This is a genomic window from Micromonospora sp. NPDC049081 (genome assembly GCF_040648835.1).
In the GTDB taxonomy this organism is placed as follows: domain Bacteria; phylum Actinomycetota; class Actinomycetes; order Mycobacteriales; family Micromonosporaceae; genus Micromonospora; species Micromonospora antibiotica.
Window position 1 is genome coordinate 1 of the sequence record NZ_JBEZEK010000005.1, and the last position, 113,098, is coordinate 113,098.

Sequence of the window (113,098 nt, forward strand, 5' to 3'; positions counted from 1 at the left end):
TGTTCGGTGATGTCGGCCAGCCACAACCGGTTCGGGCCGTCGGCGGTGAAGTCTCGCTTGACGAGGTCGTCGTGAACCGGTGGACCGGCCTTGCCACCCTTGCCGCGCTTCTTGCGCTTGCTGAAGGCGCTCCACCAGCCGTTGTCCGAGCAGATCTTCCACCCGGTGCGCTCTGCCATCGGCTCTCCGGCGGCGCGGGCCTCATCGATCAGGAACCGGTACCCGAACTCCGGGTCATCGCGGTGGGCGTCGACCAGGGCGTTCGCGCGGTAAGCGGCGACGAGTTCGGCGTCGCGGACGGGCCGGGCGAGCCACCGATAGTAGGGCTGGCGAGCGATGTTCAGTACCCGGCACGTCACCGCGACGGGGATGCCGTCGGCGGCCAGCTCGCTCACGAGCGGGTAGAGCCTTTTCCCGGCAGATGCGCCTGCGACAAGTAGGCAGCAGCCCGGCGCAGGACCTCGTTCTCCTGCTCCAACAACCTGATCCGCTTGCGGGCCTCGCGCAGCTCAGCTGACTCGCCACTGGTCGTGCCGGGTTTCGCGCCGGCGTCGACGTCGGCCTGGCGCAGCCACTTGAACAAGGTCATCGGGTGGACTCCGAAGTCCTTGGCGATCTGCTCGACGGTCACGCCTGGCTCGCGGTCACGAGCGACACGCACGACGTCATCGCGGAACTCTCGGGGGTAGGGCTTGGGCACAGCAACATCCTTCCAGCCCGCCCGCAGGGCAAGCCATCTCAGATGTCACCTATCGGTGCAGCAGACCCGCAGCCGACCGAGGGCAAGCGGAAGGTAGAGCCGATTTACGACGAGCAGAGCGATGTAGGTCCCCGCCAGCCCAGCATCCAACGGCTCCCGCAAGCCGACGAACCGGCACCGCGCGACCCGGCGGCTGGCTGACCCTTCATGGCGTGGTGGAGTGCGGTGACGGCCGGTGCTCAGCCACCGGCCGTCGCCACCGCCACTAAATGCTTACCGACGAGATCCTGGGCCTGCTTGACCTCGTCCACGCCCTCTTCGAGGCGGACGGGCGCCTGCCGGCACGCACGCACCGCGCTGTTCAGCAGGTTGTTGCCCCCGCCCCGGCTGACCCTCTGAAAGTGAGCCTGGGCCTTGTTCACCGAGTCGACGACCTCGGCGATGCCGCGACCCACCTGATCGAGCGTCTGCAGCACCATGCTCAACTCCGCCATGACCGAACCGATGGGACCGCCACCCCGCCCGGCGGTGATCCGATCCAGTCCGGCGTTCATGGCCCGCCCGGCCAAGCCGCCGACCTTCATGCCGGCGTACGCAGCACCCACCGCCACCCAAGGTGAGGGCTGGTGGCCAGCGGCATCGACTGCTGCGGTGGCCGCCACAGCAATCCCAGCGCCAGCCACCTTCCCGACCTTCTCGCTGACCTTGGTGATGCCTTCCCGAGCGGACTCGATGGCGGTGTCACGGAGGGCACCGACCGTTGCCGTCAGCGCGCCAGCAGCTTTCTGTCGCGCCCCGGGTCTGCCCAGGTCCCTGGTTCGTCCCCGCTGGCCACGCCCTCTCGTCCAGGCCATCGACAGCTACCGCGCCAGGTCGAGGAATGCGCAGCCAGACGCGACCAGCAACGGAAGAGTCTTGGCGAGCTCGCTTGCCACCTCGGCGGCGGTAGCTGCCTCCACGTCCTCGCCGGCCTCGCGCTGCTCCTTCGCACCCGCCTCGAAGTCAGCGCACGCGTCCCATAGCGAGCCGACGCTCGAAGAGTAGGCCCACATGCCATAGACGGTGTAGTTGACCTTCGCGTGCGCCTGCCCGTTATGGCCGATGAGGCGTCGGTCCGGCTCCTCGGGGGTGTTGCCCATGCCTTCCGCGAGCGGATGGAGCTTGATCCGCCGGAACGCCTTCTCCAGTTCACCGTCCGGGTCGAACTCGATCAGTAGCCCTCGGCCGAGGAGCCGGTCGATGACCGGCCCGGGGGTGGCAGGTTCGTTGCCGGCTGCGATCACATCCCGCTGAAGTGTCTCGCGGTTGACCTCCAAGCGAGCGTGCCGCTCTGGGTCGAGGAAGGCTCGCCCCCATACCTGGAACTCTTCGTCGGTCAGTTCCTCGGAGTCGCTGCCGAGCCGCACCTCCCAGTACTCCGGGGTCGGATCGGGCGGGGTGACGTACCGGTAGGAGGGGCCGAGGTTGAGGCCGACGGGGACGATGATGGTGGGCATCGGGTGACCTTCCGAGGATCGGAGTCAGAGGACGGCGTTGTACTTCTCGGTTTGGGCGATGGCGGCCTGGATCAGGCCGGCACCCTCGCCGAACTTCTGTTTGGCGGCGCTCAGTTTGCCGATGGCGCCCATGACGGCGGGCTGCTGGGTGCCGGCGGCGAGGGCCTGGAGCACGGCTATGGCCCGGTCGACCTGGGCGTTGACGCCGGCGAGCTGGGCGAGTGCCTTGTCTGCCTCGGATTTGCCGTGGGCCAGGCCTGCCTTGATGTCTCCGATGGTGGCCACTGAATGTTCCTCCCCTGGGTCGTGGTGTCCAACGCCCCGCCACCGGTGGCAGGTGCGTCTGCGGGTTCAGCCTCGGGTCGCGGCAATGAAGATGAACCACAAGATCGGCATGCCGACAAAACAGATCACTCCGCCTGCGCGGGCGGACCGGGTACCCCCTCCGCCGATGCGCGGTTGGCCGACGAGGCTGATCGTGAGGTAGCCGGCGAAGAACGCCAGCGCGGGCAGCCCACACAGCGACCAGGGCACGAGTTGCCACGGAATGCCACCGAGGTCGGCGTCGGGGCTGACGGCGAACATCAGCAGTGAGGCGAGGGTGCCGAGGGTCGCTGCGGCGGCGTAGACGAGGGCATTGCGGGCCAGCGGTGTGAGCCCGGGCAGCAGTGGTGGTTGCGCGGCCTGCCGGTGGGCGTGCTCAGCGGCCGCGTCGGCCGCGTCGGCGGCTGCGGCGGCCCGGCGCAGGGCCTCGGCTGGGTCGGGGACCGGGCTGAGGGCGATGCCGCCGATGTGCGGCTCGGGCAGGCGCAGCGTGGCGGCGAGCTGGTGAAGGTGTTGTCGCTGGGCGGCGAGCCGGTGGGTGATCTGGTCGAGGGCGGCCCGACCGCTGCGGCTTGCTGCGGCCTGCTGCTCAGCTCGTGAGCGTTCGTTCTGTAGCAGGGTGGCGAGGCGGCGGGCGTGGTCGGTGTAGGCGGCCCAGCCGCCGTCGCGGGGCATCGGGGTGCCTGGGTCGGTCATGAGAGGTCGTCGATCTGGTCGAGGGTACCGGGGCGTACGTAGGGGACGATGAGGGTGCGGCGGTTGTCGTTGCGGTCGATCAGCAGGGCCCGGTTGGGTCGGGACTGCCACTCGGAGGCGTAGTCGTCGAGCAGGGAGCCGATGTCGCTGCTGGGCAGGTTGAGCGCGACGAGGCAGGCGACCTCGCCGCTGCCGGTGGGGCCGAGGTCGTCATTGAACCGGCTCAGGGTGCGCCACCAGCCGAGCAGGTGCACGCCGTGGCCGGGACCGTTGGCCAACACGGCCCGCAGGTCCTCGTGCCCGGAGCGGTAGGTGGTCGGGTCGCTAGCCGCGAGGAGGTTCGTCGCGGCATCGGCACCGAACACCACCAGGTACGTCGCCTGCCCGCCGCCAGGCTCGGACTGCTGGGCGAGGTCGACCAGATGCGTCCGATACTGGGTCGAAGTGATCGTTTCGCACGGATGGCCAGCTGCGGTGATCGCCTCGACGGCGGCGTCGGCCGCCTCGTCTGCAGCGGCGACAAGCGGCGCGACCAGGAAGCGGGCGGCGCCGGGGGCGTGCTGGCGGGCCAGGCTGACCGCGGCTGCGTACAGGATGTCGGCTCCGACCGGGGAGGTGCCGAGCACGGCCAGGTGGCTACCTGGAGTGGCGTCGAGGGTGAACCCGGCGGTCGGCAGGCCGACGTCGACGGCGCGGCCTACCAGGGCCCGCCGCCGACGCACGTCCGGGGAAAGGCGGACGAAGGTGGGATCGGCGTCAGGATGCTGCTCGGCGTAGCCAGCGAACACCGCAGGTGGCGCGTCGCCCGGCGGGCGGGCGTTCCACAGCAGGTGTCGCTGCGCGGTCACCGACGCGGCATCGGCATTCGGGAAGCGGATCACCCGATTCGCTCCCACTATCCCGGCCGCCGCGTTGACGACGGCTCCGCCAATCGGAAGGTTGTCGGCACCGTCGTTGAGTTGGTCGAGGATCCCGCCGCCACCGGCGAGCGCGACCCGCAGCGGGAACTGCCCGAAGATCGACTCGGTCTTGGTGAACAGCGCCTCCACCCCGGAGATCGTCTGCGACGCCAGGACCAGGTGGATGCCGTACGAACGGCCCTTACGTGCCAGCTCCTCCAGCAGCGCCACCGCCTGCCGGGCCACCGCGTCGTTGCCTTCGAACAGCACATGAAACTCGTCGATCACCGCCACCAGCCGCGGCATCGCCACATCCGGCCGCCCGGCCCGCAGGTCGGCCAGCTTCGTCACCCCGGCCCGCTTCAACTCAGTCGCCCGTCGCGTCATCTCCCGCGACAACGTCCGCAGCACCGCCAGCCCGTACTCCCGATCGGACTCGATACCCACGGTGCGGGCGTGCGGAATCCACGACGGATCCACCGCCGTCGGGGTGAACTCCGAGAACGACACCCCCTCCTTGAAGTCCAGCAGATACAGGCCCAACTCGTCCGGGGAGTAGCGCGAGGCCAGACCGTAGAGCAGATCCAGCAGGAAGACCGTCTTGCCCGACCCGGTACGACCACCCACCAGCCAGTGCGGCGTCGCATCATCCAGCGCCAGCACGCACTCGGCGCGGCCCTCTCGACCCACCGCGGTGCGCAGCCCGCCGACCGACGACTCCTGCCAAGTCTCGGTCGGCATCAACGCCGCGAAGTCCGTCGACGCCTGTACCCGCGCCGCTTTCGCCAACCTGCGACAGACCGTCTCGACCACTTCGTCCGGCGGGCCCCCGTCCAGCCGCATCGGCACCGCCAAGCCCGTGCCGTCTTCGCTGAACCGGTACGGACCCGGCGGGTCGGAGACCCGGAACAATCCGCTGCCGGCCGCCGCCAGATGCGTCGTCCGCTCCAAGCGAGGCACCGCCTCCAACCCCGGGTGCTGCGGCGGCGGATAGCCGGCCACCAGGAGGAACACACCTGCGGCCGGACCGGCGTGCGCGATCGCCGCCAACCGCGACCACTCCGTACGCCCCGCGCCCTGCGGCAGCGCCGCGACACACACCAGCAGCACCGACGGATCGGCCGCGCCGGCCTGAACCCGCTCGATCCGCTCCTCCGCCTCCGCCAGCACCTGCTGGAAACCCGGCAGATCGATCGCGGGGCGCCGCCAGGCCTCCGCCTCCACCATCGCGCGGAACGGACCGAACACCGCACCGAGCGTCGCCCCGTCAACAGCCGTGACCTGAAGCGCCCCATCCGGCAACGCCGCAAGCACTCGCAGCAGCAACCCGCGCAGCCACCGTGCTACGGACGGATCGCGGGCGTCGCTGTCGATGGTCAGATGACCGGCACCCAGGAACGGCACGACGACACCGAAGACGCTGCCAGCGACTGCGGATGCCTCACCCAGCCGAACAGGAAGTGGACGAACCACAGCCGCATCCACACCTGTCGGAAGGCTCGCGGCAGCAGCGTCCAGCCGGCAACCGAGCCAGCCCGGCGTCAGTCCCTCGGCCATTCGCTGCATACCGGCGGCGAAACGCCGAGCACCTTCACTGGCCTGCGCTGACACGCCGTCCCCGCCGGCACCAGCGTGCAACCGCGCACGGGCGGCCTCCGCATGCGATACCGCTTCTCGATGGGCCGTCACCGCCCGACCGAAGGCCGACGCCACCGACTCCATGCCAACGTCTCCCCGGGACCGATGGACCGCGATCTCTGGCGCCGACCCTATCCAACGACACCACCCGTAGTCAGTCCCGTATTGCTCAGCGTGCTGAGCGATGGTGGTGAGGTGGTCTCTACCATGGCGAGGACATGCTTAAGCCATCGCACCGCCAGCAGGGGGTAGCCGGCCACCGCCTGTCACCGCGGGGCGGGCCGCCTGCTGCTGCCCCTCACGGTTCCCACTCGTTGGCGGAGGTCTCACGAGTGGGAACCGCATCACGGTGGTCAGCTGCTGGCGCGTGTAGCTGCTCATCAGGTGTCCATTTGGGGAGGAGCGCTCTTGCCGAACTACGTTGCGCTTGGGACCTCACGCATCTTCCGTTCGATCAGGCGGCGCAGCGACGGGGCTATGACGACGTCAAGGGACTGAAGAGGTGTGAACGTCGGCTTTTCAGCTACAGCGACGTCACTGATTGGCCACGGAGCGCGTCGTGGCTCGCGGTCGGTGCGCCGTTTCGGCACACTGGCCAGAGTGGATCTGGGTGCACGGTGGGCGGAAAAGCGCAGAATGTCGAATGAGTGAGCTCCCGTCTCGCATCGGCCGATACGCGGTCAGTCGTAAGCTCGGCAGCGGCGGTATGGGTGAGGTGTTCCTCGCATACTCGCCCGCGGGTTCGCCTGTGGCGGTGAAGGTCATCCGAAGTGATCGGCTGGATCCGGTCACCCGCGCCCGGTTCGAACGAGAGGCCGCCGTCGCCCGGACGGTGATCGGCACGAATCGCATCGCCCGATTCCTGGAAGCGGACCCCTACGCGGACCGTCCCTGGCTGGCAATGGAGTACGTCCCGGGTTACACCCTGCATGAGTACGTACGCGAGCACGAGGTGCTACCCGTGGCTCTGGTGGCGAGCCTTGGCGCGCTCGTCGCGGAGGGCCTGGAGGCGGTACATAGTGCTGGCCTCCTGCACCGGGACCTGAAGCCGCAAAACGTGATAGTCGGCGCAGACGGCCCGGTGATCATCGACTTCGGTCTGGCGGCATTCGTCGATGCCTCGTCGTCGCACGACTCCCTGTCGACCAGCGGGATGATCATCGGCTCGGTGCGCTGCATGCCGCCTGAGCAGGCCGGCGGGAACCCGCGGGTTACCGCGGCGGCCGACGTCTACGCGCTGGGCACCGTTCTTCTGTACGCGGCGGCCGAACACTACCCGTACGACGGGCCATCGTGGCAGGCCATCATCTGGCAGATCACGAACCCCGAGATCCAACCGGATCTCACAGGGGTCCCCGCCCGTCTGCTCCCACTCCTGCGGAAGATGCTCGCCTTCAAGGCCGAGGAACGTCCGACGATCTCCGACGTGGCTGCCGCCTGTGCCGAACTGCTGGCGGACGCCTCCATCAGCCCGGCCGACGCACGGTTGGCTCTCATCGGCAGGACCGCCGGCCGAAATCCGAGTCTGCGGGAGGGCCAAGTGCCGTCGCCGTCGATCGAGGCAAGGCTCGACGAGCTGAGTGCTGTGGGCGGCTCGGATGCGGATGGGCCGCTCGATGTGCCTCCGGCGCCTCCCGAGCCGGTGGAAGCAGGGGCGCCACAGATCGCGGAGCCCGAGGCCCCTGAGCCACCGGTTCGGCCTCGGGAGCGTCCACCGCGACGGCCGGCGTCCAGCCGGGTGGCGGCGGAGTTGCGAGCCGCCTACGCGGCTCAACCGACCCTGTAGCAGGGTGTAGGGCGGTCGAACAGCAGAACGAGGAGCGGGGCAAGAGTGAATATCGAGGCCGAGACCGCAACCGGCGAGGGCAAGGTGTCGGCCGGCTTCCCGCCAGGGTCGCAGGTACTCGTACGTGACGAGCAGTGGCTGGTACGTAAGAGCACGTTCACCAGGCGCGACAGATGGATGATCGAGGTCACCGGGGTGTCGCCGTTCGTTCGCGGCGAGGAAGCGATCTTCTATCAGAGCCTCGACGACATCCGTATCCTCGATCCGCGCGAGACCAAGCTGGTGGCAGACGACTCGGCGAACCACCGGCGGGCCCGGCTGTTCCTGGAGGCGGTATTCCGCAAGTCTGCGCTGCCCCAGACCGAGCACGGGCTCGCGCTCGCAGACGGGTTCCTGATGCATCCGCAGGTGCACCAACTGCGGCCGGCTGAGCTGGCGCTGTCGATGAAGAACCCGCAACCTCGGATCCTGATCGCGGACGTGGTGGGCCTGGGCAAGACCCTGGAGATCGGTATCTTGCTGGCCGAACTGATCCGACGCGGTCGCGGCGAGCGGATCCTCGTGGTGACGCCGCAGCACATCCTGGAGCAGTTTCAGCGGGAGATGTGGACGCGGTTCGCCATCCCGCTTGTCCGATTGGACTCGACCGGCATCCAGCGGGTGCAGCGTGAGATTCCGGCGGGACGTAACCCGTTCGCGTACTTCAAGCGGGCGATCATCTCGGTGGACACGCTGAAGAGCGCCGTCTACGCCCATCATCTGGAGCAGACCGACTGGGACGCCGTCGTCATCGATGAGTCGCACAACCTGGTCAACCGGGGCACCCAGAACAACGAGCTGGCCCGGTTGCTCGCTCGCAAGACCGACGCGCTGATCCTCGCGTCAGCCACACCGCACAACGGCCGAGCGGAGTCGTTCGCCGAGCTCATTCACATGCTGGACGAGGCTGCGATCGCCGATCCGAGCAACTACGATGTCGACCAGCTTGAGCATCTCTACATCCGCCGGACGAAGACCTCGCCTGAGGTGCGCGACTCGCTGACCGGTTCCTGGCCGGATCGCGGGCCGTCGACGCCAGTGCACGTCCGGGCCAGCGCGGCAGAGACCGCAGTCTTCGCGGAACTGATCGAGCGGTGGATCCCGGCCGAGGGCGGTACTTCGGTCAGCACCCATCAGCTGGTGCCGTATCAGCTGCTCAAGTCGTTCCTCTCCTCGCACCGGGCGTTGCTGGCGACAATCCGGACGCGGTTGAAGACGATCGCCACGTCCTTGGCCGAGAAGCCGGGCGATCAGGCGCGCCTTGCGGAGCGGACAGCGCTCCTGACCCTGCAAGAGCTGACTGAGCACATCCAGGACGAGGACGCGTCGAAGTTGACCGCCCTGGTGGCGCAGTTGCGTGAACTCGGCGTCGGACCGGGCTCGGATACCCGAGTTGTGATCTTCTCGGAACGCATCCCGACGCTCATCTGGCTGGCCGAGACCGTTCCCGCCGTGCTCGGGTTTCCAACCGCCGGCGAGGTCACCGATCGCAAACCCTGGACGGCTTTCAATGGTGCTGTGCAGGTCATGCACCGCGAGTCGACCTCGGATGAGGAGCAACAGCGCATCGTCGAAGCGTTCGGCCTGCGTGACGCCCCAGTCCGGATGCTGTTCACCGGCGACATCGCCTCCGAGGGCGTCAACCTTCACCAGCAGTGCCACATCCTGATCCACTACGACCTGCCGTGGTCACTGATCCGCATCGAGCAGCGCAACGGCCGCATCGACCGGTACGGGCAGAAACACTCACCGCAGTTCCGGGCACTTGTACTCACCAGCGACCTACCATGGCGGACCGATCCGGAGTCTGGCGCGGCACGCCCTCTGGATGACCGACTCGTCGGCGAGAAGCTGCTGGCAAGGGAAGCCGAAGCCCACAAGATCGAGGGCTCTGCGGAGGCGGTGACCGGCCTGTACCGGGCGTCGGAGGAAGAGGATCGCCTGATCAAGGACCTGGTCGCCGGCCGTACCGTCGAGCAGTCGATCAAGAAGTCCCGCGCCGGCCGGACCGGATTCCTGTCCAAGCTCGTCGGCCAGGTCGGCGCTGTCCCGGAACGCAAGGAAATCCGCAGAGCGGAGGTCTTGACACTCTTCACCTCGACGGCGGACTACTTCGACGAGGGTCTCCGGCAGATCTGCCGGCCCAACCCCGAGGACCAACTGTCGCTCTACCGCGACGACAACGGCACCATCGCGTTCGAGCCGCCTGCGGACCTGCTGTACCGACTGCGGTCGCTGCCCCGTTCGTATTTGAAGGAGCAGCAGATCCTGCCGGGCCCGGACTCGCCCGGCCGGCTGCGCATCACCTTTTCGAAGGGTCTCGCCGACAACCGGTTGACGGCCGCACGGGATAGTTCGGACTCGCAATGGCCGACGGTCTCCTACATGACCGACGTTCACCCGGTGCTGGACTGGCTCACCGACAAGGTGCTCGTCGAGGTCGGCCGGCATGAGGCACCAGTCCTGACCGCGAGTGTGACCGAGCCGGTCTTCCTCGTCCAAGGCATCGCATCGAACCGGCTCGGCCGGCCGACCATCGTCAAGTGGATGGCGGTCACCGGGCTACCCGACGCCCCCGAGACCCGGGAGCTGACTCCAGCACTGCTGGCCGAATACGGTCTCGGTCCGCGGATGCCGGCCCGCGCGGTACCAAGTGACTTGGACGGGCTGACGAAGCTGGTATCAGACGCGATCGAGGAAGCTGGCCGCTACTTCAGCGAGATCGAGGGCAGCTACCGCGAGGGCATCAAGGAGGCGCTGGCGCCGTACCGCAAGAAGGTCAGCACGTGGAAACAGGAGGCGCTGTTTGCCGGGCCGCGACCGGATCACCGGCAGGTCGACAGCACGGCTGAGCGGCTGATTCAGCTGGTGGCGTCGCTGGAGTCGGTCGGGGCGCCGATGCTGCGCCTGCTGGCCGTGCTGGAACCGCTCGCTGACGGGGTGAAGGGAACACACCGATGAGCCGCGACTACGACTCACTCACCAACCGGGGCGAGTACTTCTCCGCGCACTACCTGGCCGAAGACCTGGACGCCGACCTGCGGAAAGGGATATTCGCGGCCTGGACCGGGCGCGAGGGCGACGAGAACGATCCGCGGCGTACACCGCGCGAGCTCATCCGTGGCCTGCGCGGCAGCTACCTCGGCGAGGACGGCCGGCGCTACTTCGCCGGTGCGGCTGAGGCCGACAACGACGACCTGATCCGCCTGGCCACCTACGACAACCCGGAGTGGCGCAAGCGGCTGACTGAGTGGCACCAGGAGGTGCTGCGGGCACTCGGCTTCGAGCCCGAGCCTGTCGAACTCGTCGCGCACCGGGCTGGCCGCGACCACACCGTCACTGTCGCACTGCACACCGACGAGATCATCGCCCTGGACTGCGGCTGGACCGGCAACGCCGACGCGGCTCTCGACCCGAACGGTGCCGGGCGGCTGCTGCATCCCCTGCACGTCACCGGGTCCGAGAAGTACGAGACCGGGCCGGCGCTCGCATCGTGGCTGTTCCAGAGTGAGATGGGTGGTCCCGGCGGCGCCCACCCGCGTTTCGTCCTGCTGCTGCACGGCGGCGTGATCATCCTCGCCGACCGCGGCACATGGGCCGAGGGGCGCTATCTCGCCGCGAATCTCGACACGGCGTTGGAACGCTACGACCGGACCCAGACCGGCGAGCTATCGACTATCGCCGCCCTGTTCAGCCGCGACATGCTGCGCCCCGGCGACAACGATCCGACCCGCCGTATCGACGTACTGCTGAAGAACTCCAGCACCAACGCCGTCGGCGTCTCCAAGGAACTGCGGCACGGCCTGCAACGCTCCGTCGAGATCCTCGCCAACGAGGTTCTGCTCCGCATGGCAGAGCCGGGCAACAACGTACGCCCGGAGGACATCGAGGGTCCGAAGCTGCCGTTCGCCCGGGAACTGACCCGCGAGTGCCTGCGATACCTCTACCGGGTCCTCTTCCTGCTCTACGCCGAGGCCCGGCCCGAGCTGGGCATCCTGCCGACCGACGACGGCAGCTACGAGAGCGGCTACTCGATGGCCCGGCTGCGGGAGCGGTGCGCCCTCGACGAAGAGCTCGTCGAGGAGGAGTCGAGAAACGGCTTCCATCTGTACGCGTCCCTCGATCTCTTGTTCAACAAGGTCAACTTCGGGCACCGGCAGTACGGCACCGAACCCGACGACGACCTCCCCGGCGATGACGAGGCGACCCGCAAGGAGAAGGCCGAACGCCGCAGCGAGGATCACGGACTGCGGTTCGAAGCGCTGCGCAGTACCCTGCTCGAACCGGGCGCCATCCGGCTGATCGGCACCCGCACCCTCGACCCGCGCAGTGACGAGGTCGAAGATCCGCGCTGGCTCGACCTACGGCCCCGAAACGCCGCCCTGCACCAGGTGCTGCGCCTGCTCACTATGAAACAGAGCAAGAAGGGCGAGCGCGGCGGCTTTGTCTCCTACCGTAACCTCGGCATCAACCAGCTCGGCGCCGTCTACGAGGGCCTGATGTCCTACACCGGCATCATCGCCGACGAGGAACTCTGCGAGGTCGCCCGCGAAGGGAACCCAGACGAGGGCTCGTGGCTGGTGCCCGCTCACCGCCAGCAGGACTACCCGGACGAGACGCTGGTCCGCTACAACGAGGCCGACGCCCGGCGCGGCCTGCGCGGCGTCAAGAAGTACGCAAAGGGTTCGTTCGTCTACCGGCTATCCGGCCGTGAGCGGGAAACCTCCGCCTCGTACTACACGCCGGAGTCACTGACCAAGGTCACGGTTGAGCTGGCGCTCAAGGAGCGGCTCGACCAGGAACGCGACGCTGGCGGCAACCCGATCAAGACCCGGGCGGCGGCGTTGCTGTCGTACCGGCTCTGCGAACCAGCGCTCGGCTCCGGCGCGTTCCTCAACGAGGCGATTAACCAGGTCGCCGAAGAATACCTGCGCCGCCGGCAGGACGAACTGGGACGGTCCATCCCGTCCGGGCAGGTGCTCACCGAGAAACAGCGGGTCAAGGCCTACATCGCTCTACACAACGCGTATGGCGTCGACCTCAACCCAACCGGCGTCGAGCTGGCCGAGGTCTCGCTGTGGCTCAACACCATGCACCCAGGCATGCTCGCGCCTTGGTTCGGCCTGCACCTGCGGCGTGGGAACTCGCTGATCGGTGCCCGGCGCGCGATCTACGCTGCCGACGACGTCTGCTCCGCCGCCAAGGAGTGGCTCAAGGCCAAGGGAACCCTGGTCCCGACTCCGCTGCCGATGCGCGATGAGTACGGCGACCCCCAGCCGTTGCCGGCCGACGCTGTGCACCAGTTTCTCCTGCCCACGCCGGGCTGGGCCGCTGTCGCCGGCAACACCGAGGCAAAACAGCTTTCTACCGACCAGAACAAGAAGCTCGCGGACTGGAAGAAAGGCATCCTCCAGCGGCCGACGCGGAACACCTCACATCTCAAGGCGGACGGCACCCCGAAACTGGTCGCCCGCACCCAGCAGCCGCAGCAGGAGAAGCCGTCCCAGTTCACCCGACTCCGCGACGCCGCCCGGCGAGTCGAGTTCCTCTGGGCCGCGGTCGTCAAGCGGATGGACATGTCCGAGCAGAACATCGCCCGGCGGATTCCGATCTGGGGAGCTGGGGCGGACGAACCCGAGTACGGCTTCCTGCACCAGCAAGAGCGATCAACACCCAAGGAGGACGTGCTCCGGGACCTCTTCGAGGCAGTCGACACCCCGTACTGGCGGCTGAAGCTGGTCATGGACGCCTGGTGTGCCCTCTGGTTCTGGCCGTCCGACCAGGCCGGGCTGCTCGACGGCACCGACGAGGAGTACGAGGTCAGTGGCAGCATCACCCGTGCCAGCCTGGCCAGCCTGATCGACACCACGGTTCCCGGCACCGAGTCACCAGCCGAACTGCCACAGCAGGCGCCAACCACTGCGGTTGCGCCCCCGGCACCAGTTGCCCGGCGCATGATCTCGCGACCGATGACGCTCTTCCCCATGGACGGTGACCAGACGACCCTCGACGAACTTGGTTGGGGTCTGGAGCCCGAGCCAGCACCCGTACCGCAGCAGCCCCAAGAGAAGCCCGTGAAGGCCCCGAAGTCCTCGGCACCGGCACTGCGCCGAGTCATTCCCCTGAAGAACCTCGACGACTGGCTCGACTTCCTCGAAGCAGTTCTCGGCACCGCCGCCGTCCCGCAGAACAGTTTTCTCGACGCCTACGACACGCTCGACAAGCTGAAGGATTTCGAGAAGTCCCTGTCCGGATTCTTGAACATGGATACCAAGCCGCCGGAAGACCGATTCCCGTGGCTGCGGGTCGTCCGCGACATCGCTGACCGGCAGGGCTTCCTGCACTGGGAGTTGGAGTTCGCGCTCATCTTCACCGAGCGAGGCGGCTTCGACCTCCAGGTCGGCAACCCGCCCTGGGTTCGGCCCCGCTGGGACTTCGACGCGGTGATGGCCGAGTACGAGCCCTGGTTCGAACTCGCCGACCGGCCATCCGAGTCCGACAAGGAACGCCGTCGCCGCGATCTACTCACGAAACCGGACATCAAGGCATTCGTTCTTGACGAACTGACCAACAACAGCGCGACGGTCGCACTCCTCGGGGCGCCCCAGATGTACCCGCTGCTGGCTGGTACCCAGCCGGATCTCTACCGTGCCTTCATGTGCCAGATCTGGGCGCACATGTCGCGCCGAGGGACCGCTGGCATGCTGCACCCGGACACCCACTTCGCCGGCGAGAAGGAAGGGCCACTGCGAGCCGCCGCGTATCACCGGCTCCGCATCCACGGCGACTTTGTCAACTCGGGTCAGCGGTTTTTCCCGCGTCCGGTCGGCGACACGGCCCACTTCGGCATTCATGTGTACGGCCGCGAGAGAGAGATCAGCTTCGCCCATCTCTCGTGGTTAGTGTCGGCCGACGCCCTGCGGCTCTCCGGCGACCACGACGGTTCCGGGGACGTTCCGGGCATCCGTTTCATGAATCGCGAGTTCGATGAGCGACCCCACCGGAGCCGGGTCGTGACCGTAAACGAGGAGGTTCTTGGCGTCTGGCGGAAACTGCTCGACGAGGAGCATCGGCCAATCAGCCAGGCGCGACTGCTGTTCCCGGTAAGCACCGCCGAGGCATCCGCTATCGAAGCGTTGGCCATCTACCCCCTCAGGCTTGGATCGCTCGAACCGCAGATTTCGTCCGGTTTCCACGAGTCCGGGGCCAAGAAAATGAGGCTGATCGACTACAACAGGCCGGATCCGAACACAGGACGAGAGCGTCAGCCAAAAAGTTGGGGCGAAATCATCTTGAAGGGAACCCAACTGAGCATCGCTACGCCTGTGTTCAAGCGGCACGATGCGAACAGCAACGATCCCTACGGTGCCGATCTCGTCAGCTTGCCGACCGATTTTGTGCCGGACACCGCATACGTCGTGGCTCCCGGTCGAAAGAACGCATACCGGGACGCTCATGACCGGTGGATCGATCACGTCGAGCTGGCGCGGCTTCGCTTGGACGCGGAGGCTCTCGGTGACGCACGGGCACTGATCGCCGAGGCTGAGAACATCCCAGAGTCGGACGTCGACCCAGAGAAGATCGACGCCATCCTGATCCAGAAGTCACGCCGACCCTACGTCGACTTCTACCGGCTCGCCTGGCGTCGTCAGATCGCCCCGAACACCGAACGCGCCCTCTACGCAGCCATCATCCCGCCTGGGCCTGCTCACATCGACGCGATGCATACCCTGACGATGCCGAACAACCGGCTCAACGTCTTGGCGGCCGGCTTCTGGGCGTCACTTCCTCTCGACTATCTGTTGAGGGCGACCGGTCGGGGAGACCTGCGGGTGGCGGGTTCCAGGGCCATGCCGGCGCCTGATGAAGATCATCCTTTTGTAGGTGCGCTCCTTCTTCGAACGCTTCGGCTCAACTGTTTGACCTCGGCTTACCGGGATCTGTGGGCCGAGTTGTACAACCCGGGGTGGGCAGCCAGCGAGACCTGGGCACGGGACTGGGCTGGGGCACAACCGCTGGGCGGTGTCGGCCCGGAGTGGACCTCGGAAACGCCGCTGCGGAGCGAACGGGACCGGCGAGCAGCGCTGGTCGAGATCGATGCTCTTGTGGCCGTCTGGCTTGGTATGAGCGCCGAGGCACTGGTTGCTGCCTACCGTGGTCGCTTCCCCGTTCTGCAGAAGTACGAGGCCGTGACCTGGTTTGACGCGGATGGGTGGAAGCTCGCCGGCAATGCCCGGACTATCGGCCAACGACAGACGAAGGCGAGCTGGGCGCAGTTCGAGGCGTACCAGAACGACAAGTCCGAGCCAAAGACCGTTGCGCCTCCGGAGGGCTTCACGCCGCCGTTCTACAAGGCGGACCGGGTGGCTGAGATGACAGCGGCGCACACGGTGTTCCAGGCTCGGCTGGATGCGGCGATCGCTCGCGGCGAGTGGGATCTGGTCGCGCGGAAGGCGGCGAAGCAGTGAGGCCGACCCTGGAGGCGCGCGGGCTGAAGGAGAGCCTGCTGCAGTACCTGTCGACAACCTACGCGTTGGCCGACGAGGGTGCCCGGGAGGCGCTGCACCGATTCCTCGGCAACGAGACGTCGGGGATGTTCCGTGGGCCGTTCCTGCGGATCAGGACTCCGTTCACCACGGCGGCACCTGGTTGGGAGCAGCATCTGGAGTGGCAGCGGGAGGGCTGGACGCCGTATGCCCATCAGGCTCGGGCTTTTGCCCGGTTGAGCTCGGCGAATGGTCACGTGCCGGAGCCGACGCTGGTCACTACGGGCACAGGCTCCGGTAAGACGGAGTCGTTCCTCTACCCGATCCTCGATCACTGTCGCCGGGAGCGGGCGGCCGGGCGGTCCGGGGTGAAGGCGTTGCTGCTGTACCCGATGAACGCGCTCGCCACCGACCAGGCGCAGCGGATCAACGAGCTGCTTCTCGGGCACCGCGAGGAGCTGGGTACGGTGACGGCCGGTCTCTACATCGGTGACCGGGCCGCGATCCAGTACGAACGGGTCTACACCCGGCGGCAGGACATGCAGCTGACCCCGCCGGACATCCTGATCACCAACTACAAGATGCTCGACCTGCTTCTTCAACGGGTCGACGACGCGCCGCTGTGGCAGGGGGCGGACCTTCGCTATGTGGTGGTGGACGAGTTCCACACCTACGACGGCGCGCAGGGTACCGACGTCGCAATGCTGCTGCGCCGGCTCGCGTCCGTCGTGGACGCTGCCGAGGAGGGCCGCCCGCTGGGCCCGATCTGCCCGGTGGCCACCTCGGCGACGCTCGCCTCGGCGTCCGACGAGCGAGCCATCGAGGATCTGCTGAAGGTGGCGACAGCGGTGTTCGGCAGCCCATTCACCGCTGAGGCGATCGTCGGTGAGGATCGCCTCACCATCGACGAGTTCATCCCACTGCGCGATATCGGGGAGCTACCGAACGAGGAGGTGATCCTGCCGACCCCGACGCCGGACGAGTTGCTCGCTCTGCCGGACCCCACCAGCGGCGACGATGCGCTCCTGCTGCTGGCGCATGCTGTGACCGGTGTCGACGATCTGGATCAGATCGAGCTCGGAAGGCGACTCAAACGGCATCTATTCACCAAGGCGCTGCTCATCGCTCTCGAGGGCGATGTGAAGAGTGGCCCGGACGTGCTACGGCTAATGTGGCGTGCCGGCGCGCAGAGCTGGTCGTCGGCGATCACTCGGCAGCCGGAGAAGGCCGCTGCGGCGCTGGCCAGGTTCGTGGCGCTGCTCTCGTACGCCCGTGATCCTCAGTCTCCGCCCGGCGAGCTCCGGCCGTTCGTGCATGTCGAGGTGCACCAGTGGGCTCGGGCGGTGACCCGGCTGCTGCGTGGGGTGTTGCCGTGGCCGAAGGCGGAGTTCCGGTGGGACGTCGCCGGGACCCGCGATCCCGGCACCGATCAGGGCGTGGTAACGGTACCCGTGACGACCGCGACCGCCGGGCAGGCCGCGAACCTGTTCCTGCCGGCGGTCTACTGCCGGGAGTGTGGTCGCTCCGGCTGGGCGGTCTTCTCGCCGGAGAGCGACGACTGGGATGTCCAGTTCGACAGCTATAAGATCCGCCGGGCATCGACGGGGCAGGACAAGGTCCGGATCCGCTATCTGATCGCGGCCACCGACCGGGAGGCCGCCGAGGGCGCTGGCCGCAACACGATGCGCGACGCCGGCCAGCGCGTCGGAGCACCGTCGGCGGCACACGGTTCTGGCGGGACGCTGATGGTGCTGGACGCCGTCCGGCAGCGGCTGCGGCTGCCGGACCCGGGCTCCGACTACAACGACGAAGGGCAACCCGCGCTGACCGCACGGGACTCTACGTTCCTGCTGGTCAACCTTGGTTCGACGGCCAACACGGCCGCGGCGGAGGACTGGTGCCCGGCGTGCGGTGAGCGCAACGCCATCCGCTTCCTCGGTACCGGTGCGGCAGCGCTGGCGGCAGCGGCGATCACGCAGCTGTTCACCGCCGGGGAGCTGGACAAGAAGGCGTTCGAGGACAAGACCCTCATGTTCAACGACTCGGTCCAGGACGCGGCGCATCGGGCCGGTTTCGTGGCGAACCGGTCGTACACCTTCTCTCTGCGGGCGTTGCTCGCCGCGCACCTGCGCCAGGAGTCCGCCACCGCTCTGAACGACCTGATCGCTGACGTGGTGTCTGCGACGACCGATCCGCAGACCCTCGCTGCGGTCGTACCTCCGGATCTACATGGCCTGCTCGGTGTAGACCGCCTGCTGTCCGGCCGTGGGCGTGGTGGCGATATCGCAACCTGGCAGTTGATCGGGCAGCGGCTGGCGTTCGAGACGCTTATGGAGTTCGGGTTCCGCTCCCGCAACGGCCGCACGTTGGAGCTCACCCGCACGGCGGCGGCGCACATCCACCTCGCCGATCCGGGTGCCGTGACGGCCATGGTCAAGGAGATCCACCTCGATCTGGGCCGGGACGGCCTGCCGATCATGGAGGCCGACGACGCCACCTACCTGGGTTTCGTCCGGGTATTTCTGGAACGGCTTCGCAGCCGCGGCGCTGTCTCGCACAAGTGGCTGAGCAAGTACATCGACGAGGCCGGGACGAGCCGGTACTTCGTCTGGGGACAGCGTCCGCAGGGCATGCGAGCGTTTCCGAACCGGGTCGCGGCACCGAAGTTTCTGCTCGCGGCGCCGAAGAACGGCAGTGACTTCGATGTGGCCTCCGGCAGGCTGTCCTGGTACGAGCGGTGGGCGGGACGAACTCTCGGGCTGGCACGGGAGGTCATCCCGGAGTTCTGGTATCGGCTGCTGCCTGAGCTGGCCTCGGCTGGGCTGTTGTCAGTTCGTACCCCGAATGATTCCTCCGCCCGCATCTACGGTCTGCAGCCGGGCAACGTCGAAGCCCTGCTGCTGGACGACGGCCAGGTGCGGGAGGCTTTCGTACGTTGCCCTGTCTGTTTCTGGGAGCAGACGGTGCATCCGTCACTGCTCGACCAGTGGCACGGCCAGCGCTGCCCGGCCTATCGGTGCCGCACCGGCCGCCTGATTGCCGGCAACCGGCCGATGGAACTCGGGCGCCACCAGCGTGACCGTGACTACACCCAGGACTACTACCGCCGGCTCTACCGGCAGGCGGGCACCTATCAGGTGAACACCGCCGAACACACAGGCATGCTTACCCGCCAACAGCGGGAACGGGTCGAGCAGGCGTTCAAGCAGGGCCGCAAGCCCGACGAGACGGGCGTAGTGGCGTTCAAGAACCCGAACGTCCTGTCCTGCACGCCAACGCTGGAGATGGGTATCGACATCGGGGACCTCTCCGCTGTGGTACTTGCCGCGCTGCCCCGTCGCCCGGCCGGCTACGCCCAACAGACCGGACGTGCCGGACGGCGTACCGGTAACGCGTTCCTGCTGACCATCGCCGATCGCTCCCGGCGCGACCTGTATTTCCTGGACCAGCCGAAGGAACTCATCGCCGGGATGATCGTGCCGCCGGGCTGTTACCTGTCTGCGGTGGAGATCCTGCGCCGGCAGTACCTCGCTCACCTTCTCGATTTGGCCGCGACCGGCCGCCTTGCCCGCCCTGACGGCGTCGTACTGCGGGCGCTGCCGGACCGGGTGAACGCGCTGTTCGGACCGTCCGGGTATCTGGTCGACCTGATCGAGGTCGCCGTCACCCAAGCTGCCGAACTCGTGGCGGGGTTCCTTCGGCTGTTTCCCCGCGACGACGGCGCCGACCTGTTGCCACGCGGTGTCACCGAAGATGCACGTAACGATCTTATCGAGTACGCGTCACACGGCCTGCGGGCGGCGCTGGAGGAAGCCGAGCGGGAGTGGCGACGCCAGGACGAAGGGTTGCGGGCCCGGATCCGCACGATCAGCGAGGCCTACGACGAGCTGCACGACTCCGACCCTGACGGGGCGGATGAGAAGGCGATGTTGGATGCCGAGCGGCGTGCGCTCGGCAAACGGCTGATGGACCTCGGGAACACCACCGCGCAGGGCGCGTTGTGCGATCTGGGCCTGCTGCCCAACTACGCTCTGGTCGACACGGTCACCACACTCAACGCCACGCTGTACGGGCCGGACGGTGTGAGCCCGAAGGACGGCAAGACGCCCCGGTACAAGTCGAAACCGGTGAGCTACCAGAGGCCCCGTCGATACGCCCTGGAGGAGTTCGCCCCCGGCAACACCTTCTACGTCAACGGCTACCGTCACCAGATCACCGGCATCGACATCGTCACGTCTGGCCGGCCCGAGTGGCATCACTGGCGCGTCTGCCCGGGTTGCGGGTACGTCCGCACGGAAGACGCCGTGCACGACCGGTCTGCCTGCCCCCGCTGCGACAGCATCTACATCGCCGACGACGGCTGCCTCTTCCAGATCGTCGAGCCGTCGACCGTGACTTCGCGTGACCTGCGGGAAGACGCCCGGATCCGGGACGACAAGGACGAACGCGATCGTCGCTTCTACACCGTCGTTGACGCGGTCGATTTCCCCGACGACGAGATCGCCCCCGGTTCGTGGCGGCACGCGCACCAGACGTTCGGCGTCGACTACTGCCGCCGCGCGATGATCCGGCGCATCAACGTCGGGCCGGCCCGCTATGACGCGCCGCCGCGGGACGACTTCGCCGGGCACACCGTACGGATTAATCCGTTCTACGTCTGCACCGGATGTGGGGCAACGAGCGCGGATGGCCAGCCGGTCTTCAATCTCGAATCGGACGCTCTCACCTCCTCCCAGGCACGTAACCCGCAGATGAAGAATCACCGCCCATGGTGCCCGCTGCGCCGGGGCAAGCCGGACAACATCACGCAAGAGAAGGTCCTGCTCGCTCACCAGTTGCGGACCGAGGCGCTACGCATCCTCCTTCCGGCTGCGGCTGCCGACGTCGACACCCGGGTGCACTCCTTCCGGGCGGCGCTGCGGATGGGCGTGGACCTGCACTTCGGCGGCGACCCGCAGCATCTGGACACCACCGTCGCCTCCATGCCGGACCAGGCAAGCGGGGAACGCCGCTGGTTCCTGGTTCTCTACGACCGGCTTCCGGGAGGCACCGGCTACCTGGACCGGCTCACCAAGGCTGAAGACTTCCAGAAGGTGCTCTTGAAGGCACACGCCGCACTGCTCGACTGCAAGTGCAAGGACGAACAGCGCCGGGCCTGCCATCGCTGCCTGCACCGGTATACCCCCGAGCCGCAGCAGGACCTTGTCTCCCGCAACATCGCGCTCCGGATGATCAGCTCACTGCTCTTCGACGACGGGTGGGAGACCGAACCGGTTGCCAACACCCGGAAGATCGGACTGGACGGCCAGCTCGAATCCGACCTCGAACAGCGCTTCCTCGACCTGCTGCGCGGCTGGGTGTCGGTTACCGACGACGTATCGCTCGATGAGGACGGCCATGCCAGCGGACACCTGCGCTTTGCCCGCGGCACCGACCTGGTCCACTGGCGGATGACTGCCCAGCAGCAGCTGCGCCGGACCAGGACTGACTTCACCTTCAATCGGGTGGACGGTCCCAGCCAGAGTGTCACCGTCTACCTGGAGGGCTTCCGGTTCCACGCCACCCCTGAGCACAACCGCATCGCGTCGGACGCCCGGCAGCGGACCGTCCTGCGCGCCGAGGGCCACCGTGTCTTCCAGGTCACCTGGTCCGACATCGAGCTGTTCGAGCAGCGGCCGACCTCCACCCGGCCGGTCTGGCCGCCGTACTCAGGAACGGCGCAGGAGCAGGCCAAAGATGCTTACGAGGAGTTCGACGGCAACCGGGCCCAGCTGACCGGCATGATCTACACCAATCCGGTGAGCTCTCTGATCGCCTACCTGCGAGACCCCGACGAGCAGCGGTGGGCGTCAGCGGCGGGCGCCATGGTGACCGGACTGCTGGCCGAGCCAGGAACTGCTTTACTAACGGCGACGACCGATCGCCGGGAACTGGCCCGGACACTCCGTGCCGAACTCAACGGGCTCACTGCTGGTCAACCCGAACAGCCCCCGCCTGCCGGGGAGCCGGACGCCACGCTGCATGCTTTCCGGGCACACGATCAGTGCGGGCTGCCGATCATTGTCACCCTAGACGCCAAGGATCCGGACCACCCGCGCTGGACGGCGCTCGCGGCTCTCGACGACCGTGACGCCGCACTCACCGGCGATGGCCACTGGCGGCGCTGGCGCTCGTGGCTCTACTGGACGAACCTCACCCAGTTCCTCGCGTACGCCGGCGGTGACGGAGTCCAACTCGCCTACAGCACCGCCGCCGAATTCGACCTTGACACCCTTCTTGTCTGCGGCGGCGTCGGTGAACTCGACTCGCTGAACAGCCCGCCGCTGCCGAAGCCGACGGTCGGCGTCGACAAACCCGCTGCGGCGACGTCCGGACCACGGGACCACCAGTGGGACGACGAGATCCTGGAGATCCTCGACGATGAGCCAGAACACGGCGGTGATCTCGGTGTTCTCGCCCGCAGGCTGGCCGACCGGGGCAAACGCGCACCCGTGTTCGGCTACGAACTCGGCGCCGGCCGCTGGCAAGTCGACTTCGCCTGGCTCCTGCCAAACTTCAAGATCGCAGTAGTGGCCCTGCACGGCGATGACACCGACGCACGACACCGGAACGAGGCATACGCCGAGGAAGGCTGGACGATGCGGACCGCGGCCGAGTGGCTCCAACACCTCGACGAACTCGAAGACCTGCTGCCCGACATGGAAGACTCCGCGTCATGACCGCGCGACTCAGCCTGCACTACAAGGCCGAGGAAGAGCTCTACAAGCTCGACCGAACGGTCAAGGGGCTGTTCTACGACTTCTGCCACCGGTTTCGGAAGAACCCAGATCAGCCCGGCCTGGATCTGAAGAAGCTCAAGGGCGACTCCCGTATCCACCGCGCCAAGATTAATCAGTCGTATCGGGCACTGCTCATTCCGGTCGAGACCGACGAGCGTGGCCGCCAGCACTGGCTGATCGTCGCGGTCCGGCACCGCAAGGACGTCTACGACGAACTCCAGGTCGCGGTCAACCGCGTCACCGGAGAGTTGGAGTTCGTCGACCTCGCCGTGATGGGCGACAGCTCCCTGCAGCGTGCCGGGATCACGCTCACCCCGGCCGAGCCCGATGATGTAGCTCCAACGCCGGCTCCCATTCGAGAGCCCGATCAGGTTCCAGACCGGCCGTCCCTACTCGGTGCCTACACGGCCGACCAACTCCGCGACCTCGGCGTTGCCGAGCAGCTCATCGACTTAGCCTTGGCTGTCACTACTGATGAGGAACTCGACCGACTCGTCTCGGGTGCACCGCTGCTTTCCAAGGATGTGCTCTACGGACTCGCGGCAGGGATGAGCATCGACTCAGTGCTCGAAGAGGTGACCCGCCCGGTGAAACTGCCAACTGAGCCGGACCTCGCCGACATCTCCACCGCGGTCAGCCGAACGAATGTCTCGTCGATCGACGACGACGTGCAGGCTGCCCTAGACGAGGGCAGTTTCCGTAGCTGGAAGCACTACCTGCATCCGACCCAGGCCAAAACCGCGCGGCGTGAATACACCGGCCCGGCCCGCGTCTCTGGCGGTCCGGGCACCGGCAAGACCGTCGTCGCTCTGCACCGGGTCAAGTATCTCGTCGAGCAGCTGACCGACGACGGCGTGCAGATTCTGCTCACAACCTTCACCGCCAACCTCGCTGCCGACCTGCGGCTCCGCCTCACCTCTCTGATAAGCGAACCGGGGCTGCTGGCGAGGGTTGACGTCATGCACATCGACCAGCTTGCCGCCCGCGTCATCGGTGAAAACACCGACCAGCGCAACCGGCGCAAGCGCATCAGCGATCAGGCAGCCATGATCGAGATGCGGCAGCTCCTCCTCGAACTCGACGAAAAGCGCTGGGAGGCCGACTTTCTCCTCGACGAATGGGAGCAGGTTATTCTCGGCCAGGCACTGACAAGCCGGTCGGACTACTTCAGCGCCCGACGAGGCGGGCGTGGCCGCGCACTCACCCGCCCAGAACGCAGCCAGATCTGGAAGCTTATCGAGCAGTTCGCCGCTCGCCTGGACAAGCTCGGCGCCGAGACCTGGGGCCAGGCCGCCGAACGCGCCGCCCGCTTCGAGATCGAACGCGCCGCCGCAGCGGAGCGGTACCGGAGCTCGCCTGCGACGGCTGAAGACAGCTCCGGCTCCCGGCCTTTCGTGTACCGGTACCGGCACGTCGTCGTCGACGAAGCCCAGGACCTGCGCGCCGCTCACTGGAAGATGTTGCGCGCCATGGTTGAGTCAGGCCCGAATGATCTCTTCATCGCCGGCGACACCCACCAGCGAATCTATGATCACCAGGTCTCTTTGGGTGCGCTGGGCATCAACATTCGGGGCCGCTCACGTCGGTTGACACTCAGCTACCGCACCACCCGCGAGATCCTGGTACACGCCCTCCGGATCGCTGAGGGCAACAAGACCGTCTACGACGATCTCGACGACGGCGTCGACAACCTCTCCGGATACCGGTCTGTGCTGCACGGCCCCACACCGACCTTCCTGGGATATCAGAACTGGCCGGGCGAACTGGCCGGCGTCGGAACCCTGCTACAGGGATGGCGCGACGAACTCTCGACGGACGACGATGGCGCCCGCCAAGACCCGTCCGGCCACGTCGCGGTCGCGGTCGCGGATCACGAACAGTTGACCCAGGTCATCGAGTACCTGGAGAAACAGGGCGGCCTGACCTGCGCCGAGCTCACTAAGGACGGGCCGCGTGGCGACGGCGAGATTCACGTGGGGACGATGCACCGATTCAAGGGCCTTGAGTATCAGCGGCTGGCGATCATCGGAGTGCGCAAGGGCGCGATCCCACGTCCCTACATCGAACGCTACCGCCGGTCCGACCCGCAGCGGTACGAGCTCGAGCAACGCAAGGCCCGGTCGCTGCTGTTCGTTGCCGCGACCCGCGCCCGAGATGTACTAGCAATCACTTGGCACGGTGCACCCAGCCCTTTGTTGGATCCAGTGGTCAACGGCTGAAACGGTCTTCGCCCACGCGCAACGCGTACTTCCCGTCACCAAATGAGCTTGCCGCTATGCCGCTGAACGCTGTTCCCGAGCCGTTCTTCGGTCACGGCGGGGAGGAGGGACAACCCTGACAGTCGGACCAAGAGCAGCGCCCTGTCGGCGACAAGGCGTGCCCGTTCACCACGCCCTGATGCGACTGCTCGATTCGGGCTGCCGTTCCCTCGCCTGTCTCAGCTACTGGCGATCGCCGCGCTGGCATCGTCTGGTTCTGTTGTCGCGGTCCGCGGGCGCTTGATGCCGGTCAGTACGTCCTTGCCGAGGTGCTTTTTGATCAGGTAGGTGAGGCGGTTGCCGTCGATGAGTTCGATTCGTCCGTGCTCACGGGCTTTCTGCCAGGAGCGTGGTGTGAACCATGAGGTGGTGACCAGGATGCCGTGTCCGGCCTTCCTTTCTTCGATGGCGCCTCCGCGACGACCGCTCTGTACTGGCCGCCGACTGGTCGGATCAGGAGAGCGCTGGCCGTAGCGGACGGTGGCCGTGCGGTCCGAGCGGGTGGAGTTCGCGCAGCTGAAGCAGGGCTGCTTTGAGCATGCTGTCCACGGTGTGGGCGTCGCCGCCGATGCGGTCGGCGATCTCGGCAAGGTCGAGCCCGTGGCGGAACCGTAGTTCGATGGCGGCGCGGAGGTGCTCGTCAAGCAGCTCGAGGCGCTGGCGCATCGTGGTCGAGAAGCTCATGGTTGCAGTTCGCGGGGCGGGTGCGGCGATGTCGTTGTCGAGAGGCTGCGCGCGGCGGACGGAGAGCGCGGTCAGCGCGTCGGTGATCGCGGAGACCGGCATCGCGAGGTGCCTGGCGATCTCGGTCGGGGTGGGTTCGCGTCGAAGCTGTTGACGCAGGTCGTCCCGGGCCCGACAGACGCGGGTGGCCATGCCTCGTAGTGCTTTGGCGGTTCCGGACTGCCATTCACATCCGGCTTGTTGCTGTACCTCGCCGAAGATGCGCTTCCGTAGGTAGGGGACGAAGTCGCCGCGGAGAGGATCGTGCCCGTCTACGGCCTTGACCAGCGCAATCGTCCATGCCTCGGCGGCATCACCCGGCTGGGTCAGGCGTCGCGCCTCCCGCTTCGCCAGTTGGCGGGCCAGGTCTGCGTTGTCTCGGATGAGGTCCGCACGGAGTTGACCGCGTTGCTTCTCGTCCGTCTGTGGACTGCGAAGTTGTTGGAACCTGCGGCGCAAGCGCAAGTCGAGCGTGCTGGGGCGGAGGGTGCGGAACCGTCGAACAACGTCCGCGTAGCGGTAGGTGGGTCGTAGGAAGCGGAGGGCGAGACGCTGGACGATATCCGGTTCCGGTTTGGCTCCGTGTTCAACTGCGGCGATGTGCGGCGCGGAGACGGACAGGATAGCCGCGAACCCGGCCCGGCTGCGGCCGTTGAGAACTCGGATGCCGGTGAAGAAGTCATGGATGGACGTGTAGCGCGCCGGGTCCGAGGAGTCGATGGGGCGGTAGCTGAAGGTGATAGCGATGTCGTTGAATCGAAGTCGGCACTCGGGTGCGGCCTCGATCAGGTCGTGGAAGAAGATGGCGGGTGGACGACGCAGGCCGTGCTCGTACTGACGAATGCTCTGCACGGACCGGCCCGTCATCGCGCCAAACGCCGCCTGAGTCATACCGAGATCCGTACGGATCGCCATGACGAATTTGGCCACATCGCTCGGGAAGGGGTGAACGTTGGTCACGTCCTACGTAACGAGCCTTCGCGTCGATCGATGCGATGTCGCGGCACCGTGTGCCATCAACCCTCAAGAATCAGATGTTCGTTGCCCTGCGTTTCGAGATCTACCGGTAACAAGGCGCCGGACATGACGTTCGGTCACACCAGCGGCCATGGCCAACTCCGCCAGACTGGCCTGCGGGTGCTCGGCATGCAGCTGGGCCACGACATCCGCCGTCCGGGCATGTCGCGTCATGTGCCGACGCGCCGACGCCGGTACTTGATTCGTGATCAGACCGTCGGCGCTGCCAGCCGGCTTCGCTTCTATCGCCTCCGATGTAGAGATGTCTGGTGGGTGCGGCTTCGGTGGCGCAGCCGTGGTGTCGGAGGCTGGCGGCTCCTGCTGCTGGCGGGCGGGATCAGATACGTGGTGGGTGTCGCTTGGGGTCGGCTGCGATTTGGTCAGCATCTCCACGACCAGCAGCAACGCTACCGCCGGCCAGGCGGCGACGATGCGTGCTCCAGGGCTTGGCTCGGCGGCGGCGATGTTCGCCGCCACGCTGGCCGCCACCCCGACCGCAAACGCCGTACGGGCCGACCAGCGCACCCTCCGGCCGGCGCGTTTGTCCTCGACCATGGCCGCCGACGCGACGACGAGCATTCCGTCGACCGACAGCGGCAGCACGTAGGCGACCTCGGGACGCTCCCCGAACCTCAACGCCACGGCGACCATGTGACTCCACGACGACCAGGCAGCTATCCCGGCCACCGCTACCGTGCTCACGTCTCGGGCAAGCCGGGTCGGCGTCACCGAACCACCCCCAGCCCGAGCCGAAGCTCGATGGCCCGGACCTCGATGGGGTCCACGGACGGACGTCCGCCGATGTCCAGCCGCGTCTGGACATCAGCCCATCGCCGCCACCGCTGGAGGACGTCGCTCGCGTCGAGACCGGTCGCTTTCGCGTTGTCCGTCAGGTCCGCGCCCGCCTGCAGCGCGGTGTGGATCATCGTGGGTTGCCAGCGCGTCCACCAGGACACCACCGCAGCGGACAACGCCAGCTCCGCCAGGACGGCAACGCGTCCGGATTCCGGCGTCCGAGCCACGGCATGGTAATGAAGATCGAGAAGGAGTTGGAACGGGTTGATCTCTTCCGCGTCGGCGAACCGCACCGGCGGTTCGGTCGGTCGGATCGGGTTCATCGGGCACCGCCCGACCCGCGTGAGCTGGGCAAAGTCAGCGGTAGCGGGTCACCGGCGATCGTGGCGGTGTGGTTCGCATGGTGGTACCTCCGGCCCACCAGCACTACTCTTGACCAGGCGTTATAGGTCGTGAAGATCAGCGGGCACCCGGTGGGCACAGATCAGGATTGATCTTGAGTCGTTCTGGAACCTGCCACCCGGTTTCCGGCGGCCCCGACCACGCCTTTCGGACGTTCCCGCTTCGTCACCGGTGCACCGCTGCCCGACCGGCGGCCGAGCCGCCGGTCCACGGCGGAGACGACCGTGGTGGGGCCGGTCCGCGTGCTCAGTAGCCGGCGAGCCGCGGCATCAGCGCGATCGCCACGAAGCGGATCGTGCGGCCCAGCAGGCACGTCGCCGCGAACGCGACCGGACGCAGGGGCGTGCGTCCCAGGTAGACGCTGGTGGCCAGTAACGGCGGAAACCCGGTGACCGCGCTGACCAGCAGCATGCCGGTGGCCTGGCGGGGACGCTCCATCACCTCGACGAGTCGTGCGCCGGCCGCCTTCGGGCCCGCGAGCATCGTCCCCCACCGGCCCGGCGGTCTCGGTGTGCCGGGCGTGTGCCTGGTGAGTCGGCGTCGCAGCCAGGGTGAGCGGATCGCGCCGCGCGTACCGAGAAAGATCAGTAACTTTCCGGTGGTCTGACCGGCTGCGGCGGCGACGCCGAGCGCCACGGGCGGCGTGCCGGTCGTGGCCACCGCCGCCATCAGATAGGGCTCGGCCGGGGTGAACGGCAGGAACGCCGACAGCAGCCCGACGGCCGTAGCCGCCAGAACGGCGATCATGGCTGGGTGGACGGTGGGCCGACCGGCAACCTGGCGGCGCGGGCCAGCGAGACGACCTTCACCGCGGCGACGCCGAGGGCGAAGGTGACGGCCACGGCGGTGGGCGCGAAGATCGCCAGCAGCACCACCGCGGCGGTGTTCAGCGCTTTCGCCGGCGGAGACCAGTTCCACCGGTAGATGCGCCGGTCGACGCAGCCGAAGTAGTTCGGGCTCAGCAGGGGCCAGCGCAGGAACATCAGGCTCAGCAACTGATCGACGACCATGAACTGGACGAGGAACACTGCGATCGGCAGCGCCGTTTCGGGCCGCAGCACGACGAGTGCCGCGGCACAGGCCGACGTGCAGGCCCGGTCGGCGACTATGTCGAAGACCGCGCCGGCGCGGGTCTCCTGGCCCAGGGTGCGGGCGGCGACACCGTCGAGGATGTCACCGATCCAGTAGACCAGGTAGGCGGCGACGAGCAGGCGGGCGTCGCGGTGGTTCAGCGCCGCCACCGCGAGCCCGAAGGAGCCGGCTGTGCGTACAGCGGTGACGGCGTTGGGGACGTTGACCAGAGTGACCGGCGGTGCGATCCCGAGCGCCGTCATTCGGCGTCTTTGAGGATGCGTTGCAGGTCGACGGTCCGTCGGTGCAGATCGGCCAGTTGCGTGCTCATCTCGGCGAGCAGCCGAGACGTTTCGGCGGCCTGCTCGGCGTACTGCCGCTGCAGTTCGCTCGACACCTCGGTCCGCTTGCGGACGCCCGCATACCAGACGACGGAGATGAGCACGGCGGCGACGACGATCAGGAAGACCGAGGCGGCGTCCATCTAACTGGTTCCCTTCGGTGGGGAGTCGCCGTCTCCGGCGTTACTCAGGGTCGCGGCGGCAGCCGCCACCACGTCGGGCGTGAGCTGTAACGAGAACGGTGTGACCTCGTAGTACTTGAGCGCCTTGCCGTCATCGGACAACTCCAGGTGGGCGGTGACCAGGCCGGCCCGCTCCAACTTCTTGAGGTGCACCTGGAGCAGCGCACGGCTGATGCCCAGGTCGCGGGCGAGCTGTGAGACGTAGGAGCGGCCGCCGGTCAACGCGGCGAGCACGCGGAGTCGGTGCGGACTGGCCAACGTGGCGAGAATCTCGACCAGCCGATCGCCGGTCAAGTTTCCCATAGTTCATCTTGGCTCATGCCAACTATTATTTGCATGAGCCAAGGCGGGCTGTCAACCCCGGGGTGGGCTGCCGGGAGCGGTGGCTGCGGATCACTCCGACGTCTGCCACCCTGAGCTGTGCTGATTTACAAGATCCTGCTGCCCGCCGAGTGGGCCGGATTCGAGGCCGCCGGCCGCTTCGACGGCTCGCCGCTCGACCACAGCAGCGGTTTCATCCACTGCTCCTCGCGTGAGCAGGTGGCCGCGACCGCGCTGCGGTTCTTCGCGCAGGAGCCGACGCTCGTGGTCGCCGCTCTCGACACCCGGCTGCTCGGTGCGGCGGTGCGCTGGGAGGACGCCCCCGACGGTGGGCCCTTCCCGCACGTCTACGCGGCACTGCCGATCGACGCCGTGGTCACCGTCCACCGAGTGGCGGGGGCGTCGTCGGTGGACGATGCGATACCGCAGGCCTAGCTTGGTGATCGGGCCACCGGAGCGTGGCTCCGGTCAGGACCGGCAGCCAACCGGGTCGACCACCGTTGCACCCTGCGCCGGAACACTGCCCGACGGGCCGAGGTGGACCGACGGCGACCCGGCGGTGAAGCTCCTGCCACCAGTCGATGGCGACGGCTGACCCCGCCAGAACGGGTGGAGCTCCCGGCCACTCCGCACCTCCACGATGCGGGCGGACGTCCTCAGTCGACGGAGCCCCGGGCCTGACGCAACAGCGCGAGCAGACCGTGGCCGTCCTCGATCCGGGCGTCAGGGACGACGGCGGGTTGCGGGGGTTCCCGGTCGGTGCGCGGGGAACGCATCAGGATCGCCGCTCCCGCGCCGGCCCGGCGGGCACCCTCGACGTCCCGGCCGAGAGTGTCGCCGACGAACCAGCAGCGGTCGATCGGCACCCCGACGGCGTCTGCCGCCAGCAGCGCCAGTCGCGGGTTGGGCTTCCGGGGGCCAGCCTCGTCGCTGTAGAGCTGGGCGGCGAACGAACCGGCGAGCCCGACAGCGGCGAGGAAGTCCCGGTGCGCGGCACCGCAGAGGGTGTTGCTCACCACGGCCAGCGGAAGGCCCGCCGCGGTGGCCGCCCGGAGCGCCTCGGGGATCCCCGGGCGCACCGCCCAGTCCGCCCGCCACGTCCAGGCGTACGACAGGGGGGTCGCCTCACGGTCGACGGCGTCGCGGGCCGGTCCGGGCCACGAGCCGGTGACGAACTCCGCCCAGACCCGGGAGTGGGACAGCTCCACCGGGTCGGCTGTCCGCCCCGCGCCGTCACGCCAGGCCGAGTAGCGTCGTGCGCCTTCGGTCAGGTCGGCGGCGATCTGTTGGTCCGCCACCACGCCACCGACGAGCTGGGACAGCCGCCGGACAAGTTCCGGTGGGGCGGGTGGCTGCGGAGGCGCGTCGGCCAGGACGCCACCGAAGTCCAGCAGGAGGGCGCGCGGCGAGCGGAGCATGCCCGCAATTCTCCCCCGACGAGACCGAACGCGCGGAACGGACCGGTTGGCACCCGACCTCTGGCGTCGCGGCAACGGGGGGCAGTCGTGACCTACCACGCGGTCGCCGAGCTACGCGCCGCCGACCTCGGCTGGGCGCAGGAGGAGGACGACCTGCCGTCCGCCGGTGCGGAGCTGCGCGGTGACCCCACCCCGGCGCTCGCCTGCCGTCGCGGACGTCACCCCGCACGACCCTCGCGGGGACGACCGCCACCCGCACCGGGCCAGGCCGGGGCGGCAGGCTAGCGTCGGGGTGTGACCACTGGCGCTCCCCGTGTCCTGCCCGCCGCGCACGGCATCGCCGAGGCCGCCGAGGTGCTGCGGGCCGGCGGCCTGGTGGCCTTCCCCACCGAAACGGTCTACGGGCTCGGCGCGAACGCGCTGGACGCCCGGGCCGCGGCGCGGATCTTCGAAGCGAAGGCCCGGCCCAGCTTCGATCCGCTGATCACCCATCTGGCTGACGCCACCGACCTGCCGGCGCTCGTCGGCGCGCTGCCCCCCACCGTCGCAGCGCTGGCCGAGCGGTTCTGGCCGGGACCGCTCACCCTGATCGTGGACCGGCCGGCCGTGATCCCGCCGATCGTCACCTCCGGTCTCGACACGATGGCCGTACGGGTGCCCGACGAGGCGTCCGCCCGCGCGTTGATCCGGGCCGCCGGAGTGCCCGTGGCCGCACCGAGTGCCAACCGGTTCGGGCAGCTCAGCCCCACCCGCGCCGAACACGTCGTCCGAGGGCTCGGTGCGGCGGTCGACGTGGTGCTCGACGGCGGCCCCACCCGGTGCGGAATCGAGTCGACCATCGTGGACGCGCGTGGCCCCCACCCGGTGGTGCTGCGGCTCGGGGCGCTCGCCGTCGAGGAACTCGTCGCGGCGGTCGGCCCGGTGACCGTCCGGCAGGGCAGCTCCGGGCAGCCGGTCGCCCCGGGGACGTTGGCCGCGCACTACGCGCCGCGTACCCCGTTGCGGGTGGTGGCGGGCGCGGTGCCGGCACCGGCCGACAGGGTCCGACGGGGCTTCCTGGCCTTCCGGGAGGGCCCGGCGGCCGGTTACGCGGCGGTGGAGGTGCTGTCACCCGCCGGTGACGTGACCGAGGCGGCCGCCCGGCTCTTTGACGCGCTGCACCGGCTGGACGCGGCCGGGGTGACCGAGATCCTCGCCGAACCGGCCCCCGACGAGGGGGTCGGCCGGGCGATCAACGACCGGTTGGGCCGCGCCGCCGCCACCTGGTCCCCACCCGCACCCTGACCCCGGGCACATCCCCACGGCCAGCCGCGCACAACAAGCATGTAGTGGTCACTCGGCTGGCGGCGAGCCGCGCAACAACAAGGAAGTAGTGGTCATTCGGCCGCAGGATGCCACTACATCATGGTTCGAGCACGATCTTGCGGTGGCGGGCGGTGGCGGCGATGGCGGCGGCGGGTGGCAGCGGTGGCGGTGGGCAGGCGGCGGGCGGCGGGCGGGTGGTGGCGGCGGGCGGGTGGTGGCGGCGGGCTCAGCGGGTGGGCGGGCCCGGCAGGCGCTCCACCAGGCGGGTCAGTGCGCCGTTGGCGAAGGTCGCGCCGAGCGCCGAACCGGCGGCGATGCCCCAGCCCACCGGGCCGAGCGGGGTGCAGCCGAAGAACTGGCTCACCCCGGGGGTCTGCACCACGGCCGCGAGTACCCCGACCGAGGCGGCGGTCGACGCGAGCACCGTCGGGCTGGTGCCCCCGGCGAGGACGGTCTGCCCCAGTTGGGTGCCGACCAGCGAGACCAGGGCCACCGTGCCGGCCCGTCGTTCCCGGCCGGTCCACCGGGCCACCGTCCAGCCGGCGGTCGCCCCGAGGGTGGTGGCGGCGGCGCGGAGCCCGATCTCGCGGGTCATGGTGCCGCCGAGGGAGGCGTCCGGTCCTTCGCGGAGCAACCCGTCGGCGTGGTCGGCGTCGGGCGGCCGGACCGCGATGGCCAGCGCCGGTGCCAGGTCGGTGAGCAGGTTGACCAGGAGCAGCTGCCGGCCGTTGAGCGCCGACCGGCCGGTGACGGCGGCGCTGAGCACGCTGAACGCGATCTCGCCGAGGTTGCCGCCGACCAGGATGCTCAGCGCGTGGCGTACCGACGACCACATGGCCCGGCCCTCGACCAGGGTGGCGATGATGGTCTCCAACCGGTCGTCGGTGACCACCAGGTCGGCGGCGGCGCGGGCGGCCGGGGTGCCCCGTTGGCCGAGGGCGATGCCCACGTCGGCCAGCCGGATCGCCGGGGCGTCGTTGGCGCCGTCACCGGTCATGGCCACGGTACGCCCGCACTTCTGCAACGCCTGGATGATCCGTACCTTGTGCGCCGGGGTGCACCGGGCCACCACGTCGGTACGGCCCAGCCGCTCACCCAGCGCCGCGTCGTCCAACTCGTCCAGCTCCGTGGCGGTGACCACCCGTTGGCCGTCGGTTTCCGGGCTGATGGCCGACGCGATCGCCTCGGCGGTGGCCGGATGGTCCCCGGTGATCATGATGGTGTGCACGCCGGCCTGCCGGATCCGGCGGACCGCCGGGGCGGCGCTCTCGCGTACCCCGTCGGCGAGGGCGAGGAAACCGACGAAGACCAGCCCGCGCACCTCGTCGTCGGTGACCGCCTCGGCACCGGCCCGGCACTCCGCCACGGCGAGGATCCGGTGACCCGCCCCGGCCCGGTCGGCGAGCGCGGTGTGCAGCCGGTCCCGGCGTGCGGCGTCCAACGGCTCGTCCCGGCCGCCCGGCAGCCGCCACGCACCACAGCGGGGCAGCACCGTCTCCGGGGCACCCTTCACGCTGAGCAGCAGCCCGTCGGTGGTCCGGCCGACGGTGGCGTGGTAACCCCGGGACGGCTCGAACGGCAACCCGCCGACCGCCGCCCAGCCGGACGCGCCGGTCTGCTCGGTCACCCCGGCCTGCCGTGCGCCGTACCTGACCGCCCGGTCGGTGTGCTGCGGCAACACCTGCGGATCGTCCGCGTACGGGGTGGCGCGTAGCCCGGCGGCGAGGATCCGGCGCAACCCGTCGTCGAGGCCGTGCAGATCGGCGAACCGGCCGTCGTCGCCGACCCCGGCGAGCAGCAGCCTGCCCTCGGTGAGGGTGCCGGTCTTGTCGAAGCAGAGCACGTCCACCCGGCCCAGCGCCTCGATGGTGCGGGGGTTGCGGACCAGCGCGCCGTGCTCGGCCAGTCGTCGCGCGGCGGCCAACTGCGCCGCGCTGACCAGGAACGGCAGCCCCTCCGGCACCGACGCCACGGCCAGGTTCGCGGCGGTCGCCGCCGTCTGCCGCAGCGGTACGCCCCGCAGCAGCCCCGCCCCGGCCACCGCGATCGCCGACGCGGCGGCCAACGGGATCGCCGAGCGGGTGATAGTGCCGAGCCGGGCCTCCACACCGCTCTCCGGCGGGGACTGCCGGGCCAGCGCGAGACTCCGCCCGGACTCGGTCCGCGCACCGGTCGCCACCACCACGGCGGTGCCGTGTCCGGCGGCGATGGTGGTGCCCTCGTAGAGCATCGAGGCCCGGTCGGCCAGGGCGGCGGCGACCACCGGAGCGGCCCCCTTGGTCACCGGCAACGACTCGCCGGTCAGTGACGACTCGTCGGCCTCCAACCCGTCGGCGGTGAGCACCCGGCAGTCGGCCGGCACCGCGTCCCCGGGGCCGAGGGTCACCACGTCACCGGGGACCAGTTCCTCGGCGACGACCACCCGTTCGGCCCCGTCCCGCAGCACCCGTGCGGTGACCGCCGAGCGGGACAGCAACTCGGCGAGCGCCCGGTCGGTGTTGCGTTGGTGCACCGCCCCGACCAGCGCCGATCCGCCGACCACGCCGCCGACCAGGGCCGCGTCGACCAACGAGCCGAACGCGGCGGAGAGGACCGCGCCGGCGGCCAGCACCGGTGTGAGCGGGTTGGCCAATTCGTCGACGAAGGCCCGGAACAGGCCGACGGGGCCACCCGACACGTCCGGGTCGACGCGGTGCCGGTGCTGCGCCTCGACGTCGGTCAGCCCGTCCGGGGTGGTGTCGAGTTGGCGCAGCACCGTCGGCACCGGCATCAGGTGCCAGGCGGTGGTGGCCGACTCCGGGGCCCCGGCCGGGTCGGGTAGCCGGCGGGCCCGCCACACGCCGTTGGCGAAGGCCAGCGCCGCCGCGCCGTTGACGGCGGCGAGGCTGCGGCCGGGCAGTTGCGGCACCGCGGCGGTGAACGCCCCCAGCGCGCCGAGCCCGGTGCCGGCCATGGCGAGGCGGATGTTCTGCCCGGTCATCCGCCGGGCCACCCCTGCCGCTTCGATCAGCAGCGCCGGGATCCGCAGGTCGGTGCCGACGAGCAGGTGGGCGCCCCATGGCGGCAGGTCCTCGGCAGCGGCCACCCCGAGCCCGCAGTCGGCTGCGGCAAGCGCCGTCCGGTCGCCGGAGACCAGCATCACCACCGCGCCGTCGCGTTGCAGGGCACGTACGGACTCGACGAGCCGGTCCCCGCCGGGCAGCACCGCGTCGGCGAAGCCGTACCGCTGCGGGTCGTCGCCGGCGACCACCAGCCGCAGGCCGGCGTGCCGGGCGGCGGTGGGTAGCGCATCGACGCCGGGCGCCGGTTCGGGTGCGACCCGGACGACGGCGGTGAGGCTGCCGTGGTGGACGAGGCCGAGCAGCGGGCCGCCCGCCGTGCGCAGCCGTGCGCTGTCGGGGGTGTCCCCCGGGTCGACGGTGTCGAGGTCGGCCAGGGGGCCGAGCCGCCAACCGTCCGCCTCGTGGACGGCGTCGGGGTGCTCGGGGTCGAACAGGGCGAACGCCTGACCGGCCACCTCCCCGGTGTCGGTGCCGGGCAGCGGGGCCAGGTCGGCGAGGACACCACGGTCCGATCCGAGCACGGCCGCGTCCAGCACCACCGTGTCGATCCGGTCGAGTTCCCGCAGCACACTGCGGTCCATCGCGATCACGCCACGCCGGGCCAGCACCCGGCCGAGCTGGGCGGCGTACCCTTCGCGGCCACTGCCGGGGGCCTTGGGTAGCGCGGCGAGCCCCAGTGCGGCGGCCCGCTTCGGCCCGGCGACGGGCCACGCGGCGGCCCCGGCGGCGACACCGGTGGCGAGCATCGTCGAGACGTACCGTTCGACGGGGCCGTCGGGGCGGGGGCAGGGCCGCCGGACCCCGGGTGAGCGGGCCACGGCACGCTCCGGGTCGCCGGTCAGCCCCGGCTCGGCCCGGGTCCAGGCGGCGAGTTGGGCGCGCGCCTCACCCCACTGCACGATCCGCTGCGCGCCATCGAGGACGATGCCGGCCCAACCACCGGTGAGGCCCTGCACGACCGCCTCGGCGAGCGGGAACAGCACCTCGGCGCGCGGGTCGGCACGCAACCCCCGGCCGGCGAGGTCGTGCAGCCTGGGGTGCAGGTCGACGGCGGTGAGCAGGCCGGCCACCTCCCCCGGCACCGGGGTGAACGGCAGGATCCGGGTGGCGGCGGAGATGGTCAGGCCCAGCGCGTCGGAGGCGAGCGCACCGAGGGTCCGGGGGGTACGCGGCCCGTCCTCCGGCGGATGTGGGGGCGGGATCTCCGGGTCCGGCTCGTGCGGGCAGACCCGTTCGACCCGGGCCACCGTGTCGATCAGGTCGCGCAGTTTCGGTTTCGGTTCCCCGACGGCCACCACCACCCGGCCGGACGGGGCGTTCACCCGGGCCCAGGCCACCCCGGGGAGCCGTTGCAGCGCCGCCTCGACCTGCCGGGCCAGCCGGTCGCCGCCGTCCTGGCAGACACCGTGCACCTCGATGTGGTGCCGGCCGTCGCGGGACCACACCCGGCGGCGGGTCAGCCCGGCCACCCGGGCCAGCCGTCCGACGGTACGGGACGCGCCGCCGAGCAGCGGGGGCACCGGCACCGACGGGAGGACCCGGCCGGCGACCCGGCCCAGCGTGGTCATCGAGGCGTACGGCCGATGCGTCGGCCCCGCCCACTGCCGCCGTACGCCATCGTGCCTCCCGCGTTCGTCAGGCGGCCTGGCTTCCCGGCACCGCGTCCGTTATGCCCCCCGGGTGGGGGAAGTTTCCGCCGGTGGCGGGGCATGGACGGCGGTGCCGGTGGAATCCGGCTGACGATCCGACGAGTCTGCAGGGAGGCCGGGATGAGCACGATCACGCGTCACCTCAGTGGCAGTCACGAGATGGTCCGCGCGTACACCCGACGGGTGGAGGTGCCGATGCTGGGCGAGGTGGCGGTGCCCCCGCCCGACAAGATCGCCTACTACGCCGGGTTGGGGGTGCTCGCCGCACTCCAGGTCATCGAGTGGCCGCTCGCCCTGGTGATCACCGCCGGTCACCTGCTCGCCGACCAGCACCTGTCGGGACTGGCCAAGGGGCTCGGGGAGGCCCTGGAGTCGGCGTGACGAGACCGGGCTCACCCTTGACCTGAACCAGGGTGCAGGTCGCAGGCTGGGTCCATGCCTGACGTACCGCCCCGGGCCGGGGCCGTTCGGTGACCGCCACCCTCGCCCCGGCGGCCCGCCTCTACGATCCCCGGCTGCGGGCCATGACGGTGGGCAGCGTCGCCCTGGTGTCACTGCTCGCCTTCGAGGCGTTGGCGGTGGGCACCGCGATGCCCACGGTGGCCCGCGCGCTGGACGGGCTGGGTCTCTACGCGCTCGCCTTCGGCGGTTCGTTCGCCGCCGGGGTGCTGGCCATGGTGCTCTCCGGCATCTGGTGCGACGCCCGGGGGCCACGCGCCCCGATGTGGGGCGGGGTGGGACTGTTCGTCGTCGGGTTGCTCGTCGCCGGGAGCGCCGACGCGATGGGCACCCTGGTGATCGGTCGGGCGGTGCAGGGCTTCGGGTCCGGGCTGCTCTCCGTCGCGCTGTACGTGGTGGTCGGGCAGGCGTACCCGGAGCAGCTGCGGCGGCGGGTTTCGCGGCGTTCGCGGCGGCGTGGGTCATCCCGTCGCTGGTCGGGCCAGCGGTGGCCGGGTTGATCGTGGAACACCTGGGTTGGCGGTGGGTCTTCCTAGCGGTGCCGGTGGTGGCGTTGCCGGCGGTGCTGCTGGTCGAGTCGGGACTGCGCACGCTCGCCCGGCCGACGCCGGCCGGGCCACCGGCGGGCGCGGTGGCCCGGATCGGCTGGGCGGCCGGGGCGGGGGTGAGCGCCGCACTGCTGCACCACGGGGGGCAGCAGCGCGGCGTGCCCGCCGTGATCCTGGTGGTGGTGGCCCTCACCGGCCTGGGGGTCTGTGCGCCCAGGCTGCTCCCGGCGGGGTTCCTGCGGGCCGCCCGGGGCCTGCCCACGGTGGTGGGGCTGCGCGGGTTGGCGGCGGCGGCGTTCGCCGGTGCGGAGGTGGTCATCCCGCTGATGCTGTCCCGGCAGCGGGGTTTCTCGCCGACCGCCGCCGGCCTGGTGCTGACCGTCGGCGCGCTGTCCTGGTCGGTGGGTTCCTGGCTCCAGGGTCGGTTGCCGGCGCCGCGTTCCTCGGCGACCCTGCCCCGGCTCGGCCTGGCCTGCGTGGCGGCGGGCACGGCCACGGTCACCCTGGCCGTGTGGCCGGCGGTGCCGGTGGCGGTCGGGGTGGCCGGGTGGGCGGTGGCGGGCCTGGGGATGGGTCTGGCGTACCCGTCGCTGTCGGTGTTGACCCTGGCCCTGTCGGCCCCCGACGAGCAGGGGCGCAACAGTTCGTCGTTGCAACTGGCCGACTCGCTGTTCACCGCCACGGTGCTGGCGTTGACCGGTGCGGTGCTCGCCGCCGGGACGACGCCCGGCCCGGCCGGGTACGCGGGGACGCTCGCCGTGGCGGTGGGCTGTGCCCTGCTCGGCGCGGTGCTCGCCGGCCGGGTGGTGCCGGGCCGGGTGCGGGCCGCCTGATCCCTCGAATCCCGCCTGGTCGACCGGGGTGACCGGGAGGATGGTGGGCGATGAACTTCCTGACGATCCTGCCGATGGCCGTGGTGATGGTGGCCGGTACGCAGTTGGTGGCGGCGGTCTTCCTCGCCTCCGGCGACCGGCCCCGCCGGGCGTCGCTGGGGTTCCTGGCCGGCGCGGCGATCGTGGTGGTTGCCGGGACGACCCTCGCCTGGCTGGTGTTCCGGGTCGTCAAGGGCGCAGCCGGCGGTGGTGGGGGTGGCCGCCGCCAGGTCGAGACGGTCATCGACTGGGTGGTGCTGGGGCTGCTGGTGGTGTTGGCGGTGGTGGTGTTCGTCCGGCGGCACTCCTCCGGCGAGCCGACGTGGATGGGTCACCTCCAGCACGCCGGATTCGGGTACGCGCTCCGGCTGGGCCTGCTGCTCTTCGTGGTGATGCCCTCCGACGACCTGACGATGGTGACGGTGGGGGCGAGCGCCGCCCGGCACGGCCTGCCGTGGTGGCACCTGGTGCCGTTCATGCTGCTGACCCTGCTGTTGCTGGCCCTGCCGCTGCTGGCGTTGCTGCTGCTCGGCGACCGGGCGGACCGGGTGCTGCCCCGGATGCGCGACTGGGCGGACCGGCACTCGTGGATCATCAGCGAGGCGGTGGTGGTGTTCTTCCTCGCGTTGACCGTGGTCGACCTGCTCACCTGAGGGCCGGGACGCCCCGGGCCGGTCGGGGCGGTGTCACGTTCCGGGTGGTCGACCCGTCAGCTGGTCGGCCCGTCGGGTGGTCTTCCCGTCGGGCCGGTTCGTCGGTGGTCGTGGAGGGGGACGGGATGCGGGTGCTGGTGACGGGTGCCGGCGGGACGTTGGGGCGGGCGGTGCTGCCCCGGTTGCGTAGCGACGGCTTCACCGTGCGGGCGACGAGCCGGCGGCCCCGGCACGATCCGACGACGGACTGGGTGGTGGCGGACCTGGCCACCGGGGCCGGGTTGGCGGAGGCGTTCGCCGGGGTGGACGCGGTGCTGCACCTGGCGTCCCGGCCGGGTGGCGGCGCCCCGACCCACCGGGTGGACGTGCTGGGCACCCGCCGGTTGGCCCTGGCCGCCGGTCACGCGGGCGTGGCCCATCTGCTGTACGTCTCGATCGTCGGCGTGGACCGGGTGCCGATCCCGTACTACCGGCAGAAGCTGGCGGCGGAGCAGGTGGTGGCGGCCGGTCCGGTGCCGTGGACGGTGCTGCGGGCCACCCAGTTCCCGGTGTTCCTGGACCGGCTGTTGCGGGCGGCGAGCCGGCTCGGGCCGGTGCTGGGGGATCCGGCGGTGCTGGCCCAGCCGGTCGACCAGCACGAGGTGGCCGCCCGGCTCGCGGAGCTGCTCGCCACCGGCCCGCTCACCGGTGTGCAGGAGTACGGCGGCCCACAGGTCCTCCGCTTCGACGACGCGGTACGGGCCTGGCGGGTGGCCCGGGGGTCCCGTCGTCCGCTGCTGCCGGTGCGCCTGCCGGGGCGGCTGGGTCGGGAGTTGCGGGCGGGTGGGCTGACCACGAGCGCCGTCCCGACCGGCCGTCGGACCTGGGCCGATCACCTGGCCGACACGTACGGGCGACCCGACCGAAGATGAGCCGGGCACGGGTTCACGTCCTGCCTACCGTGACGCCATGCTGGTCTTCGTCGTCACGGTGCTGCTCTACGTCTTCGGTCTGGTCTTCCTGTACGGGGTGATCCGCCTCGCCGTGCGGCACGGCATGGAGGATCTGGAGGCCCGCCGGCCACAGGCACTGCGGGCCGGTCGGTCGGCGACGGCCGACGACCGGGCGTTCCTGCGGGAGAACTCCTTCCTCGGCGGCAACTGACCCGTCGCGCCCTCCCGCCGGCCGCCGCCGCGCGTCGTCGTCTCCAGCGCACTGTGGGCGTGGCCCGATGCGTGGCCTGGTGGGGCGGCCTGCGGGGTGGGGTGCGAGGATCGCTGCCGTGATGGGAACGTTGCAGACCGAGCCCGCCCGGACCCGACCCGACCTGCTGGCCACGCCGGTGGCCGCCGCCCTGGCGCAGTGGTCGGCGGACGCGCCCGTCGACGTCGACGACATCCTGGTCGCACCGATCGACGCCACGCTGGCCGACACGGCTGCCTTCTGCGCCGCGTACGAGGTGGGGCTGGACGTGTCGGCGAACTGTGTGGTGATCGCCGGCAAGCGGGAGGGCGAGATCCGGTACGCGGCCTGCGTGGTGCTCGCCACCACCCGGGCCGACGTCAACGGGGTGGTCCGTCGGACGTTGGACGTCCGCAAGGCGAGCTTCGCCCCGATGGCCGACGCGGTGGAGGCGACCGGGATGGAGTACGGCGGGATCACCCCGATCGGGCTGCCGGAGTCCTGGCCGATCCTGGTCGACGCCCGGGTGATCGCCGCCCCGCACGTGATCATCGGCTCCGGCGTACGGCACAGCAAGATCGCCCTACCCGGGCCGGCGCTCGGCGCACTGCCGGGCGCGCGGGTGGTGGAGGGCCTGGCCCGCCCGGCCTAGCCAATCATCGACATCGATGTTGTTGCACGTGAAACATTGCGCCGGTCGATGCCGCCCCCGCCGGGGTGCCGGTGGCCGCCGGGATGGCGTTGCTGCGGCCGGACCGGTCGGCGCCCTCGCCCTCGCCGGGCGGTCGGATTTCAGGCGGCCGACTCCCGCTGGGTGACCTCGGTCAGGGCGGCGAGCAGGGTTTCCGGCTCCTGCGCCCCGGTGACGGCGTACTTGCCGGCGAGCACGAAGGTCGGCACACTGCTCACCCCGAGCTGGTGGGCGGCGGCCAGGTCGGCGGCCACCTCGCGGCGACCCACGTTCGAGGCCAGGTGTTCGCGCGTCTCCGTCTCGTCCAGCCCGACCGAGGCGGCTAGCGCGACCAGCGCCTCGGGTGAGCCGACGTCGACCCCGTCGGTGAAGTGCGCCCGGTAGAGCGCCTCGACCACGTCACCCGCCCGGCCGTGCCCGTCGGCGAAGCGGACCAACCGGTGCGCGTCGAAGGTGTTGGCGCTCACCGCCCGGTCGAAGTTCAACGTCAGCCCCACCCCGGCAGCCACCTGGGTCACCTGGCCGGCCATCTGCTCGGCCCGCTGCCGGCCGCCGAACTTCGCAGCCAGCGCGTCCAGCAGCGGCTGCGGCGCGGTCACCGGCGTCGGGTCGAGCTGGAACGGCCGGTACCGGACGGTCACCTCGCCGTCGTACGACGCCAGGGCCTGTTCGAAGCGGCGCTTGCCGATGTAGCACCAGGGGCAGACCACGTCGGCGTAGATCTCGATCTCCATGACCGGAGACAACCCGCAGCTCAGCCGGCTTGTTCCCGAACCTGCCGCTTGAGTCGGGCCAGGATCGCGGTGCCGCCGCGCACCCGTAACGGACTGATCGCCTGGGCCAGGCCCATCCGCTGGTAGAGGTCATCCGGTACACCGAGCACCTGCTCGACGCTCGCCCCGGCCAGCCCCTCGGCGAGGATGCCGGCGAAGGCCCGGGTGGTGGGCGCCTCCGGTGGGCAGTCGAACAGGGTGGTGACCGTGCGGTCCGGGTTGACCTCGGCGCGTAGGAAGAACGCGGTCTGACACTCGGGGACCTGCTCCAGGTCGTCGCGGTCCACCCCGGCCGGCAGCGGCGGGATCACGTCGGCGTACTCAAGCAGCATCTCCAGCACCACGTCGCGGGGGGCGTCGGCGAACTCCCCGACGATCTCGGCCAGCCTCGTCGGCATCTCGGACATCCCGCCAGGCTACCGCCGCACCCGGCGCGGGTCTGCCACCAGACTCCCGCACCGGCCGCCTGAGGGCCGGAGGAAGCCGGGACGAGGCGGGCGACCACACCGCTCGTGGGTCGCCCGCGCCGGGCGGGTCAGTTGTTCGGTGCGCCCTCGCTGATGTCGGCCAGCGCCGAGCTGGGGTCGAGCTGCATCGCCAGGTCGCCCAGGGAGACGATGCCGACGAGCTTGCGCTCGTTGTCGCAGACGAGGATCCGGCGGATGTTGCGCTCACGCATCAACGCCACCGCCTCACCGGCCGTGGCGTGCTGTTCGATCATCACCACCTCCCGGGTGATGATCGAACCGATCGAGGTACTGGCCGGGTCGCTGCACTCGGCGACCGCCCGTACCACGATGTCCCGGTCGGTCAGCAGGCCTGCCAGCGTGGAGCCGTCGGTGACCACCACGTCCCCGATGTCGGCCTCCTTCATCACCCTGGCCGCCTCGTCCAGGGTGGTCTCCGCCGACAGATAGACCACCTGCTTCGTCATCACGTCACTGACCCGGTACATGAGAGCCCTCCGCACAACAAACACCCTTTGGACGATCCAACTTCGATACCCCGTGGCGCGTCCGTTACACCCCGTTGCCGCCAACCCGACGCAGGATCTGGTCGACCACCCCGCCCCAGACGACCTCCCGCGTCCGCCCTTCCCCCACCCCACCCCCACCCCCGCCGTTTCGCGGTGATCAAGAGGTTTGCGTCAGGATTCCGGGGCGGGGTGACGCAAACCTCTTGATCACCGGGGCGACGGGCGGGGGCGGGAGGGCGGGGACGGGCGGGGAGCGGGGGTGGGGGCGGTAATTGGGTGGACTTGGTAGTTGGGGGCGGTGAGCATCGGGGGATGCGGCAGGAGGAGATCTGGGACGGCGAGGCCGCCCGGCGGTATGACACGCCGGGTGAGGGGATGTTCGCCCCGGAGGTGCTGGGGCCGACGGTGGACCGGCTGGCCGCGCTCGCCGGTGACGGGGCGGCGCTGGAGTTCGCGATCGGGACCGGTCGGGTCGCCGTACCGCTCGCCGCCCGGGGGGTTCCGGTCACCGGCATCGAGCTGTCCGCCCCGATGGTCGCGCAGCTCCGCACCAAGGTGGACGCGCAGGCCATCCCGGTGGTCGCCGGTGACATGGCGACCGCCGTCGCCCCCGGCGAGTTCTCCCTCGTCTACCTCGTCTTCAACACGATCGCCAACCTGCTCACCCAGGCCGAGCAGGTGGCCTGCTTCCGCAACGCCGCCCGGCACCTGGCCCCCGGTGGCCGGTTCGTCATCGAACTGTGGGTGCCCGAACTGCGCAAACTCCCACCCGGGCAGCAGGCCGTCGTCTGGCACTCCGAACCCGGCTACGTCGGCCTGGACACCTACGACGTGCTGGCGCAGCACGTGGTGTCCCACCATTTCCGGTTCGGCGACGGCCGGCAGGCGGAACTGTTCCGTACCCCGCACCGCTACGTCTGGCCCGCGGAGCTGGACCTGATGGGGCAGCTCGCCGGGTTCACCCTGGAGAGCCGGCACGCCGACTGGACCGGCGGCGAGTTCACCGCCGAATCCCGCTCCCACGTCTCCGTCTACCGGCTGCCCTAGCCGAGCCTGCGTCTGCATCTGGTCCGCACCCCGTCGGGTCTGCCGATCACCTGTGCGCTGGCCAGCCGAAGGTCGCCGAGCGGCAGGTTCCGACCAGCGGTCCTGGATCAGGATCCGGGCCTGGCCGCTGACCGTCCGGGTCTGAGGGGTGGCTGCCCGGGTCGGGCAACGTCGGCCTTCGGCGGTGGGCACCGCGTCTCGACGTCGCCGCGCCCACACCGACCGTCGCCGCGCCCGCACCGACCGTCACCGCGCGCTGGTCGGTGCCGCGCTGCCCGCAGGGGCAACGCGGACTGCCCGCAGGACCGGCCGGCGACCGGGGAGCGGGCCGGCAGATCCGGTGCACGCTGGTGCGGACCCGCCCACCGACCGGGAGACAGGCGTGCATCCGCATCAGGACGTCCAGCCGGCGCCATGGCAACACACGTTCGCCACGACCTTCGCCTGGATCGCCGAGCACCAGCCGGCGTTCTTCCAGCGCCTCACCTGGGCCGAGACCCAGCAGAACCCCACCTGCCTGGCGATGTTCCATGCCTGGGCCGACGAGCAGGCCGCCCACACCGGCGTCGACCAGCTGCGCCGTAGCCTGGCCACGATCACGCTGCTCCAGCAGCACACCAGTGGGCAGCTGGACCGGGACCACCTCGTCGTCGCGCTGGTGGAGATCGTCCGGCCGCCGTGGGTCGACCACCCCCTGGCATTGGCGTTCGGGGAGGTCGATCCGACGCTCGTCGCGGAGTTCGCCCAGATCGACGACATGTTCGCGCTGGTAGCCCGGTTGGCGCAGGTGTTCGAGGTGGACACCGGGTTCACGTTCGCCCTCTGGTCGGTGGCCGCCGAGACCCTCGCCGGCGAGGTCGCCGGGGCGTACCTGCCGTACTTCGCCGCAGCCTGCGACGAGCACCTGCGGCAGTGGTACCTGACCGCCACCGTCGAGCAACCGGACCTGCCCGGTCAGCCCGGGGACCCGGCACCTGACGGCGGCGACCAGCCGGCGCCCCGGTGGCTGGACTACCTGGACCCCGACCAGTTCCCGCAGGTGCTGGCGGACTGCCCGGACCTCGCCGCCGACATGGCCGAGTACAACACGCAGGCGTACGCGTTCAGCCTGGCCGGGCCGTACCAGGAGGAATACCGGTCGTCGGTGCACGATGCCATCGCCCGCGTCCTGGCCTGGTACGCCCACCGTCAACCGGTGATCCTGGGTCGTCTCCAGGCGTTCGGCGGGCAGCAGGGGCAACCCGCCGATCCGGCGACCGCCCACCTGCTGGCCCTCGCCCCCGAGTGGGAGCAGCTCCGCCAGGCCTGCGGGCTCCTCACCGCCGCCCTCGAACCCGGCTTCACCGGATATCCGCCGGCCCAGCCGTTGCCGGTTCGGGAACAGATCGCGGCGGCGGCGCGGGCCCGGCTGTCGGCCAGGGAGAGCCGCCAGGGTGGTGCGCAACCGCCGGAACCGGTCGAGACGCCGAGAGCTGTGGAGGTGCCGCGGGCTGTCGAGGTGCCGCGAGCTGTCGAGGTGCCGAGGGCCGTCGAGGTGCCGCGACCAGCGTCCCGCCGGCCCGAGCGGGTCGAGCAGCACGGACCGTCGACTCCGGGCGGCATCACCGACGAGCAGTGGCGGCAGGTCGCGGCGATCCTGCCGGGCGGCGACTCGCATCGGGGCCGGCGGTACGACCGCCGACTGATCGTGGAAGCGATCTACCACCGCAGACGCACCGGCTGCACCTGGGCGAACATGCCGGCGCACTATCCACCCGGCTCGATCGTCGCCAACTACCAGTCGGCCTGGGAGCGCGACGGCACCATGCGCCTGATCGAGGCGATCCTGGGCCAGTAGCCGCCGGCCACGCCGGGGCCGGCTGCCCTCGGCGTGCCGGCGCAGGCCGGGTCAGCGGGTGGTCTGGGCGGGTCGGGTCAGCGGGTGCCGGGTCGGGCCGGGTCAGTGGGTGCCGACGCCGTTGCCGGTGGCGGCGACGAACGACCGCCAGGCCCGGCGGTCGAAGGTGAGGACGGGCCCGGTCGGGTCCTTGCTGTCGCGCACCCCGACGACGCCGGGCAGGTCGTCGGCGACCTCCACGCACTCACCGTTGCCGCTGCGGGTGGACTTGCGCCAGGTGGCACCGGTCAGCTCCATGACGTCATCACTTCCTTCATCAGCAGTGCCGACTGGTTGTGGGGCAGGGCCTCGCTGCGGACGCTCTCCCACCGTGCAATCAGGATAGTCAGCTCACCGTCCTTGTCGATCGTGGTGCCACTGAGCTGGTTCTCCAGATGGCCCACCCAACCGCTGTCGTTGCCGAGCGCCAGCGTGAACGGGCCGGCGAGACCCACGTGGGTGCTGACCTCGACGGGTATCACGTGGATGCTGACGTTCGGCTGGTCGACGCAGTCCAGCAGATGGGCGATCTGCTGCACCATCAGGCCCCGGAAGCTCTCGTCCGCACGCCGCAGCACCGCCTCCTCGACCACCGCGATCAGCTTCGGCGGCTGCGAACGAGTGAGCACGCTCTGCCGGTCCAGCCGGACGGCGAGCCGCCGCTCCACCTCGTCGTCGCTGAGCATGTCGTCGGCCCGGATCACCGCACGGGCGTAGTTCTCCGTCTGCAACAGACCCGGAACGAGCGTCGGGTGGTAACACCAGAGCTGCTGTGCCTGGCGTTCGGCCTCCAGCCAGGGCCGGAACCAGTTCGGTTGCGAGTAGCGCTCGGCCAGCCTGAGCAGTGAGGTGAGCAGCCCGCCGGTCGTCAGGACCTCGTCCGCCCGCTTGAGGAACAGCCTGTCGAACGGCCGTTGGCCCAGCTCGATGGCGGAGATCTGCGAGCCGGAGAAGTGGACCAGCTTGCCGAACTCCTCCTGGCTCAGCTCCGCGTGCAGCCGCAGCCTGCGCAGTTGTGCCCGGATCAGGTCGGCGGTCGGTTCACTTTCCACACGTCCTCCACGGTTGTCTCGGCCGCCTCCCCGGTCCGACCGGGCGGCCCTCCCCGTCGACCCGACCTCGCCCAGGCCGGCGTCGATGCCTTCCGAGAGTAGTGGTGTCATCACCAGAATGTCACCAGTGGGTCGCCTTCCGTCCGGCCCGCTGCGGGGCCGCCCGTGACCCCCCGTGCAGGGGCGGCCCCATCCCCACCACCATCAGGAGGTCGAGACCGGTGAACTCCCGTCCCTTTCCGGTGCCCCGCCTCGGCCCGTATGCCGACCGGCCCCGCTCCCACCCGCCGGGCGGCCGGCCGCACCTGCCGCTGCGACCGCTGTGGGTGTGCCGGGCCTGCGGCGGCCCGTGGCCGTGCGCCGAGGCCCGGCTGCTGCTCCGCATCGAGTACGACGCACAGCCCGTCGACCTGGCCGTCTATCTGTCCGGGCTCTATCACGAGGCGAGCCACGACCTGTTCCGGCTGAACCCGCAGGACGGGCCGACACCGCGTGACCTGTTCGAGCGCTTCGTCGCCTGGGCCCCCTACCGCCGGCGACCGGCCACCCCGCCCCCGCCGGGCTGAGCGGGCCGGGCTGAGCGGGCCGGGCTGAGCGGGCCGGGCTGAGCGGACCGGGGAGGAGCGGACCGGGGAGGAGCGGACCGGGGAGGAGCGGCGGGGCTGCGGTCGATGACCTGCGCCACGTTGGGGCGGTGGGCGGCGGCAGGCGAAGGCCGGCCGGTGACAGACTGGTCGCCGCAGTCAACGAAAGCATGAGGGGGCGGCGTGCGCTGGCGGAGCTTCGTGGCGGTCGGGGACAGCTTCACCGAGGGCATGGACGACGCCTACCCGGACGGCACCTACCGGGGCTGGGCGGACCTGGTGGCGACCCGACTGGCCGCCGAGGCCGGGCCGGACTTCGGCTACGCGAACCTGGCCATCCGGGGTCGGCTCTTCCCGAGTGTCGTCGCCGAGCAGGTGCCCGCCGCGCTCGCCATGAAACCCGACCTGGTCAGCTTCGCGGCCGGCGGCAACGACGTGCTGCGCCGCACCTTCGACCCGGACGCGTTGGCGACCCGGTTCGACGCCGTGGTGGGCCGGCTGCGGTCAGGTGGCGCCGACGTGATCCTCTTCCGGTTCGCCGACGTGCTCGCCCGGCTGCCCGGCCAGCGCCTCGTCTCACCCCGGATCGCGCTGGTCAACCGGCTCATCGGCGAGATCGCCGAGCGGCACGGCGCGATCCTGATCGACCTGTTCGCCGACGACACGTTCCGGCTCAACCCGACCCTCTGGAGCCCCGACCGGCTGCACCTGTCCGCCGCCGGGCACCGGCGGGTCGCCGGCCAGGTGCTGACCACGCTCGGGGTGGGCTGCGACGAGGAGTGGCTGATGGTGCCGGAACGCCCGGCCGCGACCCCGTGGCTCGCCGCCCGCGCCGCCGACCTGAGCTGGGTCGGCCGGCACCTGGCCCCGTGGGTCACCCGTCGGCTCACCGGCCGGTCCTCCGGCGACACGGTCACCGCGAAGCGCCCGGTCCTCGGCCCGCTGGCCGACTGACCGTGCGCACCCTGCACACCGCCCCCCTGCTGCGCCTCACCCACGACGACGAGCCACCACCTGGCCGCCCGGTGCCGGGTGACGACGATGCCCCGTCGGACCGGGCCCCGTCGGACCGGGCGACGTCGGGTGACGACGCGCCGTCGGGCCGGTCGGTACCCGTCCCCGGCGGGCCGTGTGACCAGCCGTTGCCGGGTGACGGGGGGCTGCTGCCGGGCTGGGCGGTGCTGGTCGACGGTGCCCGGATCGAGGCGATCGGGCCGGTGGAGGAGCTGACCCAGGCGTACCCGATGGTGCGGATGCGGCGGTGGCCCGGGACCCTCGGGCCGGCGCTGGTGCACGACGGACCGCTGCCACCGGCGGCCAGCCCGCGCGAGCGGGTGCACGCGCTGCTGCAATCGGGCGTCGGCGCGCTGCTCGCCGCGCACCTCACCGACCCGGCGGTACGCGCGGCGGCGGCCCGCAACGACGTCGCCGTCCTCGACGCGGTACGACCCCCCGCTCTCGCTGTCGGCGGCCGGGCCGATCTGGCCGTCTTCGCCGACGACGGCCGCTGCCTCGCCACCGTCGTCGCCGGCCGCCTGGTCCACCGCCGCGCCTGACCCCGCCGACGTCCTTCCGGGTCCAACGGGCGGTCGACGCCCCGGTTTCCGGCGTAACTTGGGGCTCATGTCTGTGCCGAGTGATCCGCATCCCCGCCTCCAGTCGTACGCCGACCCGCAGCGGCTGGTCACCACCGAATGGTTGGCCGAACACCTCGGCGACGAGGGTCTCGTCGTGGTCGAATCCGACGAGGACGTGCTCCTCTATGACACCGGTCACCTCCCTGGTGCCGTCAAGGTCGACTGGCACACCGAGCTGAACGACCAGGTCACCCGGGACTACCTGGACGCGGAGAGCTTCGCCGAGCTGTGTGCGGCCAAGGGCATCGGCCGGGGCGACACGATCGTCTTCTACGGCGACAACTTCAACTGGTGGGCCGCGTACGCGCTGTGGGTGTTCACCCTGTTCGGTCATGCCGACGTCCGGCTGCTCGACGGTGGCCGGCAGAAGTGGATCGCCGAGGGGCGCGAGCTGACCCGGGACAAGGTGGCCCGGCCGCGTGCCGACTATCCGGTGCCGCAGCGCGACGACGCGCCGGTCCGGGCGTACCGGGAGCAGGTGATGGCGCACGTGGCCGCTGGGCGGCCGCTGGTCGACGTCCGTTCGCCGGGCGAGTACACCGGCGAGATGCTGCACATGCCGGACTACCCGCAGGAGGGCGCGTTGCGCGGCGGGCACATCCCGGGTGCGGTGAGCAAGCCGTGGAAGTCCGCCGCGAACGACGACGGCACCTTCAAGTCGGCCGACGAGCTGCGGGCCATCTACACCGACCAGCTCGGGTTGAGCCCGGCCGACGATGTGGTGGCGTACTGCCGGATCGGTGAACGGTCCAGCCACACCTGGTTCGTGCTGCACCACCTGCTGGGCTTCCCGCAGGTGCGCAACTACGACGGTTCGTGGACCGAGTGGGGCAACCTGGTCCGGGCCCCCGTGGTCCGGGGCGACCAGCCCGGCGGCCTGGCCGGCTGACCGGCCCACCCGCCGGCTTCGGTCGCGCCCGGCTTCGGTCGCAACGGGGTGGATTGCGGTGTTCCGGTCCCGGGACACCGCGACATCCGCCCCGTTGCGTCACGCCCGTCGGCGGGCCGGAGGTCAGGTGGGGGCGCGGAGGTAGCGGTGGACGGTGGGGGCCAGCCAGGTGACCAGGTCGGCCGGCGGCATGTCGACGACCGGGGGCAGGCGCAGCACGTACCGGGTCAGCGCCAGGCCGAGCATCTGGCTGGCGACCAGACCGGCCCGCCGGGGCGCCTCCGCCGGATCGGGTACGACGGCGGCCACCGCCGCGCCGAGCTGGTCGGTGAAGACCGCCCGCATCCGGTCGGCCGCACCCTGGTTGGTGGCGGCGGTACGCAGCAGCGCGACCAGCGTCCCGTCGCCCTCCCAGCGGTCGAGGAAGTGCCGGACCAGCACCTCACCGAGCTGGTCGGTGGGCTGGTCGGTGAGGTCCGGCAGCCGCAGGTCGAACTCGGCAGCCGCCGCGAACAACCCTTCCTTGCTGCCGTAGTAGCGCATCACCATGGACGGGTCGATCCTGGCGTCGGCGGCGATGGCCCGGATGGTGGCCCGTTCGTACCCGTCGGCGGCGAACCGCTGCCGGGCTGCGGTCAGGATCGCGGCCCGGGTGGCGTCCGATCGGCGGGCGGTCATGTCCCCGACTCTATGCCAACAGGCGTTGACCTCCGCTGTCCACCCGGCCTACCGTTGCCAACAAGTGTTGGCAAACGGTTGTTGGCAACGGAGGTGGGAGATGCTGCCCGCGCAGACCGACGTCCTGGTGGTGGGAGCCGGCCCGACCGGACTGACCGTCGCGGCCACCCTCGCCCGACAGGGCGTCGAGGTGACCGTGGTCGACCGGGCGTCCGCGCCGCCGGTCACCTCCCGGGCCGCCGTCGTGCACGCGTACACGCTTGAGGTGTTGGACCGGATCGGCGTCACCGCGCCGCTGGTGGCCCGGGGACTGCGGGCGGCGCGCTTCACCGTGCGGGACCGCGACCGGGTGCTGCTCACCCTCGGCTTCGGGGACCTGCCGTCGACGTACCCGTACGCGCTGCTGGTCTCCCAGTCGGTGACCGAGGCGGTGCTCACCGAACGGCTGGCCGCCCTCGGCGGGCAGGTGCACCGGCCGTACCAGCTCACCGACCTGGACCACGACGGCGACGGGGCGGTCGCCGGCTTCGCCGACGGGACGAGCGTGCGGGCCCGCTGGGTGGTCGGCGCGGACGGCATGCACAGCACCGTCCGTGACCTGGCCGGCATCGGCTTCGGTGGGCCGGCCGACGTGGGCGAGTCGTTCCTGCTCGCCGACGTCCGGGTGAGCAGCGTGCTCCCCCGCGACGAGGTCGCGCTCTTCCTCGCCCGGCCGGGTCCGCTGGTGTGGGCACCCCTGCCTGACGGCGTGGTCCGGCTGGTCGCCGCCGTCGCCGACGCGCCCCGCGACCCGGACGCCGCCCGGCTCCAGGCGCTGCTCGACGAGCGCGGCCCGACCCGGCGGCCGGACCGGCTGACCGACGTGCTCTGGAGTTCCCGGTTCCGCGTCCACCACCGGATCGCCGACCGCTACCGGCGCGGCCGGGTACTGCTCGCCGGGGACGCCGCGCACGTGCACAGCCCGGCCGGTGGGCAGGGGATGAACCTCGGCATCTGCGACGCGGTGGCCCTCGGTGCCGCCCTCGGCGACGTCCTCGCCGGCCACCCCGACACCCTGCTGGACGCCTACGCCGCCAGCCGTCGACCGCTCGCCGAGGAGGTCGTCGGCTTCGCCGCCCGGCTGACCCGGCTGGCCACCCTGCCGCCCGCCGGCCGGCCGCTGCGGGACCTGGCGCTGCGCGCGGTGTCGGGGATGCCGCCGGTGCGCCGCCGGATCGCGCTGCGGCTCGCCGGCCTCCAGCAGCGCGCGACGACCTTCCACCGGGGGGACGGGCGGCACGCCGGTCGGCGGTAGTTCGGCGGTAGACCCGACACGCGGTCGTCGGGCAGGGGAACCTGCTAGGGGAGCCCCGGTTACCTGGTGAGGAGAGGGTGTGCGCAGACCGCGATCCCGCCTGCTGGCGCTGTGCGCCCTGACCGCCGTGCCCCCGGCGGTCGAGGCGGTGCTGCTGGTCCGCCTCGGGTTCATCGCCGCCGAGGGGCTGTCCGCCCAGGTCACCGCCGTCTGGCCGTACGACACCTACCACGACCTGCGCTGGCTGTACGTCTACCACGACTCGTGGGCCGAGTTCCTGGTCGGGCTGCTGCTGCTGATCGGGTTCCGCGGACTGCTCACCACCGGGCTGGTCGCGCTCGCCTGGCCCACCGAGGTGGACCGGCCCGGCCTGCGCTGGCTGTTCGGGCGCAACCTCGGGCTGTCCGCGGTGGTCACCGTGCTGGTCGCCCCGTGGGCGCTGATCTCGGTGGCGGCCTCGGTGGTCGCGCTCTCCTGGGTGCTGCTCGCCTCGCTGCTGCCGATGTTCCTGCTGGCACCGTTCCTGCAACGGGCCGCCGTGGTCGGGCCGTGGTGGCGCGGCCTGCCGTCGATCTCGCTGGTGGGCTGGTCACTGCTGAACTTCGTGGTGATCACCGTGGCCAGCGCGCTGTGCTGGAGCGTCCCCGGCTGGTGGACGGTGCCGGTCGCCCTGCTCGCCGGGGCGGCCAACGGGCTGCTCTGGGAACGCACCGTGCACGTCGCCGTGCTGGCCCCCCGGGTGCGCTGGGCACGGGTGCCGGTCACCCCGATCGCCGTCGCGCTGGCCCTCGCCGTCCCGCTGGCGATCCCGTTGCTGGTGCAGGTCGTCCCGGCCGGGGTGACGGTCGAGCAGGTGGTCCTCGGGCAGCGGCTCCCGGCCGACGTACGGCACGCGGTGATCGTCCTCGCCGGCCACGGCTCCGCCTACGACGGGACCCCGCCCGTCGATGCGAACGTGGAACGGTTCTCCTACCGGGGGCTGGGCGGGGACGGCCGGCCGCTGCCGTACCGGCCGGTGGACACCAACCGGTCGCTGGAGAGCGGTGCCGTCCTGCTGGAGACGCAGGTGGACCGGTTGCACCGGCGTACCGGCCGCCCGGTGGCCCTGATCGGGGAGAGCGAGGGTGCGTTGCTGGGCCGCACCTATCTCGCGCAGCGCCCGCACGCGGCGGTGGACACCCTGGTCATGTTCAGCCCGTTGATCAACGCCGGTCGTGCCTACTACCCGCCCGCCGGGGCGGCCCACGGGTGGGGAGTGGTCACCGGCTCGCAGTTGCGTGCCCTGCTCGGGGCGGTCGCGCTGTTCGGGGTTTCCGAGGCCGGCCCGGACGATCCGTTCATCAGGTCCCTCTTGGACAACGCGCCCTTCTACCGTAACCAGCTGATGTGCCCGGTGCCGGGCGTGCGGATGCTGGCCTTCCTGCCGACCACCACGGCCACCGAGGCGCCGCCGGGCGACTACACCGGCATCCCGGTGTTCCAGATGCCCGGGGTGCACGGCGGACTGCTGGGCCGGTCACTGGTCCAGGACCGTCTGATCCACTTCCTCGCCGGGGTGCCGGAGAGCCGGATGCGTCGGGAGTACCCACTGCTCCAGCAGCTCGGCGCGGGCTGGCAGGCGCCCCCGCTGGCGATCCGGATCAACCCGGCCTGGAACGACGTCCGGCAGCCGGACCCGTCCTTCACCGGGAAGGTCTGTCAGCCGTCCTGACCCGCGCGTCGTCCCGGTTGCCGCGCCGGTGCCGGACGACCAGCCGGAGGGCGGCCAGGACCAGCCCCACCACGATCAACGCCTCGATCGGGTGGTACGGCGCGAACAGCACGTGGACGACGACGACCGCCGCGCCGACCACCAGGGCCGCCGTCCCCCAGCGGCGTCGGCCGAACGCGGTGACCAGACCGGTGGCCACCAGCAGCACCCCGCTCGCCACGTGCAGCCAGGCCCAGTTGGTGAGGTCGTAGAAGACCAGTCCGTCGGCGTGCAGCGAGACGTAGACGTCGCCACTGTCGACGTCGCCGATCCCGGACAGCACGTCGAAGAGGCCCGCGCCGACCAGCAGGCCACCGGCGAGCAGCAGCGACCGGTCCGGCTGTCGTGTCGTCACCGCGCCCTCCCTCCCTTCCCAGGCTAGGGCCGGCGGGGCACGCCGTCCGGCGATCTCCGGCGCTGCCCGTCGACCGGCCACTGTCCGCCTGGTGAACCCGCGGGTAACCGAGGGGCCCCGGTGTCCGGCCTGAGGTCTACGCTTGCCAGGTGACTGTGGGGCAGCAGGCTAGGGGCAGCGCAGGCAGCGCGGGCCGGCGCCGGTCGAGGCGCGACGAGATCCTGGAGATCGCGGTCGGGCTCTTCGCCGCCCGGGGCTACCACGGGGTCTCCATGGACGACATCGGTGCGGCGGCCGGGGTGACCGGCCCGGCCCTCTACCACCACTTCGCCGGCAAGGAGGCGATGCTGGCCGCCGCGCTGATCCCGGTCAGCGAGGGGCTGCTCGACGGCGGCCGGGACCGGGCCGCCGGTCGTCCCGGCGACCCGCGCGGTGCGCTGGAGTCGCTGATCGACTTCCACGTCGACTTCGCGCTGGCCAACCCGGCCGTGATCGCCCTGCACCTGCACGAGCTGGACCGCCTCCCGGACGAGCCGCGCCGCCGCATCCGCAAGCTCCAACGGTTGTACGTGGAGGAGTGGGTGACCGTGCTGACCGCACTGCACCCCGGGCTGCCCGACGGTGAGGCGCGGGTGCTGGCACACGCCGCGTTCGGCCTGATGAACTCCACCCCGTTCCTCGGCGGTGAGGTGGACCGGCGGCGTCGGGCGGCGCTGCTGCGGGCCGCCGCGCTGGCCGCCCTGCTGGCCGAGACCGACTCCTGACCGGAGCACCCCTCTCCTGCCCGGGCCACCCCCGACACTCCTGCCCGGGTCGTGGCCGACGGCCCGACCGTGGTTTCCTGGCATCCGTCCGCACCCCTGGACGTTGAGCAACCGTCCCCACCCTGGACGCTGGAGGAAACATGATCGAGTCGCTGTTGGTCGCCAACCGGGGCGAGATCGCCCGCCGGATCATCCGTACCGCGAAGCGGCTCGGCATCCGTGCGATCGCGGTGCACTCGGAGGCCGACGCCGACCTGCCGTTCGTGGTCGAGGCCGACGAGGCGGTGTGCGTGGGACCGGCGAACCCGGCCCAGAGCTACCGCAACGTGGAGGCGATCCTCGCCGCCGCCGAGTCCACCGGCGCGCAGGCGATCCACCCCGGCTACGGCTTCCTGTCGGAGAACGCCGACTTCGCCCGTACCGTGCAGGCCCGTGGGTTGATCTGGGTCGGGCCCGGCGCGGACGCGATCACCGCGATGGGTGACAAGATCAACGCGCGGAACCTGATGGCGGCGGCCGGGGTGCCGGTCGCGCCCGGCACCACCGAACCGGCCACCGACCTCGACGCGGCGGTCGCCGCCGCCACGGAGATCGGCTACCCGGTGATGGTCAAGGCCGCCGCCGGTGGCGGCGGGATGGGCATGCAGGTGGCCGCCGACGAGGCCGCGCTGCGCACCGAGTACGACAAGGTCCGCGCGTTCGCCGAGCGGATGTTCGGCGACGGCTCGGTGCTCATCGAGCGCTACTTCCCCCGGGTACGCCACGTCGAGGTGCAGATCCTCGGCCTGGCCGACGGCCGGGTGGTGGCGCTCGGCGAGCGGGAATGCTCGGTGCAGCGGCGCAACCAGAAGCTGGTCGAGGAGTCCCCCTCCCCGGCGGTGTCACCGGAGCTGCGGGCGCGGTTCCTGGCCGCCGCCGTGCGGGCCGGCGAGGCGGTCGGCTACCGCAACGCGGGCACCGTCGAGTGCCTGCTCGACCCGGGCACGCAGGAGTTCTTCTTCCTGGAGATGAACACCCGGCTCCAGGTGGAGCACCCGGTGACCGAACTGGTCTACGGCGTCGACCTGGTCGAGGAGCAGCTGCGGGTGGCGGCCGGCCTGCCACCGACCTTCGACCCGGACGCGCTGACCCCGCGCGGGCACGCGATCGAGCTGCGGATCAACGCGGAGGACCCGAAGCGGTTCCTGCCCGGACCCGGCGTCATCGGCACCTGGGTGGAGCCGACCGGTGAGGGGGTACGCGTCGACTCCGGCTATGCCGCCGGCAACACGGTCACTCCGTTCTACGACAGCCTGCTGGCCAAGCTCGTCGTCACCGGGGCGGACCGGGCCGAGGCGATCGAGCGGGCCCGGACGGCGGTGGCCGACTTCGCGCTGGCCGGCCCGAAGAACAACCTGCCCTTCTTCACCGAGCTGCTGACCAACGAGGAGTTCGTCTCCGGCGACTACGACACCGGCATCGTCGGCCGGATGCGCTGACCGGAGGGGCCTGACCCGCCCGGCGTGGTCAGGCCCGCCGGATCCCGCCCGGCGGGTGCGGCCGGGGCGTCGGCCGGTGCGGCGGCGGGCCGACGACGTCGAGCCGGGGCGGCAACGACACCGTGTCGATCCGGGGTGGGCGGTGCCGACCGGCCGGGGCGTCGTTGGTCGGGGTCGGGCCGGCCGGGAAGTGCCCGGGGTTGCGGTCCTTGCGGGCCAGCCCCTCCAACAGGGTGGTCTCCCGTGGTCGCGGTACGTCCCCCGGGTGGCCGCCGCCGTCGAGCGGTCCGAAGGGCGGGCGTCGCGTCCGGGCTGCCTCGACGGTGGCGCGCAGCAGTTTGTTCTGGGCCTCCCATGCGGCCAGCGTGCGCCGCAGTGAGGCGTTCTCCGCCTTGAGTTGGGCGATGATCTGGTGAGCGTCGCCTGCGGTGGAGTCTGCCCCGTCGGGCGTGGCCCGCAGGTCGACACCCTCGGGGTGGGCCGGGTCGTCGGAGGCCCGTCGCCGCTTCGTCGGCGGTTCACCCCGGGCCGCCTCGTAGAGCCCTTCGAGTCGACTCAGGGTCGCCACCCGGTCCGCGTCGGCGACGGTGTGCCTGACCACCAGTTCGACGGTCTGCCACGGCGGCCCCTTCGTCTCCGTGGTGAAATGCCGGGACAGCCGCTTGCGCCAGGTGGCCCAGGTGCGGCCGGACCGCTTGTGGCAGATCCGGGCGGCCAGTCGGCTCCAGGTGTCGACCGCGCCGATCTCCGGGGACAGCTCGACGAGGTCGCGGACGGCCAGCGCGTACTCGGACACCGCCTTCGAGCGGTACCGGGCCTCGTAGTCGGCGGCCAACTGCTCGCGCGGGACGAGGCAGTGCCGCTGATGCCGTCCCGTCGGCGGGGTCGGCGTGCTGGTGTCGGAGGTCATGCGCGGACCTTTCGCAGAGCTGCCGGATCGGGGGTTGGTTCGTACCCGTACCCAGCCATGATGACCGCCTCCATCAATGCCCGTGGTCGGTTTCTGGCCGGGTGGTTGTCCGGGTAGGACGCTGCTGTCATGGCCCCGGTTCCGTTGCCCCGAGAGCGCCCGGCCACGCTCCACTTTGGCCGGGTGGCACCCGTGCTGCCCGGCCAAAGTGGAGCGTGCTGGACGGCCCGACCGGTCGTTGTGCCTGGCGTGCGGGGGCGGCCGCCGACGGTTGGGCGGCCGGCCGGGCACACCTCGACCGATGGGTTCCATCGGCGGGTACTGCGTCGTCAGAGGTGGAGACATGGGAAGCGGAAGATCGACCAGGGGCGCGCCACCGTGCCTGGACCGTCGTCGGGTGGGCCGGTGCCTGCGGTCGGCGGCGTTGTTCGCGGAGGGGGCGGTGGCGATGGCGCTGGTGTTGGGCCGCGAGGACGCCGTCGGCTGGGCGGGTGCCGTCGCGGCGGTGTTGCGCAGCACCGCCGAGCTGGTGGAAGGCCCGGCGCAGCGCTGATCTCCCGGGTGTCGGGGGTCGGTTCCGGCCCCCGACACCCGGGGCGACATGGCGGCGGCGGCAGGCGTGGTGTTCCCTGGAGGGACCACCGGTCGTCCGGCGTCGCCGGTCGTCGTTCCCACGAGGGGCGGCGGCCCGGGACGACCCCCCGGCGACCCGATGTCACAGCGAGGTGACCATGAGTCAGATGCCAGCGGCGGTGTCGATCCGGGAGGTCGGGCCGCGCGACGGGCTCCAGAACGAGGAGCCGATCCCCACCGGGGCCAAGGTGCGGCTGCTCGACGCGCTCTCCGGCACCGGGGTCCGCCGGATCGAGGCGGTGTCGTTCGTGCACCCCAGGGCGATCCCGCAGATGGCCGACGCCGACGAGGTGTGGCGGCAGGCCGGGAAGGTCGACGGGGTGCGTTACTCGGCGCTGGTGCCCAACACCCGGGGTGCCGAGCGGGCCCTGGCCGCCGGTTTCACCGAGATCGAGGTGGTGGTCTCGGCCAGCGACACGCACAATCGGCGCAACGTCAACCGCTCCACCGACGAGTCGCTCGACGACATCGCCGAGCTGATCGACCTGCTGCACTCGGCGGGCGCGCGGGCCGAGGTGATCGTGGCGACCAGCTTCGGCTGCCCGTATGAGGGGGACGTCGATCCGGGGCGGGTCGCGGGGATCGTCGAGCGGGTGGTCCGCGACGGCGCCGACCGGGTCGCGTTCGGCGACACCACCGGCATGGGTACGCCCCGGCGGGTCCGCGAGCTGGTCACCGCCGTCCGCGACCGGGAGCCTGACGTGCCGGTGCTGCTGCACTTCCACAACACCCGGGGTACCGCGCTGGCGAACCTGCTGACCGCCCTGGAGTTGGGGATCACCGAGTTCGACGCCAGCGTCGGCGGCCTTGGCGGCTGCCCGTACGCGCCGGGGGCGAGCGGGAACCTGGCCACCGAGGAGGCGGTGCACATGCTGCACGACATGGGCATCGACACCGGCATCGACCTGGACGCCCTGATCGGGGTGGCGGAGTTGGCCGAGGAGCTGCTCGGCAAGCGGTTGCCGTCGGGGGTGCTGCGGGCCGGCCCGCGTACCCGGTTGACCGCCCGGCCCTGACCGCGACGGGGAGGGGCCGGCGTGGTGCCGGCCCCTCCGTCGGATCGTCCGCTGGGTCAGCCCACGGTGAGCAGGCCCGGCCAGCTGTCCTTGAAGACCTGGCTGCCGGTGCTGCTGCGGCGGTCGTTGGCGCTGAGGGTGCCGGCGAACAGGCTGCTGACCCGGTTCGCCTCGGTGGTGCTCGGGTACGGGTTGGTGCAGCTCGTGCCGGCGCTGCCGCCCGACATCAGGATCGCGCAGTTGCCGTTGTAGTTGTCGGGCAGGCCGAGGATGTGCCCGATCTCGTGGGTCATGATCCGCAGCGGGCTGTACTGGGCGGCCTGCTGGGTGTCGATGTAGACCCGGCCGTTGCCGAGGCTGGTGCGCTGGGCGTACGAGCCGCCGCCGGTGATCTGGTAGATCCGCAGGTTGGTGCCGCAGTTCGCGGTGAGCGTCAGGTTGTTGGTGGCGTTGTTCCAGATCGACGCGGCCTGGTTGGCGATGCCCGCGTAGCTGGGCGCCTGGCTGGTGTTGTAACAGATGGTCATCGCGGCGGAGGCGGGCGCGGGGTTGGCGACCGTGAGGCCGAGGGTCGCCGTCGCCGTCGCCAGGGCGGCGACGGCGAGGCGCTTGATGCGTGAGTTCATGACTCACTCCAATCCGGAGGGGGTGTCTGGAGCGTAGCCACATCGATAGTTGAGTATCAATATCCAGAGCGGAAGTCGGTCGGGTGGTCGGGTGAGGCCCGGATGCGCTAGCCTAACGATCGTTCAGGCTGGTCGGCGCGTCCACGACGCCGACGGCGCGGGTGGCGGTCGGGCGCGTCCACGGGGCGCGGGCGAGGGGGTCGGCGTGACGCTCGACGGTGCGGCACTGGAGCAGCTGCGCAAGCGCGCCCGCTCCGGCGGGGCCGACAAATACCATGCGGCGAACGCCGGCAAGGGCAAGCTCTTCGCCCGGGAGCGGGTCGCCATCCTGGTCGACGAGGGCTCGTTCGTCGAGGACGGCCTCTATGCCAACGCACTGGCCGAGGGGCTGCCCGCCGACGGCGTGGTCACCGGCACCGCCACCATCGACGGCCGGCCGGTCTGCCTGATGGCCAACGACTCCACGGTCAAGGCCGGCAGTTGGGGCGCGCGCACCGTCGAGAAGATCATCCGGATCATCGAGCGGGCCTACTCGACAGGCGTGCCGATGGTCTACCTGGTCGACTCGGCCGGCGCCCGGATCACCGACCAGGTCGACCTCTTCCCCGGCCCCCGCGGCGCCGGCAAGATCTTCTGGAACCAGGTCCGCGCCTCCGGGGCGATCCCGCAGGTCTGCGCGTTGTTCGGGCCGAGCGCCGCCGGTGGGGCGTACATCCCGGCGTTCTGCGACGTGGTGGCCATGGTCGAGGGCAACGCCAGCATGTACCTCGGCTCCGACCGGATGGTCGAGATGGTCACCGGGGAGAAGACCACCCTGGAGGCGATGGGTGGGGCCCGGGTGCACTGCGCCGAGTCCGGCGTCGGGCACTTCCTGTGCAGGACCGAGGCCGACGCGCTCGACGTGGTGCGGGACTACCTGTCCTACCTGCCGTCGAACTGGCAGCAGCAACCGCCGGCCGCGCCGGCCGTCGCCGCGCCCGCCAAGGCCGACCTGGCCGCGCTGGTGCCGGCCAGCGAGCGGCAGGCGTTCGACATGCGCCGGTACGTCAAGGGCCTGCTCGACGACGGCTCGTTCTTCGAGATCCAGGCACTCTGGGCCAGGGAGCTGACCATCGGGTTCGGCCGGCTCAACGGCGAGGTCGTCGGCGTGGTCGGCAACAACTCGATGTTCAAGGGCGGGGTGCTCTTCGTCGACTCGGCCGACAAGGCGACCCGGTTCGTGCAGCTCTGCGACGCGTTCAACGTGCCGCTGCTGTTCCTGAGCGACGTGCCCGGGTTCATGGTCGGCAGCGCGGTGGAGAAGCAGGGCATCATCCGGCACGGGGCCAAGATGATCACCGCGATCTCCGAGGCGACCGTACCCAAGATCTGTGTGGTGGTGCGCAAGGCGTACGGCGCGGGCCTGTACGCGATGGCCGGCCCCGGCTTCGAGCCGGACGCGACGATCGCCCTGCCCACCGCGAAGATCGCGGTGATGGGTGCCGAGGCGGCCGTCAACGCCGTCTACGCCAACAAGATCGCCGCGATCCCCGACGAGGCCGAGCGGGCCGCGTTCGTCGCCGCCAAGCGGGCCGAGTACGAGCGGGACATCGACGTGGTACGCCTCGCCAGTGAGCTGGTGATCGACACGATCGTCGAACCGCACGAGCTGCGCGCCGAACTGGTCCGCCGGTTCACCGCCGCCCGCAGCAAGGACCGGCACTTCTCCCGCCGCCGGCACGGTGTCACCCCGGTCTGACCGACCGCCGCCGGTGACCCGCCTGACCCGCCGTCCGCAACACGAACCGCCGCCCCGACCACACCGGTCGGCACCGGACCGCCCGGTCACTGACCGCCGGGCCACCGCCACCGCCGTCGACCGGGACCGACCGGTCGTCCAGCCGATCCGCCGTCCCCGGCGTCACGAGCGTCCGGGGGAGGCACCCGCACAGGAGGAACCGATGGACTTCCGGCTCAGCGAGGAGCACGAGGCGCTGCGGGAGAGCGTGCGGGACTTCGCCCGCGACGCCGTCGCCCCGGTGATCGCCGAACACTACGAGCGGCACACCTTCCCTTACGAGATCGTCCGGCAGATGGGCAAGATGGGGCTGTTCGGCCTGCCCTTCCCCGAGGAGCACGGCGGCATGGGCGGCGACTACTTCGCGCTCTGCCTGGCCCTGGAGGAGTTGGCCCGGGTCGACTCCAGCGTGGCGATCACCCTGGAGGCGGCGGTCTCCCTCGGCGCGATGCCGATCCACCGGTTCGGCACCGACGAGCAGAAGGCCCGGTGGCTGCCGAGGCTGCTCAGCGGCGAGGCCCTCGCGGGATTCGGGCTCACCGAGCCGGGCACCGGCTCGGACGCGGGCGGCACCCAGACACGGGCCGTCCTGGACGGCGACGAGTGGGTGATCAACGGGTCGAAGGCGTTCATCACCAACTCGGGCACCGACATCACCGCCCTGGTCACCGTCACCGCGGTCACCGGCACCAACCCGGACGGCTCGAAGGAGCTGTCCACCATCATCGTGCCGTCGGGGACCCCCGGCTTCACCGTCGCGCCCGGGTACTCGAAGGTGGGGTGGAACGCCTCGGACACCCACGAGCTGACCTTCGACGACTGCCGGGTGCCGGCCGGGAACCTGCTCGGCGCGCGGGGTCGGGGCTTCGCCCAGTTCCTGCGGATCCTCGACGAGGGGCGGATCGCCATCGCCGCCCTGGCCGTCGGCCTCGCCCAGGGCTGCGTCGACGAGTCGGTGAAGTACGCGAAGGAGCGCCAGGCGTTCGGCCAGCCGATCGGCAACTACCAGGCCATCCAGTTCAAGATCGCCGACATGGAGCTGAGGGCGCACACCGCCCGGCTGGCCTACTACGACGCCGCCGCGCGGATGCTCGCCGGTGAACCGTTCAAGCGGCAGGCGGCGATCGCCAAGCTGCACGCCAGCACCGTCGCGGTGGACAACGCCCGGGAGGCCACCCAGATCCACGGCGGCTACGGCTTCATGAACGAGTACCCGGTGGCCCGGTTCTGGCGGGACTCCAAGATCCTGGAGATCGGGGAGGGCACCTCCGAGGTGCAGCGGATGATCATCGCCCGCGACCTGGGCATGTGACCGTCCCGCCCGGGCGGGTGGGGCACCGCGCGGCGACAGCGGTTTGTCGGGTATCCGCAGCCCTTCGTCAGTAGGCCGACGAAGGGCTGCCCGGCGTCGTATCCCGACCGTACCCTTCCTGCCCATGACCCCGGATCATGATCACTCGCCCGGCGTGGGTGGTCGTACCCCGATCGGGGAGCTGGTGCGGTCCCACCGCCTGGCCGCCGGTCTCACCCAGGTCGACCTGGCGCAGCGGGCCGGGGTTGGCGTGCGGACGGTCCGTGACCTGGAACGCGGCCGGTCGCACCGGCCGCAACGCACCACCACCGAGCTGATCGCCGGGGCGCTCGGCCTGACCGGCCAGGCCCGGGCCGGCTTCCTGGCCAGCGCCCGTGGCCAGGCCCTCCCCGCCCCGACCGACCCGGGTGGCGGCGGCCCGCCGCACCGACCTGTCGTCGGCACCGTCCTGCGGGACCTCGACCTGCCGGGTACGCCGATGGCGCTCCCCCCGGCGGTCGAGCTGATCGGCCGGGAACGGGAGCTGACCGAGCTGACCGGGCTGCTCACCGGCGACGGCTGGCCCCCGGTGCTGAGCCTGGTCGGCCTGGCCGGGGTGGGCAAGACCGCGCTCGCCCTGGCCGTGGCGCACGCGGTGGCGCACGCCCACCCCGGCGGGGTGGCCGGCGTGCTGGTCGGCACCGGCTCCGACGGCAACGACGTGCTCTCCGCGGCCTGCGCGGTGCTCGGCGCGGCCCGGCTCGCCGAGTTGGCCGCCCGGCTCCGGGGCTGCCCGGCGCTGCTGCTGGTCGACGCGGTCGAGCGGGCCCCCGACCCGGTGGCCGAGGTGCTGCACCTGCTCGTCGCGGCGGTACCCACCCTGCGGGTGGTGGTGACCGGACGACACCCGGTCGGCATCCCCGGTGAACTCGTCCGCCCGGTGGCCCCGCTGGAGGTGCCCCCGGCCGACGTGGTCGACCCGGACGAGCTGGCCCGCTGGCCGGCGGCGGCCCTGTTCACCACCCGACTGACCCGGGTCCGCCCCGAACCGCCCGGCCCCGACGAGCTGCCCGCCCTCACCGCGCTGGTACGCCGGCTCGACGGCCTGCCGTTGGCGATCGAGCTGATGGCGGCCCGTGGGCGGATCCTCGACCTGCCCGAACTGCTCGACCGGTACGGCGACCGGGTGCTCGACCTGGCCGGCCCGGAACTCGGCGGGCGGGGTTGGGAGGCCGCGCCGTCGGGTCGTACCGGCGAACCGGCCCGCACGACGGTGGCGGTGACCCTGCGGGAGGCGGTGGCCACCAGCTACCGGCTGCTCGACGACGGCGAACAGGCCGCCCTGCGTCGACTCTCGGTCTTCGCCAACCGGTGGTCGGTGGAGCTGGCCGAGGAGCTGCTCGCCGACGACGTCGACCCGGATCCGGCGACGGTGGTCGATCCGGTGCCCCTGCTCGACCGGCTGGTCGAGTTGGGCCTGCTCAGCGTCCGGGGTACCGGGTCGCTGCGGTTCCGCCTGCTCGACGCGGTCCGCGAGTACGCCGTCGAGCAGGCCGCCGGCCGGGGGGAGTTGACCGCCGTACGACGCCGGCACGCGGTGGTGATCACCCGGCTGGTGACCCGTACCGCGCCGGATCTGGTCGGCGCGCGACAGCCCGCGGCCGCCCGCCGGCTCGACGAGGCGACCGGGGACATCGGCGCGGCCCTGGCGCACGCCGCCGGGGACGACCCGGTCACCGCGCTGCGGTTGGCGGCCCGACTGACCCGCTGGTGGCGGATGCGGGGGCGGGACGTCAGCGGTCGGCAGTGGCTGCGGCGGCTGCTCGCGGACCCGCGTACCGCCGATGCCGATCCGGTCCTGCGGGCGTGGGCGCTGCTCGGGGTGGCCCGGCTCGCCGCCGAGCACGGCGCTGCGGCACAGGAACTGCCCGCCGCCCGCGCCGCGCTCGTGGTGCTCGCCGGCCGGGCCGACGTGGCCGGTGAACTGACGGCACGGATCGTGCTCGGCACCCTGCTGGTCGCCACCGGGGGCTACGACGAGGCGGCCGAACAGGCGCACGCGGTGCTGACCCTGGCCACCCGGCACGGCCGGACCCGGGACATGGCCGTCGCCCAGCACCAGCTGACCTGGCACGAGATCCGCCTCGGTGACCTGCCGGCCGCCCGACGCCGACTTGCCGCGGTGGACCGGCTGGCGGCCCAGTGCGGGGAGCCCCGGCTGCGCCTGCTGGCCCGCGCCGACCTGGCCGAGGTGGCCCGGTTGGAGGGCCGGCACGGCGACGCGGTGGAGCAGGGTCGGCGGGTGGTCGCCGCGTTGGTCGGGGTGGGGGACCCGGGGCACCGACGGCGGGTGCTCGGCACGGTGGGCCTGGCGCTGGCCCGGTCGGGCCGGGTGGACGAGGCGGCCGAGGTCCTGGCCGAGCTGCGCTGCGACGGTCGTCCGGGCCCGTCCGGGACCCGGACGGCGGCGGAAGCGGGGACGGTGGTGGGTCGTCCGGCCGGGGGTGGGCCGGTCCGGGCGGAGGAGGGGGTGTGCGCGTTGATCGAGGGCACGATGGCGCTGCACCGGGGGGACCGGGAGCTGGCTGCGGAGTGGTTCGCGGTGGCGGTCGCCGCCGGGGAGCTCGGTCAGGACCGACGGGACGTGATCGAGGCGCTGGTCGGGCTGGCCGCGAGCACCGGTTCCGCCGAGGTGCGGCAGCGGTTGGCGCAGGTGTGCCGGCGCAGCGGCATCCGGCTGCTACCGGAGGAGGAGAACCTGCTGGCCTAGGTGCGGGAACGCCCGTCGGCCGAGGCGCAGGAAAGCCCGTCGGCCGAGGTGTGGACAGCCCGTCGGCCGAGGCGCGGAAGCCCGTCGGTCGAGGTGCGGGGGTGGCGCGAGCGAACAAGCCCCCTGGTCAAACCCCTCGCTCAATCGCTCGCGCCGGCACCCCCCGGTGCTCCCCCCGCGCGATGAAGGCTAGCCAGCCGGGACATCCGATTTGTGGGGATCGGCGAGTGTGCGTCCGGTGGGTCGACCGGGTTCTGCCGCTTTTTCTGCCGGTGGGTCGCCCGGGTCCCTGTGGGCGGGTCAGCAGGCGGACGCCGGCTCGTCGGTGGGTGCCTGGTCGGTGCTGCCGGCCGTCGCCCCCGGGTGGACGGCGTCGCGTACCCGGCGCAGCCCGTCCAGCATCGCGGCCAGGGTCTCGGGTTCGAGCTGGCCGGTGAACCACTGCTCGATGATCCGCAGGTGACCCGGCAGGGTCTCGTCCAGCCGCTGCATGCCGGCCGGCGTGACCACCGCGTACGAGCTGCGCCGGTCGGACGGGCAGGCGCGACGGCGGAGCAGCCCGTCGCGTTCCATCCGGTCCACCACCCGGGTGACGCCGCTGGTGGACAGGGAGGTCTGGGCGGCGAGGTCGGTCATCCGCAGCTGGTTGCCCGGCGAGCGGGCCAGGCGCATCAGCACCTCGAACTCGACTGCGGAGAGGTCGTGCTCCTCGTACTGCGCGGTGAACCGGGCGGTGAGCCCGGCGTGCGCCTCGACCAGGAGGCCGACGGCGGTGATCCGGGGGTCGTCGAACACGTTTTCGTTCACCAGACCATCCTAACAGTGCTTGACACGGGGAATATTGCTGTGGCTATAGTTGCTCAGGCAGTCGTTGGGCTACTAAACAATCTTCCCCGGAGGGCAGTTACATGACCAGCACCGAGTCGGTTACCCGCGACTGGGACGGCCTGACCATTCCCGCCGCCGGCACCTACCTGCTGGACGCCGCGCACAAGCGGGTGGGCTTCGTCGCCCGGCACATGATGGTCAGCAAGGTACGCGGCGAGTTCGCCGACGCGACCGCCACCATCACCGTCGCCGAGGACCCGTTGCAGTCCGCGGTCACCGCCACCATCCAGGCGGCCAGCATCAACACCGCCCAGGCGGACCGGGACGGCCACCTGCGCAGCCCCGAGTTCCTCGACGTCGAGCAGTTCCCGACGCTGGAGTACCGCAGCACCGCCGTGAAGTCGCACGACGGCAACGAGTTCGTCCTGCTCGGTGACCTGACCATCAAGGGTGTCACCCGTCAGGTCGAGCTGGAGGTCGAGTTCGAGGGCGTCGGCCGCACCCCGTTCGGCACCGACGTGTTCGGCTTCACCGCCAGCACCGAGATCGACCGTGAGGAATTCGGCCTGACCTGGAACGTCGCCCTGGAGACCGGTGGCGTGCTGGTCGGCAAGAAGATCAAGATCGAGATCGAGGGCGAGGCCATCCGGCAGGCCTGAGCCACCCCGTCCCCGGGCCCCCGCTCTCCACGAGCGGGGGCCCGACGCGTACGGGTGTGGATTGTCACTGACCGGCGACGGCGCTTCCCGGTGCCGGGGCGACGGCGGCGGGGTAGAGAAGGCGGCAAGCGCATACCCGGTGGGCACTGGCCCCGGCGCGTGGGCGCTCTTACCGTTGTGGTTCACACTGCGCACCGGGACGCTCACCGTCCCGGGCGTCTCACGCCGGGAGGAAACAATGGGTAGGGACGTCGAGCAGGGCGCCTTCTCCCGGGAGGACCGGATCCGCTACCGGCAGAAGGTACGGCGGTGCCTGGACGTCTTCGCGTTGATGCTCGACGATTTCGGCTTCGACGCCGACCGGCCGATGACCGGCCTGGAGATCGAGCTCAACCTGATGGACCCGGACGCCGAACCGGCGATGCGCAACGACGAGATCCTCGCCGCGATCGCCGACCCGCTCTTCCAGACCGAGCTGGGACAGTTCAACCTGGAGCTGAACGCGGCACCCCGGCTGATCGAGGGGGCCGGGTTCGCCAACTACGAGACCGACCTGCGCAGCAGCCTGGACCGGGCCGACGAGCGGGCGGCCAAGTCGGACGCCCGGATCGTCATGGTCGGCATCCTGCCCACCCTGACCGAGCAGCACCTGGTGGCCGACAACCTCTCCACCAACGAGCGCTACCGGGTGCTCAACGACCAGATCGTCGGTGCCCGGGGCGAGGACATCGAGCTGGACATCCGGGGGGTGGAGCAGCTCCGGACGCACACCGACTCGATCGTCCCCGAGGCCGCCTGCACCAGCCTCCAGTTCCACCTCCAGGTGGCCCCGGACAGCTTCGCCGACTACTGGAACGCCTCCCAGGCCATCGCCGGTGTCCAGGTCGCGGTGGGCGCGAACTCGCCGTTCCTCTACGGCCGGCAACTGTGGGCCGAAACCCGGATCGCGCTGTTCCAGCAGGCCACCGACACCCGCCCGGACGAGCTGAAGGCCCAGGGGGTACGCCCCCGGGTGTGGTTCGGTGAACGCTGGATCACCTCGATCTTCGACCTGTTCGAGGAGAACGTCAGGTACTTCCCCCCACTGCTGCCGATCTGCGCCGACGAGGACCCGGTCGAGGTGCTGCACGGTGGCGGCGTCCCGCAGCTGTCCGAGCTGCGGTTGCACAACGGCACCGTCTACCGCTGGAACCGCCCGGTGTACGACATCATGAACGGCCGTCCGCACCTGCGGGTGGAGAACCGGGTCCTGCCGGCCGGCCCGACCGTGGTCGACATGCTGGCCAACGCCGCCTTCTACTTCGGGTTGGCGCGCGGGCTGGCCGAGTCGGACCGGCCGATCTGGAGCCAGCTCACCTTCAGCTCCGCCGAGGAGAACTTCCACGCCGCCGCCCGACGGGGCATGGACGCGGTGCTGCACTGGCCCCGGCTCGGCGAGGTGCCGGTCACCAAGCTGGTCCTCGACACCCTGCTGCCGAAGGCGGCCGTCGGGTTGGACCGGTTCGGTGTCGCCCCCACCGAGCGGGACCGCCTGCTCGGCATCATCGAGCAGCGCTGCCGTACCGGCCGCAACGGCGCGGTCTGGCAGACCGAGACGGTGTGGGCCGCGCAACGGCACCGCAACCTGGACCGGGACGCGGCGCTGCACCACATGGCCAACCGGTACGCCGAGCTGCAACGCAGTAACGAGCCGGTGCACACCTGGCCGGTCGACTGATCCCCTTCATCCCGCCTGCCCTTTTCCGCCCTGCCCCACCCCTTCCGCCCTGCCCCTTCCGCCCTGCCCCTTCCGCCCTGCCCTCGACGCAGCGTTGCCCAGGTCGGCGACGGCGGGTCGGCGGAGACCGTTTATCGCGAAGGGCGTATGCCTGGCTGGCATATTCATGCCGCAGTGTCATACCCGCTTCGCATGACGGTGTGTCGCGACGCCGGATGGGTGTGTGCCGCCGACGCGGGAGGGCGGTGCCCCGACGAGTCGGAGGGCCGGGCGAGACGCGGCCCGGAGAGGGCCGGGCGAGACGTGGCCCGGAGAGGGCCGGCATCCGGGAAGGTCAGGGGGTGCGGCGTCCGGGGCGGGGCCGGGGCACGGCGGGTGGGTCCGCCGGCAGGCTGGCCGGCGACCCGGGGTCCTGCTCCGGAGACCCACTGGCCGGCAACCCGCCGGTCGGAGACCCACCGGCCGGCGGAGCCGTCGGGGCGGCCCGACCCCGGCGGACCGGCCGGGCCCGTCCCACCGCCGAGGGCGTCGGCTCCCCACCCGGGGCGTCGGTCGGGGTGGCCGGGGGGTCCGCCGGGGCGGCCGTGGGATCAGCACGGGTGTCCGGGTCGACACGGGCGTCCGGGTTGGCCCGAGCGCCCACGTCGGTGCGGGCGTCCTGGTTGGCCCGCGCGTGCAGGTCCGCAGGGACGCCCAGGTCCGTAGGGGCGTCCACGTCGGCGCGGGCGTCCGGATCGGACGATGGGACCGGATGGGTGTCGGCCGGCCGGTCGTCCAGCTCGCCGGTGCGGGGGTGCGGTACGGATGCCGTCCGCGCGGCGGCACGCCGCTCGGCCCGCTGGGCGAGTGAGGCCACCAGCACCGACCCGGCCGCCCCGACGATGACCGCGTACGGCGCGACGAGGTGGGCCGAGACCTGGGCCGGCGAGATCGTGGCCAGCCGGGGGACGGCGAGGAAGTAGGCGACGGCGACGAGCAGCGGGCCGGCGGCACCGGAGACCACCGCACCGAGTCGCAACTCCGCCCTACGGGCGGCCCGCCGGGCGGCCAACGCGCCGATCAGCAGCGCCGAGCCGAGGGCGAGCAAAGCTCCCGGCCAGTAGAGGTGGTCCCGCAACCAGAAGCGGGGGCTGTCCTGGGCGATCTGCCAGATGCCGAGTTGGGCGCTGGTCAGCCCCCGTCCGGCGAGCACCCCGTCGACGACGGAGACCACGGCCAGCAACCAGAGCCAGCCGACGGTGGCGGTCACGTTCGTCGCCGCGGCCCGGGAGTGCAGCGTCCACACCGCCACCACCAGCCCGATGAGTACGCCGACCCCGGCGTATCCGGCCGCGACGGTCTGCGGCGAGAAGGTGTCCGGCACGGAGGCGGCCCGGGACGGCACCGCGACCAGCAGCACGGTGATCAACGCGCCGACCGCGCCCGCCACCGCGAGGGTGACCCGGTGCAGGGCGCCGCCGGTCTCGACGTCCGTACCGCGTTCGTGCAGCCGCTGGGCGCAGACCGCCCCGCCGACGGTGGAGACGGCGGCGATCCAGGTCGCCCAGGCGAGACTGGCGAACCAGGACGGCTCGGTGGCCCCGACGTCGACCGGTGCCCAGTTGATGATGCCCAGGCCGTAGCCGAAGCCCAGTTGCGCGGCACCCACGCCGGCGGCGACGCCCACCGCCGTGAGCACCGATCCTCCCCAGCTCCGTCCCGCCATGCCGGGACTGTAGCGTCCCCTGGTCGGGGCGGCGAGTCGGACGAGCGGCGGAGCACGGCCGGTGACCGGTGGGCAGCGGCCGGTACCGTCTCGGGGACGAGGCGGGAGCGGCATGGACGACGAGTACACCGAACAGGACACTACGGAACGCGACCGGCCCGGCCGGGGCAGGCTGCTGCTCGGCGGCACCCTGGCGACGGTGCTGCTGGCCGCCGTCGGTGGCACCGTCGGGTGGGTGCTGGCCGACCCCGGTACCCCCGACACGGGGGCCAACCCGGCGGCGGGCCCCGGACCGGCGAGCCCGTCCGCCGCACCGACCACCGTCCCGCCGACCACCGCGCGGGCCACGACGCCCCCGCCGCCCGCCGCAACCAAGGGTGGCCTGACCGTGCCCCGGCTGGTCGGTCTCGATTTCGAGAAGGCGCGCGACGAACTGCACGACCGCAAGCTCGGCTGGCGGCTGGTCTTCGGCACCGGCTCCGGGCGGACGGTGGTCCGTACCGTGCCCGCCCAGGACACCTCGGTCCGGCCGGGCACCACGGTGCGGGTCGAGGTCAGCGGGCCGGCCCCCGAGGTCGAGGTGCCGGACCTGGTCGGCGAGGACTGTTCGGACGCGGCCGACGAGCTGGGTGACGTCGGCCTGTTCCCCCGGTATCCGACCGGGAACCGGGGCGAGGTCACCGCCCAGGTGCCGGCGGCCGACGCGACCGCGCACTGGAACGACGCGGTGGCGATCTCCTGCGGTGACGGTCCGACGCCGACGGCCGAGGCGACGCCGACGGGGTAGGGGGCGGGTCGTCGCGTCCATCCCGGTGGATGGTGCCCCGGACCGTTACGTTGGGGGCCGAGGGCCACGACCGTCTGGCCGGCCGGGGAGACCGACCCCGGATCCGGGGCCTACCGCCCGCCAGGTGGCGAGAGGACGTGCGATGAGCGACGACCGCCAGGAGCCACCCGCCGACGACGCGACCCGTCCCCTGCCCCCGGCACGACCGGGGGCCGGTGGGCCGCCCGACGCCACCGCCCGGCAGGAGCCGGCGGACGCGACCCGTCCGTTGCCGCCGGTCGGTGGCGGGCCGGCCGGTTCGCCGGTGTGGTCCGGGCGGGCCGGGGTGCCACCGCCGCGTCCGGACGAGCCCCGGGAGCCGGCCGAGTGGTACGGCGAGGATCAGCGCGGCCGGCGCTGGTGGACGCCGATCCTGCTGGGCGTCCTCGGGTTGCTGCTGCTCGGGCTCGTCGGAGCAGGGATCTGGCTGGCCCTGCGGGCGGCGGAATCCCCGTCGGACGAGACACCGACCCCACCGCCGACCGCCCCGACCACGACCGCCCCGACCCGTGCCCCGACGACGAGCGCGCCGACCACCGCAGCGCCGACGACTCCGCCGACCACCCCGCCGACGACCGGCCCCGCCGCCATCGCCGTGCCACCCCTGGTCGGGCTCTCCCAGGAGACCGCGGAGAACCTGCTGGGTCGACTCGGCCTGTCCTCCCGGGTACAGACGCGGGAGTCGGACCGGCCGGCCGGCACCGTCCTGTCCACCGACCCGGGGCAGGGTGAACTGGTGTCGCCGGGGGACGAGGTGACCCTGGTGGTGGCCGCCGAGCCGACGGCGTCGCCGACCGGGGCCGGCACCGCCACGCCGACGGCCAGCCCCACCGGGTGACGGTTCCGCCGCCGGCCCGGGTCGACGTCCGTCGCCGCGCCACCCTGCCGTCTGGTGCCCACCGGGCCCGTCGGGGCTCACCACATCCGGCGTCGGGTGCCCACCAGACCCAGACCGGCCAGGGAGATGGCCAGCCCGAGCAGACCGGAGTAGAAGAGCGACTGGGCGACGGTCTGCGGGTCGTCCGAGGGACGTCGGGGCTCGGTGAGCGTGGACGTGCCGCCGCCCGCCCCCGACTGCGCGCCGTTCGGGTCGGCCGTGGGTCCGGCGGCGGCGTCGGCCGGTCCGCCGGGGCCAGGGTCGCCAGGTTCACGGGCGGCGGCGTCGGCCGCTGCGCCCGAACCTGCGTCGGCCGCTGCGGCGGAGCCGGGGTCGGTGGGCGCGGCGGGGTCGCCGGCCGGGAGGTCGCCCCGCCCGACCACGGTGATCTCGGGCGCCGGTACCGGCTCGGCGAGCCGGGTGGCCGATGTGGCCGGGTAGTGGGTCACCACCGCGACGGTGATGACCGCGCCGATCAGGGCGAGCAGTCCGAAGGCATATCGGATACGGGACCTGTGGTGCCGCCGCGCGGCGGGCAGATTGACCATGGCCATCCCAGGTTCAGGGGCCGGAACGCGCGGGGTGGAGACGTTCGCCGGGGTGGGCGTACCGAGTCTATGGCGGCGGTACGCCCTCCGACCTGGTAATCGGGGAGTCAGCCCACCGCGATCGGTGCGCGGTTGACCGGCCGGCGCGAACGGGCGGGGTGCTGACGGGGCACGGTCGCCGCCCGGAGCTGGGTCAGCCCGGCCTGCTGGACAAAGATCGACCGGCGGCTGACGGCGTCTCCCGACGCGTTCAGCTGGTAGCCGTCAAGCCAGAGCCAACCGTCGTACGTCGGCCAGTCGAGCACCCGGATCACCCGGAAGGTGATCGGCCTGAGGAACTGCACGCTGGCGGCACGCGTCACGTGCAGAACGTCACCGGAGCGGGGAAGCACATGGGCTCCTGGGAGGGTATGGCCGGCGTCGCGGGCCGGCCGGTGCGGAACGGGGACGAGGTGCGGGTCCGGCGACGGGGTTGTGCCTCGCGGGCCGGTGCTCGGTGTGGTGCTGGTCGGGCCGTACCCGCTGGTGGTGGATCGCCACCCGACCATCACCCGGCTGCTCACGGGTGTTACCGCTCCCACCGCCGCAGCCTCCGGGCGTGCAGCGGTGGGGTCATCAACCCGAGGCAGGTCTCGATGACACAACTGGTCCGGGGCGCCCGCCGGCCCGCCCGCTCCCCCGGTGATGATCACTCGGTGAGATCGGTCGAAAGCGATGAGTTACTCGAACCATACGGACAGACTGCATCAGCGTCGTGCTGGATGCAAGTTGCACGTCGACTTTTGCCGATACGTGAGTGCGACACGTGAACCGGGCGCTTGATCACGCCGACTCCGGGGCGGCACACTGGACGCCGGTTCCGCCCGCCGCGGCCGGTCGGCGACCGGGCTCCACCCCTGCCGCGAACGATGCCCGCCGCCCACGGTCGCGCCCTTGGCGGTAATGGACGCGGGCGCGATCGACCGGAGGTAACCGGGTGGGCCCGAGGCACCAGCTTTCCCCGTCAACAGGACCCGGGGCGACCCGATGAGCGAACGGCGGAGCCCGACCATCCGGCGTCGCCGGCTCGGGGCCGAGCTGCGCCGGCTGCGCGACGGTGCCGGGATCACCATAGAGGCGGTCGCCGAGCAGTTGGAGTGCTCCGCCTCCAAGGTCTCCCGGATCGAGACCGGTCACACCTCGGCGACCCCGCGTGACGTCCGGGACATGCTCCGCATCTACGGGGTGGTGGGCGCGGAGAGCGAAGAGCTGGTGCAGATCGCCCGCGAGGCGCGGCAGAAGGGCTGGTGGCACCCCTACAGCACGGTGCTCGTCGGGGCGTACGTCGGCCTGGAGGCGGCGGCCGGTTCCATCCGGGCGTACGAACAGCAGGTCGTGCCCGGTCTGCTGGAGACCGAGGAGTACGCCAGTGCGATGATCCAGGCGGCCCGTCCGGACATCTCTCCCGATCAGGTGCAACAACGGGTGCGTGTCCGATTGGGCCGTCAGTCGTTGTTGACCCAGGACGATCCGGTCGATCTGTGGGTGGTGCTCGATGAGGCGGTGTTGAGTCGGCCGGTGGGCGGCGACGCGGTGATGCGTGGTCAGCTCAGACGGCTGGTGGAGGTGGCCGAACTGCCGAACGTGACGCTGCAGATCCTGCCTTTCGAGGTGGGAGCGCACGCCGGCATGGACGGGACCTTCACGATTCTCGGTTTCCCCGACTCGGTTGATCCGGATGTCGTGTACGCGGAGAACGCCACGGGTGGGCTCTTCCTGGAGAAGAGCGACGAGCTACAGAAGTACAACTTCATCTTCGATCAGATTCGGGCAGCGGCCAGGCGACCGGAGGAGTCCATCGCACACATCGCAGAACTGGCAGAGGAGCCGTTGTGGAAATGGCGACCAAGAGGTTCCCCGAGGACCTGACGCAGGCGACCTGGTTCAAGAGCTCAAAAAGTGGGCCGAACTGTGACAACTGCGTCGAGGTAGCTTACGTGATCGGGGCGGTCGGGGTGCGGGACTCGAAGGACAAGACAGGTCCCGCCCTCGTATTCGCCCCCGGGGAATGGAACGCCTTCGTCGCCGACGCTCGGAACGGCGCGTTCGGCCAACACTGACCAACGCAGCGTGGCGTTGACCGCGGGTCGGTCGGGGGACACTCCCCGGCCGGCCCGTCGCCACTTGCGCCCCCGCATCGTTGAACCTCGGTACGGCGCTGGTCGATGACCCGCCACACGCGGCGGCAACCAAGCGAGGCAGGCGAGAGCACATGACGACGATCGGTTCAGAAAACCTCACCCACGGCCCGGGCCGGGTCGAGCGCTTCGGCGGCAAGTACCGCAGCGCCCGCCGCGACACGATGCTCACCGAGGTGGGCGCCGGCGACACCGACTTCGATGGCGACGGTGTCCTCGCACCCGAGCAGGCCGGGCCACCGATGACGTCGCTCGACCCGAACCCGCTCGCCGAGCCGTCGTTTCCCAAGGACACCTGGTACACGGAAGCACCCGAGTCGATGATCGACCACCCGCTGCTGCGTGGCCTGCTGCTGGAGTTGCCGCCCAAGGGGAGCGTACCGCCGCCCGGCTGGCTGGACCGGTGGTTCGAGGCGACCCGGGCGATCCTGGAACTGCTATACGTGCAGGGAGCCGGCCGCAGCCGGTGAGGCGGGCAGGCCGACCAGCGCGGGTCCGGTGCCCGGCAGCGTCCGCTCCGTGAGCCGGTTGTGCCGCAGGCCGTGGCGTACCCCGATGGCGAGGACGGCCAACCCGCCGACGGTGAGCGCGACCCCGGTGACCCCGTTGCCGGCACCCAGGTCCAGCCCGGCGGCGGTGAGCAGCCCCGGCACGGTGGCCAGCGCGGTCACCTGCACGGGTAGACCGACCAGCGGGTGCCCGGCGGCGGCCCGTAGACCGTACGGCGCGGGGGTCTCCGGCGCGGCGGCGAACGCGCCCGCGCCCGCCCGCAACCTGCGGACCCGGCGCACCGTGCAGACCGCCACCGCGAGCGCCGGCACCGCCACCAGTGGAAGCTGCCCGGCGGCCCGGTCGACCGGGGTGTCCCCACCGCTGACCGTGCCGGCGACCAGCACCGTCGCGGTCAGTGCGAGCCCGGCCACGGAGAGGGCGAGCAGCCATCCGGTACGCCGTCGCAGCGTGCGGGCCCGATCCAGCCGGGGGAGGCCGTCCGCCACGACGCCGGCGGCGAGCCAGACGGCGGCGATCGACAGCAACACGATGAGATGCCCATCCATGGACACAGCCTTGCCCACAACGGCGGGCGGTGAATCCGGGGCGGGCCCCTGTTCCACCCGGACGCGCCCCCGTAGGGGTGGACCGGTCAGTCGGCCGGCCGGGATCCGCAGTGGACCCTCAGACCGCGAAGGTGGCCGGCCGTTCGGTGGCCGGGGCCGGTGGCCGGGCCTTCCACAGGCCGGTCTTCTGGCCGGCGAGGCGGGTCAGGTAGGCGGGGTTGAGGATGACGTACCGCCGCCAGAGCCGCTTCGGCTCCAGGCCGAGCCGCCAGAACCACTCCAGGCCGGCCCGCTGCATCCACGGCGGCGGCTGCCGGAGCAGGCCGGCGTGGTAGTCGAAGGCCGCGCCGACGGCCATCAGCGGCATGTCCAGCAGGGGCCGCATCGCGTACGTGAAGACCTCCTGGCGGGGGCAGCCCAGGCCGACCAGCACCAACCGGGCACCACTGGCCCGGATCCGGTCGGCGATCTCCACGTCCTCGCCGGGCTGCACCGCGCGGAACTTCGACGGCTCCACCCCGGCGATCTTCAGGGCCGGGAACATCCGCTCCAGCGCCGGGATCAGCTTCGCCAGGGTCTCCTCGGTCGAGCCGTACAGGTAGACCGGCAGGCCCTCGTCGGCGAAGCGGCGCAGCACGTGCAGGGTCAGCGTCGGGCCGTAGACCCGGTCGGCCAGGCCGGCGTGGTGCAGCAGGTTGAGCGCCCAGCGCACCGGCTGGCCGTCCGGGGTGACCACGTCGAAGGAGTTGAGCCGGGCGTTGTGCGCCGGGTCGAGCACCCCGGTCATCACCCCGTGCACGGCCAGCGCGGTCAGCGCCAGCGGCCGGCGGTCCCGGGCCGCCGCGACGACCTGCTCGGTGGCCGAGGTGTAGTCGGTGGCGTCGACCAGGACGCCGAGGACGTTGCGCTTGCCCTGTGCGGTCATGCTCCCGGCACCCACTTGTCGACGTTGGCCTGGTAGATCTCCCGCATGATCATGGGTACGTCGTAGACCTGCTTCCAGCCCGGGTAGTCGGCCTGGAACGCCTCGTTCGAGCCGATCCACCACTTGTGGTCGCCGATCCGGTTCGCGTCGACGTACTCGGTGATCATCTCCTGGCCGGTGATCTGCTCGGCCAGGGCGAACGCCTCCCGGTTGGAGGTGTTGGAGTGCCGACCGCCACCGAGGTTGTAGACCGCCGCCGAGCGCGGCTCACGGAAGAACGCCTCGAACGCCGACACCACGTCGGAGCTGTGGATGGCGTCGCGGACCTGTTTGCCCTGGTAGCCGAAGATCTTGTAGGTGCGGTGCTCCATGTTGGCCCGCATCACGTACCCGAGGAAGCCGTGCAGCTCGGTCGCGGAGTGCGCCGGGCCGGTCAGCGTGCCGCCCCGGAAGCAGGCCGTGCGCATGTCGAAGTAGCGGCCGTACTCCTGCACCATCACGTCGGCGGCGACCTTGGAGGCCCCGAAGACCGAGTGCAGGCAGGCGTCGATCGACATGTCCTCGCGGATGCCCTGCTCGTACGGGTGGCCCGACTCGATCTCCCAGCGGGTCTCCTGCTCCACCAGCGGCAGGCTGTTGGGGCGGTCCCCGTAGACCTTGTTGGTCGAGCAGTGGATCACCGGCGCCTCGATGCAGTGCTCCCGCACGTTCTGCAGGACGTTGAGGGTGCCACCGGCGTTGACGTCGAAGTCGGTGAACGGGTCCCGTACCGCCCAGTCGTGCGACGGCTGGGCGGCGGTGTGGATCACCACGGCGATGTCCCGGCCGTACCGGGCGAAGAGCTTGCCGAGGGTGTCCCGGTCGCGGATGTCGATGCTGTGGTGCGCGTACGCCGACCCCAGCTCGTCGGTCAGCCGCCGGACGTTCCACGCGGTCGAGGCCTCGGCGCCGAAGAACTCCTGCCGCATGTCGTTGTCGATGCCGACCACGTCCAGACCGAGCCCGGCGAAGTGCCGGACCGCCTCGGAACCGATCAGACCGCCCGACCCGGTCACCAACGCGACACTCACACGACACCCCTGGTCAAAGGTAGGAGGCTGGAAAAACCACCGGAGCATAGCCTGACGTCCGGTACGCCCCGATACGAAGTGAGGGCCCCGCGACTGCGGAGCCCTCGTCTGATGGTGGGGATGGGGGGAGTTGAACCCCCACGTCCTTTCGGACACACGGACCTGAACCGTGCGCGTCTGCCATTCCGCCACATCCCCGTGGCACGACCGTCGAACGCGGTGGTGCGTCGACCCCGCCGTCTCCGGCGGGCCCGGAACATCCTACCCGGTCCTGCGGTCTCGCCTCGACCGGTTACCGTTCCTGCGAGCGGTCACCCTTCGTGGCGGACGAAAGAGTAGCACGGGCCTGGGGGCCGCTCCGAACGGGCCGCCGCGCGGTGGCCGAGCGGCGCGCGAGCTGCACGCGCGCCGTCCAGATACCATCATGTCCTCGGGACCCGAGGAGGAGCCGGTGAGCGTGCTGCAACGCTTCGAGAAGCGTCTGGAAGGCCTGGTCGAAGGGGCCTTCGCCAAGGTCTTCAAAGGGGTGGTCCACCCCGTGGAGATCCTCAACGCCATGCAGCGGGAGGCCGAGGCGCACAAGGCCATCCTCGCTGGTGGCCGCACCCTGGTGCCCAACCGCTACGTGATCGATCTCTCCCCGTACGACCACAGTCGGTTGGCGCCGTACGCCGCTGCGTTGGCCCAGGAGCTGGCCCAGTCGCAGGCGGAGTTCATCGGTGAGCAGGCGTGGACGGTCTACGGCGACGTGATCGTCGAGGTCGAGCGGGGCGAGGGGCTGGACACCGGCATGTTCCGGGTCACCGCCGAGGTCTACACCGGCGGCGAGGTCGCCCCGGTGTCCTCCCCGGGCGGCTACGACCCCGGCCCGCCGGCCTACCCGGCGTACGACCAGGGCGGCGGCTACGGTCCGCCGCCCGGCCATGGCGGTGGCGGCGCGCGCAACGTCCGGCTGGTCTCGGGCGACGGCCGCACCTATCCGTTGCAGATGGGCTCGACCGTGATCGGCCGGGGCGACCAGGCCAACCTGCGCCTGCCCGACGTCGGGATCTCCCGGCGGCACGCCCGGCTGGACTTCGACGGCGGCCAGGTGGTGCTGACCGACCTCGGGTCCACCAACGGGACCATGGTCAACGGCCAGCGGGTCTCGGCGGTCGCCCTCAACCCGGGCGACATGATCCAGCTCGGCACCACGACGCTGACCTTCCGCGTGGACGGCTGACCCGCCTTGCCGGAACTCGTCATCACCGTCGCCCGGTTCGGGTTCCTCATCCTGCTGTGGATCTTCGTGTTCACGGTGGTGGGTGTCATCCGTCGGGATCTGTTCGCCGGTGCCCGGTCGGGCCGGCTGGTGGCCGCGCCGCGGGGGGTCGGCGCCTCGACCCAGCAGCAGGCGGCGAAACCGGCGAAGGCGAAGCGGGGCCGGGCGGCCCACCAGTTGGTGGTCACCGCCGGCCAGCTCGCCGGCACCCGGATCACCCTCGGCGAAGCGCAGATCACCATCGGTCGGGCCGAGGACTCCACCCTCGTCATCACCGACGACTACGCCTCCGCGCGGCACGCCCGGCTGGTGCCCCGGGACGGTCAGTGGTTCGTCGAGGATCTCGGCTCGACTAACGGCACGTACCTCGATCGCGCTAAGGTCACCGGACCGACCCCCGTCCCCCTCGGCGTGCCGATCCGTATCGGCCGCACCTCTCTCGAATTACGGCCATGACTCTGACCCTGCGCTATGCGGCCCACAGCGACCGCGGTCTGATCCGAGACGGAAACCAGGACTCCGTCTACGCCGGGCCGCGGCTCCTCGCCGTCGCCGACGGCATGGGCGGCATGGCCGCCGGTGACGTCGCCAGCAACATCGTCATCGGTGCCATGGCGCCGCTCGACGAGGACGTCCCGGGGGACGCGCTCGTCGACGCGCTGCGATCGGCCGTGGGCACCGCCAACCAGCAGCTCCGCGACACCGTGGACGCCAACCCGCAGCTGGAGGGGATGGGCACCACGCTCACCGCGACCCTCTTCTCGGGCAGCAAGCTCGGCATGGTCCACATCGGCGACTCGCGTGCCTACCTCCTGCGCAACGGCGAGTTCGCCCAGATCACCAAGGACGACACCTACGTCCAGATGCTCGTCGACGAGGGACGGATCAGCGCGGAGGAGGCGAGCAGCCACCCCCAGCGCTCGCTGCTCACCCGCGCCCTCGACGGCCGGGACATCGACCCGGAATACAGCGTCCGGCAGGTGCTGCCCGGGGACCGCTACCTGATCTGCAGCGACGGCCTCTCCGGCGTGGTGAGCGCGGAGACCATCGGTGACAGCCTCCGGGAGTACACCGACCCGCAGCAGTGCGTCGAGCGGCTGGTGCAGCTCGCCCTGCGCGGCGGCGGACCGGACAACATCACCGTGATCATCGCGGACGCCACCGACCAGGACATCGTCGAGGCGAGCCCGATCGTCGGCGGGGCCGCCGCCCGGGACCGGGGGATGGCCACCGCGGCCGACGACTCCACCCCGGCGGCCCGCGCGTCGGCGCTGTCCGCCCCGCGCCCGCCCGCACCGGAGGAACCCGCCGCCAACCGGGACGACGACCCGGAGCGCCCCCGCCGGCCGCTGCGTACCGTGGCGATGCTGGCGGCCCTGCTGGTCATCCTCGGTGGTGGCCTCTTCGCCGGCTGGAGCTACACCCAGCGGCAGTATTACGTCGGGGCGACCGACAACGGGCAGCTCGCGGTCTTCCGGGGGGTCCCCGGCCAGGTCGCCGGCCTCGACCTGTCCAGCGTGAACTCGACCAGCCAGGCCAAGCTCGACGACCTGACCCTGGCCGCCCAGGAGCAGGTCAAGCAGGGCATTCAGGCCAAGAGCCGGCCGGACGCGCTGCGCCGGTTGGCCGAGCTGACCAGCGAGGACCCGGGCAACCCGAACCTGAAGCCGGTCTGCCCGCCGGTTCCCTCCCTCGTCACCGGCTCCCCGGTGCCGGCGAACCCGCCGGTGACGCCCGGTCCCGGTACGCCCAGCCCTGGCGCGACCGGCAGCACGGGGACCACCTTCACCCCCACGCCGTCCACCACACCCGACGCCTCGGCCTCCGACGCGGTTCCGCCGGCCGGAGACCCGGCGGGCTGCCGGTCGCCCGAGTGACCGCCGGCTGAGATCCGAGGGACACCTTCTTGACCGCAGCGGCCCAGCCGGTAGTCTCGCCCGCCACGACGGGCGAGCGGCCCGGCGTACGTATGGCGCGGTCCCGGCGTAACGCCGAACTGTCCCTGCTGGCGCTGGCGATGGTGCTGGTGGCCGCGTACGGGGCGATCGTCGAGGCTAATTTGCTCGACACCGTCACCCGCGACTTCTGGATGCCGGCCGCCGCACTGGGGCTGGTCTTCTTCGGTATGCACCTGGTGATCAGGTGGTTGGCACCGTTCGCCGATCCGGCCCTGCTGCCGGCGGTGGCCCTGCTCAACGGCATCGGGGTGGGCTTCCTGCGTCGCCTCGACCTGGGCAAGGCCGCGCCCGCCGACCGGGAGACGCTGGCCATCTTCGCCGGCACCGGTGGCCGCCAGCTGGCCTGGACGCTGGCCGCGGTGGTCCTGGCCGCCGGGCTGCTGGTGGTGATGCGCGACCACCGGGCGGTCTCCCGGTACGCGTACACGCTGGGGTTGGCCGGCATCGTGCTGGTGATGATCCCGGCGGTGCTGCCCGGCCGGTTCTCCGAGATCAACGGCGCGAAGCTGTGGATCCGGGTCGGTGGGTTCAGCATCCAGCCCGGTGAGTTCGCCAAGCTGGCACTGCTTGTCTTCTTCGCCTACTACCTGGTCCGCAAGCGTGAGGTGCTGTCGCTGGCCAGCCGCCGCGTCCTCGGCATCGACTTCCCGCGTGGCCGGGATCTCGGCCCGGTGGTCGGGGTCTGGCTGATCAGCCTGCTGGTCCTGGTCTTCGAGAAGGACCTCGGCACGTCGCTGCTCTACTTCGGCATGTTCGTGGTGACGCTCTACATCGCCACCGAACGGGTCAGTTGGCTGCTGATCGGTCTCGTCCTCTTCTTCGGCGGCGCCTACCTCGCGTACGTGCTCGGTGGCACGGTGGGTGGGCCGTTCGCCAACTTCTACACCCGCGCGGAGATCTGGCTCGACCCGTTCGCTGAGCCGTACGACCGGGGTTACCAGCTGGTGCAGGGGCTGCTCGGCCTGGGCAGCGGTGGCCTGTTCGGGTCCGGGCCGGGCGCCGGGGAGCCGCTGGAGATCCCCGAGGTGCAGAACGACTTCATCTTCGCCGGCATCGGTGAGGAGATCGGCCTGTTCGGGTTGACCGCGCTGCTGGTGGTCTACCTGCTCGTCGTCGAGCGGGGGCTGCGGGCCGGGCTGGCGGTGCGGGACTCGTTCGGCAAGCTGGTCGCCGGTGGTCTCGCCTTCACCCTGGGGCTCCAGGTCTTCGTGATCGTCGGCGGGATCAGCAAGCTCATTCCGCTGACCGGTCAGACCACCCCGTTCCTGTCCGCAGGTGGCTCGTCGCTGATGGCGAACTGGCTGCTCATCGCGGTGCTGCTGCGTATCTCCGACGCCGCCCGGCGGCCGGTGGCCCAGGGTGGTGGCCCGGCGGCCCGGCCGGGTGGCGGCCCGCCGGAACAGCTGCACGGTGCTCCCACGGAGGTGATCCGCCCGTGAACGCGCCCCTGCGCCGCGTCGGCGTCGTCGTCATGGTCCTGTTCGGTCTGCTCTTCGCCAACCTGAACTGGATCCAGGCCTACAAGGCGGACGAATACCGCAACAGCGATTACAACGGCCGGGTCCAGGTGGCCGAGTACGAGCGCCGGCGGGGCAACATCGAGGCCGGCGGCACCGCCGTGGCCACCAGCAAGGAGACCGGCGGCAAGCTGAAGTTCCAGCGCAGCTACCCGGCGGGGACGAAGTACGCCCACGTGCTCGGCTACAAGCCGGTCAACCTGGGTGACACCGGCATCGAACGGCTGGAGAACGACTTCCTCGCCGGCACCAGCGACGCCCTGCTCGGCAACCGGATCAAGGACATGTTCACCGGCGACGAGAGCGGCGGCGGCAACGTGCTGCTGAGCATCTCGAAGCGGGCCCAGGACACTGCCTACGAGCAGCTGCGCAACAACCGCAACGGGGTGAAGAAGGGCGCGGCCATCGCCATCGACCCGCGTACCGGTGCGGTGCAGGCGCTGGTCTCGATGCCCAGCTTCGACCCGAACCCGCTGGTCGACCACGACACCAACGTCGCCTCCGCGGCCTACAACAAGTACGAGCAGGACCCGGACGGCCCGCTGAAGAACCGGGCGCTGTCGGAGGTCCTGCCGCCCGGCTCCACCTTCAAGATCGTGATCGCCGCCGCCGCCCTGGAGAACGGGGTCGGCAAGGACACCGAGATCCCGGCCGGGCCGAGCTGGACCCCGCCGACGTCGGGCACGGAGATCCGTAACGCCGCCGCGTCGATCTGCCCGGAGGCGCAGGTCACCCTGATGGACGCGGTCACCGAGTCGTGCAACACCGGCTTCGCCCAGCTCGGCGTGAAGCTCGGCGCGGACACGGTGAAGGAGAAGGCCCGGCAGTTCGGCTTCGAGCAGGGCGACCTCACCGTCGGGCAGCTCGGCGAGGGGGGCCTGCCGGTGGCGGCCAGCCGGACCGGCGACATGCAGAACCCCGACGGCGGCACCGACCCCGCCGCCCTGGCGCAGTCCTCGATCGGCCAGAACAACGTCCGGATGACCCCGCTCCAGGGGGCGCTGATCGCCGGTTCGGTCGCCAACAAGGGCCGGCAGATGCGTCCCTACCTGGTCAAGCAGCTCCTCGGGCCGGACCGCACCACCAGCTACTACAACGCCCAGCCCCGGGAGCTGCGCCAGCCGGTCAGCGGCCAGGTCGCCGACGACCTGCGGGACATGATGGTCAGCGTGGTCAAGAACGGCACCGGCAGCTCGGCGGCCATCGACGGCTACACCGTCGGTGGCAAGACCGGCACCGCGCAGTCCGCCCCGGACCGGCCCGACCACGGCTGGTTCATCGGCTTCGCCCTGGACAAGAACGGCAACGCCGTCTCCGCGGTCTGCGTGGAGCTGGAGCAGGCCGGCAGCGGCGGCAGCGCCGAGGCGGCCCGGATCGGCGGCAAGATCATGCAGGCGGCCATCGCCGATGCGGGGGGCCGCTGACATGCTCAGCCCCGGGGTGCAGCTCGGCAACCGCTACCGTCTCGACGAGCGGATCGCCAGCGGCGGCATGGGCGACGTGTGGCGCGGCACCGACCAGGTGCTGGGCCGTACGGTCGCGGTGAAGAGCCTGCTCCCGGCGCTGCTCGACGAGCCCGGCTTCGCCGAACGGTTCCGGGGCGAGGCGCGCACCATGGCCACCATCAACCACCCCGGCGTGGTCGACGTCTACGACTTCGGCAGCGACCAGGAGATCGCCTTCCTGGTGATGGAGTACGTCGAGGGCGACGCCCTGTCGGCGACGCTCAGCCGGGTCGGCCGGCTCACCCCGGCCCGGACGATGGCGCTGCTCGCCCAGGCCGCCGACGCGTTGCACGCCGCCCACGAGAAGGGCATCGTGCACCGGGACGTCAAGCCGGGCAACCTGCTCGTCCGGCCCAACGGGACGCTGGTGCTGACCGACTTCGGCATCGCCCGGTCCGAGCTGGTCGGTCAGCTCACCGCCGCCGGATCGGTGCTCGGCACCGCCTCGTACATCTCCCCCGAGCAGGCCACCGGCGCGGTGGCGACCCCCGCCTCCGACGTGTACGCCCTCGGTGTCGTGGCCTACCAGTGCCTGGCCGGTCGGCGACCCTTCGAGGGCGACAACCCCCTCGAAATCGCCATGCGGCACGTCCGGGACACTCCCCGGGCCCTGCCCGGGGACATCCCGCCGCAGGTCAAGGCGATCGTGGAGCGGGCCATGGCCAAGGAGCCCGGCCACCGCTGGCCGAGCGCCGCCGCCCTGGCCGCCGTTGCCCGGCAGGCCAAGCAGGTCCTCTCCCAGCAGGCCCGCGCGGGGGGTGGACATCCCGGCCCGGTATCCGGTGGCCCGGTCTCCGGTGGTCCGGTCTCGGGTGGCCCGGTCTCCGGGGCGGCGCCGGCCTCCCCCGCCGGCCCGATGGCCCGTGCCCAGGTGCCCGCCGTACCCCGGCAGCAGCCGGCGGCGCTGGCCCACCAGCACCGTCCGCCGGTCAGCGGGCAGGCCCGTCCGCCGGTCGGTGGGCAGTCCCGGCCACCCGTCAGCGGTCAGGCCAGGCCGCCGGTAGCAGCCCGGCACCCGCAGCCACCGGTGGCGCAGCAGCGCCCGCCGGTTCAGGCCACCCCGATGACCCGGCCCTACCCGCAGCAGCCCCGGGGCGCGGCGGCAGTCCCGTCGGCCCCGCTGCGTGCCGACCGACCCATGGGGTACGCCCGGCAGCCGCTCCCACCCCCGGCCCCGCCACAGCGTTCCCGGTCCGGCATGGTGACCCTGGCGATTCTGCTGGCGGTACTGGTGCTGGTCTGTTCCGGGGTGCTCGCCTACGCGGCGCGACAGCGGACCAGCGCCGGTGATCCCAGCGCGCCCCAGATGACGTCCGGCGCGCTGAGTGCCTTCGGACGCGACGATCCGGCCGGGACGTCGTACCGTCGGGTGGTACGGCTCGAACCGGGTGCCGGCGAGACGACGACGAGCGAAGGACGACGAACGCGATGACAGCCCAGGCCCGCCTGCTCGGTGGCAGGTACCAGGTCGGCGAGCTGCTCGGTTACGGCGGCATGGCCGAGGTGCACCGTGGCCGGGACCTCCGGCTCGGTCGGGACGTCGCGATCAAGATGCTCCGGACAGACCTGGCCAGGGACGCCACCTTCCAGATGCGGTTCCGCCGCGAGGCGCAGAACGCCGCCTCGCTGAACCACCCGGCGATCGTCGCCGTCTACGACACCGGCGAGGAGACCGCCCCGACCGGCGAGACCCTCCCGTTCATCGTGATGGAGTTCGTGAACGGGCGGACCCTCAAGGAGGTCCTCGGCGTCGAGGGGCGGCTCCAGCCGCGCCGGGCGTTGGAGATCTGCGCCGACATGTGCGCGGCCCTGGAGTTCAGCCACCGGCACGGGATCATCCACCGGGACATCAAGCCCGGCAATGTGATGCTGACCCAGACCGGTCAGGTCAAGGTGATGGACTTCGGCATCGCCCGTGCGTTGGCCAGCGGCGCCACCACGATGACCCAGACCAGCGCGGTGATCGGCACGGCCCAGTACCTCTCCCCGGAGCAGGCGCGCGGCGAGGCCGTCGACGCCCGCTCCGACGTGTACGCCGCCGGCTGCGTGCTGTTCGAGCTGGTCTGCGGTCATCCGCCGTTCGTCGGCGACAGCCCGGTCAGCGTGGCGTACCAGCACGTGCGGGAGGCCCCGCCGACGCCCAGCGACATCAACCCGGACGTGACCCCGGCGATCGACGCGATCGTGCTGAAGGCGCTGTCCAAGAACCCGCTCAACCGCTACCAGAGCGCCGGTGAGATGCGGGCCGACCTGCTCCGTGCCGCCGCCGGCCGGCCGGTGATGGCGACCCCGGTGATGAGCCAGGACGAGACCACCCCGATGGCGGCGGCTGCGGCCGGTTACCCGACGCAGGTGGTCGGTCAGCAGACCCGGCACATCCCGGCCCGGGTCGGTGACCCGCAGCGGCGCAAGAGTTCCGCCTGGGTGATCGCGGCGTTCGCGGCGGTCGGCGTGCTGGCGGTGATCGCCCTGGTCGCGGCCCTGCTGATGAACGGCGACGAGACCAAGACGAGCCCGGTGCCCAACCTGGCGGGCAAGACGCAGGACGCCGCCTTCACCGAGATCCGCAACGCCGGCCTGGTGCCGGCGACCGGTGACCAGGTCTTCGACAGCACCTGCAAGGTGGGTACGGTCGCCCGGCAGGACCCGCCGGCCGGCACCCCGCTGGCCGAGAACCGTCAGGTGACGGTGAACATCTGCGGCGGCAAGCCCGAGGTCAGCATCCCGACCGGCCTCAAGGGCAGCAAGGTCGACAGCGCGCAGGCCCGCCTGAGGGACGCGAAGTTCGTCGTGAACGTCGTGGACAAGGACAGCGAGGAGAACGAGGACATCGTCCTCGACGTGTCCCCGCCCGAGGGGGAGAAGGTGCCGGAGGGCACCAAGGTGACCCTGACCGTCTCCCGGGGCAACGTCCGTGAGGTGCCGAACGTCAAGGACCTCAGCCAGGCGGAAGCCATCCGGGCCATCGAGAACGCCGGTTTCAGGGCCAACCCCGAGCTCGGCTCGGAGGTGCCGGCGGACGAGGCCGGCAAGGTGCAGAGCCAGAACCCGAAGGCCGGCACCAAGAAGACGAAGGGGAGCACGGTCACCATCGTGGTGAGCGTGCCGGAGGTGACCGAGCCGCCGACCCCGCCGACCCCGACCACGCCGGTGCCGACCACCACACCGCCCGGTGACGGCACCGGGGGCGGGTTCCCGCTGCCCACCCCGCCGTTCCGGGTCGAGGACCAGTGACCCGTACCCTGCGATGACGTTCAGGCCCGGTCCGGTTGGACCGGGCCTGGCTCTTTCGGCGGTGACCCACCGGCACCGGTCGGCGCGTGCCCCGGCGCTCGGGCGGCGTCGGCCGTGTCAGTTGGTGGCGAAGGCGGCCCGGCGGCGGGCGTCGACCTCGGCGGCCAACTCCGGGGCGCGTTCCAGGGCCTCCGGGTGCCCGCAGGCGGCGACCCAGTTCGCCAGCATCAGGTGGCCGCCCTCGGTGAGCACCGACTCCGGGTGGAACTGCACCCCCTCGATCGGCAGGGTCCGGTGCCGCATCGCCATCACCACACCGGACTCCGTCCAGCCGGTGACCTCCAGCTCGTCGGGGAGCGTCTCGGGGAGCACCGCCAGCGAGTGGTAGCGGGTGGCGGTGAACGGGTCCGGCAGGCCGGCCAGCACCCCGACGGAGTGGTGCCGCACCTCGGAGGTCTTGCCGTGCAGCAGCTCCGGTGCCCGGGTGACGGTCCCGCCGAACGCCTCACCGATCGCCTGGTGGCCGAGGCAGACGCCGAAGATCGGCAGCTCCCCGGCGTACCGGCGGATGACGTCGAGGCAGATGCCGGCGCGGTCCGGGCTGCCCGGCCCCGGCGAGAGCAGGACGCCCGCCGCGCCGACCCGGCCGACCTCGGCGACGTCGATCTCGTCGTTGCGTCGGACCTCGCACTCCACCCCGAGCTGGCCCAGGTACTGCACGAGGTTGAACACGAAGGAGTCGTAGTTGTCGATCACGAGGACACGCATGGGCTCACTGGTCCGGAGAGGGGGCGGGTGGGGTGTTGTTGCGGTCGGTGTCGTACGGCAGGTCGTGCCCGTCGCCGGCCGGCGCGTCGGGATCGACGGCGGAGTCGCCGCCCGGGTTGCCGGAGTCCTGGGTCACCTGGACGTCGTCGAAGGGCAGCAGCGGCTCGGCCCAGGGGAAGATCACATACCAGAGCAGCGCCACCGTCGCGGTGGCGAGCAGCACCGATCCGATGAGCTTGCCGGGCAGCCCGAAGGGCAGCTTGCGCCAGATGAACGAGTACACCGTGGTCAGCCTCGCAGTTCCGGCGGTGGGCCCGCGGACTTGGGCTGCGCGCGGTCGAGCTCGGCGTGGACGATCAGCCGCTGGTAGTTGTCGAACTTGGGGTTGCAGGTGGTCAGGGTGAGCAGTTTGCGGGTGGCCTTCGCGTTCGGCTCGCCCGGCACCGGAGCGACCACCTCGACCTGGTCGGGGCGGACGATCCGGGTCTGGTAGACCTTGTAGACGTACCAGTCCTGCTTGCCCTCCAGCAGGATCGCGTCTCCGGTCTTCAGCTCGTCCAGCCGCCAGAAGGTGGCCCGGTTGCGGTGCCCGGCCACGGAGAAGTTGCCCACCTCGCCGGGGAGCGCGCTCTTCGGGTAGTGGCCGGGGGCGTACCGGATGTCCTCCTGGGTGACGCCCTCGACGACCACCCAGTTCTTGTCGAGGCTGGGGATGTAGAGCCCGGCGATGGGCTTGCCCTCGGCGGGGGCGACCTGCTTGGCCGGGGTGCTCGGGCTGACCGTCGGGTCGCCGGTCGGGCCCCACGCCTGTTCCAGTTGCTTGTTGAGTTTGCTCTGGTGGGCGTCGACGAGGGCGGACTTGCCCCAGATCTCGTACCCGGCGAACAGGAGCACCACCAGTCCGAAGGTGATCAGTACTTCGCCGCTGACCCGTACCCCGGTGCGCAGCCGTGAGCCGAAGCTGGGCCGGGTCAGCTCCGAGTAGACGCTCTTGTAGCCCTCCCCGGTCTGTTCCGGGCGCAGCTGCACGACCCGCTCACCCCGCCGGGGCGGGGGTGGTGGCGGGGCGGGCTCGCCGGAGCCGGGGTGTTCGGGGGCGGGCGGCACCGCACCCATCAGGGCGGTGGAGTCCAGCGCCGGGTTGTTCGGTCGGGCCGGCACCACCGGCAGCAGCGCCGTGGCCGCCGGGTCCGCCGGGTGGTCCGGTCCCGGCCGGCCGTGCTCCACCGGCCCGTTCCCGGGTACGCCCCGACCGTGGCCCGTGCCGGGGGCGGGGGCGCCCGGCCAGGCGGGTGGCGGTTGGCGTGCCGGGAGCACGGGGGCGGGCCAGGGGCCGGTGGGTTCCGGGCGGGCCGGCTCGGTGCGGGTGGCGGCGGGCGGCGTGGACCGGTCGACCCTGGGGAGGAACGCGGTCGGCTCGTCGTGCTGGTCGCCGCCGTGCGGGCCCCCGCCCTGCCGGGTCATCGCGGCACCGTCGCCGATCGCAGCGCCGTGGAGTCCTCGAACGCGGGCACGGTGACGGAGCCGACGTGCTCGGAGTAGCCGAGCTGGTAGTGGTCGACCGCCTGCTTGAACAACCCGACTCCCTGCGAGCCGGCGAGGGCCTGCTGGAGGGCAGCGGGATCGCCGATTGCTACGATCTTGAATGGTGGCGAGTACACCCGGCCGTGCAGCAGCAGGGTGTTACCGACGCAGCGTACCGCGCTGGTGGAGAGCACGCGGACGTTCATGATGGACATGGCCTCCGCGCCTCCGGCCCAGAGCGCGTTGACCACGGCCTGCACGTCACCCTGGTGGACGACGAGGTCGTCGTTGGTGGCGCCCTTGGGCAGGGTGCCGTCGTTGCGGCGGGGGGCGTCGTTCAACTCGACCGTCACCCCGGAGCCGGTGAGCGCGGTGAAGCCGGCCGCCTGTTGGAGGCCCTGGGCGCGGTCCCGCTGCTCCTTGATCGGTGCGTCGGTGTCGGCCAGCGTCTCGGTCTCGCCCTCCACGTCGGCGCGCAGCCGGGCGGCGCGCAGCTCGCTGGCGGCCACCTGCTCCCGGCGGTCCTCGATCAGCTGGGTGAGCTGGGGCCGGCGGTCCTCCCGCAGGGCGGTGCCGCCTGCCGTGGTCGCCGTGGTGGTGAAGAGCAGTCCGGCGGCGGCGGCGATCAGTGGCACGCCGATCGACCAGCCCGGTCGGCGCTGCCGGGGGCGGCGGGGCAGGAAGGCGGCGACCGCCCGGCGCATGGCCTTCTGCCAGGACGCCGCACCGGATGTGTACTCCACCGTCCGTTCCTCTCCCGTCGTCTGGTGACGCCCGTCACGGTGCGGATCGGGTCGTCCACGGCGCGTCGACCCGACCGAATCCGGTCACCGTGGGCACCGGATCGACCCCATTCATGGCCTGAACCGGCCTTCCGGACTACGCTAGCTGTCGAACATTATTGGCCATGGACCGTCGCCCCCGCGCCCGGTTGTCAGGCCGGACGAGGTCGTCACCCCTCTGGAGAGCGTCGTGCCCAAGTCTCAGGTCCGTAAGAAGAAGGTGTACACCCCGCCGACGGACGTCCGTCCGACGACGACGGCGGCGACGCGCAAGCCTAGCCCGGTGTGGCTGCCGGCGACCGCTGTCGCGTTGATCGTCGGCGGCATCGGCTGGCTGGTGGTCTACTACCTCTCCGAGCAGGAGTATCCGGTCGCCTCGTGGGGTTACTGGAACCTCGCGGTCGGTTTCGGCGCGATGGTGGGTTCCCTGGTGCTGCTCTCCCGCTGGCGTTGAGCCCGGCGCTGCGGCGCCCTCCACGACACGACCCAGGTCATCGCGTACGCCCCCAGCCCGGCGCTTCGGCGTCGGGCCCCCTATGGTGTCCGCAGGGCGGCGTGGCCTGGTGCGAGAAGATTCACGTTACCGTCGGGTAACTTTCGCGTAGGCTGCACCGCATGACCGAGCGGAGCGAGGTCGTCGACCGGTCCGGTCGGGGGTGCGGCGGCGGTAGGCCGGGCACCTCCTGAACCGGTCCCGGCCGCCGCGCCGCTCGCCAGGCAGCAGACCGGGAGGCCAACTCGATGGGCAGCGTCCAGATCGTCACCACGGTCCTCGCCGCCGCCATCACCGCGGTGGCGGTGTGGCTCGCGGTGCGTGCGGTGCGGAAGATGGTGGCCGTCATCCGGCTGGGGCAACCCGCGCCGGAGCGGTTCACCGACAAGGGCACCCGGGCGAAGACCATGCTGGTCGAGACGGCCGGCCACACCCGGATGCTCAGGTGGGGCGTGGTGGGGGCCGCGCACTGGTTCGTGATGGTCGGCTTCATCGTGCTGTCACTGCTCGTGCTGGAGGCGTACTTCGAGGTCGTCTCGTCGACCGGCGGGCTGCCGCTGATCGGTGGCCTCGCCGTTTACGGCCTGGTCACCGAGGTGATCGCGGTGCTCGGCACGGTCGGCATCGGAGTGCTGATCGCGATCCGGGTCCGCAACCGGCCGACCCGGCCGGGTGGGCGCTCCCGGTTCACCGGCTCCACCATGTGGCAGGGCTACTTCGTCGAGGCGGTCGTCCTCGCCGTGCTGGTCATGGGGTTCGTGATCCGGGGCTTCAAGGTCGCCACCGACCACTTCGAGTACCCGCTCTGGGCCACCCCGGTCAGCCACGCCGTCGGCGCGCTGCTGCCCGCCTGGCCGGCCGGCGTGAGCATCGCCGCCCTCATCAAGATCGTCATCTCGATGACCTGGCTGATCGTCATCGCGCTGAACGTGACGATGGGCGTCGCCTGGCACCGTTTCCTGGCGTTCTTCAACATCTTCTTCAAGCGCGAGCCGGCCCGGCCGGCCGGCTCCGGGCTCGGCCCGCTGCGGCCGATGACGAGCCAGGGCAAGCCGCTCGACTTCGAGGAGGCCGACCCCGAGAAGGACCAGTTCGGCGTCGCCCAGGTCGAGCAGTTCACCTGGAAGGGGCTGCTCGACTTCAGCACCTGCACCGAGTGCGGGCGCTGCCAGTCGCAGTGCCCGGCCTGGAACACCGGCAAGCCGCTGTCGCCCAAGCTGCTCGTGCTCAGCCTCCGCGACCACGCGTACGCCAAGGCGCCCTACCTGCTGGCCGGGGGCGGCAAGGACCTGACCGGTGAGGAGAAGGCCACCGCGGCGCAGCTCGCCCACCTCGACGTGCTCACCCTCGCCGAGGCCGACAAGCCGTTGATCGGTGACGCCGAGGCCGGCGGTGTGATCGACCCGGACGTGCTGTGGTCCTGCACCACCTGCGGGGCCTGCGTCGAGCAGTGCCCGGTGGACATCGAGCACGTCGACCACATCGTCGACATGCGGCGCTACCAGGTGCTGATCGAGTCGAGCTTCCCGTCCGAGGCCGGCGTCATGCTGCGCAACCTGGAGAACAAGGGCAACCCGTGGGGTGCCCCGCAGAACACCCGCGAGGACTGGACCAAGGGCCTGAGCTTCCCGGTGCCCCGGGTCGGCGAGGTCGACGACTTCGAGTACCTGTTCTGGGTCGGCTGCGCCGGGGCGTTCGAGGACCGGGCCAAGAAGACCACCCGGGCGGTCGCCACCCTGCTCAACGAGGCGGGCGTCTCCTTCGCCATCCTCGGCGAGGGCGAGACCTGCTCCGGTGACCCGGCCCGGCGGATCGGCAACGAGTTCGTCTTCCAGATGCTCGCCCAGCAGAACGTCGAGACCCTCAACGAGGCGTTCGAGGGCCGGGACAAGACCAAGCGCAAGATCGTCGCCACCTGCCCGCACTGCTTCAACACCCTCGGCAACGAGTACGGCCAGCTCGGTGGCGAGTTCGAGGTGGTCCACCACACCCAGCTCCTGGCCCACCTGGTCAGCACCGGCAAGCTCACCCCGGTGCAGCCGGTCGACGGCGGCGTCACCTACCACGACCCCTGCTACCTGGGCCGGCACAACCGGGTCTTCGCGGCCCCCCGGGAGGTGCTCGGCAGCGCCGTCAACGGCGGTGGCAGCGCCGACGGCACCCTGATCGAGATGCCCCGCAACAGCGAGCGCTCCTTCTGCTGCGGCGCCGGCGGCGCCCGGATGTGGATGGAGGAGAAGATCGGCAAGCGGATCAACGTGGACCGGGTCGAGGAGGCCATGTCCACCGGGGCGCGCACGGTCGCCGTCGGCTGCCCGTTCTGCTCGACGATGCTCAACGACGGGGTGAACGGCAAGGGCGCCGGCGAGCAGGTCGAGGTGGTCGACGTGGCCAGCGTGCTGCTGCGCTCGGTCAAGCCGGACACCGCGCCGGGCGAGAAGGAGACCGCGCCGACCGCCGGCTGAGGTCGTACCCCCGCCGGGGCGGACGCACGACGGCGGCGGCACCCACCGGTGCCGCCGCCGCAGCGGTCGTCAGGACGTCGTGCTGGTCAGGACGTCGTCGTGGTGATGATCGCGGCCGTGGTGGTCACCGTGGTCGCCATCATGATCGCGGCCTGGGTCTCCTCGATCGCCTTCTTCGTAGCCGCGGACGCCCAGTCCCCGTCGGCGATCTCCGTGGTGCGGGCCTTGAGCCGCTCCTTGGGCAGCTCCCGGAAGAGCTTGCGGTCCAGCCCCACCGCGCGGGTCAGGCCGAGCAGCGCGGCCGTCCGGGCCTCCACCGGGCCGTCGGCGAGCAGCGCGTCGAGCATCCGCTGCCGGGCCGCCGTCTCCGCCGCCGGCTCCGCGCCGGTCGGCGACGGATAGCGGGTACGCGGAAAGACCAGCAGCACCCGGTCGGAATCCCGGCGCAGCACCCCCGAGTCGACCAGACCCGACAGCACCCGGTCGGGCAGCCCCTTGGCCAGCCGGCTGATCCAGTCCTTGGGTCGGCGACGCTTGCCGTCGGCGGCCACCCGGGCGAGGGCGTCGTCGAGCACCGGCCGGCCGACCGGAGTCGGGTCGGTCACCACCAGCCGGTCGTCGGCCACCTCGACCCGGGCGGCGAGGGCCAGTTCGAGCAGGACCGCCCCGGACAGCCCGTAGTCGAGGTGCGGCCGGCCGAGCCGGTTCACCCCGGTGTCGTCGTAGGCGAGCAGGACCAGTTCGTCGGCGAGGGTGAGTGGTGCCATGCCGTCCACGCTAACCCGGTGGCGCGAGTCCCGCCGCTGGGCCGACCCGACGACGCCGGTGACGGTGAGCCACGCCCCGGTGACTGCGGGACGCGGTCGTGAAACAATCACGCCCATCGACTCTCTGCTGCTCGGTACGCTGTTGCCCCTGGTCGGCTTCGTGCTGCTGACCGCCGGCAACGCGTTCTTCGTCGCGGCCGAGTTCGCCCTGGTCACCGTGGATCGGGCGGAGATCGACCGGCGGGCCGAGGCCGGCGACACCACCGCCGCCACCGTCCGCCGGGCGCTGCGCGAACTCTCCTTCCAGCTCTCCGGGGCGCAGCTCGGCATCACCCTCACCGCGCTGCTCACCGGCTACCTGGCCGAACCGGCCCTCGCCCGGCTGTTCGACCCGCTGCTGGCCCCGCTGGGCGGTGCGGACCGGTTCGGTCCGCTGCTCGCCCTGGCGTTGGCCACCCTCCTCTCGATGCTCTTCGGCGAGCTGGTGCCGAAGAACCTGGCGCTGGCCCGGCCGATGCCGGCGGCGCTGGCCACCGCCGGGCCGATGCGGGCCTTCTCGCGGGCCTTCGGCTGGCTGATCAGAGGGCTGAACAACTCGGCCAACCGGCTGGTCCGCCAGCTCGGGGTGGAGCCGCAGGAAGAGTTGGCCAGCGCCCGCTCCCCGGAGGAACTGGGCCTGCTCGCGGCCATCTCGGCCCGCGCCGGGGCGCTGCCACCGGACACCGCCATGCTGCTGCGGCGCACCATCCGCTTCGGCGACAAGCGGGCCGCCGAGGCGATGACCCCCCGGGTGGACGTGATCGCGCTGCGGGCCACCGCCACCGTCGCCGAGCTGCTCGACCTGTCCCGCCGGACCGGTCGGACCCGGTTCCCGGTCTACGAGGAGACCCTCGACCTGGTCACCGGGGTCGCGGCCGTACCGGACGCGCTCGGGGTGCCGCTGGCCGCGCGGGCCGGCACCACCGTCGCCTCGGTCGCCCGCGAGCCGGTGTACGTGCCGGAGAGCCTCGACCTCGACGGCGTGCTGGCGGCGTTGAAGGCCGCCGGGGCCGACCTGGCGATCGTGGTCGACGAGTACGGCGGCACCGACGGGGTGGTGACCGTCGAGGACCTGGTCGAGGAGCTGGTCGGGGAGATCGCCGACGAGTTCGACCCGGCCACGGTGGACGACGCCCACGACACCGGGCTGACCGTGCCGGGTGGGGAACGGACCGTCCTGGTCGACGGGGTGCTGCGGGAGGACGAACTGTACGAGCAGACCGGGTTCCGGCTCCCCGAGGGCCCGTACGAGACGCTGGCGGGGTTCCTGATGGCCCGGTTGGGGCACATTCCGATGCCCGGCGAGACGACCGGGGCGGACGGTTACGAGTTCACCGTCGTCGAGGTGGAGCGGCACCGCATCGAACAGGTCCGGGTGGTCCGCCCCGAGGAGCCGCACGTCGATGACTGAGCTGCTGGTCGCGGTGCTGCTGCTGCTCGGCAACGCGTTCTTCGTGGGCAGCGAGTTCGCGTTGATCGCGTCCCGGCACACGGTGGTGGAGCCGTTGGCCGTGACCTCGAAGCGGGCCCGGTGGGCGTTGTCGGCGATGAACCAGATCCCGCTGATGATCGCCGGGGCGCAGCTCGGCATCACCGTCTGCTCGCTCGGGTTGGGCGCGATCGCCGAGCCGGCCCTGGCCCACCTGCTGGAGCCGGTGTTCCACGCGGTGCTGCTGCCGGCGGGCGCGGTGCACCCGGTCTCCTTCCTGATCGCCCTGGGTGTGGTGGTCTTCCTGCACACGGTGGTCGGGGAGATGGTGCCGAAGAACATCACCCTGGCCGGGCCGGAGCCGTCGGCGCTCTGGCTGGGGCCGGCGATGTTGGCGTTCTGCCTGGCCACCAAGCCGTTGCTGGTGGCGATGAAATGGGCGTCCCGGCAGGTACTGCGACTGTGGGCGGTGGAGGCCGCGGACGCGGTCAAGACGGTCTTCACCGCCGAGGAGCTGGCCGGGTTGGTGGCCCAGGCCCGTACCGAGGGGCTGCTCGACGCCGAGGAGCACGCCCGGATCACCGGCGCGTTGGCGTTGCACGCCCGGACGGCGGCGGACGCCCTGCAGCCGTGGTCCACGGTGACCACGGTGGCCGAGGACGTCTCACCGGCCTCTCTGGAGGTGCTGGCGACCACCACCGGCCGGTCCCGCTTCCCGGTGGTGCAGCGTTCCACCCGCCGGGTGCTGGGCTTCGTGCACGTCAAGGACGTCCTGGGGTACGCCGGGGCGTCCCGTCGGGCGCCGGTGCCGGCCGAGGTCTACCGACCGCTGGCCGTGGTGCCACCGGACCGTACGCTGGCCGATCTGCTGCTGGCGATGCGACGCGAGCGGCGGCACATGGTGCTGGTGAGCGACGGTCGCCGCCCCCTGGGTGTGGTCACGCTCGACGATGTATTGACAGCAATCGTTGGAAATTGAGCGAACACCCTTTGTGTGCAAGCGATTGCACTGATGTGATGGAGGGCCCACCCGCCTTGATTCCCCACCGGGACTCCCCCTAATGTTGCACCGGCCGCTGTGGGTCGTCTGCCTCCTTCTTCCCCTTAGCGAGGCGCCCGGCGGTCGGTTGCAAAGGAGTCGACGCCGGTGGCAACCATGCCCCCTCAACGTCACGTCCAGGGCCAGCCGCCCGCCCGGCCGGCAGTCCTTCGGCGGGTCGCCCGCCGCCTGCTCACCGTGGTCGCGGCGGTCGCCGTCGGTGCCGGGATGCTCGCTGTGCCGGCCCACGCCGCGCCGTCGCCCGAGGAGATCGAGGCGGCTCTCGACAAGCAGTGGGAGCAGCTCGAACCCACCATCGAGAACTACAACAAGGTCCGGGCGCAGCTGAAGGTCAACCGCAAGAAGTCGGCCGACCTGCAGAAGAAGATCGAGCCGTTGGCCCTGCAGAGCGAACTGGCCCTCGGCCGGGTGGGTGACCTCGCCTCCCGCTACTACAAGTCCGGGCCGTCGCAGGAGTTGAGCGCGCTGCTCACCACCAGTCGGCCGGGCACCCTCGCCGCGCAGCTGACCATTCTGGACCGACTCGCCGCCGAGCAGCGGCGGGAGGTCGAGGCGGTGCTCGTGGTGCGTCGCAAGTACGACGCCGAGAAGCAGAAGCTCGACACCCTGATCGCCGCCGAGGTGCAGCAGGAGAAGGACCTCGCGGCCAAGAAGACCAAGATCAACGCCGAGATCAAGCGGCTCCAGGCGGCCATGCCGAAGACCACCGTCAAGGTGAACGGCTGCCCCACGATCAACGGGGTGCTCAGCTCCGCCGCCCGGACCGCGATCGCCACCGCCTGCGCGCAGGTCGGTGACCCGTACGTCTGGGGCGCCACCGGGCCGAACTCGTTCGACTGCTCCGGGCTCACCCAGTTCGCCTACAAGGCGGCCGGCATCTCGCTGACCCACTTCACCGGTGCCCAGTGGAACGAGGGCAAGGCCATCCCACGCTCCGAGGCCCGCCCCGGCGACCTGGTGTTCTTCTTCAGCGACCTGCACCACGTCGGCCTCTATCTGGGCAACGACATGATGGTGCACGCACCCCGGACCGGTAAGCCGGTCCAGGTGACCAGCATCAACTACATGCCGGTGGCCGGCTTCCGCCGACCCTGACCAGCGCAGACGCCAACCCCCGGCCCGCTGGGCCGGGGGTTGGCCCGTCTTCCGGTCACGGACTGTGCCGGCCCGGCGGGTTGCGGATCGATAACGACCATCTCTACTCTGGTCAATCGTCGGTCGGCACCAGGTCCGCCCCACCCGGGGTGGCGTCGGCCGGCACCGCCGAGTCGCCTCCGGGCGAGCCGGGGACCCAGGTACGCCGGGGTGAATCCGCAACCACTGCGGTAGGGCGCTCCCTTCCCGCCCGAACCCGTCAGCTAACCCGGTAGGCGGTCGAGGAAGAAGGAGCCCGGAGCCCGGTGGCACACGATGCCCCGCGCCCACCGTCACGCCGGTCGACCCAGGTCGCCCGCGAGACGACGGTGCCGCGCCCACGTTGGTCCCGCTTCACCACCACCCTCGCCACCCTGGCCGCCGTCGCGGTCGCCCTGACCGGTGGCGCCACGGCAGCCCACGCCGACCCCTCGGTCGCCGAGATCGAACGACAGATCGACCAGGACTGGAACAAGCTCGAACCGATCATCGAGCAGCACAACGCCACCCGCACCGACCTGGCCGCCAAGCGCCGGCAGGCCGACGAACTGGGCAAGCGGATCGCCCCGCTGCAACGGCGGGTGGACCAGGCGATGAACCAGGTCAGCGGCCTCGCCGTCCAGGCGTACAAGGGCGAGAACATGTCCACCGTCAATGCGCTGCTCGGCAGCCACAGCCCCAGCCAGGTGGTCGAGCAGCTGGGGTTGCTGGACCGGTTCGCCAGCCGCCAGCAGCGCGAGGTGCGGACCGTCGCGGCACTGCGCGACGAACTCGCCGCGACCAAGGCGCCGTTGGACGAGATGGTCGCCCAGCTGACCCGTACCGAGGCCCAGTTGGCGGCGAAGAAGAAGCAGATCAACACCGAGATCGACAAGTTGCAGAAGCTGCGGCTGAAGGTCTACGGCAACGGCGGCGGGGGATCACTGCGCCCGGCACCCTGCCCGGCCGGCTACCCCGGCGGCCCGTCCGGCACGGCCGTCAAGTTCGCCTGCGCCCAGATCGGCAAGCTGTACGTGTGGGGCGCGGCCGGCCCCAACAACTACGACTGCTCCGGGCTGACCATGGCCGCCTGGGCGAAGGCCGGGGTGTCGCTGCCGCACAACGCCCGGCAGCAGCGCCAGGTCACCGACCGGGTCAGCCGGGCCGACCTGCGCCCCGGCGACCTGGTCTTCTACTACGCCGACCTGCACCACGTCGGGATGTACGTCGGGGACGGCTGGGTCGTACACGCCTCCCAGGCCGGCAAGCCGATCACGATGAAGCGGGTCGACGACGGGCCGGTCAACAGCTACGGCCGACCCGGCTGAGCCACGCGTCCGGGCCCCCCGGATCCGGGGGGCCCGGACGCGGTGTGCCGCACTCCGGTACGACCGTGCTCCAGCGGTGGCCCGTCCCCCGGGATGCGGCCCGCACCGCCAGGCTGTGGTCCACGCCCTTGGGGTGCGGCCGGGCTGGTGGGTTGTGGCCGGTGCCGCCGAGGTGTGGTCCGCATCCTCGGGTGCGGCTGCGCCGGTGGGGTGCGGCCCGCGTCCGTGGGTTGCGGCCCGCGTCCTCGGGGTGCGGCCCGCGCCGGTGGGTTGCGGCCCGGCCCGGTGGGGTGTCGGTCAGCGGGTGGGCCAGATGCGCCAGTTCTGCCAGGAGCGGCTCTGCGTCGGCCCGCGCTGGCCCTGGTAACGCGACCCGTACACCTCCGAGCCGTAGGGGTGCTCGGCCGGCGAGGAGAGCCGGAAGATGCAGAGCTGGCCGATCTTCATGCCCGGCCACAGGGTGATCGGCAGGTTCGCCACGTTCGACAGCTCCAGCGTGACGTGGCCGGAGAAGCCCGGATCGATGAAGCCGGCGGTCGAGTGGGTGAGCAGGCCCAGCCGGCCCAGGCTCGACTTGCCCTCCAACCGGCCGGCGAGCTGGTCGCCGAGCGAGATGACCTCGAGCGTGGAGGCGAGCACGAACTCGCCCGGGTGCAGCACGAACGGTTCGCCCGCCGGCACCTCGACCATCGACGTCAGATCGTCCTGCTGCACGGCCGGGTCGATGTGGGTGTAGAGGTGGTTGTTGAAGACCCGGAACAGCTTGTCGAGGCGCACGTCGATGCTGGACGGCTGCACCAGACTCGGCTCGAACGGCTCCAGCGCCAGCGTGCCGGCCTTGATCTCGGAGACCAGGTCCCGGTCGGAGAGCAGCATCGGGCCACCCTATCGAGCACGCCAGTCCGCCCTGCCCACCGGGCCGTCCCGCCGGCCTCGTCGGCGCGTCGGCCGCCCCGACCCACCGGGCCGCCCGCGGTCGTCCTCGGCGGTGGCTGCGGGGCGGATGCCGGGCCCTTCCACCTGCGTGTCGGACTGATTTTCGAACGCCTGTTCGATAGGATGACGGCATGGCATCCTGGTCCGCATTCGCCGCCGACGAGCCCCGACTCGCCGACGGGATCCGCCTTCTCCTCCAGCAGTACGGGCCGGGTTTCGGCTACCTGGCCACCGTCCGCGCCGACGGTGGTCCCCGGGTGCACCCGGTCTGCCCGCTGGTCACCGACGGCGGGCTCTTCTGCTTCGTCGTCGACTCACCCAAGCGACGCGACCTCGAACGTGACGGCCGCTACGCGCTCCACTCGTTCCCGTCGGAGGAGAGCGACGACGAGGCGTATCTCGCCGGTCGGGCCGAGCCGGTGGCCGATCCGGCCCGGGTGGCGCTGGTGGCTGCGATCGGTCGGGCCGCTCCCCAGGTCGACTGGCGGCTCTTCGAGTTCAGCGTGGACGTCGCCATGCTGACCCGGCGTGACCACGGCGGCCAGTTGCGCCCCGACGGCGGGCGTCCCGCCGTGCAGGTCTGGCTGGACCCGACAGCGGGTCGGCCGGGTGTCGCCGACCTGCCCGATCAGCGGCCGGCCCGGCGTGGTCGGCACGGGTTCGACACCCGGCGTACCGCCGCCTGACCCGGAAGACGACGGTGCCGGCCCCGTCCGGGAAGGACGGAGCCGGCACCGGTGCCTGCGGTGTGTCGGTCAGGCCGACGCGCGGTAGGCGGTCCACGCGTTCACCATGCGGCTCGCCTGACCAGCGGTGAACTGGTACATGCACGAGTCGTAGGTGTAGTCCATGAAGTTGGTGATCGGGTCCTTGCCGGACGCGGTGCAGGTGTCCCGACCGGTCGGGCACTCGAAGGCCGGCTCACGCTCGGCCGGGGTGTCCGAGACGCCGTCGCCCGAGCCCGAGCAACCACCCTGGAAGGTGTGGTAGAGGTTCAGCCAGTGGCCGACCTCGTGGGTGCCGGTGTCACCCAGGTTGTAGTTGGTGGCGGCGCCACCCGGCAGCGACTCGCCGAGCACCACGACGCCGTCCATCACGTCCAGGGTGCGCTTGGGGAAGGTCGCCCAGCCGAGCAGGTCGTCACTCAGCTCACCCAGGTAGAAGTTGAGGGTGTTCTTGCCGCCGGTACGCAGCTGGGTCTTCATCGCCCGCTCGGCCGAGGAACCCTGCACGATCGGGTACCACGACGCGTTGGTGACCCGGTTGATCTTCTGGAGCTGGAAGGTGAAGCCGGTGGCCGCGCCGCCGGTCGCACCGCTGTACGCCTGGTTGAGCACGGTGATCTGCGAGTTGATCAGCGAGTCGGGGATGTTGCCCCCGGCCCGGGTGCTGTCCCGCTGGATCACGTGGACGACGACCGGGACGGTGATCGGGGCCAGCGCCACCGTCGTGCCCTCGCTCGAACCGGTGCGGATGCTGGACTTCGACCGCAGGGCGCTGTTGCGCAGGGCGGCAGCGAAGTCCGCCTCCCGCTCCTTGACCTGCGTGGCGGTCAGCTGGTTCGGGTCGTGCCGCTTGTGCGCGGCCTTGCTGCCGCCGCGAACGCGCGCGTCGGAGTGGACGTCCTCGTGGACGTCGGCCGGCTCCGCGCAGGGGGCGTTATCGGGGGCTGCGGAGTACGCGGAAGCCGCAGGCACGACGCCCACCGCAGCGGTGCTCAGCAGCAGCGCGAAGGTCGTCGATGCGACACCGGCGGCACGCCGGGTCAGCAGGTTGGGACGTAGTCCCATGGGCCCACCTCTTTCTGGCGGCGCGACAGGGGGTATGTCGCGCCGAGGTCGTGAACGTGGGGGTGACGTTACAACTGATCGACACGTTTGAGAACGTCCCTAAGCTGCTTCTGTGAAACATCTGACCGTTTTATTTCAGCAGCTGGTAGTTGGTCCGTGACGGGTGGTGGTCGACGGCGCGCGGGGGTGCCAGGGTGCGCGGGCATGGTCACCTCAGGTACAGTGGTGCCGCTTGCGGGTGTAGTTCAATGGCAGAACATCAGCTTCCCAAGCTGACAGTGCGGGTTCGATTCCCGTCACCCGCTCCACCACGAAGGCCCTGACCAGGATGCGAATCCGAGTCAGGGCCTTCGATGTTCAGTGGCCAACCAAGGCGCACCGCGCCGATAGCGGGAGCATCAGCGGGCAGTACAGCACGACGCTGCTCACCTGGCTCGAAAGCCAGCTGAGCACCGGCGCGGCCGACAGCGGGGTTGTCGCGGTAACAAGTCATGACCTTGGGCTGGGGTAGCGGCTCCAGGTGCCGCCCGCGTTGGTGACTTGGCGGTTGCGACGAGACATACAACCCCGGTCCCCACCGGTCCCGACAAGAGATCCACGTGCAGGACGAACGCGCGGAAGCCCTTTCGCTGGCCGACGATCCGTTCTGGCGTGATTGACACGTTGAGAACACCTCCGTGAAGTGACGTCGCCCAGGCGGCGACCCGGCGACCTGAAGCCCTCTGGATCGGCATGGCGAGGGCAGCGGATACACGTGCGCGTCCTTTAGACCTGATGACGTGAACGATTCACACCGACGGCCGAAGCGGTGTCGACGTCAGCACACTCCGCCGCCCGCCGCCCGCCGCCCGCCGCCCGCCGCCCGCCGCCCGCCGCCCGCCGCCCGCCGCCCGCCGCCCGCCGCCCCGCCCGCCGCCCGCCGCCCCGCCTGCCGCCCCGCCGGTCGCCTGCCGTCCATCACACCCTCCTGCACACCTGTCACGCCCCACTCACCGCCTGATTCGTTGACGACATCAGCTCGAAAGGACGCGCCAGGACCACCTGACCCGCGCGCTCCCGGGTCGACCTGGATGACAGCCAGGGCGGCAAACCTCGACACCTCCCCGTCGAGGATCATGTGGGGTGCCATCGACCCTGCTCCGAGGAGGTCGCCGTGCCGGCGAAGCTGACCCGGGACGAGGCCGTCGCCCTCGTCGAGCGGATCATGCGGCTCGACTATGCCGACGACGGCGAGCTGAACGACTGGCTGGGCAGACTCGCACGCGACCTCGTCTGTCCGGACGTCTCCGATCTGATCTTCACGACCACCCCGGAGCTGACGGCCACCGAGATCGTCGACCGCGCGCTGGCCTACCGGCCGATCGCGCTGCAGGCGACCCCGTGGTCGGAGACCGAGGAGCAGACCCGGCCTGACTGACCCACGTGGGCGCGGGCACCCGGCACGGGAACGGCGGGGGCGGCGTCGGGACGTACCCTGGTGATCATGCGGATTGGCATCGTGATCCTTCCCGACCAGCGGTGGCCGGAGGCGCGTCGGCGCTGGCAGCAGGTGGACGCGTGGGGCTTCGACCACGCCTGGACGTACGACCACCTGGGTTGGCGGGATCTGGTCGACGGCCCGTGGTTCGACTCGATGTCGACGCTGACCGCCGCTGCCACGGTGACCGAACGGATCCTGCTCGGCGCCCTGGTCGCCTCGCCCAACTTCCGGCATCCGGCGGCGTTCGCCCGGCAGGTCACCACCCTCGACGACATCTGCGGCGGGCGGCTGCTGCTGGGTCTCGGCGCGGGTGGGATCGGCTTCGACTCGGCGGTGCTGGGCGGGGAGACGCTGCCGCCCCGGCCGCGGGTGGACCGGTTCGGCGAGTTCACCGAGCTGCTGGACCTGATCCTGCGGGAGGACGGCACCACCTGGCGGGGTGACTGGTTCTCCGCCGTGGACGCCCGCAACAACCCCGGCTGCGTGCAGCAACCCCGGGTGCCGTTCGTGGTGGCCGCCAACGGGCCCCGGTCGATGCGGTTGGTCGCCCGGTTCGGTCAGGGCTGGGTCACCACCGGCACCGGCGAGGAGGACCTGACGGCCTGGTGGGACGGGGTGGCGACGCTGTGCGCCCGGATGGACCGTACCCTCGACGAGGCCGGCCGCGAACCGGCCAGTCTGCCCCGGTACCTCTCCCTGGACTCGGCACCGGTCTTCTCGCTGAGCAGCGCGGACTTTTTCGCCGAGCAGGTCGCGCGGGCGGCGGCGCTCGGCTTCACCGACGTGATCACGCACTGGCCCCGGGCCAGCAGCTGGTACGCGGGGGACGAGGCGGTGCTGGCGGACGTCGCCACCCGCCTGCTGCCGGAGCTGCGCACGCCCTGACCGGTCGCCGCACGCCCTGACCGGTCGCCGCAGCACGCACTGGCGGGGGCCGCACACACTGACGGGGTGCGGCCCGGGGCTGGGTCAGGTGCCCAGGTCGCCGGTGCGTGTCCCGCCGTCGCCGGCCGAGACCAGCCGGAACCGGATGCAGACGATCTCGGTGTCGTCGGTGACCGGGGTGCCGGCCCGGGCCCAGAAGCCGGCGTGCCCCGCCCGCCAGTCCTCGATCGAGCGGTCGCCCTCCCCCTCGGAGCGGGCGAAGTCCCAGGGGACCCGGGCGAAGGGGACGACCTCGATCCCGGTCACCTCGACCACTCCGACGAGGGTGTCCCGGTCGTCGACCAGGGCCAGCCGCTCGCCGACGTGCTCCAACTCCTCGGTCTCGGCGGCGTACTCGGTGAGCAGACCGGCGGTGGCCGTCTTGACCCCGGCCAGCACCAACGTGTTGAGGGTGGTGCGCAGCTCGCCGGGGGTGCCGAGGGCGAGCGTGCGGAGTCCGCCGATCCGTGGCCACATGCGGCCGAGGCTACCGGGGTGCCGCTGTCCCGTCGCCCGGTTTCGACGCCCCCACGCCCGGCTTCGACGCGCCGCACTGCCGGTTTCGACGCCCCCACGGCCGGCGTCGCCGTCGCTACGGTGGGTCGACGACGGGAGGGGACCATGGTGGACCGACGCGCGGTGTTCGTCCCCGGGCGGGGCTACGACACCCATTACCCGCTGTTCGCCTACCCGGGTGAGGGCCTGCGCCGGGCGGGCTTCGACGTGCACGAGATCAGCTGGCAGCCGCCGGAGGGGATCGGGATGGACGGCGCACCCCCGGCGGTGGCGGTGGACTGGGTCGCCGGACAGGTCGCCCTGACCCTGGCAACGCCGACTGATCTGCTGGTCGCCAAGTCGCTCGGCACCCTGGCCGCCCCGCTCGCCGCCGACCGGGGGCTGGCCGCGATCTGGTTGACGCCGCTGTTGCACCGGCCCGAGGTGGTCGCGGCCCTGGGCCGGGCGTCCGCGCCGTTCCTGCTGGTCGGCGGTACGGCCGACGGGGCGTGGGACGGCGCGGTGGCGCGGCGGCTCACCCCGCACGTGCTGGAGGTGCCGGACGCCGACCACGGGTTGCTGGTGCCCGGCCCGTTGGCCCGTTCGGCCGAGGTGCTGGGGCGGGTCTGCACGGCGGTCGAGGAGTTCGTGCGGTTCACCTGGCCGGGCTGACACCGGAGCGTGGGTCAGGGCAGGTCAGCGGGGGTGAGTAGCCCGCGTGCGCCCAGTTCGGCGGCGACCGGGTCGGGCAGGTCGACGACCACGGCGGCGACGCCGACCCAGTGTGCGCCCCGGGCGGCGCAGAGGTCCCGGACGGCCCGCACCTGGGCTCCGGTGGCGACCCAGTCGTCGACCATGAGCACCCGGTCGTCCGCGCCGAGCCGGTCGTCGCGTACCGCCAGGTCGACCTGCCGGCCCCGGAAGTCGGGTGGGCTCTGCGCCCAGGTCAGCGGGCCGGCGGGGAGTCGGCCGTCGCCGGGCTTGTGGGCCGGGACGAAGCCGACACCGAGGGCGGTCGCGGCGAGCGGCCCGAGCATCAACCCGGTCACCGCGGGGGCGACGACGACGGTCGGCCGGTCGGTGCGGAACGGTGCGACCAGGGCCGGTCCGAGCCCGGCCAGCACCTGCGGGTCCCGCCACCAGCCGGAGACGTCGCTGACCAGGTGGCTGCTGCCCGGCCCCGGGTCGACCCAGCGGTACAGCTCGACCAGGCGGGCGCGCAGCGCGGCGGTCATGGCCCCATCCTCGCGGGTACGCGGCGCGGCGGTCATGCGCCCCGTCCTCGGTGGTGAATGCCAGCGGTGGCATTCTGGCCCGTGCGGCCCACCGGCCGTCGGCTGATCGGTCACACGTATCACTGTAATTCCGGGCATACCACCATGATCACGTTGACTTCGGAAGTGCTTCTGTCGTTACCGTCCGAGCCGCTATGAAGGCATACGAAAGGACCGAGCCGGTGGTTGGCAGGCACTCCCGTACCCGGATCTTCTCCTCGCCCGCCGGCATCGCGGCCACCGCCGCGCTCGGTGTCGCGCTCGCCGTCGGCGGCACCGTCGGCGCGGTGCAGCTGACGGCCGACGACGCGCCGGCCCCCGTGGTCGTGGACCCGGTCACCCCCGGCGTCGTCGGCACCACCGCCGCGCCGACCCCGAGCCCAAGTGCCAGCCCCACCGTCTCCCCGACCGCCAGCCCGTCGCCCACCGCCACGGCCAGCCCGAAGGCGACCCGGACCCAGGCCGCCTCCCGGAGCAAGCCGCGCACGCCCGCGCCCAAGCCGTCCGCCACCACCAAGAAGGCGGCCCCGAAGAGCAACGTCGTCGACAGCGGCTCGTGCGGCGCGTCCTTCTACGACGAGGGTCAGTTGACCGCCAACGGGGAGAACTTCGACCCGAGCGCGCTGACCGCCGCGCACAAGACCCTGCCGTTCAACACCAAGGTCCGGGTGACCAACCCGGCCAACGGCAAGTCCGTCACCGTGCGGATCAACGACCGTGGCCCGTTCGTCGACGGGCGCTGCATCGACCTGTCCCGGGCCGCCTTCGCCGCGATCGCCTCGGTCGACCTGGGTGAACTGACGGTCAGGTACGAGGTGCTGGGCTGACGGCGAACGGTGACAGCAGCGGGACGGCCGGGTAGAACACCCTCAATCGTGGGGCTAGGTTCATTCTCCGGCCCGGTTCCATCAGGCATGCTGTCCCACGTACGTAAACATGCCTTCCAGTTGGGCCGAGGCCCACTGAGTCCCGGGTCCCGCGCCGGCGTCGGCGCGGCCGTCGGGCTGCTCGCGCTCGTCTCGGCGATCGAGTCGGCCGACGGTCGTGCGGTGCACTACGTCGCACTGATGACGGTGGCGCCGATCCTGGCCGCCGGTTTCGCCTCGTGGCGGGCGGTGGCCGGGGTGGGTTTCCTCGCGCTGCTGGTCGGGGCCGGTTTCGCGGTGGCCGATCCGGCGATGAAGCTGACCACTGCGGTGTCCCTGGTCGGGATCGCCTTCGCCACCGTGGTGGCGGCCAGTGTGGCGGCGGTCCGGCAGGGGCAGGTGGTGCGGATCGGCGAGCTGTCCCGGCTGGCCTCGGTGGCTCAGCAGGCCGTGCTGCGTCCGCTCGGCCCGCAGGTCGGGACCCTGGCGGTGGCGGCCCGGTACATCTCCCCCACGGCCACCGCCGAGATCGGCGGTGACCTGTACGAGGCGATAGACACCCCGTACGGCGTCCGGATGATCATCGGGGACGTGCGGGGCAAGGGGCTGGACGCGGTCCGGCTCGCCAGCATCGTGCTCGGCTCCTACCGGCACGTCGCCTATGAGCGGCCCGACCTGCGGGCGGTGGTGGCGGACCTGGACCGGGCGGTGGCCCGCAACGTGGGGGACGAGGACTTCGTCACCGCGGCCGTGGTCGAGGAGCGCGGCGGGACGCTGACCATCGTCAACTGCGGCCATCCGGCGCCGTTGCTGCTGCGTCGGGGCGCGGTGATCCCGCTGGAGCCGCCTGCGCCCGCGCCGCCGCTGGGTTTCATGCCGGTGGTCCGGCCCCGGGTGGAGCGGCTGGAGCCGGGCGACCGGCTGCTGCTGTTCACCGACGGTCTCGGTGAGGCACGCCGGGACGGCGAGTTCTTCCCGACCGCCGACCGGGCGTGGCGGCTGCTCGGCCACGGCACGGTCGGCGACGGTCTGGCCTCCCTGGAGACCGCGCTGGTCGAGTGGGTGCACGGGCGGCTCGACGACGACATCGCCCTGGTGCTGATGGAGTACACCGGGCCGCGTAGCGGGGTGACGGTGGCGGTGCCGTCGTGGGAGGTCGGCGCGGCGGAGAACTGACGCGCGCCGGGCTGTGATCGCCGTCACTTCGACGATCGGGTTGTCGCTGCCTACCGGTGAGTAATACAGTGGGGGTTACTGATCGGTAACACCTGTCCGGAAGCGGGGCCAGCGAGCATGACCCACTACAAGAGCAACCTTCGGGACCTTGAGTTCAACCTGTTCGAGGTCTTCGGGGCGGACCGGACGTTCGGCCAGGAGCCGTACACGGACCTGGACGTCGACACCGCCCGCAGCTTCCTCTCCGAGGTCGACCGCCTGGCCCGTGAGGACCTCGCGGCCAGCTACCAGGACAGCGACCGCAACCCGCCGGTCTTCGACCCCGCGACGCACACCGCGCCGCTGCCGGAGTCGTTCAAGAAGTCCTACCAGGCGTTCATGGACTCCGAGTTCTGGCGGCTGGACCTCCCCGAGTCCCTCGGCGGCAGCAGCGCCCCGCGCGCGCTCTGGTGGTCGCTCGCCGAGCTGGTGCTCGGCGCCAACGCGCCCGTCTGGATGTACGCCTCCGGCCCGTCCTTCGCGCACGTGCTGGAGGTCGAGGGCACCGACGAGCAGAAGAAGTGGGCCAAGCTCTTCATCGACCAGCAGTGGGCCTCCACCATGGTGCTCACCGAGCCGGACGCCGGTTCGGACGTCGGCGCCGGCCGGGCCCGTGCCGTCCAGCAGCCGGACGGCTCCTGGCACATCGAGGGCGTGAAGCGCTTCATCACCTCCGGCGAGCACGACCTGAGCGACAACATCGTCCACTACGTGCTGGCCCGTCCGGTCGGCGTCGAGGGCGTCGGCGGCCCGGGCACCAAGGGGCTGTCCCTGTTCGTCGTGCCGAAGTTCCACTTCGACGCCGAGACCGGCGAGCTGGGCGAGCGCAACGGCGTCTACGCCACCAACGTCGAGCACAAGATGGGCATCAAGGTCTCCAACACCTGCGAGCTGACCTTCGGCGAGCACGGCGTACCGGCCAAGGGTTGGCTGCTGGGTGAGAAGCACGACGGCATCCGGCAGATGTTCATGATCATCGAGTACGCCCGGATGATGGTCGGCACCAAGGCGATCGCCACCCTGTCCACCGGCTACCTCAACGCCCTGGAGTACGCGAAGAACCGGGTGCAGGGCGCCGACCTGACCCAGCAGGCCGACAAGGCCGCGCCCCGGGTCACCATCACCCACCACCCGGACGTGCGCCGTTCGCTGCTGATGCAGAAGTCGTACGCCGAGGGGCTGCGGGCGCTGGTCTGCTACACCGCCACCTGGCAGGACAAGATCGCGGTCGCCGAGGCGGCCGGCGACGAACCGGCCACCAAGGTGGCCAGGCGGGTCAACGACCTGCTCCTGCCGCTGGTCAAGGGCGTCGGCTCCGAGCGGGCCTACGAGCTGCTCGGTCACGAGTCGCTCCAGACCTACGGTGGTTCCGGCTTCCTCCAGGACTACCCGCTGGAGCAGTACGTCCGGGACGCCAAGATCGACACCCTGTACGAGGGCACCACCGCGATCCAGAGCCTCGACCTGATCTTCCGGAAGATCGTCCGGGACAACGGCCGGGCGCTCACCTCGGTCGCCGGTGAGATCCAGGAGTTCATCAGCACCGAGGCCGGCAACGGGCAGCTCAAGGAGGAGCGGCAGGCGCTCGGTCGGGCGCTCGCCGAGATCCAGAACATCCTCGTCGTGCTGACCGGTTGGCTCGGTGAGGCTCAGGGCGGCGACACCCGCAGCCTCTACAAGGTCGGCCTGAGCAGCCGCCGCTTCCTGCTCGCCCTCGGCGACCTGGTCGTCGGGTGGCTGCTCCAGAAGCAGGCCGACGTGGCGCTGAAGGCGCTGGCCGGTGAGGTCTCCACCACCGACCAGGCGTTCTACACCGGCAAGGTGGCCGCCGCCCGGTTCTTCGCCCGTGAGGTGCTGCCCCGCATCGGCGCCGACCGCCGGATCATCGAAGGCGCCGACCTGGACATCATGGACATCCCGGAGGAAGCCTTCTGACCTGACCGCCGTCCCGACCGGGTCGAGCCGGCCGGATTCGGCGGGTGACGCGTAGGGGGCCGATGTGGCGGTGTCCGGGACGTCCGGACATCACCACATCGGCCCTTCTGCGTCGACGATGAGGATCGGGACAGCGTCACCTTGAGGCGCGCGGGAAGCGGTCGGGAGAGGGGGCCAGATTTGCCGGGTGCGATCCCGGTAGGAGGGCTGCTGGGCGGGTAACCCGCGCGGACCACGTCAGGGCACGCCCAACGGCCACCGCACGGGGGAGTGCAGCGCACATGGGCATTGGTAGCGGCATCTTTCTCATCGCGCTCGGCGCGATCATGACGTTCGCCATCCGGGCCGACGTCTGGTGGATCAACCTGCGCGCCGTCGGCTGGGTCTTCATCCTGGCCGGCCTGGCCGTGCTGCTCACCACGCTCTGGTTCTGGCAGGACCGGCGCAAGCGGGCGCGCACGCTCATCGTGGAGGAGAACCGGCTCTCCCACCCGACCGCGATGATGCCGCCGCCGCCCGATCCGCCCCCGCCCACCGCACCCCCGTCCTGACCGGCCGTCCTGCTGGACGACACCGGCCGCTGACCGGCCGCCCCGCTGGACGACACCGGCCGCTGACCGGCCGCCGCGGGACGACGTCATCAGAGCCGGGCTGCCCGGCGGGTGGGTCGGGTCAGCCGCGGGCGGTGTGCCGGTCGACGACCGGGGTGTCGCCCGGTGTCAACTCCGCCCACGGGGCTGCCGCCCGGTGCACCACCAGACCGGTGGTACGCAGCCCTTCCCGGTCGGCCCCTTCCGGGTCGAGGAGCGCCGACAGCAGCGAGATGCCCGGGTTGTGGGCGACGAGCAGGACCGTGTGGGCCTCCGGCTCGACCATCCGCACCAGGTCGAGCAGGTCGTCCGGGTGCGCCTCGTACGCGGCGGCGGCGTACCGCACCACCGGTGCTGTCCCCGCCGGGCCACCCTCCGGCGGGACCCCGGTCATGCCCAGCGCCACGTCGTGCCAGGTCTGCCTGGTCCGGCGGGCCGCCGAGCAGATCACCACGTCGGGGAGGAGACCCTGCCCGGCCAGCCACGCCCCGGCGGCGGCGGCGTCGGCGTGCCCGCGTGCGGTCAGTCGCCGGTCGACGTCGGAGCCGTTCCCGGGCTGTTCGGCCTTGGCGTGCCGCAGCAGCACCAGTGTCCGTGTCTCGGCCTCGCCGTCCGTCATTCCCCCAGCTTGCCTGATTGACGCGAGTGTCGCCTGGGTATGTCAGTGGGGCCACTCGCTCATCGATGCCCTCGATGGCCGTGGCGGGTGGGTAACGCCAGCTGACAGCCAAGGAGGCGACGTCATGGGCATCGGTGCCAGCATCTTCCTCATCGCGGTGGGTGCGATCTTCGCGTTCGCCGTCGACGCCGACCTGGGATGGCTCAACCTCGACGTGGTGGGCTGGGTGCTGATGCTCGCCGGCCTCGTCGGGCTGCTGACCACCCTCTTCTTCTGGAACAGCCGTCGCCGGGCGGTGGTGACCACCGCCGTGCGTCAGGACCAGGTCGTCGCCGACCGGGTCGTGCCGGCGCAGGGCGGCCAGGTGGTACGCGAGGAGTACCGCGAGGCGCGCGGCCCGGGTTACCCGGTCTGACCGCACCGCACCACATGATCTCAGGGGCCCCGCAACGGCGCGGGGCCCCTGAACTGTTCCCTGCTCAGGCCGGCTCCGGCTTGGCGCGCGGCCGGCGCGACCGCCCCCGGACCGGCCGGAGACTAGTGATCAGGCGAAGAGGGCGAAGTAGATCGCGATGTGGTGACAGAGGGCGGCGAGCAGGGTGCAGGCGTGGAAGAACTCGTGGTGGCCGAAGACGGTGGGCCAGGGGTTGGGCCGCCGCAGCGCGTAGAAGACCGCGCCGATGCTGTACATCGCCCCACCGGCGGCGAGCAGCACCAGCACGGTGACCCCGCCCTGGCGCAGGATCTGCGGCAGGATCGCCACCGACACCCAGCCGAGGGCCAGGTAGAGCGGGGCGGAGACCCAGCGCGGGGCGTGCGGCCAGATCAGTTTGACGGCCACACCGGCCAACGCCCCACCCCAGACCAGGGCGAGCATGAGGGTGGCCATCCGCCGGTCGAGCAGCAGCGCACAGAGCGGTGTGTACGTGCCGGCGATGAACACGAAGATCATCGAGTGGTCCATCCGGCGCATGATCTGGTAGCCGCGCTCCGACCACACCCGGCGGTGGTAGAGGGCGCTGGTGCCGAAGAGGCCGCAGACGGTGACGCTGTAGATCAGGCAGCTGACCAGGGGCGCCCAGCCGGGACGGGTGGCCGCGACGGTGCAGAGCACGGTGCCGCAGACGAGCGCGACGAAGAACGCGTAGGTGTGCAGCCAGCCGCGCATCCGGGGCTTACCGATGTCGACAGGCTTGAGTCGAAGCGGTGCGGAGGTGGTCACGGAATCAGGTTACGGCACCGTAGGTTACTTCTAGGTAGTGCGACCCGTCACCAGACCTGTCGAGTCTAGCGACCCTGGACGGCACATCGATCGGGGAGTATGGCGGGATGCGCATCCGACCCGTGGGCCGGCACGCCCTCCTGCTCGACTGTGACGACCCCGGCCAGGTGGA

Annotated in this window: 100 protein-coding genes, 2 tRNA genes, 4 pseudogenes and 1 riboswitch (1 of these 107 cut by a window edge); of the genes and pseudogenes, 61 read left to right on the forward strand and 45 right to left on the reverse strand. The window is 71.3% G+C overall.

Features of this window, described 5'->3' with window-relative positions; all coding sequences use genetic code 11:
• From AB0B63_RS10060 to AB0B63_RS10090, 7 genes and pseudogenes are all read right to left on the reverse strand, one after another.
• Positions 1-395, reverse strand: a pseudogene (locus tag AB0B63_RS10060) (IS3 family transposase); the annotation flags it as partial.
• Positions 392-700, reverse strand: a complete 309-nt coding sequence (locus AB0B63_RS10065) for a transposase (protein ID WP_076474250.1) — start codon at positions 698-700, stop codon at positions 392-394. The pseudogene AB0B63_RS10060 and the gene AB0B63_RS10065, both read right to left, overlap by 4 nt.
• Positions 701-939: 239 nt before the next feature.
• On the reverse strand, positions 940-1,368 hold the full coding sequence (locus AB0B63_RS10070; RefSeq protein WP_357017086.1) for a hypothetical protein: 429 nt from the start codon (positions 1,366-1,368) through the stop codon (positions 940-942).
• A 192-nt stretch (positions 1,369-1,560) separates the two neighbouring features.
• Positions 1,561-2,196 (reverse strand): hypothetical protein, encoded by a 636-nt coding sequence (locus tag AB0B63_RS10075; RefSeq protein ID WP_357016556.1) that lies wholly within the window; start codon positions 2,194-2,196, stop codon positions 1,561-1,563.
• 24 nt (positions 2,197-2,220) lie between these two features.
• The gene (locus AB0B63_RS10080; protein ID WP_095563279.1) at positions 2,221-2,481 is read right to left on the reverse strand and encodes a hypothetical protein; all 261 of its coding nucleotides are present in this window, start codon (positions 2,479-2,481) and stop codon (positions 2,221-2,223) included.
• 66 nt (positions 2,482-2,547) lie between these two features.
• The gene (locus AB0B63_RS10085; protein WP_357016560.1) at positions 2,548-3,216 is read right to left on the reverse strand and encodes a hypothetical protein; all 669 of its coding nucleotides are present in this window, start codon (positions 3,214-3,216) and stop codon (positions 2,548-2,550) included.
• Positions 3,213-5,837 carry an FtsK/SpoIIIE domain-containing protein gene (locus AB0B63_RS10090; RefSeq protein WP_357016562.1) on the reverse strand — a complete coding sequence of 875 codons (2,625 nt, stop codon included), beginning with the start codon at positions 5,835-5,837 and terminating at the stop codon, positions 3,213-3,215. The genes AB0B63_RS10085 and AB0B63_RS10090 overlap by 4 nt, the downstream gene beginning before the upstream one ends.
• 559 nt (positions 5,838-6,396) lie before the next feature.
• Here AB0B63_RS10090 and AB0B63_RS10095 point away from each other — a divergent pair.
• From AB0B63_RS10095 to AB0B63_RS10115, 5 genes are read left to right on the forward strand one after another with little or no spacing between them, the layout of a single operon-like run.
• Positions 6,397-7,539 (forward strand): serine/threonine-protein kinase, encoded by a 1,143-nt coding sequence (locus AB0B63_RS10095; RefSeq protein ID WP_357016567.1) that lies wholly within the window; start codon positions 6,397-6,399, stop codon positions 7,537-7,539.
• Between the two features lie 45 nt (positions 7,540-7,584).
• Positions 7,585-10,539, forward strand: coding sequence for a DEAD/DEAH box helicase (locus AB0B63_RS10100; protein WP_357016570.1), 2,955 nt, complete (start codon positions 7,585-7,587; stop codon positions 10,537-10,539).
• A complete protein-coding gene (locus tag AB0B63_RS10105; RefSeq protein ID WP_357016573.1) occupies positions 10,536-16,046 on the forward strand; it encodes a class I SAM-dependent DNA methyltransferase in 5,511 nt (1,836 codons plus the stop codon). The genes AB0B63_RS10100 and AB0B63_RS10105 overlap by 4 nt, the downstream gene beginning before the upstream one ends.
• Positions 16,043-22,783 (forward strand): DEAD/DEAH box helicase, encoded by a 6,741-nt coding sequence (locus tag AB0B63_RS10110; protein WP_357016576.1) that lies wholly within the window; start codon positions 16,043-16,045, stop codon positions 22,781-22,783. Before AB0B63_RS10105 ends, AB0B63_RS10110 begins: the two co-directional genes overlap by 4 nt.
• Positions 22,780-25,062 carry a UvrD-helicase domain-containing protein gene (locus AB0B63_RS10115; RefSeq protein WP_357016580.1) on the forward strand — a complete coding sequence of 761 codons (2,283 nt, stop codon included), beginning with the start codon at positions 22,780-22,782 and terminating at the stop codon, positions 25,060-25,062. Before AB0B63_RS10110 ends, AB0B63_RS10115 begins: the two co-directional genes overlap by 4 nt.
• Before the next feature lie 218 nt (positions 25,063-25,280).
• Here the strand turns inward: AB0B63_RS10115 and AB0B63_RS10120 are convergent, their stop codons facing one another.
• The 8 genes from AB0B63_RS10120 to AB0B63_RS10155 all read right to left on the reverse strand — a co-directional run bounded on the left by AB0B63_RS10120 (position 25,281) and on the right by AB0B63_RS10155 (position 29,935).
• A complete protein-coding gene (locus AB0B63_RS10120) occupies positions 25,281-25,508 on the reverse strand; it encodes a restriction endonuclease (protein WP_357017089.1) in 228 nt (75 codons plus the stop codon).
• A gap of 46 nt (positions 25,509-25,554) precedes the next feature.
• Complete coding sequence (locus AB0B63_RS10125) at positions 25,555-26,784, reverse strand: sigma-70 family RNA polymerase sigma factor (RefSeq protein ID WP_357016583.1); 1,230 nt, start codon at positions 26,782-26,784, stop codon at positions 25,555-25,557.
• 63 nt (positions 26,785-26,847) lie between these two features.
• Positions 26,848-27,570: a DUF2637 domain-containing protein gene (locus AB0B63_RS10130; protein WP_357016586.1), complete on the reverse strand. Its 723-nt coding sequence runs from the start codon at positions 27,568-27,570 to the stop codon at positions 26,848-26,850.
• A complete protein-coding gene (locus tag AB0B63_RS10135) occupies positions 27,567-27,959 on the reverse strand; it encodes a hypothetical protein (RefSeq protein ID WP_357016589.1) in 393 nt (130 codons plus the stop codon). Before AB0B63_RS10135 ends, AB0B63_RS10130 begins: the two co-directional genes overlap by 4 nt.
• Positions 27,960-28,284: 325 nt before the next feature.
• Entirely contained in the window at positions 28,285-28,785 is a 501-nt protein-coding gene (locus AB0B63_RS10140) for a hypothetical protein (RefSeq protein ID WP_357016592.1), read from the reverse strand.
• Positions 28,782-29,372, reverse strand: coding sequence for a CDP-alcohol phosphatidyltransferase family protein (locus AB0B63_RS10145; RefSeq protein WP_357016595.1), 591 nt, complete (start codon positions 29,370-29,372; stop codon positions 28,782-28,784). The genes AB0B63_RS10140 and AB0B63_RS10145 overlap by 4 nt, the downstream gene beginning before the upstream one ends.
• Positions 29,369-29,593, reverse strand: a complete 225-nt coding sequence (locus AB0B63_RS10150; RefSeq protein ID WP_219465406.1) for a hypothetical protein — start codon at positions 29,591-29,593, stop codon at positions 29,369-29,371. The genes AB0B63_RS10145 and AB0B63_RS10150 overlap by 4 nt, the downstream gene beginning before the upstream one ends.
• Entirely contained in the window at positions 29,594-29,935 is a 342-nt protein-coding gene (locus AB0B63_RS10155) for a helix-turn-helix domain-containing protein (RefSeq protein ID WP_219465407.1), read from the reverse strand.
• A gap of 117 nt (positions 29,936-30,052) precedes the next feature.
• Between AB0B63_RS10155 and AB0B63_RS10160 the strand changes: the two genes are divergently transcribed.
• On the forward strand, positions 30,053-30,388 hold the full coding sequence (locus AB0B63_RS10160; protein ID WP_208565187.1) for a DUF952 domain-containing protein: 336 nt from the start codon (positions 30,053-30,055) through the stop codon (positions 30,386-30,388).
• 221 nt (positions 30,389-30,609) lie between these two features.
• Here AB0B63_RS10160 and AB0B63_RS10165 read toward each other — a convergent pair whose 3' ends face one another.
• Positions 30,610-31,371: an HAD family hydrolase gene (locus AB0B63_RS10165; RefSeq protein ID WP_357016600.1), complete on the reverse strand. Its 762-nt coding sequence runs from the start codon at positions 31,369-31,371 to the stop codon at positions 30,610-30,612.
• Between the two features lie 87 nt (positions 31,372-31,458).
• Here AB0B63_RS10165 and AB0B63_RS10170 point away from each other — a divergent pair, with 87 nt between their 5' ends.
• Positions 31,459-31,656 carry a hypothetical protein gene (locus AB0B63_RS10170; RefSeq protein WP_357016604.1) on the forward strand — a complete coding sequence of 66 codons (198 nt, stop codon included), beginning with the start codon at positions 31,459-31,461 and terminating at the stop codon, positions 31,654-31,656.
• Between the two features lie 33 nt (positions 31,657-31,689).
• Positions 31,690-32,655 (forward strand): L-threonylcarbamoyladenylate synthase, encoded by a 966-nt coding sequence (locus AB0B63_RS10175; protein WP_357017092.1) that lies wholly within the window; start codon positions 31,690-31,692, stop codon positions 32,653-32,655.
• Between the two features lie 247 nt (positions 32,656-32,902).
• Here AB0B63_RS10175 and AB0B63_RS10180 read toward each other — a convergent pair whose 3' ends face one another.
• Positions 32,903-37,306 carry an HAD-IC family P-type ATPase gene (locus AB0B63_RS10180; protein WP_357016607.1) on the reverse strand — a complete coding sequence of 1,468 codons (4,404 nt, stop codon included), beginning with the start codon at positions 37,304-37,306 and terminating at the stop codon, positions 32,903-32,905.
• A 201-nt stretch (positions 37,307-37,507) separates the two neighbouring features.
• Here AB0B63_RS10180 and AB0B63_RS10185 point away from each other — a divergent pair, with 201 nt between their 5' ends.
• The 6 genes and pseudogenes from AB0B63_RS10185 to AB0B63_RS10210 all read left to right on the forward strand — a co-directional run bounded on the left by AB0B63_RS10185 (position 37,508) and on the right by AB0B63_RS10210 (position 41,732).
• The gene (locus AB0B63_RS10185; protein WP_091249246.1) at positions 37,508-37,768 is read left to right on the forward strand and encodes a hypothetical protein; all 261 of its coding nucleotides are present in this window, start codon (positions 37,508-37,510) and stop codon (positions 37,766-37,768) included.
• Between the two features lie 209 nt (positions 37,769-37,977).
• Positions 37,978-39,227 (forward strand): annotated as a pseudogene (locus AB0B63_RS10190) (MFS transporter).
• A gap of 50 nt (positions 39,228-39,277) precedes the next feature.
• Positions 39,278-39,919 (forward strand): GAP family protein, encoded by a 642-nt coding sequence (locus AB0B63_RS10195; RefSeq protein ID WP_208565191.1) that lies wholly within the window; start codon positions 39,278-39,280, stop codon positions 39,917-39,919.
• A 104-nt stretch (positions 39,920-40,023) separates the two neighbouring features.
• The gene (locus tag AB0B63_RS10200; RefSeq protein WP_357016611.1) at positions 40,024-40,830 is read left to right on the forward strand and encodes an NAD(P)H-binding protein; all 807 of its coding nucleotides are present in this window, start codon (positions 40,024-40,026) and stop codon (positions 40,828-40,830) included.
• 37 nt (positions 40,831-40,867) lie between these two features.
• Positions 40,868-41,062 carry a hypothetical protein gene (locus tag AB0B63_RS10205; RefSeq protein ID WP_208565192.1) on the forward strand — a complete coding sequence of 65 codons (195 nt, stop codon included), beginning with the start codon at positions 40,868-40,870 and terminating at the stop codon, positions 41,060-41,062.
• Positions 41,063-41,183: 121 nt separating this feature from the next.
• Complete coding sequence (locus AB0B63_RS10210; RefSeq protein ID WP_357016615.1) at positions 41,184-41,732, forward strand: YbaK/EbsC family protein; 549 nt, start codon at positions 41,184-41,186, stop codon at positions 41,730-41,732.
• Between the two features lie 140 nt (positions 41,733-41,872).
• Here the strand turns inward: AB0B63_RS10210 and AB0B63_RS10215 are convergent, their stop codons facing one another.
• From AB0B63_RS10215 to AB0B63_RS10225, 3 genes are all read right to left on the reverse strand, one after another.
• Positions 41,873-42,505 (reverse strand): DsbA family oxidoreductase, encoded by a 633-nt coding sequence (locus tag AB0B63_RS10215; protein WP_357016618.1) that lies wholly within the window; start codon positions 42,503-42,505, stop codon positions 41,873-41,875.
• A 20-nt stretch (positions 42,506-42,525) separates the two neighbouring features.
• Positions 42,526-42,951 (reverse strand): SufE family protein, encoded by a 426-nt coding sequence (locus AB0B63_RS10220; RefSeq protein WP_208565195.1) that lies wholly within the window; start codon positions 42,949-42,951, stop codon positions 42,526-42,528.
• Positions 42,952-43,079: 128 nt separating this feature from the next.
• Positions 43,080-43,499, reverse strand: a complete 420-nt coding sequence (locus AB0B63_RS10225) for a CBS domain-containing protein (RefSeq protein ID WP_204958392.1) — start codon at positions 43,497-43,499, stop codon at positions 43,080-43,082.
• Between the two features lie 333 nt (positions 43,500-43,832).
• Here AB0B63_RS10225 and AB0B63_RS10230 point away from each other — a divergent pair, with 333 nt between their 5' ends.
• Both AB0B63_RS10230 and AB0B63_RS10235 read left to right on the forward strand, forming a co-directional pair.
• On the forward strand, positions 43,833-44,567 hold the full coding sequence (locus tag AB0B63_RS10230) for a class I SAM-dependent methyltransferase (protein WP_357016623.1): 735 nt from the start codon (positions 43,833-43,835) through the stop codon (positions 44,565-44,567).
• Positions 44,568-44,949: 382 nt separating this feature from the next.
• Positions 44,950-46,404: a transposase gene (locus tag AB0B63_RS10235; RefSeq protein ID WP_357016625.1), complete on the forward strand. Its 1,455-nt coding sequence runs from the start codon at positions 44,950-44,952 to the stop codon at positions 46,402-46,404.
• Positions 46,405-46,506: 102 nt separating this feature from the next.
• Here the strand turns inward: AB0B63_RS10235 and AB0B63_RS10240 are convergent, their stop codons facing one another.
• Positions 46,507-46,701 (reverse strand): DUF397 domain-containing protein, encoded by a 195-nt coding sequence (locus tag AB0B63_RS10240; protein WP_357016628.1) that lies wholly within the window; start codon positions 46,699-46,701, stop codon positions 46,507-46,509.
• Complete coding sequence (locus AB0B63_RS10245; RefSeq protein WP_357016632.1) at positions 46,692-47,495, reverse strand: helix-turn-helix transcriptional regulator; 804 nt, start codon at positions 47,493-47,495, stop codon at positions 46,692-46,694. The genes AB0B63_RS10240 and AB0B63_RS10245 overlap by 10 nt, the downstream gene beginning before the upstream one ends.
• 221 nt (positions 47,496-47,716) lie before the next feature.
• Between AB0B63_RS10245 and AB0B63_RS10250 the strand changes: the two genes are divergently transcribed.
• From AB0B63_RS10250 to AB0B63_RS10265, 4 genes are all read left to right on the forward strand, one after another.
• Positions 47,717-48,061 (forward strand): hypothetical protein, encoded by a 345-nt coding sequence (locus AB0B63_RS10250; RefSeq protein ID WP_208565200.1) that lies wholly within the window; start codon positions 47,717-47,719, stop codon positions 48,059-48,061.
• Positions 48,062-48,262: 201 nt separating this feature from the next.
• Positions 48,263-49,033 (forward strand): SGNH/GDSL hydrolase family protein, encoded by a 771-nt coding sequence (locus AB0B63_RS10255; RefSeq protein WP_208565201.1) that lies wholly within the window; start codon positions 48,263-48,265, stop codon positions 49,031-49,033.
• A gap of 2 nt (positions 49,034-49,035) precedes the next feature.
• On the forward strand, positions 49,036-49,635 hold the full coding sequence (locus AB0B63_RS10260; protein ID WP_357016636.1) for a hypothetical protein: 600 nt from the start codon (positions 49,036-49,038) through the stop codon (positions 49,633-49,635).
• A 67-nt stretch (positions 49,636-49,702) separates the two neighbouring features.
• Positions 49,703-50,605 (forward strand): sulfurtransferase, encoded by a 903-nt coding sequence (locus AB0B63_RS10265; RefSeq protein WP_357016639.1) that lies wholly within the window; start codon positions 49,703-49,705, stop codon positions 50,603-50,605.
• Positions 50,606-50,728: 123 nt separating this feature from the next.
• Here AB0B63_RS10265 and AB0B63_RS10270 read toward each other — a convergent pair whose 3' ends face one another.
• On the reverse strand, positions 50,729-51,283 hold the full coding sequence (locus AB0B63_RS10270) for a TetR family transcriptional regulator (RefSeq protein WP_357016642.1): 555 nt from the start codon (positions 51,281-51,283) through the stop codon (positions 50,729-50,731).
• Positions 51,284-51,383: 100 nt separating this feature from the next.
• On the opposite strand from AB0B63_RS10270, the gene AB0B63_RS10275 reads away from it, so the two are divergent.
• Together AB0B63_RS10275 and AB0B63_RS10280 are read left to right on the forward strand one after the other, a co-directional pair.
• Entirely contained in the window at positions 51,384-52,577 is a 1,194-nt protein-coding gene (locus AB0B63_RS10275; RefSeq protein ID WP_357016645.1) for an FAD-dependent oxidoreductase, read from the forward strand.
• Between the two features lie 79 nt (positions 52,578-52,656).
• Positions 52,657-54,288, forward strand: coding sequence for a hypothetical protein (locus AB0B63_RS10280; RefSeq protein WP_357016648.1), 1,632 nt, complete (start codon positions 52,657-52,659; stop codon positions 54,286-54,288).
• On the opposite strand, the gene AB0B63_RS10285 is transcribed toward AB0B63_RS10280, so the two are convergent.
• Positions 54,260-54,682, reverse strand: a complete 423-nt coding sequence (locus AB0B63_RS10285; protein ID WP_357016651.1) for a hypothetical protein — start codon at positions 54,680-54,682, stop codon at positions 54,260-54,262. The genes AB0B63_RS10280 and AB0B63_RS10285 overlap by 29 nt on opposite strands.
• A 149-nt stretch (positions 54,683-54,831) precedes the next feature.
• Between AB0B63_RS10285 and AB0B63_RS10290 the strand changes: the two genes are divergently transcribed.
• Together AB0B63_RS10290 and AB0B63_RS10295 are read left to right on the forward strand one after the other, a co-directional pair.
• Positions 54,832-55,446: a TetR/AcrR family transcriptional regulator gene (locus AB0B63_RS10290; RefSeq protein ID WP_208565207.1), complete on the forward strand. Its 615-nt coding sequence runs from the start codon at positions 54,832-54,834 to the stop codon at positions 55,444-55,446.
• 140 nt (positions 55,447-55,586) lie between these two features.
• Positions 55,587-56,924: a biotin carboxylase N-terminal domain-containing protein gene (locus AB0B63_RS10295; protein ID WP_357016655.1), complete on the forward strand. Its 1,338-nt coding sequence runs from the start codon at positions 55,587-55,589 to the stop codon at positions 56,922-56,924.
• Positions 56,925-56,952: 28 nt separating this feature from the next.
• On the opposite strand, the gene AB0B63_RS10300 is transcribed toward AB0B63_RS10295, so the two are convergent.
• Complete coding sequence (locus AB0B63_RS10300; protein WP_357016658.1) at positions 56,953-57,834, reverse strand: hypothetical protein; 882 nt, start codon at positions 57,832-57,834, stop codon at positions 56,953-56,955.
• Between the two features lie 343 nt (positions 57,835-58,177).
• Here AB0B63_RS10300 and AB0B63_RS10305 point away from each other — a divergent pair, with 343 nt between their 5' ends.
• Positions 58,178-58,387 carry a hypothetical protein gene (locus tag AB0B63_RS10305; RefSeq protein ID WP_357016661.1) on the forward strand — a complete coding sequence of 70 codons (210 nt, stop codon included), beginning with the start codon at positions 58,178-58,180 and terminating at the stop codon, positions 58,385-58,387.
• A gap of 187 nt (positions 58,388-58,574) precedes the next feature.
• Positions 58,575-59,483 carry a hydroxymethylglutaryl-CoA lyase gene (locus tag AB0B63_RS10310; protein WP_208565801.1) on the forward strand — a complete coding sequence of 303 codons (909 nt, stop codon included), beginning with the start codon at positions 58,575-58,577 and terminating at the stop codon, positions 59,481-59,483.
• 56 nt (positions 59,484-59,539) lie between these two features.
• Here AB0B63_RS10310 and AB0B63_RS10315 read toward each other — a convergent pair whose 3' ends face one another.
• Positions 59,540-60,109 carry a snapalysin family zinc-dependent metalloprotease gene (locus tag AB0B63_RS10315; protein ID WP_208565211.1) on the reverse strand — a complete coding sequence of 190 codons (570 nt, stop codon included), beginning with the start codon at positions 60,107-60,109 and terminating at the stop codon, positions 59,540-59,542.
• Between the two features lie 205 nt (positions 60,110-60,314).
• On the opposite strand from AB0B63_RS10315, the gene AB0B63_RS10320 reads away from it, so the two are divergent.
• From AB0B63_RS10320 to AB0B63_RS10330, 3 genes are all read left to right on the forward strand, one after another.
• Complete coding sequence (locus AB0B63_RS10320) at positions 60,315-61,847, forward strand: acyl-CoA carboxylase subunit beta (RefSeq protein ID WP_208565212.1); 1,533 nt, start codon at positions 60,315-60,317, stop codon at positions 61,845-61,847.
• A gap of 202 nt (positions 61,848-62,049) precedes the next feature.
• Positions 62,050-63,198, forward strand: coding sequence for an acyl-CoA dehydrogenase family protein (locus tag AB0B63_RS10325; RefSeq protein WP_357016666.1), 1,149 nt, complete (start codon positions 62,050-62,052; stop codon positions 63,196-63,198).
• A 124-nt stretch (positions 63,199-63,322) separates the two neighbouring features.
• On the forward strand, positions 63,323-65,947 hold the full coding sequence (locus AB0B63_RS10330; RefSeq protein WP_357016669.1) for a helix-turn-helix domain-containing protein: 2,625 nt from the start codon (positions 63,323-63,325) through the stop codon (positions 65,945-65,947).
• Positions 65,948-66,247: 300 nt separating this feature from the next.
• Here the strand turns inward: AB0B63_RS10330 and AB0B63_RS10335 are convergent, their stop codons facing one another.
• The gene (locus tag AB0B63_RS10335) at positions 66,248-66,754 is read right to left on the reverse strand and encodes a MarR family transcriptional regulator (protein ID WP_208565215.1); all 507 of its coding nucleotides are present in this window, start codon (positions 66,752-66,754) and stop codon (positions 66,248-66,250) included.
• Positions 66,755-66,855: 101 nt separating this feature from the next.
• Between AB0B63_RS10335 and AB0B63_RS10340 the strand changes: the two genes are divergently transcribed.
• The 3 genes from AB0B63_RS10340 to AB0B63_RS10350 all read left to right on the forward strand — a co-directional run bounded on the left by AB0B63_RS10340 (position 66,856) and on the right by AB0B63_RS10350 (position 70,001).
• The gene (locus AB0B63_RS10340) at positions 66,856-67,434 is read left to right on the forward strand and encodes a YceI family protein (protein ID WP_208565216.1); all 579 of its coding nucleotides are present in this window, start codon (positions 66,856-66,858) and stop codon (positions 67,432-67,434) included.
• A gap of 238 nt (positions 67,435-67,672) precedes the next feature.
• Positions 67,673-69,151, forward strand: coding sequence for a glutamate--cysteine ligase (locus AB0B63_RS10345; RefSeq protein ID WP_208565217.1), 1,479 nt, complete (start codon positions 67,673-67,675; stop codon positions 69,149-69,151).
• 673 nt (positions 69,152-69,824) lie between these two features.
• Positions 69,825-70,001 carry a hypothetical protein gene (locus AB0B63_RS10350; RefSeq protein WP_357017096.1) on the forward strand — a complete coding sequence of 59 codons (177 nt, stop codon included), beginning with the start codon at positions 69,825-69,827 and terminating at the stop codon, positions 69,999-70,001.
• Here the strand turns inward: AB0B63_RS10350 and AB0B63_RS10355 are convergent.
• Positions 69,975-70,856 (reverse strand): annotated as a pseudogene (locus AB0B63_RS10355) (hypothetical protein); the annotation flags it as partial. The gene AB0B63_RS10350 and the pseudogene AB0B63_RS10355 overlap by 27 nt on opposite strands.
• A 112-nt stretch (positions 70,857-70,968) precedes the next feature.
• Between AB0B63_RS10355 and AB0B63_RS10360 the strand changes: the two are divergent.
• Both AB0B63_RS10360 and AB0B63_RS10365 read left to right on the forward strand, forming a co-directional pair.
• Entirely contained in the window at positions 70,969-71,643 is a 675-nt protein-coding gene (locus AB0B63_RS10360; protein ID WP_208565218.1) for a PASTA domain-containing protein, read from the forward strand.
• A 142-nt stretch (positions 71,644-71,785) separates the two neighbouring features.
• Positions 71,786-72,520 carry a PASTA domain-containing protein gene (locus AB0B63_RS10365; RefSeq protein WP_357016674.1) on the forward strand — a complete coding sequence of 245 codons (735 nt, stop codon included), beginning with the start codon at positions 71,786-71,788 and terminating at the stop codon, positions 72,518-72,520.
• Positions 72,521-72,597: 77 nt separating this feature from the next.
• On the opposite strand, the gene AB0B63_RS10370 is transcribed toward AB0B63_RS10365, so the two are convergent.
• Together AB0B63_RS10370 and AB0B63_RS10375 are read right to left on the reverse strand one after the other, a co-directional pair.
• Positions 72,598-73,113: a hypothetical protein gene (locus AB0B63_RS10370; protein WP_357016677.1), complete on the reverse strand. Its 516-nt coding sequence runs from the start codon at positions 73,111-73,113 to the stop codon at positions 72,598-72,600.
• A 101-nt stretch (positions 73,114-73,214) separates the two neighbouring features.
• A complete protein-coding gene (locus tag AB0B63_RS10375) occupies positions 73,215-73,499 on the reverse strand; it encodes a hypothetical protein (RefSeq protein WP_219465440.1) in 285 nt (94 codons plus the stop codon).
• A 634-nt stretch (positions 73,500-74,133) separates the two neighbouring features.
• Here AB0B63_RS10375 and AB0B63_RS10380 point away from each other — a divergent pair.
• The 3 genes from AB0B63_RS10380 to AB0B63_RS10390 all read left to right on the forward strand — a co-directional run bounded on the left by AB0B63_RS10380 (position 74,134) and on the right by AB0B63_RS10390 (position 75,754).
• Positions 74,134-75,015 (forward strand): helix-turn-helix transcriptional regulator, encoded by an 882-nt coding sequence (locus AB0B63_RS10380; RefSeq protein ID WP_357016681.1) that lies wholly within the window; start codon positions 74,134-74,136, stop codon positions 75,013-75,015.
• The gene (locus tag AB0B63_RS10385; protein WP_091253343.1) at positions 74,985-75,206 is read left to right on the forward strand and encodes a DUF397 domain-containing protein; all 222 of its coding nucleotides are present in this window, start codon (positions 74,985-74,987) and stop codon (positions 75,204-75,206) included. The genes AB0B63_RS10380 and AB0B63_RS10385 overlap by 31 nt, the downstream gene beginning before the upstream one ends.
• Positions 75,207-75,358: 152 nt before the next feature.
• Positions 75,359-75,754: a hypothetical protein gene (locus AB0B63_RS10390; protein ID WP_208565223.1), complete on the forward strand. Its 396-nt coding sequence runs from the start codon at positions 75,359-75,361 to the stop codon at positions 75,752-75,754.
• Here AB0B63_RS10390 and AB0B63_RS10395 read toward each other — a convergent pair.
• The 4 genes from AB0B63_RS10395 to AB0B63_RS10410 form a co-directional block, all read right to left on the reverse strand.
• Positions 75,722-76,342: a hypothetical protein gene (locus AB0B63_RS10395; protein WP_357016685.1), complete on the reverse strand. Its 621-nt coding sequence runs from the start codon at positions 76,340-76,342 to the stop codon at positions 75,722-75,724. The genes AB0B63_RS10390 and AB0B63_RS10395 overlap by 33 nt on opposite strands.
• A 118-nt stretch (positions 76,343-76,460) precedes the next feature.
• The gene (locus AB0B63_RS10400; RefSeq protein ID WP_208565224.1) at positions 76,461-77,267 is read right to left on the reverse strand and encodes a WecB/TagA/CpsF family glycosyltransferase; all 807 of its coding nucleotides are present in this window, start codon (positions 77,265-77,267) and stop codon (positions 76,461-76,463) included.
• The gene (locus tag AB0B63_RS10405; RefSeq protein ID WP_208565225.1) at positions 77,264-78,337 is read right to left on the reverse strand and encodes an NAD-dependent epimerase/dehydratase family protein; all 1,074 of its coding nucleotides are present in this window, start codon (positions 78,335-78,337) and stop codon (positions 77,264-77,266) included. Before AB0B63_RS10405 ends, AB0B63_RS10400 begins: the two co-directional genes overlap by 4 nt.
• Positions 78,338-78,449: 112 nt before the next feature.
• Positions 78,450-78,535: transfer RNA gene (locus tag AB0B63_RS10410), tRNA-Leu, on the reverse strand.
• A gap of 226 nt (positions 78,536-78,761) precedes the next feature.
• On the opposite strand from AB0B63_RS10410, the gene AB0B63_RS10415 reads away from it, so the two are divergent.
• The 7 genes from AB0B63_RS10415 to pknB all read left to right on the forward strand — a co-directional run bounded on the left by AB0B63_RS10415 (position 78,762) and on the right by pknB (position 87,812).
• On the forward strand, positions 78,762-79,559 hold the full coding sequence (locus AB0B63_RS10415) for a DUF3662 and FHA domain-containing protein (protein ID WP_208565226.1): 798 nt from the start codon (positions 78,762-78,764) through the stop codon (positions 79,557-79,559).
• A gap of 6 nt (positions 79,560-79,565) precedes the next feature.
• The gene (locus tag AB0B63_RS10420; RefSeq protein ID WP_208565227.1) at positions 79,566-80,054 is read left to right on the forward strand and encodes an FHA domain-containing protein; all 489 of its coding nucleotides are present in this window, start codon (positions 79,566-79,568) and stop codon (positions 80,052-80,054) included.
• Positions 80,051-81,475 (forward strand): PP2C family serine/threonine-protein phosphatase, encoded by a 1,425-nt coding sequence (locus tag AB0B63_RS10425; RefSeq protein ID WP_357016690.1) that lies wholly within the window; start codon positions 80,051-80,053, stop codon positions 81,473-81,475. Before AB0B63_RS10420 ends, AB0B63_RS10425 begins: the two co-directional genes overlap by 4 nt.
• 92 nt (positions 81,476-81,567) lie before the next feature.
• A complete protein-coding gene (locus AB0B63_RS10430) occupies positions 81,568-82,995 on the forward strand; it encodes an FtsW/RodA/SpoVE family cell cycle protein (protein ID WP_357016693.1) in 1,428 nt (475 codons plus the stop codon).
• Positions 82,992-84,497, forward strand: coding sequence for a penicillin-binding protein 2 (locus AB0B63_RS10435; protein WP_208565230.1), 1,506 nt, complete (start codon positions 82,992-82,994; stop codon positions 84,495-84,497). The genes AB0B63_RS10430 and AB0B63_RS10435 overlap by 4 nt, the downstream gene beginning before the upstream one ends.
• 1 nt (position 84,498) lies before the next feature.
• Positions 84,499-86,010 (forward strand): serine/threonine-protein kinase, encoded by a 1,512-nt coding sequence (locus tag AB0B63_RS10440; protein WP_208565802.1) that lies wholly within the window; start codon positions 84,499-84,501, stop codon positions 86,008-86,010.
• The gene (gene pknB / locus AB0B63_RS10445) at positions 86,007-87,812 is read left to right on the forward strand and encodes a Stk1 family PASTA domain-containing Ser/Thr kinase (RefSeq protein WP_357016696.1); all 1,806 of its coding nucleotides are present in this window, start codon (positions 86,007-86,009) and stop codon (positions 87,810-87,812) included. The genes AB0B63_RS10440 and pknB overlap by 4 nt, the downstream gene beginning before the upstream one ends.
• Before the next feature lie 117 nt (positions 87,813-87,929).
• On the opposite strand, the gene AB0B63_RS10450 is transcribed toward pknB, so the two are convergent.
• The 4 genes and pseudogenes from AB0B63_RS10450 to AB0B63_RS10465 form a co-directional block, all read right to left on the reverse strand.
• Positions 87,930-88,580 (reverse strand): aminodeoxychorismate/anthranilate synthase component II, encoded by a 651-nt coding sequence (locus AB0B63_RS10450; RefSeq protein WP_208565232.1) that lies wholly within the window; start codon positions 88,578-88,580, stop codon positions 87,930-87,932.
• Between the two features lie 4 nt (positions 88,581-88,584).
• Positions 88,585-88,863: a hypothetical protein gene (locus AB0B63_RS10455; protein ID WP_208565233.1), complete on the reverse strand. Its 279-nt coding sequence runs from the start codon at positions 88,861-88,863 to the stop codon at positions 88,585-88,587.
• Positions 88,864-88,868: 5 nt separating this feature from the next.
• A pseudogene (locus AB0B63_RS10460) lies at positions 88,869-89,777 on the reverse strand (class E sortase); the annotation flags it as partial.
• Positions 89,778-90,040: 263 nt separating this feature from the next.
• A complete protein-coding gene (locus AB0B63_RS10465; protein ID WP_208565235.1) occupies positions 90,041-90,847 on the reverse strand; it encodes a DUF881 domain-containing protein in 807 nt (268 codons plus the stop codon).
• A 229-nt stretch (positions 90,848-91,076) separates the two neighbouring features.
• Between AB0B63_RS10465 and AB0B63_RS10470 the strand changes: the two genes are divergently transcribed.
• Positions 91,077-91,340, forward strand: coding sequence for a cell division protein CrgA (locus AB0B63_RS10470; RefSeq protein WP_204958429.1), 264 nt, complete (start codon positions 91,077-91,079; stop codon positions 91,338-91,340).
• Between the two features lie 287 nt (positions 91,341-91,627).
• Positions 91,628-93,844 (forward strand): (Fe-S)-binding protein, encoded by a 2,217-nt coding sequence (locus tag AB0B63_RS10475; RefSeq protein ID WP_357016703.1) that lies wholly within the window; start codon positions 91,628-91,630, stop codon positions 93,842-93,844.
• A gap of 86 nt (positions 93,845-93,930) precedes the next feature.
• Here the strand turns inward: AB0B63_RS10475 and AB0B63_RS10480 are convergent, their stop codons facing one another.
• Positions 93,931-94,611 (reverse strand): GPP34 family phosphoprotein, encoded by a 681-nt coding sequence (locus AB0B63_RS10480; RefSeq protein ID WP_244251548.1) that lies wholly within the window; start codon positions 94,609-94,611, stop codon positions 93,931-93,933.
• Positions 94,612-94,753: 142 nt separating this feature from the next.
• Here AB0B63_RS10480 and AB0B63_RS10485 point away from each other — a divergent pair, with 142 nt between their 5' ends.
• From AB0B63_RS10485 to AB0B63_RS10500, 4 genes are all read left to right on the forward strand, one after another.
• Entirely contained in the window at positions 94,754-96,061 is a 1,308-nt protein-coding gene (locus AB0B63_RS10485) for a hemolysin family protein (RefSeq protein WP_357017099.1), read from the forward strand.
• On the forward strand, positions 96,054-97,058 hold the full coding sequence (locus tag AB0B63_RS10490; RefSeq protein WP_208565240.1) for a hemolysin family protein: 1,005 nt from the start codon (positions 96,054-96,056) through the stop codon (positions 97,056-97,058). Before AB0B63_RS10485 ends, AB0B63_RS10490 begins: the two co-directional genes overlap by 8 nt.
• A gap of 177 nt (positions 97,059-97,235) precedes the next feature.
• Positions 97,236-98,234 carry an NlpC/P60 family protein gene (locus AB0B63_RS10495; RefSeq protein WP_357017102.1) on the forward strand — a complete coding sequence of 333 codons (999 nt, stop codon included), beginning with the start codon at positions 97,236-97,238 and terminating at the stop codon, positions 98,232-98,234.
• Positions 98,235-98,390: 156 nt separating this feature from the next.
• Positions 98,391-98,527: riboswitch (cyclic di-AMP (ydaO/yuaA leader) on the forward strand.
• Positions 98,528-98,539: 12 nt separating this feature from the next.
• A complete protein-coding gene (locus tag AB0B63_RS10500) occupies positions 98,540-99,580 on the forward strand; it encodes an NlpC/P60 family protein (protein ID WP_357016706.1) in 1,041 nt (346 codons plus the stop codon).
• A gap of 297 nt (positions 99,581-99,877) precedes the next feature.
• Here AB0B63_RS10500 and dcd read toward each other — a convergent pair whose 3' ends face one another.
• Entirely contained in the window at positions 99,878-100,456 is a 579-nt protein-coding gene (gene dcd / locus AB0B63_RS10505) for a dCTP deaminase (RefSeq protein ID WP_208565243.1), read from the reverse strand.
• A 191-nt stretch (positions 100,457-100,647) separates the two neighbouring features.
• Between dcd and AB0B63_RS10510 the strand changes: the two genes are divergently transcribed.
• On the forward strand, positions 100,648-101,202 hold the full coding sequence (locus AB0B63_RS10510; RefSeq protein ID WP_357016710.1) for a pyridoxamine 5'-phosphate oxidase family protein: 555 nt from the start codon (positions 100,648-100,650) through the stop codon (positions 101,200-101,202).
• A gap of 69 nt (positions 101,203-101,271) precedes the next feature.
• Here AB0B63_RS10510 and AB0B63_RS10515 read toward each other — a convergent pair whose 3' ends face one another.
• Entirely contained in the window at positions 101,272-102,306 is a 1,035-nt protein-coding gene (locus AB0B63_RS10515; protein WP_357016713.1) for a zinc metalloprotease, read from the reverse strand.
• Positions 102,307-102,540: 234 nt separating this feature from the next.
• Here AB0B63_RS10515 and AB0B63_RS10520 point away from each other — a divergent pair.
• The 3 genes from AB0B63_RS10520 to AB0B63_RS10530 all read left to right on the forward strand — a co-directional run bounded on the left by AB0B63_RS10520 (position 102,541) and on the right by AB0B63_RS10530 (position 104,671).
• Positions 102,541-102,614: transfer RNA gene (locus AB0B63_RS10520), tRNA-Gly, on the forward strand.
• 845 nt (positions 102,615-103,459) lie between these two features.
• Positions 103,460-103,723: an e9imm peptide gene (locus AB0B63_RS10525; RefSeq protein WP_357016716.1), complete on the forward strand. Its 264-nt coding sequence runs from the start codon at positions 103,460-103,462 to the stop codon at positions 103,721-103,723.
• Positions 103,724-103,783: 60 nt separating this feature from the next.
• Positions 103,784-104,671, forward strand: coding sequence for an LLM class flavin-dependent oxidoreductase (locus AB0B63_RS10530; RefSeq protein WP_357016719.1), 888 nt, complete (start codon positions 103,784-103,786; stop codon positions 104,669-104,671).
• Between the two features lie 84 nt (positions 104,672-104,755).
• On the opposite strand, the gene AB0B63_RS10535 is transcribed toward AB0B63_RS10530, so the two are convergent.
• The gene (locus AB0B63_RS10535) at positions 104,756-105,187 is read right to left on the reverse strand and encodes an ASCH domain-containing protein (RefSeq protein WP_357016722.1); all 432 of its coding nucleotides are present in this window, start codon (positions 105,185-105,187) and stop codon (positions 104,756-104,758) included.
• Between the two features lie 144 nt (positions 105,188-105,331).
• On the opposite strand from AB0B63_RS10535, the gene AB0B63_RS10540 reads away from it, so the two are divergent.
• Positions 105,332-105,877 (forward strand): alpha/beta hydrolase, encoded by a 546-nt coding sequence (locus AB0B63_RS10540; RefSeq protein ID WP_357016725.1) that lies wholly within the window; start codon positions 105,332-105,334, stop codon positions 105,875-105,877.
• A gap of 14 nt (positions 105,878-105,891) precedes the next feature.
• On the opposite strand, the gene AB0B63_RS10545 is transcribed toward AB0B63_RS10540, so the two are convergent.
• A complete protein-coding gene (locus AB0B63_RS10545) occupies positions 105,892-106,440 on the reverse strand; it encodes a phosphoribosyltransferase (RefSeq protein ID WP_357017106.1) in 549 nt (182 codons plus the stop codon).
• Between the two features lie 221 nt (positions 106,441-106,661).
• Here AB0B63_RS10545 and AB0B63_RS10550 point away from each other — a divergent pair, with 221 nt between their 5' ends.
• The 4 genes from AB0B63_RS10550 (at position 106,662) to AB0B63_RS10565 (ending at position 111,046) form a co-directional block, all read left to right on the forward strand.
• The gene (locus tag AB0B63_RS10550; RefSeq protein ID WP_357016728.1) at positions 106,662-107,306 is read left to right on the forward strand and encodes a septal ring lytic transglycosylase RlpA family protein; all 645 of its coding nucleotides are present in this window, start codon (positions 106,662-106,664) and stop codon (positions 107,304-107,306) included.
• Positions 107,307-107,393: 87 nt separating this feature from the next.
• Positions 107,394-108,521, forward strand: a complete 1,128-nt coding sequence (locus AB0B63_RS10555) for a PP2C family protein-serine/threonine phosphatase (RefSeq protein ID WP_219465479.1) — start codon at positions 107,394-107,396, stop codon at positions 108,519-108,521.
• 117 nt (positions 108,522-108,638) lie between these two features.
• Positions 108,639-110,495 carry an acyl-CoA dehydrogenase gene (locus AB0B63_RS10560; RefSeq protein ID WP_357016733.1) on the forward strand — a complete coding sequence of 619 codons (1,857 nt, stop codon included), beginning with the start codon at positions 108,639-108,641 and terminating at the stop codon, positions 110,493-110,495.
• Positions 110,496-110,776: 281 nt separating this feature from the next.
• Positions 110,777-111,046 carry a DUF6458 family protein gene (locus AB0B63_RS10565; protein ID WP_091253403.1) on the forward strand — a complete coding sequence of 90 codons (270 nt, stop codon included), beginning with the start codon at positions 110,777-110,779 and terminating at the stop codon, positions 111,044-111,046.
• A gap of 121 nt (positions 111,047-111,167) precedes the next feature.
• Here AB0B63_RS10565 and AB0B63_RS10570 read toward each other — a convergent pair whose 3' ends face one another.
• Positions 111,168-111,704: a histidine phosphatase family protein gene (locus tag AB0B63_RS10570; protein WP_357016736.1), complete on the reverse strand. Its 537-nt coding sequence runs from the start codon at positions 111,702-111,704 to the stop codon at positions 111,168-111,170.
• Positions 111,705-111,828: 124 nt separating this feature from the next.
• On the opposite strand from AB0B63_RS10570, the gene AB0B63_RS10575 reads away from it, so the two are divergent.
• Positions 111,829-112,119: a DUF6458 family protein gene (locus AB0B63_RS10575; RefSeq protein ID WP_357016739.1), complete on the forward strand. Its 291-nt coding sequence runs from the start codon at positions 111,829-111,831 to the stop codon at positions 112,117-112,119.
• A 129-nt stretch (positions 112,120-112,248) separates the two neighbouring features.
• On the opposite strand, the gene AB0B63_RS10580 is transcribed toward AB0B63_RS10575, so the two are convergent.
• Entirely contained in the window at positions 112,249-112,926 is a 678-nt protein-coding gene (locus AB0B63_RS10580) for a hemolysin III family protein (protein ID WP_357016742.1), read from the reverse strand.
• A gap of 107 nt (positions 112,927-113,033) precedes the next feature.
• Between AB0B63_RS10580 and AB0B63_RS10585 the strand changes: the two genes are divergently transcribed.
• Positions 113,034-113,098, forward strand: partial view of an allophanate hydrolase subunit 1 gene (locus AB0B63_RS10585; protein WP_357016746.1) — the start only. It continues 547 nt past the right edge of the window; the window shows 65 of its 612 coding nt (coding positions 1-65); the start codon lies at positions 113,034-113,036; its stop codon lies beyond the right edge, outside the window.

What these genes read in the sequence shown, in the direction of transcription:
- AB0B63_RS10565 (WP_091253403.1), top strand. Translation starts at nt 110,777, where the DNA reads ATGGGCATTGGTAGCGGCATCTTTCTCATCGCGCTCGGCGCGATCATG.
- AB0B63_RS10575 (WP_357016739.1), top strand. Translation starts at nt 111,829, where the DNA reads ATGGGCATCGGTGCCAGCATCTTCCTCATCGCGGTGGGTGCGATCTTC.
- AB0B63_RS10095 (WP_357016567.1), top strand. Translation starts at nt 6,397, where the DNA reads ATGAGTGAGCTCCCGTCTCGCATCGGCCGATACGCGGTCAGTCGTAAG.
- AB0B63_RS10075 (WP_357016556.1), bottom strand. Translation starts at nt 2,196, where the DNA reads ATGCCCACCATCATCGTCCCCGTCGGCCTCAACCTCGGCCCCTCCTAC.
- AB0B63_RS10265 (WP_357016639.1), top strand. Translation starts at nt 49,703, where the DNA reads ATGTCTGTGCCGAGTGATCCGCATCCCCGCCTCCAGTCGTACGCCGAC.
- AB0B63_RS10450 (WP_208565232.1), bottom strand. Translation starts at nt 88,580, where the DNA reads ATGCGTGTCCTCGTGATCGACAACTACGACTCCTTCGTGTTCAACCTC.
- AB0B63_RS10370 (WP_357016677.1), bottom strand. Translation starts at nt 73,113, where the DNA reads ATGGCCATGGTCAATCTGCCCGCCGCGCGGCGGCACCACAGGTCCCGT.
- AB0B63_RS10490 (WP_208565240.1), top strand. Translation starts at nt 96,054, where the DNA reads ATGACTGAGCTGCTGGTCGCGGTGCTGCTGCTGCTCGGCAACGCGTTC.
- AB0B63_RS10345 (WP_208565217.1), top strand. Translation starts at nt 67,673, where the DNA reads ATGGGTAGGGACGTCGAGCAGGGCGCCTTCTCCCGGGAGGACCGGATC.
- AB0B63_RS10340 (WP_208565216.1), top strand. Translation starts at nt 66,856, where the DNA reads ATGACCAGCACCGAGTCGGTTACCCGCGACTGGGACGGCCTGACCATT.
- AB0B63_RS10135 (WP_357016589.1), bottom strand. Translation starts at nt 27,959, where the DNA reads ATGAACCCGATCCGACCGACCGAACCGCCGGTGCGGTTCGCCGACGCG.
- AB0B63_RS10440 (WP_208565802.1), top strand. Translation starts at nt 84,499, where the DNA reads ATGCTCAGCCCCGGGGTGCAGCTCGGCAACCGCTACCGTCTCGACGAG.
- AB0B63_RS10545 (WP_357017106.1), bottom strand. Translation starts at nt 106,440, where the DNA reads ATGACCGCCGCGCTGCGCGCCCGCCTGGTCGAGCTGTACCGCTGGGTC.
- AB0B63_RS10390 (WP_208565223.1), top strand. Translation starts at nt 75,359, where the DNA reads ATGACGACGATCGGTTCAGAAAACCTCACCCACGGCCCGGGCCGGGTC.
- AB0B63_RS10155 (WP_219465407.1), bottom strand. Translation starts at nt 29,935, where the DNA reads ATGGGAAACTTGACCGGCGATCGGCTGGTCGAGATTCTCGCCACGTTG.
- AB0B63_RS10090 (WP_357016562.1), bottom strand. Translation starts at nt 5,837, where the DNA reads ATGGAGTCGGTGGCGTCGGCCTTCGGTCGGGCGGTGACGGCCCATCGA.
- AB0B63_RS10205 (WP_208565192.1), top strand. Translation starts at nt 40,868, where the DNA reads ATGCTGGTCTTCGTCGTCACGGTGCTGCTCTACGTCTTCGGTCTGGTC.
- AB0B63_RS10210 (WP_357016615.1), top strand. Translation starts at nt 41,184, where the DNA reads ATGGGAACGTTGCAGACCGAGCCCGCCCGGACCCGACCCGACCTGCTG.
- AB0B63_RS10300 (WP_357016658.1), bottom strand. Translation starts at nt 57,834, where the DNA reads ATGACCTCCGACACCAGCACGCCGACCCCGCCGACGGGACGGCATCAG.
- AB0B63_RS10105 (WP_357016573.1), top strand. Translation starts at nt 10,536, where the DNA reads ATGAGCCGCGACTACGACTCACTCACCAACCGGGGCGAGTACTTCTCC.
- AB0B63_RS10085 (WP_357016560.1), bottom strand. Translation starts at nt 3,216, where the DNA reads ATGACCGACCCAGGCACCCCGATGCCCCGCGACGGCGGCTGGGCCGCC.
- AB0B63_RS10365 (WP_357016674.1), top strand. Translation starts at nt 71,786, where the DNA reads ATGAGCGACGACCGCCAGGAGCCACCCGCCGACGACGCGACCCGTCCC.
- AB0B63_RS10425 (WP_357016690.1), top strand. Translation starts at nt 80,051, where the DNA reads ATGACTCTGACCCTGCGCTATGCGGCCCACAGCGACCGCGGTCTGATC.
- AB0B63_RS10360 (WP_208565218.1), top strand. Translation starts at nt 70,969, where the DNA reads ATGGACGACGAGTACACCGAACAGGACACTACGGAACGCGACCGGCCC.
- AB0B63_RS10295 (WP_357016655.1), top strand. Translation starts at nt 55,587, where the DNA reads ATGATCGAGTCGCTGTTGGTCGCCAACCGGGGCGAGATCGCCCGCCGG.
- AB0B63_RS10115 (WP_357016580.1), top strand. Translation starts at nt 22,780, where the DNA reads ATGACCGCGCGACTCAGCCTGCACTACAAGGCCGAGGAAGAGCTCTAC.
- AB0B63_RS10380 (WP_357016681.1), top strand. Translation starts at nt 74,134, where the DNA reads ATGAGCGAACGGCGGAGCCCGACCATCCGGCGTCGCCGGCTCGGGGCC.
- AB0B63_RS10540 (WP_357016725.1), top strand. Translation starts at nt 105,332, where the DNA reads ATGGTGGACCGACGCGCGGTGTTCGTCCCCGGGCGGGGCTACGACACC.
- AB0B63_RS10230 (WP_357016623.1), top strand. Translation starts at nt 43,833, where the DNA reads ATGCGGCAGGAGGAGATCTGGGACGGCGAGGCCGCCCGGCGGTATGAC.
- AB0B63_RS10510 (WP_357016710.1), top strand. Translation starts at nt 100,648, where the DNA reads ATGGCATCCTGGTCCGCATTCGCCGCCGACGAGCCCCGACTCGCCGAC.
- AB0B63_RS10310 (WP_208565801.1), top strand. Translation starts at nt 58,575, where the DNA reads ATGCCAGCGGCGGTGTCGATCCGGGAGGTCGGGCCGCGCGACGGGCTC.
- AB0B63_RS10315 (WP_208565211.1), bottom strand. Translation starts at nt 60,109, where the DNA reads ATGAACTCACGCATCAAGCGCCTCGCCGTCGCCGCCCTGGCGACGGCG.
- AB0B63_RS10215 (WP_357016618.1), bottom strand. Translation starts at nt 42,505, where the DNA reads ATGGAGATCGAGATCTACGCCGACGTGGTCTGCCCCTGGTGCTACATC.
- AB0B63_RS10475 (WP_357016703.1), top strand. Translation starts at nt 91,628, where the DNA reads ATGGGCAGCGTCCAGATCGTCACCACGGTCCTCGCCGCCGCCATCACC.
- pknB (WP_357016696.1), top strand. Translation starts at nt 86,007, where the DNA reads ATGACAGCCCAGGCCCGCCTGCTCGGTGGCAGGTACCAGGTCGGCGAG.
- AB0B63_RS10495 (WP_357017102.1), top strand. Translation starts at nt 97,236, where the DNA reads ATGCCCCCTCAACGTCACGTCCAGGGCCAGCCGCCCGCCCGGCCGGCA.
- AB0B63_RS10480 (WP_244251548.1), bottom strand. Translation starts at nt 94,611, where the DNA reads ATGGCACCACTCACCCTCGCCGACGAACTGGTCCTGCTCGCCTACGAC.
- AB0B63_RS10325 (WP_357016666.1), top strand. Translation starts at nt 62,050, where the DNA reads ATGGACTTCCGGCTCAGCGAGGAGCACGAGGCGCTGCGGGAGAGCGTG.
- AB0B63_RS10415 (WP_208565226.1), top strand. Translation starts at nt 78,762, where the DNA reads ATGTCCTCGGGACCCGAGGAGGAGCCGGTGAGCGTGCTGCAACGCTTC.
- AB0B63_RS10305 (WP_357016661.1), top strand. Translation starts at nt 58,178, where the DNA reads ATGGGAAGCGGAAGATCGACCAGGGGCGCGCCACCGTGCCTGGACCGT.
- AB0B63_RS10395 (WP_357016685.1), bottom strand. Translation starts at nt 76,342, where the DNA reads ATGGATGGGCATCTCATCGTGTTGCTGTCGATCGCCGCCGTCTGGCTC.
- AB0B63_RS10145 (WP_357016595.1), bottom strand. Translation starts at nt 29,372, where the DNA reads ATGACGGCGCTCGGGATCGCACCGCCGGTCACTCTGGTCAACGTCCCC.
- AB0B63_RS10555 (WP_219465479.1), top strand. Translation starts at nt 107,394, where the DNA reads ATGCTGTCCCACGTACGTAAACATGCCTTCCAGTTGGGCCGAGGCCCA.
- AB0B63_RS10400 (WP_208565224.1), bottom strand. Translation starts at nt 77,267, where the DNA reads ATGACCGCACAGGGCAAGCGCAACGTCCTCGGCGTCCTGGTCGACGCC.
- AB0B63_RS10225 (WP_204958392.1), bottom strand. Translation starts at nt 43,499, where the DNA reads ATGTACCGGGTCAGTGACGTGATGACGAAGCAGGTGGTCTATCTGTCG.
- AB0B63_RS10185 (WP_091249246.1), top strand. Translation starts at nt 37,508, where the DNA reads ATGAGCACGATCACGCGTCACCTCAGTGGCAGTCACGAGATGGTCCGC.
- AB0B63_RS10180 (WP_357016607.1), bottom strand. Translation starts at nt 37,306, where the DNA reads ATGACCACGCTGGGCCGGGTCGCCGGCCGGGTCCTCCCGTCGGTGCCG.
- AB0B63_RS10560 (WP_357016733.1), top strand. Translation starts at nt 108,639, where the DNA reads ATGACCCACTACAAGAGCAACCTTCGGGACCTTGAGTTCAACCTGTTC.
- AB0B63_RS10430 (WP_357016693.1), top strand. Translation starts at nt 81,568, where the DNA reads ATGGCGCGGTCCCGGCGTAACGCCGAACTGTCCCTGCTGGCGCTGGCG.
- AB0B63_RS10385 (WP_091253343.1), top strand. Translation starts at nt 74,985, where the DNA reads ATGGCGACCAAGAGGTTCCCCGAGGACCTGACGCAGGCGACCTGGTTC.
- AB0B63_RS10195 (WP_208565191.1), top strand. Translation starts at nt 39,278, where the DNA reads ATGAACTTCCTGACGATCCTGCCGATGGCCGTGGTGATGGTGGCCGGT.
- AB0B63_RS10140 (WP_357016592.1), bottom strand. Translation starts at nt 28,785, where the DNA reads ATGATCGCCGTTCTGGCGGCTACGGCCGTCGGGCTGCTGTCGGCGTTC.
- AB0B63_RS10515 (WP_357016713.1), bottom strand. Translation starts at nt 102,306, where the DNA reads ATGGGACTACGTCCCAACCTGCTGACCCGGCGTGCCGCCGGTGTCGCA.
- AB0B63_RS10330 (WP_357016669.1), top strand. Translation starts at nt 63,323, where the DNA reads ATGACCCCGGATCATGATCACTCGCCCGGCGTGGGTGGTCGTACCCCG.
- AB0B63_RS10150 (WP_219465406.1), bottom strand. Translation starts at nt 29,593, where the DNA reads ATGGACGCCGCCTCGGTCTTCCTGATCGTCGTCGCCGCCGTGCTCATC.
- AB0B63_RS10270 (WP_357016642.1), bottom strand. Translation starts at nt 51,283, where the DNA reads ATGACCGCCCGCCGATCGGACGCCACCCGGGCCGCGATCCTGACCGCA.
- dcd (WP_208565243.1), bottom strand. Translation starts at nt 100,456, where the DNA reads ATGCTGCTCTCCGACCGGGACCTGGTCTCCGAGATCAAGGCCGGCACG.
- AB0B63_RS10275 (WP_357016645.1), top strand. Translation starts at nt 51,384, where the DNA reads ATGCTGCCCGCGCAGACCGACGTCCTGGTGGTGGGAGCCGGCCCGACC.
- AB0B63_RS10570 (WP_357016736.1), bottom strand. Translation starts at nt 111,704, where the DNA reads ATGACGGACGGCGAGGCCGAGACACGGACACTGGTGCTGCTGCGGCAC.
- AB0B63_RS10165 (WP_357016600.1), bottom strand. Translation starts at nt 31,371, where the DNA reads ATGCTCCGCTCGCCGCGCGCCCTCCTGCTGGACTTCGGTGGCGTCCTG.
- AB0B63_RS10535 (WP_357016722.1), bottom strand. Translation starts at nt 105,187, where the DNA reads ATGTGGCCACGGATCGGCGGACTCCGCACGCTCGCCCTCGGCACCCCC.
- AB0B63_RS10220 (WP_208565195.1), bottom strand. Translation starts at nt 42,951, where the DNA reads ATGTCCGAGATGCCGACGAGGCTGGCCGAGATCGTCGGGGAGTTCGCC.
- AB0B63_RS10240 (WP_357016628.1), bottom strand. Translation starts at nt 46,701, where the DNA reads ATGGAGCTGACCGGTGCCACCTGGCGCAAGTCCACCCGCAGCGGCAAC.